Source organism: Leptospira tipperaryensis (assembly GCF_001729245.1).
In the GTDB taxonomy this organism is placed as follows: Bacteria; Spirochaetota; Leptospiria; order Leptospirales; family Leptospiraceae; genus Leptospira; species Leptospira tipperaryensis.
On sequence record NZ_CP015217.1, the window covers coordinates 57,672 to 173,014 of the forward strand.

Consider the following 115,343-nt stretch of genomic DNA (forward strand, 5'->3'; position numbering starts at 1 on the left):
TATCAAACGCGGCGGAGCGGCCGGTGAAGAATCGGAAGACCTTGAAAATTCCGACGACGAAGATGCCTTGTTAGGTGAAGAAACCGGAAAACCCGAAAAATTAAATCCTCAAAAAACGGATTATCCGAACAAACCGATCGCCGGTGGAAAATACATCAAAGGTTCTCCAAAAGGTTATACCGTTCAAGTTGGAGTTTTTCGCGATCAAGGAAGAGCTGAAACTTACAAATCAAATCTTGGACAAGAATACGGAGAAAAAACCTTCATGTTCACAAGAGACGGATTGTTTGTGATTCAGTTAGGCGATTTTGGAAGTCGTACTTCCGCTGATTCCTTGAAGTCGAAATTAAAAACCGACGGAATCGACTGTTTCATTCCGAAAAAATAAAACTCATTTTAAAACCGTTGTTTCCTCGGATACCCCTGTGATTTTCACGGGGGTTCTGATTTTAACGGTGAGCCCTACAGCTATCGTTTTTCATTTTACTTCTACAGATATCCTTAGCCACTTCTACGATTGCGATCCCACAAGTATTTAAACTCGGATCCACACATCCGGGATAGACCAGAAGAAGAGTTGGGAAACAATTATCGAATTCTTTCATGTCCTTTGCACAAACTTGTTCGCTCGAAACAAGCAAGTTACAATCCCAAATCCCGATCAAAAGTATAAGTGAAATCAAGCTGGAAAGAATCTTCTTTTTCATGTTGTAAATGAAAGGATTATCGTTTGAAAAAGTCATTCCGAAATTTATTTTCACCCTTCCTGGATAGCTGATTCTATTGAAAAAAGGGAAAAAGGAACTTCACGCCCAACGGGAAAATTACGGAAGTATTAGGAATTTTAAAAGTAGCCGGATTCTTCTTTTCGTTTGCAGAATTTGCAAATACAAACGTCCTTAGATTCCGCCGCCGTGAATGAATTCATCCAGGATTTCTTCCAAGTTATCTTTCCCAGACTTGGGACGAATTTTACCCCCGTCCATGTGATTGATAGAATGGACTTCCTTTTGAAGAGTTTCGATTCTTTCGAGTAAGATAGAAAAAACTCTTGCGACCGGATCCGGAATCTCGTTGTGATCGAGCATGTGCTCGCCTTCTTCGCCGATCGGCATTTTAGAACGAACGATTTTCGCCGGAATTCCGACCACGGTAGTATCATTTGGAACGTCTCTCATAACGACGGATCCCGCTCCGACGCGAACATTCTTACCGATCGTGATATTCCCTAAAATTTTTGCTCCGGCGCCTACGACGACATTCTCCAGCAAAGACGGATGACGTTTCCCGGATTCTTTCCCGGTTCCGCCTAAGGTCACGCCTTGATAGATGAGGCAACCTTTTGCAATCGTTGCTGTTTCTCCGATCACAACTCCGTGTCCGTGATCGATCATAATTCCATTTGCAATCTGAGCGCCGGGATGAATGTCTATTCCGGTGATGAATCTGGAAAAAGTATTGATCATCCTTGGGACAAGAGAGAGTCTCATCCGATAGAGAAGATGAGCCACCTTATGAAACCAGAGAGCGTGAAGACCCGGATAACAAAGTACGATTTCCAGATACGATTTAGCGGCTGGGTCATACTTCTTAATAAATTTAATATTTTCAAACAAGTGATTCTCTCCGGGCCCTGATTAGTAAGAGGCTAAAAATTCGCGATACCATGTAAAGAGGATTCTTTCCAAGAAGAATAGAATAACGATTGAACCAATCCAGATTTTCAACGCACTTAATCCTGTTTATCCTCACCTTTTTGACTCTGACTTTTCAGAGCGAGTTTCTTGAGATTCCTTTTTTACCTGTGCAATATATAAAAGAATTATTTTATCTTAGACTTCCTTATTCCCTTTCTTTAATCACAATTCTTTTGGCGCACGAGATGGGTCACTATTTGGCCGCACGTCATTACGGTGTTAAAGCGACTTGGCCTTACTTTATTCCGATTCCGTTTGGACCGATCGGAACTATGGGCGCCGTGATTCGGATTTTGGAACCCATTCGAAATAAAAAACAACTTTTCGATATCGGCATTTGGGGACCTCTGATGAGTTTGATTCTTTCGGTGCCTTGTTACGTTCTGGGAATCTATTGGTCCTCTTTGGTTCCGATGGAATCTTTAAAAGGAAATCCTGGAGTTATTTCCTTTGGAGAATCTCTTTTTACCATCTTAGTAAATCAATGGGTTCACGGTCCTTTTGATTCTTCGATTCAAGACATTTGGATTCATCCTCTTGCGCAGGCAGGTTGGGTCGGTCTGCTTGTCACTGCGATCAATCTGCTCCCCTTTGGTCAGTTGGACGGAGGACATGTAATTTATTCCGTTTTTGGCGAAAAATATCGTAAGTGGATTTATTATCTTTTTACAGGGTTTTTGCTTTTATGTTTTTGGAATTTCTCCTGGTTACTGTGGGGTTTTCTCATTTATTTCATCATAAAGGTAGAACACCCGTTTGTCCCTGACCCGGTAGTTCCTCTGGATCGGTTTCGAAAAATCGGCGGTATATTGATTTTGTGCTCGCTGATTCTTATTTTTGTACCGTCGCCGATTCAACTTGGAACTGATATAAATAGACCCGGTCTTGCAGAGGAGCTATGGATTTCACTCAAGTCAGTTTTTTCAGGTATTTAGTATTACTAGGATGTATCATTTCATTTCCGATATTTGCTCAGGATCAGGAAATCAAACTTACGGACAACGCGTACGGATTTACGTACGACGGTACTAACTTTTGGTACATTGATTCTTCGCAACGTTCTTTGTATCGTGTTGATCCTTCCGGAAGACAAGAATCGTTTCCATTAAACATTCCCTTTCTCACTGGGATCAATTTTGATCCGAGAGAAGGAAGAATTTATATCGCGTCTAGAAAACTCATTCTCAAAGTAGAACCGAATACGGGCGGAGTAACGGAACGTATTTCGGTTCCGATCGAAAAAATAGGAGGGATTGCAAGTCAAGATTCTCTTTTATACATTCTCGATCAAGAGAATGGAAAAATTTCCATCTTAGATAAAGGAACCGGAAGAATCATCGGCGGTTTTTTGACGGACCGAGCACAGCCGAAGGATCTCGTTTTCGCAAGAGATTCTCTTTGGATCTCCGATTCATCCGATGGAAATATCTATCGATACAATCCGAACAACGGAGCGATTACAGGTTCTATCAAAACTCCTTCAAAAGAAATCAGAGGGATGGTTTTTTTAGGAAGCAGAATTTATGTAGTCGATCGAACGGGCAAAGAAGTGAAGCGAGTTTCCTTTGTGGAAACGGATCGTTTTATCGCATCGGGTGAAACTACACATCAGGTAAAAGTAAAATTAACTTTTTCTCTGAACGAACTTTCAATCGCCGGAGGAATGCTCGGGATTTTTCAACCGCCTACGACCGAGCACCAGAGGGTTCGAAATCTAAAGATGGGAGAATCCGGATTCAAACAGGATTTTATCGGAAATGGAAGAGCCTTTGTAAAAAATCTCGGAGTGGACGATAAAAAAGGAACCCAGACCTTAGAATATTCTTTCGAAGTTCGAACTCAAAATATACGCTATTACGTGACCGACGATTTCCTCGAAAAGAAAGAACGAATCGGAGAGGATATCAAACCTTTCTTAAAAGGAATTCCTCTTGAAAAACAAAAAAACGCATACTACGTGGATAAGGTTTTCGATGTGAGATTGTTTAGAAACTCAATGTCATCGTTGAAAAAAAATCTGATCGATTCCGGAGTTCCGGTTCGTTCTTTATATACGGCAACGAGAGCTGAGAAGAATTCGGTTTTGTTTAAAGAAACTCTTGAAGTCTATATCCTCGGCTTTGGATGGGCGCCTATTCAGAACGTGAAACCAGGTCCGGATGAATCGTCCCGTGTTTTTAAAAAAGGGGAAGAAAGTTTGGATCTTTTTCGGGGTGAGAACTGGGAAGATATTACTTCTCCGATCTTTTACAAAAGCAGAAATTCGGAAGAATGGAAATCGATTCCGGCCGAAATTCAAGTAAGCTTCGAATGACGTCTAACGTATAAAAATAAAACTCGGATTTTATCCCTTCGTAGATTGTATGAGGTTCGAGTTTTGCGAAACTCGGAAGAATTTTAGGGCTTGTAAAGAAAGTGTCAACGCTCTTCCGAGCATGAGCATCGCAAGAGATAGCCAAAGAAGGTGATTGTTTTTTGTAATCTTTCCAAGATAAGCGATCGGTAAAAAGAATAGGGCTGTACTCAATAACATTGAATTTCTCAATATTCTTCCTTGAGTCAGTCCGATAAAAAATCCGTCGAGAATGAAAGCTACGGTTCCAATTCCTAAAACAGGAATGAGCCAGAGCTGATAGTCTTTCAAAATGGAAAGAACTCCCGAACTTTTTGTGATCATTCCGAACGTAAGCTGAGGAAATAGGAATAAGAAGATTAGAAAAATCGAAGTGAAAAGAAAACTAACGTTGAGAGCGATCCAAAGCAGAGACTTCAGTTCCTTCCAGTTTTTCTCTCCATAGAGATTGCCTGCTAAACTTTCAGTAGCGAAGGCCGCCCCGTCTACGAGATAGGCGCTTACAAGAATCAATTGAAGAAGAATCGAATTGGCCGCTAAAATTTCCGTTCCTGCTTCCGAACTAAAATTCCGGAACAAACTAAACGTCAAAATTAAGAATAAGGTTCTTAAAAAAATGTCTTTGTTTAGGTGAAGAAGTGAGGAAAAACCGGAAAGAGAAAGTAGCGCTTTTTCTCGAAGCCAAGAAAAGTCGAACGAAGAAGTTCGCTTGCACTCTCTAAAAAACAAAAGTAGAAAGGCGGACAACATTCCGAACTGACTGATCGTCGTTGCGAGGCCGGCTCCGTAGGCTTCCCATCCTAACTCAAGAATGAAGTAAGCATCCAAAATGATATTGAGAGCGTTCCCTATCAACGTCGCAACGAGAACGTAAGAACTTTTTTCTCTTCCCAAAAACCAACCTGTGAAAACGTAATTACAGAGTACTGCGATCGAACCGGGAATCCTCGCGTCGAAGTAAGAAACGCCGGCGGCCTTTACGACCGATTCCCCTTCCAGAATTCTAAATCCAAGCTCTTTGATCCAAGGTGATAGAATCAGAATTCCGATTCCAAAAAAACAGGCTAAACAAATGGATCGAATGAGAATAAAGAGGGATTCTTTTTCATTCTTTTCTCCCGATGCTTGAGCGGTTAGGCCCGTGGTCCCCATTCTTAAAAATCCAAACATCCAAAAGATAAAATCGAAAAGAATTCCGGATAACGCGGCTCCCGCCATAAAGATATGTGTATCTAAATTTCCTAATATAGCTGTGTCCACCAAACCGGTCAGAGGAACGGTGATGTTGGCAAGAATGTTGTAAGCGGTAAGTTTATAAAATTTAGATTTCAATCAGCTCAATTTGTCCATCACGCAAGACGCCGTAATATCACCGGTGACATTGATCGTAGTTCTGCACATATCCAAAAAGCGATCCACACCGAGGATAATTCCGATTCCTTCCGTGGGAATTCCAAGGCCGGCGAGAATCGTTGCTAAAATTACGATTCCGATTCCGGGAGTACTTGGAGTTCCGATAGAAGCGCCCACCGTCGAAAAGAGTAAAAAGACGAGTTGTGTCGGACCCAAGTCGATCCCGTAATATTGAGCTAAGAAGATCGATGCGACTGCTTGATACAATGCGGTCCCGTCCATGTTTACGGTAGCGCCGACTGGAATGATAAATTCCGCGATATTCTTTTTTACTCCCAACCCTTCGGTCGCCGTTTGAATGGAAACCGGCATCACGGCTGCGGAACTTGAAGTAGAAAAAGCAAGTAATTGAAGGCTCGCTATCTTTTTGAAAAAATCAAACGGGTTTCTTCTCGCGACTAAAATGAGAATGATCGAATACATGACAAGGACTGAAATCAATCCGAGTAAAACTGTACTCATATACATTCCGAGCGTTAGAAGAAGTTCCACACCGATCGATGAGATTGCTTTCGCCATAAGACCGAAAACCGCAAATGGCGTTAGACTCATCGCCCAGTTGACAATTTTCATACTGATCTGGAAGATCGAATTGAGGATTTCCAAAATCGGCTTTGAAAGTTCTTTTGAAACCGAAAGAATCGCGATTCCAATCAGACAAGAAAAGACGATTACGTTTAACATTTCTCCCTGAGTAATAGAAAGAACGGGATTCCTTGGAAAAAAGGACATGAATAATTCGGGATATTTATCCAAACTCGGAATGCTGATCGGATTTGGAATTTTGGAACTCTGAAGATGACTCAATTGAATGGTCGATTTACCCGGTTCCAACCAGAGGGCTAAAAAGATTCCGATGCCGACGGCTGCAAATGTGGTCAAAATAAAATAAATTACGGTTCTGATTCCAAGTTTTTTAACATTCTCCAGATTTTCCGCGGAACAAATTCCGAGAATAATAGAAGAGAAGATCAACGGCACCATAATCATCTGTAAAAGGCTGATAAAGACAAGTCCGGGAATAACAAGCCACGAAGTAGTCAGTTGAGCAACATCTCTGCTTACGAGAGATAAATCGGATCCAAGTAAAATGCCCGCTAGAATTCCAGCCGCCATTCCGATCAGAATTTTTAGCCAAAGCTTTTCCTTTAAATGTCTGGAAATCTTGGTATTAAGGAAAGTAAGCTTTTCAAAAACGGCCATTAGGGAAAACTCTTTTGAATCGTTATTTTTTCTATTGATTTTTAGTTTTGGTATGAATTATTGAAACCGTTTTCGAGATTTTTGATTAAACCCGTACTTTTTTCGAACAAAATATAGAATTAAAAAGACGGACTGGAGATTATGGGATTAGATTTTCTGAGATCAGATTTGATTCTCTTCAACTATTATTCTTTTGGAAGTCTATTAGTAACATTTACGACTTTTTTCCTCGCGGTCTTCTTTATCAGTTTAAGAAGAAAGACTGTCGCAACCTATCATCTCGGAATCGCATTTTTTATCTTCGGATTTTTTGAGATCGGTTACTTTCTCGCGGCGTTTTACTATCATCCGATCGCGGCCTATCATCGCTGGTTGACCGGATGTTTGATTCTACCGGCGGTTACTCACTTCACACAGTTCTTTATCCGTTATCCGAGCAATTACAACAAGAAACTCGGAACCTGGGTGATGATCAGCCAACATATTCTAAGTTTTATTCTTGCGTGTATATTTATTTATCTTACGTACATCTCGGAAAAAATTTATCACTTCACGGCGCATCACTGGGATTTTAACGCACTCGCTTCCAGTCGTTATCTTGCGTTTATGATCGCATTCTATTGTGTCATCGCATTTATCATTGTTCCTATCTGGAGAATCATAACTGATAAAGATAAGAAACGTTTTGCGATATTCTTATTTGCCATTGGATTTATGATCGCTGCGTTCTATCCTAACATCGCGAACGTTTTGAGCCGAGACGGAGTGATGGAAAGATCTACGTATATGACTTCGAACGTAATCTTTTTTATCGCGGCATTTTCAGTCGTAGTCATCGTCTTTATCAACAACAGTACGGAACGAACCACTTTTATGGTAAAGATCGTGGGCATTACATTGTTCACGATTTGTTTGATTATGCAGGCGCTCGTTTATATTTCAAATCAAGATAAAGAATCGGAATACGATAGTCTCCATCTTGTAAACAGCGAACGAGTTTTAGAAAGCGGTCGTACAAACGACGAAGTTCAATACATTTTGAGTTACGATGAAAAGAGTGGGGAATTGGTCACGAGTGATTATGATCCAAAGTATGCTTTGGATCTCTCCCTCGTAAAAGTCGACTTGCAAAATACCCTGATCTACGAAGAGATCGCCGCTCTCAAAGAAGATAATTTTAGGGAGAATCTCAAAAGTATTTTAGATTCTTCGCCTGAATATTTTGCCGGTTATAAGGACTCGATTTTTAAATTTGTAAAAGAGAATTCTTCCTTAAAATCAAAGGATTTGAAAATAGCTATTTTAGCATTGGCCGAAAAACTCAATAAGGATGCGTTCGTAAATACGAACAAACTGCAAGGAATTCGTTCTGAATCTTTCTGCGAAGACGGCAAATCCTACTTGGAAAAAAACAAAGAACTGGAATCCTTTAAAAACGGAATTCTTAAAAACTTGGATGGATGTAAGTGGAAAGGTAAAGAAATTTCCGGAAAAGAACTCAAAGCAGAAATTCTAAAATACTTTAGCTATTTCAAACCTGCGGAAACAAGACACTATAGAAGAAGCGTCGACGGCCTGGGTCATCACGTCGCTTTTATGAAGTATCTTCCCGCAAAGAAGCAAGTCGTCGAACTCGGATTTTCATATAAGAAGTATCGCGAGTTTATGCATCCGACTTCGGTAAAACAAACGATCATTCTTTTGGTCGTGATCTTTGTCGTCTTGGTATTGTTCCCGCTGTTCTTCAAGAGCAGTCTTGTGAATCCTCTGAACAGTTTACTTTCCGGAGTGGAGAAGGTAAACAAAGGGGATCTTGACGTTCAAGTTCCAGTCAAGGTTCGAGATGAGATCGGATTCTTGGCGGATTCTTTTAACTCGATGGTTTCTTCCATCAAACAGGCCCGAAGAGAACTCCAGGATTACGCCGAAAACCTCGAAGAAAAAGTAAAAGAAAGGACTCAGGAAGTTCAGGAGAAAATGGAGGAAGTCCAAAGGCTGAAAGTTCAGCAGGACGGGGATTATTTCCTCACTTCTCTTTTGGCGAAGCCGCTCTTTTACAACGCAAACAAATCGAAACTTGTAAACACGGAGTTCGTTCTTAAACAGAAAAAACAATTCGAGTTTAGAGGAAAACATTCCGACTTAGGCGGGGATATCTGCGTTACGGGAAATCTACGTTTAGGAACTCCCGATAGTTATAAACGTTATACGATGGCGATGAACGGGGACGCAATGGGTAAGTCCATGCAAGGGGCCGGCGGCGCTCTTGTCATGGGAGTCGTGATGAATTCTATCATGGCGCGTTCAGCCGCGAACAATCGCATTTTAGATAAAACTCCGGTGGAATGGTTAAGCGAAGTCTATCAAGAGATCCATTCCGTTTTTAAATCTTTCAACGGAAGTATGGTGATCTCAGCTACGATTTTTTTAATCGAGGAAGAGACCGGTAAATGTTCTTATTTTAACGCGGAACATCCTTTCACCGTTTTGTATCGAGACGGGAAGGCGAGCTTTTTGGAAGAGGGTTTACAACTCAGAAAGCTTGGATTGGATTCCGAATTCGATTTTCAAATTAGAACTTTTGAATTGAAAAAAGGGGACGTCCTGATTCTCGGATCGGACGGTCGAGATGATATCGATCTAACTCCGGAAGAAACCGTGAGAACGATCAACGAAGATGAGAATCTTTTCTTACGCAACGTAGAAAAAGGGAAAGGAAACTTAGAAGATATCGAAGTAGAAATTCGTAAGTACGGAGAATTGACAGACGACCTTTCAATGCTCAAAGTCGAATTTCAACTCGAAAAGAAAAAAGACGAACTCGACGAAATGTTTACCGGTGGTGATAGAATCGAGGTCGCTCTCAACCCCGACGCCATCTACGAAGATGCAAAACAACTTTATAAGAATGGAAAAGTCGATCAGGCTCTAGAGCTTTTGAAAACCGGATATACTCACGACACGGCAAATCAAAAGATCAATAAGCTTCTCGGACTTTTGAGTTTTAAAGGAAAAGATTATTCAACAGCGATTGAAGTTCTTGATAATTATCTAAAAACCGATCCAGGATTGCATGAATATTGGTTTTATCTATCGATCGCTAATAAGAAGGTCGGAAAATACGATCACGCTCTTCATGCGAGTTTAAAGCTAAAGGAAATACAGCCTGACAATCTCTCCAACTTGATCAATCTTTCCGATATCTATCGTTTGATGGACCAGTTCGATTTAGCGGAAGAAGTTGCGAATCAAATTATGCATCTCGATCCGGGCAATCAAAACGGAGAAAGACTTTTAAAGCTCATCGAACGAGATCGTGCGTAGACTTTTCTTTGGAATTTTAATTCTAATTTCTTTCGATCTGATTCCGGAAAAAAATTCCTGGGTTCGAAGAATTCCCCTTTCCAGAGGGGAATTGATTCTTGAAATTCGAAATTCTTCCAGAGATAAAGAATGGAATGAGTTTGCCTATCATAAGACAATCGATTTATTTAAGGCGCTGGAATCCTATTCCGGAATTTCATTTCACGAAGCGAGTGCTTCGATATTTGAAGGTCAGAAATCTTCTGAAAAATTCAAAGTTCTTCTAGTTGTTCAAGATCAGGTTTTTTTAAACGGAACTAGGGTCGGTGGATTCAATAATATTTCCGGCGATCTTGGTCCTGCCAGAGGAATTTTTTTGGAGCCGGATCTTGCGCCCCCCGGATTTCCCGCGCTTCTGTTTCACGAGCTTGGTCATTTTTATTTTTCGGATATCGCTTGGTTGAGCGAGGGCCTCGTTTCTTTTTTACCCTTCGTTCTTTATAAGGAAAAGAAAATCAACCTCAGTAAAGAAGAACTAATTTCCATGGCGGAAGAATGGAATACGGAAGAAGGATTGCAGGGAGGAAAAGATTTTCCTCTCGATCCGGACTTTAGAGAAAAATCTCCTTCCGCGACGCCGACCTTTTACAATAAAGCATTCAAAGTTCAGTTTATTCTTTATAAGGAATTGGGCCCGGTCGGATATCGAGAATTTGTAAAGAAGCTCGTTTTTGGAAACTCCCCAAAGACAACGGGAGAAGTAATCTTAATCCTCAAATCAATTCGAGATAAGAATTGGACGAGTCTCCTCAGAGGATGGGTTACTGCAGGGCCCTATGAGGTTTATTCTTGGAAAACCTTTCAGAAAGAATCCATTTTTCGGAACTTCGTTTCTATTCCTTAAATTGAACGTTTGTTTCAGAAAAGACTATTTTTTTATTTAAAACGTCTCATCCGATTTAGTTCCAGGCGTTGAGAGCGCTCGAATTCGAATTTACTCCTATTTTATCATTGAAAAGAACCTTCCTGTCGTTAGAGTAACGTCTGTTTGGAAAAAAATATAGATCCAAATTGCACGATCATTAGAGATTTTTTTAAAAGACAGGTTTATTTAAATTATGGGTGAAACCGAATCCATCTGGAACAACGTCCTCCTCAATTACTATTCATTTGGAAGTTTGTTATCCTTTTTAACTTCCATGCTCATCTCAGGGGTTTTTCTTTTTATAGATAAAAAAGTATCTAGTACCAAACACTTGGCCTTTGGAGCGTTCTTACTCGGTATATTCCAATTTGGTTATGTATTTGCGGCAGTACTCTATCATCCTTTTGCCGCTTATCATCGTTGGATCACCGCCGGTTTGATTTTACCAGCGATTCTTCACATCGGTCAGTTTGTTGCCCGTTATCCGAACAACGATAATCCGAAATTCAATATGGTCACGACGATCGTGCTTTGGATTGCTGCCATAGTTTCTGTCGGCTATTTCTGTTTTTCTACTTGGAATGCTTCGGTAAAATATCATTTTACCGCGCATCATTGGGATTTTAATGCGGAGAACGTAAGTAGAACGATTGCGATCATTATCTTTACGTATGTTTTTATCAACTTCATTGCGATCCCAATTTGGAGGATGACGGTTCTGAAAGGTAAGTCGCGTTGGATTATCTTTGGATTTATGATGTCCTTCCTTGTGGGGGGAACTGTTCCCGTAATTGCAAACCTATTGAGTAGAGACGGTTATATTGAAAGGTCGATCTATCTTACTTCGATCGTTCTTCTCTTTATGGTGGCGTTCTTTATCATTCTTATTTTGTATTTGAATTTCTCTGTGGAAAAGACTTCTTTCATGTTGAAAATTGTCGGGATCACTTTCGTTACTGTTTTGATCATCATGCAGGCTCTCGTCTATATTTCCAACCAAGATAAGGAATCGGAATACGACTCGCTGAGCCAGATTCACATGGAACGTGCGTTGGAAGGCGGTGCCATCGAAGACGGTATCTCTTATATGATCAAATGGGATCATAATAAGAATTCCTTTGATAAGACAAAATACGATCCGAACATTCATCCGGATGAAGAGCAGCTCGTCATCGATTTTAAAAATACGCTTTTATACGAAAGAATTTTTAATCTCAAGGAAGAAGGTTTTCGCGATTCCGTGATTCAACTCGCGGAAGGTTCTCATGAAAATTTCGGAGGATATCGCTATTCGATCGTAAATTTTTTGAAAGGACACCCCGATTTAGAAGGTGCCGCGCTCAAAGCCGCCTTGAACAAAGAATTGTCCAGACTTGGTCTTTATGTGTTCGTGGCTTCGAATAAATTGGATAATATATTTCCGGAAGATTTTTGCGCTAAGGGAAGAAGTTATTTAGACGGAGCCAAAGAAGTAAAGATGTTTCGGATTTCTTTGGAGTATCGTTGGAATTTTTGTAAGTGGGACGGTAAAACGGTAACCCCCGCCAAACTCAAAGAGGAAGTTCTCAATTACTTTCGTCCTTTCGTTCCTTCTCTTACGAGATACTATCGTAAAAAGGACGTGACCGATCATAGCAATCATTACATCGGTTTTATCAAGTATGATCCTATAGCCGATACGGTCAGCGAGGTCGGGTTTTCTTATAGGGCTTATAGACAGTTCATGCATCCGACTGCGTTGAAACAAATCATCGTATTAGGCGTTGTGATTGTTGTCATCATTCTTCTGTTTCCGCTCTTTTTTAGAGGAAGCCTCGTTTCTCCTCTGAACGATTTGTTGAGTGGAGTTGAAAAGGTGAACGACGGAAGCCTGGAAGTTCAAGTCCCGATTCGAGTAAAGGATGAGATCGGATTCTTAGCCGACTCGTTTAACAGCATGGTTACCTCGATTCGAGACGCTAGAAAAGAACTTCAAGATTACGCCGAACATCTTGCACTCAAAGTTCGAGAAAGAACGGAAGAGCTTTCCGAAAAGATCGACGAATTTCAAAGACTCAAAATTCAACAAGACGGAGATTACTTCCTAACTTCGCTTCTTGCAAAACCTTTAAACTACAACGCCAGTAAATCTCCGAAAGTTTCCACGCACTTTCTTCTAAGACAAAAGAAACAATTCGAATTTAAGGGAAAACGCGCCGATCTCGGCGGGGATATCTGTGTAACCGGAAATTTACGTTTGGGATCTCCATCCAACTTCAAACGTTATATCTTTGCGATGAACGGGGATGCGATGGGAAAATCCATGCAGGGAGCCGGAGGTTCTCTTGTTATGGGGGTCGTAATCAATTCGATTCTCGCGCGTTCCGCAGCAAACAATAGAGTCTTAGAGATTTCACCGGAACAATGGCTTACCGAGACATACGAGGAAGTAAACGCCGTCTTCAAATCGTTTAACGGAAGTATGGTGATTTCCGCGACTGTGTTTTTAATCGAAGAAGAATCAGGTAAGGCTTATTATTTTAACGCGGAACATCCTTTTACGGTATTGTATCGTGATGCAAGAGCAACCTTCTTAGATACTACATTGAATCTCCGCAAGATTGGATTGGAATCGGAATATCCGTTTAAAGTATTTACAACAACTTTGAGAGAAGGAGACGTTTTGATTCTCGGATCGGATGGAAAGGACGATCTGGATCTGACTCCGGATAAAGATACACGATCGATCAATGAAGATGAAACTCTCTTTCTAAAGACCGTTGAAGCCGGCAAAGGAGACATCGATCAAATCGAACATTTGATTTATAAGAACGGTGAAATTACCGACGATCTTTCTTTATTAAGAATCGAATACGGAATTCGAACCGAAGAAGAATCTCATAGTTTTTCTGAAGATTCCGATAAGATGGGAATGACCTCCGCAATTGATGATGTGCCGGATTGGAGCATATCGTATTCGCACGCACGACAATTGTACAAAGACGGAAATACGAAAGAGGCTATTGATGAGCTTATGGATCTCTATTCTAAAACTCCCGAGGATTCTAAGGTGATCAAACTCTTAGCTCTTTTGAGTTTTAAAGATAAAGATTATGTAAAAGCGGTAGAAATTTTAGGAAAGTATTTGGAACTCGATCCTGAGTTGAGCGAGTATTGGTATTATCTTTCCGTAGCGAATAAAAAATTGGGAAGATTTTCGGAAGCGATCACCGCCTCGGAAAAAGTCGCCTCTAAACAACCGGACAATGCGAATAACTTAGTAAATCTTTCCGACTTGTATAGATTGCAGCAAAAATACAGCGAAGCAAAAGAATTTGCCGATAAAGCCTTAGTTATAGACCCACAAAATGAGAATGCTAAGAAAATTTTAAGGAAGATTGAAAATAAAGTCTGAGAGAAGGAAAGAGAAATCTCTCCGTTTTGATCGGAGAGATTGTAATGCAAAAAGGATCGAAACAGTTTCTAAAATTTAGAAACTGTTTTTCTATAGTTCTACTTAACTCTTGTCCAAGTAGACTCTTTACCGATCATCATAAAGCCGACTTTATATCCGCCCTTGAGATCTAAAGTATCAGCATTTCTTAAAGTAAGTCTTCCATCATAAGTTTTGCCGCCTTTCGGATCGTAAACTCTTCCACCTGACCATACTTGTTCGCCTTCATAAGAAAATCCTGTAAGGAATACAAGACCGAGTGTTGGGCGAGTACGAAGACTTTCGTCTTTATTATTGTTGTCCACTTTTGGAGTACCGGGAGTACCTTCAGTGCTTCCTGCCGGATAAAGAGGCTCTTTCAGCCAAACGATTTTTCCGCAAATCTTAGCGCCGCATTTGTGTACATCAACTTGAGCGTCTTTTTCCTTATTCCACCATTTTCCAAGGATTGCATCTTCTTCACCTGCAAATACAGGCGCAGAAAGAAATGCAAAGGCTAGAAAAATTGCGATAGATCTAAATCTGGTCATTCCATTCTCCAAAAAAGTGTTTTGAGGTCAAAATTCTGGAGTGATAACGGATAAAGTCAACAAAAAAGAAGAGAATCTATTTCTCGAAATCTTTATATAACATAGAAGGTTGAATTCCTTGATTGGCCTGATATTTACCGGACGAATACTCCGTTATTTGTCCTTCTACAGTGTGATAGAAAATTTGACAAACTTCCACAGCCGGATAAACGATCAATGGTTGGATCACTGAAATTTCAAGTGTCCAAAATCCTTTGAAACCAACGTCCCCGAATCCCGCTGTAACGTGAACTAACATACCCAGACGACCGATGGAAGAACGTCCCTCGAGCATAGGAACTAAGTTATGCGTCTCGGTAAATTCTAAGGTTCTTCCTAAATATAAAACGCCCGGTTTTAATAGAAGACCTGTTTCAGGAATGATGATCTTTTCCGCGGGATTTGGTTTTTTCATATCCAAAGGGAGTTCTGTATAAACCAAAAGTTCTTCGTGAAGTCTTAGATTGTAAGAATTTGGATTGAGTAGCTTTTCAGAATAAGGATTGATTACGATGTCTTTGCCGATTCGTTTTTGAATTTCTTGTCCTGTGAGAATCATTTATTTTCCTTTGAAAATCGGTTTTCGTTTTTCTTGAAACGCTTTGAGCGCTTCCACCCGATCTTCCGTCTTTAAGGTCTCGTTATAGTATTTACTTTCTGTTTTGAGAGCCGTTTGTATGTCTTGACCATAACCTTCCGTAATTGCTTTCTTTGCAAGCTGAAGAGCGATAGGAGCAGAGTGCGATGCGATTTCCTCAGCTAACATTTTTGCGGCGGGAAGAGAAGAATCATGCCAGATAGAATTTGCGATTCCGTAATTCAAAGCGGTCTCTGCGTCTATGGTCTTTCCCGTAAAAATCATCTCTTTCGCTTTTGAAATTCCAATTCTTCGAGGAAGTCTTTGTGTTCCTCCTCCGCCGGGAATGATTCCTAAACGAGTCTCAGTCAATCCGATACGAATGTCGTTTTTAAGAAGAATGAAGTCGCAGCAAAGAGCGAGTTCGAGTCCGCCACCGAATGCATCCCCGTCGAGCGCTGCGACGGTCGGGTAGGGAAAATTTTCGAGTTCTAAAAAGCAATTTCTTAACCCTTCTAAAAATTGGGTCACTTCCTTCGGCGACATACCGACTCTTTCTTTTAGGTCCGCTCCGGCGCAAAAAGAAGGTCCGATGCCCCCTAATACCAAAGATCGAATCGATGGATTCTCCTTTGCCCTTAAAATCGAACTGTGAAGGGCCGACAAAAGCTCTTTACTGATCGCATTTCGTTTTTCCGGTCGATTGAGAAGTATGACCGCGATTTCGTTTTCTATGGAATCGATGATTGTGGAGGATTCGCTCATTTTAATGCACCATTTTTTAGGCAGAATAATTCTTGCCGAAACCTTTTTGTTCCGATAAACTAGGTGCCCGTCGTAAAATTTTCAAGCCAAGTAAGATTATGCTACATAAATCGACAAAAATTTTTCTGATTCTTTTCATTCTTCCGTTCCTTCTGTGTAAGGATAGCAAATCGAATAGCGATTTATTTGCAGGCCTTGGAATTGGAAGTCCCGTAGTTACCGGCATTGATCCTCCGGCTGGTTCTCCACCGCAAGCGACCGATGTAGCTTATACCGGAACTCAGATTACCATTACGGGAAGAAATTTTACGCCCAATTCAACGGATACGATCGTAAAATTCAACGATCTGGTCGGGACGATTTTTTCCATCACAACGACGGAAATCATTACTACGGTTCCAGCTGGTGCGAAGGCAGGTTTTCTAACCGTTTCCAAGGCCGACGGATTTTGTGATACGGTTTACGGGACGGATGGGTATAACTGTTCCGCTCGGAGATTTTACGTAGATTGTTATAAGGCATACGACAATATTTACGGCGATGAGACAGCGGTAAACTATCCCGATTCTTCTACCATAAAGTTTACTGCGGATTACGGAACTAAAGCTTTTCGTTCCAATCTGAGGGAAACAGGAAGTACTATTTTAGTTCTCGAATGTGATAACTTGGTCGCAGTGAAGTATTTCACAACTAGCTGCGTTGCGACTGACAATGGAACTTTGGCCGCTCCGGTTTACAATCCAACGATCAATTTTACGGATAATTACGCAGTTCAATACTTTATTACCTCCGCAAAAGGAAGTTGTAAAATCAGCTTTCAATAAAAAATGTTTGGCTTTTTCCGGAGATCTGTTAGAGTTCAAACAGGAGTTGTATCATGAAGGTAGTTTCCTCAGTTCAGCTTGGGCTTCCAGAAAAAGGAGCCAAAGATACAAGAAAAATCCCAAAAGAAGATGGGATGGTTCGCGTCGAGCCGTATGAAAATAAACAGGCTAACGTTTCAGATAAAAGGGCTTTTGCAGTTGAAGCAGGTCAAAACGGGGATTTCTACAAGGTAAAGGGTACTTTCATCGATAAGGTAGGCTGAACCAGGAGGAAATGGTTCTGACCCTTAGAGAATAAAAAAGCCTCTCAAAGAGAGGCTTTTTTGTGTACCGACGCTATTTTGGAAGAATTAGTCTTTATAACTGATTTCTAAAACGTTTCCGGATGGATCCAAGAAGTGGAGAAATTCTCCCGCACTGTTTGTTTCCGGACCGCGAACGATCGAAATTTTGTTCTCTTCTAATTCCGCAATGGCTTCCGTGAAATCATCCACGTCCAAAACGAAACTGAGAACCGGAATTTTGCTCTCTCCAAGAGAGTTTTTAAAACCGGAAATCTTTTGAAGTTTAATATTGATCGAATCAAGTCCCATGACAACATATTCGCCGGATTTCTCATCTACCGATTCAAAATCGAATATATCAGAATAAAACTTCGCAGAGGTTTCCGGGTTCTCCGCAGGTATTAAGAAATAGTCGATTCCTTCAACGATAATCATGGATCAATTCCTGTTTAAACTTTTTCGTCATTATGGAAGGAAAACCTGGATTGTCTATTTAAAAACGAAAACCAGATCTGAATGTGATAGAATTTCAATGGAAAGCTCGTTTCACCTATTTTTCAGCGATTTTAAAAAAGTGAAATAGCCTTGGATTCGGTTTCCCAATCTTCCAAAGAAATGCATCGAGAATATAATGGGTAAATTGAGGTAAAAAGAGCGCTGATGCCAAAAGAGCAGTCGCGAATTCAGGAAGTTCAACGGAATAAAAGCTCGTATTTCGAAAGATTTGAAAGTGATCTTTCCAAATAAAACTGTCCCAGGCCCATTCTTCCACGAAAGAGAATAAGAATAAAACTCCTAAAAAACAAAGTAAAACCTGTATCCAAGATTTCGATTTGAAAACTTCTCCCTTTATCTCATCTGAATTTTGGATTACATAGTAAAAAAGTAAGAAGATGTAAGGAATGCCGTGATTGACTACGTTTGTAATCGTAAATGAAAAATCGGAATTAAAATATACGATTCCAAAAAACCAAACAAACCAAGTATTGAGGACGAGAAGAATTTTTCCCAAAGGAAGGGAACGATATTTGAAAAAGTAATAGAAGTGAATTACTAAATACAAACACAACCAAATCTGTTGTAACCAGAGTAAGGCGGTCGCTAAACTTGGAATCGGATACGTCCAGAAGTCGCCGTCCATAAACCAAGAGAATTCTCTTTTTTGATCCGTAAGGTGCCAATAAAGAATCGGAATTCCTCCCATCAAGTAGATCGTAATTTTATCCAGAAGAAATGGAATTTGAATCGAATCGCTTTTCTTTCGATACAGAGCTAAGAATCCAAACTGTTGACGAATGAAATGGAAGACGGCGACGTAAGCCATGATTCTCCAAAACCAAATCGAACCGAAAGAATAGAGAAAGACGGAAAATAAAAAACAAACGATCGGAACCGTTATGAGAAGAGTTTTTTTTTCTCTCCATTCTTCTTTATTAAAATAGGATCGAAACAAAGTGGAATAAACGTGAGCAACGTCGATCAAAAGCACCGTACAAAACCAAGTCCAAGGATTGATTTCGGAAGGAAGCACATTCCATTCTCTTAAAATGAATAAGGAGAAAACGGAAAGAATACCCGGTAAAATGATAAACGACAGATCCAGCGTGGGATTGAAGACCCAACCTTTTGATTTCATATTTTTTGTTCACCGAGAATTTTCATCGCGGCGTTGTTTCCTCGAATCAATGCCTCTTCAAAGATAGAAATTCCACTTAGATCGGAATGAGCAAAGTGGAGGTTAGGATAAGAAATCGCAAGGCGCTCTCGTTTTCCTCCCCAGATCAAACCGGGTGTGGGGCGGATCATCGCATGCGCGTAGGTCATGATATCCATATTTTGAATTCTCTTTTCGATATCGGGATGCGCTTTCTTTAAATCGGATACGATCGCTTCTTTCCATTCGAACCAAGACGTTCCCATCATTTTCTTACGAATTGCTATCGTATCTTTTTCACCGAAGGCTTGGTAGTAAGTGAGAACGGATTCTTCTCTTCCTGCGCGCAAATCCTGATGTGTCGATACGATATAACCCAGGGATGGACTTTGATAGATTACGTTATCCCAGCAGGGCGGAATTCCTTTTCCCGTAGGAATTTGATCAACGGAAAGATTTGCAACCAACCAAGGAGAATAAGTAAGTCCTTCTGCAACGCCGGATTTTTCTCCGAGAATATATTTGCGCGTGAAGGACGGAAGAGCGTAGACAATCGAATCACAGTGAATGATTTTTTGTTCCTTGGTTTCGATCGAATAAACCTGAACTGTAAATCGAGATTCTTTCGATTCAGAGGGTATAACTTTTTCGACGAGCGTTCCTGTTTGAATTTTGGAATCGATCGGAGCTCGGAGTTTATCGACTAAAAAACCGTTTCCTTCCGGCCAGGTGAGAAGAGTTAAGTCTTCGCCGTTTTCATCCACGGGACGAGAACAAAAATAATGAAGTCCAATCCAAGCAGAAACGGTATCCATTGAACCTCCAAAATCGTCTCGAACGGAATAATCCAAAAACCAGAAAAGCTCCTTGGTTCGAAATCCTTTCTCCTTAATATATTCAAAAAAGTTAATTTTATCTAATTTGAGAATTTCGGGATCTCTCGAAGAAAGATCGATCGGGATCGTGAACGCTTTTTTTCCGTCCCTCCCTCTTTTGAGTCTCCAAGTTTGGATCCATCTTTTAAATTTCTCTTCTTCTAAGCCTGCGGGCGATCGTGTGTTTCCTCCAGGATATAAGCCTTCGTTCCATCTTCCTTGATAGTAGATTCTTTCTTCCGGATCAAAACAGAGAAAGCGTTCGTTGTAAACGGGTTTGCCTCGATTGTCCTTGCCGACGATGACTTGATTTTCTTCTAAGAATTTTCGAACGAGAACCGCTTCTTCTCCAACTTGAGGAAGGTAGTGTGCTCCCCACGGATAGGCGCCGATTGAATTTTTACCGGATCTAGAATTTCCTCCGGCGTTGTTTTCTAATTCTAAAATTTTAAAATCTGAAAAACCGGATTTGTGAAGATAATAACCCGAACTCAAGCCGGCGACGCCGCTTCCAAGAATCAGGACTTTTACTTTTTCAGAAACGTTTCGATTTATATTCGAACTGAGTGTTGATTTTGAATTCTCTCGAATTCTATGTCCTATCTCTCGATTTGGACCGACGATCTTGCCTGAAATTCTATGTCTGAATTTCAAAAAGGAAAGTCCGCCGATGATCGCTGAAATACAAAGACCTAAAATGGTAAGAAAGGATCTTCGTGAAATGAATTCTTGTTCTTCGGCCATGTTCGATTGGAAGATTAATGGGAATCTAAAATCGCGCAAGGAAAAATGAAGGAAAAGAATTGCCTTTGGTATCGGAAGGATTCTTTTGCAAGGAATGGCACTTTTTTTAGATTTTGATAATACGCTCTTAGATTCCGTCTCTATTTACGAATTCTCGATACAAGAACTTACAAAAAGAGCAAAAGAATACGGCCTTACTTCTACGAAAGAATTTTCTCAACTCTATGACGCCGCTCGCAAAGAAGTTAAGATTGAACTTCAGGATTCTCCATCCAATCGTCTTCGTTTGATTTATTTTAAAAAGATGTGTCTTGAGAAATGGGGAACACTGAATCCAAAGTGGATTCTAAAATTGGAAAAAGATTATTTCATTTTTTTCCAAATCGGAATTCAGACTTTCAAAAAGAAATACGAGAAAGAATACAAAGAAACATTTTCTCTCTTGGAACAAATCTCTCAAAAACAAAAGATTCTTTTTTGTACGAACGAGAATTTAAGAACACAATTGATCAAGATGAACTCACTACTTCCTAAAAAATTAAAGTATATAGTTCTGAGTTCGGAAGAGGTTGGAAAGGAAAAACCCTCGGAAAAATTTTTTACAAAGGCGAGAGAACTTGTAAAAGGCGAAAGCCCCGTTTCTATGATCGGAGATTCTTTAAAAGACGACGTAGAGGGCGCGCTTCGTTATGGAATTCCGGCCATTCATCTAAAATCAATATTTTCTAAAAAGCAAACCAACTTAGAAGAAAGAAGAATCGTTCTTACGGACGTTCCCAAAAAGAACGAATATTCATATTTGGAAACGAACGATATCCGCGTAGCTCTGAAGTTATTTCTTTAAGATCGCAAATAACGTGTTATTGAGGTTCAAAGTTTTAAAACTGATAAGCCAGAATATCTTTGTCGCATAATAATAGGTTTTTTTAAAAAGGGTTCCGAGGTTTCCGCCTTGGCTTCCGGAAACCGATGCGATCGGCTTTAAAATCGTAAACTTGCAATCTTTGAAACCGGTTTGCCGGGAAAGCATCTTCATCGTTTTCTCGGTATAATCGTTGATATGATCCTTTGCTTCCAAGTAATGTCCGTCGGGTTTCATTCCTTTTAGAATTACTTTCAAACGAGCCTTAAACAACTGAACCGGAAAGTTCGGAGTTTGTAAAAAAAGAATCCCGCCCGGCTTTAAAAGTGAATGCAAATATTCTAATAGACTGTGCGGTTTTGGAATGTGCTCGATAACGTCCCAAAGTGTAATGATATCCAAGGATCCCTTTGCGATTCCAGAGTTTTGAACGATTCCCGGAAAAACGTTTTTGAGTCCGTTTTTATCTCTCGCGAATTGAACCGCTTTTTCGGAGATCTCGTATCCGATTGCTTCCCAACCCGGTTTTTGAGCGCCAATGCGTTTTACAAAAAAACCAAGTCCGCAACCAACGTCCAAAATTTTTCCGGACGGAGCTTTTAAGAATGCATCGATAAAGTCCTGATAGATTTCTCTGTGAGCGTTGTCCCACCATCCCAAATCGTAAGAAGAATCATCATCCCAGTAGCCTTCGTAGTGTTCTTCCTGTTCGTATGTGGAGAATACGTGCCCGCAGTTGGAGCAACGGACGATATCGATTCCGTTCTCGACGAACACGGTAGAATTTTGAGTGCTTGCGCAAAGATAGCAGGTTTGATTCAAAGAAGCCCCCAGGCGAATAGCCGGATTTTCAATGTCTCCGGGTGAAGCCGGAAAAGCCAGAAAAAAGTAGAGAGCTTTTTCTTGTTTTTGAATTCCCCCCGAAGGAGTCTAAAAAAAAGATAGAATTCAGTTTATCACCAGGAGTTTCCGTGGCCGCGCTTAAATTCACAAAAATGGAAGGAATCGGTAACGATTACGTTTATATCGATGCTACTCAGACGGATGTTCGCTTAACACCGGAACAAATTCAGAAATTATCCGATCGTAACTTTGGGATCGGAAGCGACGGAGTCATCTTTATTCGAAATTCTAAACAAGGCGATTTTATGATGGATATGTACAACTCGGACGGAAGTTCTTCCGAGATGTGCGGCAATGGAATCCGTTGTGTTGCGAAATACATTTACGATCACGGTCTGACGAATTCTAAAAATCCAAAAATTGAAACCGGCGCCGGCGTTTTGGAAGTGGATTTAAAAATCGGATCCGGCAACAAAGTGGATCTCGTAAGTGTGGACATGGGAAAACCGATTTTGATTCCTTCTAAAATTCCGGTTCTTTGGAAGAATGAAGAGACTATTATCGATCAAGCATTGGAGATCGCGGGAAAGAATTTAAAATTCACCGCGGTTAGCATGGGCAATCCACATTGTGTGATTTTTGTCGATGACTCCGATCAGTTTCCGGTTCGAGAAATCGGCCCGTTGATCGAACTCCATTCTATCTTTCCAAAAAGGGTGAACGTTGAATTCGTAACCGTTCGTGGAAAAGATCATCTCTATCAAAGAACCTGGGAAAGAGGCGCTGGTGAAACCTTAGCTTGCGGAACGGGAGCTTGCGCCGTGATGGTTGCAGGCAATTTGACCGGAAGATCCGGAAAGGATGTGAAAATCGATCTAAGAGGCGGAACGCTTAGAATTCAATGGCAAGAATCAGGTCACGTTTTGATGACCGGTCCGGCTCGTGAAATTTTTTCAGGAGAAGTAGAAGTTTAGAATATTCTAAACTTCTACTAAGATCAATTTAAGCGACGTCCGCTTTTTGAAGAGCTTCCATTCTCACGCGAACTTCGGTTGAGAGTTTTTTGAGATTATCTTCCAACTTACCTTCCAAATAGGGTCTATGATCGATCTTAGGTCCGTAAAGAACTTTGACCTTTTTGTAAATCGATCTTCTCTTAATATCACAGACTTCTTTCGGCATTCCCATAAAAGAACGAACAAGGGATGGAATCGGAATATCGGAATAACTTTCTTCGATTGGTACGATTACGGAAGGAAGGATATCGACTTTATTTCGGATCGAAAATGCAGCGAAACCGTCGTGAAATTTCACCATAGGTCCGGAGAAGTCATTCTTAACCATGTAGTCATGGCCTTCGGGAAAAATTCCGAGAACTCCGTCTCTTTTAAAAACTTGTTGCACCATCTTGATGCTCGCCATCGAAATTTTTCCGTCTATCGCCATTGGAATTCCACCGGCGAGCTTTGCTAAATCTTTGAAAATGGGAATTCGAAAAGTATAATCGGCTGCGATCCAAGAAATATAACGGGGAAAGGTATAAGAAAGAATGAACGGATCCATATCCGATCTATGATTGCTGACAAGGATTACTTTTCCTTCCTGGACTATATTCTCCGTTCCATAAGCGTTTATGTTAACGGCGAAACCCAAGAAAGGAGCCACAAACTGCTTCAGTCTTAAATATGTCTGTGCTTCCTTTTCCATGGTCTTCTCCCTCGTTTATACAATGAGGGAAGTCATTTTATTCCCCTGTAAAAATAGACCACCATTTCTTTTTTTCCTCCGGAGAATTTGCATTTCTCGGATCGGAAGAAGATTCTTGTCCATAAGATCCGCCGCCTAACTCGTGAGAACGAATCGGATCCCTTCTTTTTCTGGCATTCTGAGGTACGGAACGTCTCAGTTCTTCCAACTCTTTCTGAGCGGATGCGCTGGACTTGATATAATTTCTTATATCGGCCCATTCGGGATCGTGTTCGTTCCCGTAGACTGCAAAATTCATAAGATCAATCGAATCAAACTCAGGCATAAGAGCTTCTTTCCAGGCGTATTTTTTATATTATAATAGATTGGGAAATTTTCCGCAATCTCATATAGTCTGCTTAGGGGAAGGAATGTGGCAACAGTTTTCATAAAGAAACTTCTAAAAAATGTGGAAGAAGTCTCAGAAACCTTTTGAATCCTCTTTTTTTCCGCTTTGAACTCATTTCATCGGAAAAATTTCAACGGTTGTTAACTTTCTTCTCAAAAAAAAACGGAGACGAATTTAGTTTCTCGGTTTTATTTTTTCAAGGGAGTTTCTGAAGATCGGCTTCCCCGAAACCGAAAGTACTATCAATGGGGAAGATAGAGGGCGATTTGGACAAACGACATAATCAGAAAATAGGGGAAGTGGTGCAGAACGAAAGATCGAATGAAACTCAGAGAGGAAAAATCGTCCTATTTCCAAAAACGAGACTTTGGAACTCGGAAAAAATAAGAAAACTCTGTGAGAAATTATTTTTCTAACGAGAATGGATGAAAGACAGGATTTGAGTTCCGTCTTTTTTCTAAAAACGAAGAAATGCCTTCCGACTTTTTATAAAGTTAGGATATGATCTTTAGTGAAAGGATAAGGTTCCTTAGGCAAGTAGATAGAAATGGAAATATCAAAAGAAGATTATTCCGTCGAAACGGAAAAAAATCGCGGAAGAATAAAAATCTCGGGAACGTTGCGCTTACTGAATGTAGAAGAGTATGAACCCATCATCGCCCTCATTGAAACAATACTCGAAGAGTCCGGTCGCGGTAAAGCTATCATCGATATAAAAAATTTAGATTTTTTAAATAGCGCTGGAATCGCGAGCATTTCAAGATTTGTGGCCGGGTATGATAAAAAGAATATCAACAATATTGAAATCAAGGGTAACAAAGAACGTTACTGGCAGATAAAATTCTTAGAAAATTTAAAAAAACTGCGCGCGGAAATTAAGACGAGTTTGGAATAAAATTAAGAACCGAGCGCTTTTCGTTTGCTTCTTTCCACTTCGTTGAGATCCAAATAGGCTCTAACGATAACGTCATAGATTCCGAAAGCAACTTCGTTGATTAGGAAGCCGAGTCGTACTGGGAAATCCTTGGATAAGAGCAAAAGTCCGATTCCGGAATTCAATTCTTTCGCGGAAGATTCTTTTAGTTTGTTTAAGTAAATTTCATCTGAATTCCGATTGATCAGAGCGGAGATTGAATTCTCCAGTTTATTCTTTGAAATTTCATCCGTTGAATTCTTGATTTCAATTTTTAGAATTTCAGAATAGTATTTCAGTTCTAAAAGAATTTCTCCTTTTCTTTCCTTGGAAAATTTCGCCGCGTTCTCTATGAGTTCGTTTAACACGATGGAGATTGTATTGGAAGAATCAGGATCCAGTTTTTCGGGAAAGGAACAAAAATTAGAGATATAATCGGCCGTTAAGGAACAACGTTTCCACTGAACCCTGAGATCCATCGGTCTTAGCTTGAGAGAGAACTCGCTCTCCGATGGAAGAGAATCCGGTATGAGGTTGTAATGACCGTATTTCGCTGGATAACTCATAACTTTTGTTTGGACGTTTAAAATCCAAATATTTCCATTCTTAAAATTGAAATCTCAATCCCGAGATTAGAAAGTCAAAAATCAATTTCAGTTAAAAAACAAGATCCTCTAAAAAAGTTTTCGCAACTGTTCCAAATATTTTTGTTTGTCGGAATCGCTTTCGGCGGGAGCCCAAGAAGCAAAGTCCTTATCGGTCGTAGGATTGTAAGGACCGGATTTCCCTTCGAAACAAATTGCGTTGTCCGAAAGACAAACGAGAGTATGATACACCCCTGGAGTCACATCGATTCCATAAGTCGGTCCTTCCGAACTGAGTCGGTGTGTTTCCATTACCGACCCGTCATCGTTGAAAAGAATAAAGCCAAGACTTCCTTTTATAACAAGAAAAGTTTCCGGTTTGGGCGGAGATTTATGCCTATGGGCTTGAACGTAAGTATCCTTTGTGAGGACGTTGAGGAATCTTTGGTAAACTTCTGAGAGTTCGTGGAAATTGTGATTGGCTCTTCCGCGAGCAGAGGTGCCGGCTTTTTCCAACACCTCTTGAAAAAGAGAATCTGTTATTAATTGTTTAGGCGGTTTGGAGGAGATCGAGTCTGGATTCACAGTACTCAATAAGATAGGATTTACAGGCAGTGCAAGTATTTCCTGCATTCACTCTTTCCATAATTTCTCGATAACCGACGCCTTCTGATTTAGCGGTTTCCACGATTGTTTCGAAAGCAACTTGAGCACAGTGACATTTTTCCATCTGGTTCCAACTCTCTGTTTTAGGGTTCCTTTACAATGTAAATGAGACTCAGTCTTAGTGTCAATTCGTACACTTGGTTTTTTGAGTTTTTTTGTTCGAGCGAAAAAGTCGGGATTTCGATTCTCTTCAAAATGGATCCAAAAGGGCGGATTGGATTTATTGAGAAAAAAATGGGTTTTATGGTTCTCGCTAATAGAATTTGCATTCGAAGAGGGATAGAATGGCTTGAAGAATTGGGTTTAGAGAGAAATCTTTAGGAATGGACCGGCAGAAGCTTACAAAGGTAAAAAGTTCTCAGAAAGAGAAAGATCTCAGGACTTACACTTTACCGGAGTTAGGGACGAGCAATTGGGACGATCTCCTCTACGAACCTCTGGAGAATCTGATTCCAAAAAATCTAAGCTATCCGCACAGACATGACTTCTACGAAATTTTGATCGTTCGATCCGGAACGGGAAAGATTCGGATCGACTCCAGAGAATATTCTTTGTCCGAGAATATGATGTTTTTTCTAACTCCTTATCAAGCGCATCGATCCGAGTGGAGTTCCAAAGCCCAGGGTTCGGTATTGATGTTTAAAGAATCCTTTCTTCTCGCGGATTCGAATTCGAAAGGCCCATGGGAATATCCTTTTTTTCATTCTATAGAATCGACACCTGCATTAGATTTTTCTAAAATACCTTCGATCTTGAACGTTCTCTTACTCTTCGAAGAAGAATGGTCTCGCAAAGAAAATTCTAATCGAAATATTCTTAGAAATTATTCCGAAATTTTGATGATTCTCGCAGAACGTTCTTACGAAGAATTACCGGGAGGAATTTCTTCTAAGACCGGTTCTCTCGTCCGAAAGTTTTTAAAGTTGGTTGGAGAATCTCCGAACGCTTCCAAATCCGTAAGAAACTATGCTTCTAAACTTTTAGTAACCCCGGGACATCTGAATGATACGGTAAAAAAAGAAACCAATCGTACGGCTTCGGATTTTTTAAAGGAAAGAATTAATCTCGAAGCAAAAAGACTTCTTGAACATACTGATGCAAGTGTTGCAGAGATCTCTATCAAACTCGGGTTTAACGATCATTCTTATTTTATAAGATTTTTTAAAAAAGAAAACGGAATCACACCTTCCGAATATCGTATTTCAAGAATCCGCAAATAGTCCCAAACGTTCCGTAATTCGTCCTCTTGTATTTTTAATTCGTCTCAGTCATACTCCTTATAAAGAAAGATAAATCTTTCCTAAGGAGATAGAAAATGGAAAACTTAGAGCAATCGTTTGCAATGCTGGTGTTACGTCTTGCGTTGGGATTTAATATTTTGATTCACGGGCTTGTTCGTATTACGTCTGTAGGAGCTTTCAGAGAGTTTTTAATCAAAGATTTTGAAAATACTCCGCTTCCAACCTGGTCGGTTGCGGCCTTTGGAACCGTCCTTCCTTTTTTAGAAACCGTAATCGGAGCGTTATTAGTACTAGGGTTATTTTCGAAATGGGCTTTGCTTTCCGGCGGATTGCTCATGATCGCGTTGATCTCCGGAAAGTGTCTTCAATCCGATTGGCATACCGTCGGAGTTCAGATGATTTACGTTTTCTTTTATTTCTTTCTGCTAAAGGATTTAGGATTCGATCAGTTCAATTTGGATACCTGGCTCGGTAGAATCGGGAAGTGATCGGAAATCAAAGCGGATTCTAAGATCAAAAATGAAACGAAGCAATTTTAAATTGAAGTTTCTTTTTGGTCAACACGACCAAATTCGTTTCGACTAAGTTGAAGTGGGAAAAAAGTGGTGCGCCCAGAAGGAGTCGAACCTCCGACCTTCTGATCCGTAGTCAGACGCTCTATCCAGCTGAGCTATGGGCGCATGTCGTTTAATGAATATAAGATTCCAATCGAGAAAGGTGTTCTTCAGGAATCCTGAGTGCAATCTTTTTTCCGCTTGTGTAATTGTATAGCAGTAATCCAGAGATTCCTAGATAAATCAAAATCCCCGAGAGATGCACAAGATGACCTAACCAAGGACCGACAACGGGAATCCATGACACCGGAACACTGATCAAAAGGAAGAATAGAAAGTAGAGGAAGTTGATAAACGAAAGTCCGGAATACTTCCGGACGGTTTGATTTTCCCAATAGAAAGTAAAACCGACCAACCAAGTTCCGAAAAAAGGCAAGGAGACTAAATATACGAGAAACCTTTCGGATCTCAGAAAACGATTGGTTGTCTCGGGAAGATTACGGAGAGCCGGTTCGTATTTTTTTAAATAATCTTTGAATTTCATTTTCTAACTCCGGAAAAAAAGGCAGGACATATTTTTCTTCCTGATACGCTTTGAAAGCTCCGAGCACGCTGTAGCCTAAAAATGCAATCCAGGAAACATAACTGATAAAATCGGTGACAATCGGATTGATTCGAATCAAAGACAAGAACCAACTGATTACGGGAAATTCTCGTAAGAACCAAACGAAAGAATAAACTGCAATGAAGGCAATGTTCAACTTCATCGCCTGAACAAGATGGAAGGACGCAAAATCTTGTGCTTTCCGAAAGACCCAAACAAAAAGCCAGCCAAAGAATGGAACGTAGGCGAGCGCGCCGACAAGTCCGGGCAATTCTTCGCTTTTTAAAATTCTCAAAGATTCCTGAATAAATTCCTGGGTTTTGAACCGCTCAGAGGACATAGAGGCGAGGATTCCGGTTAATGGGTAGAATGAAAACAAAAATACCGGAGACGCAGGGATTCGAACCCTGGGTACAGTTACCCGTACGACAGTTTAGCAAACTGCTCCTTTCGGCCACTCAGGCACGTCTCCAAAGGATGTCACGGAGAAGGTAGGATTCGAACCCACGGTGGGATTACCACGACGGTTTTCAAGACCGCTGCTTTAGACCACTCAGCCACTTCTCCTGACGAGAATTACTTTACCGTGAGAAAACCCCCCTGTGTCAAGGTGAATTGTTCTTTGCGCTCTTGGTTCTTTGTTTTTCCTGGAGGGAGGTGTTAGAGTAGGATGAAAACCGAATCTGAGGGGCATAAAGGGAATCCTAAAAAAGGAGATGAAAATAAATTCTCCGAAAAAGTCTTACTCGAGCCGAGGGCTTGGGTCAATCTTGGTTACTCAATTGCTAATTCAAAAGAAGGAACCTTCTTTTTAAAAAATGCAATTCCAGGTGAAACCGTCAGTGCACTTCCGCTCAAAAAGTCCGGTTCCCTTTTTTGGGGAGTCGGCTCTGAAATCATCAAAAATTCTCCTGAGAGAATAGTTTCGGATTGTTCCTCCTTTCCAAAATGCGGCGGTTGTTCGTATCGACACATTTCTTACGAGAAAGAATTGGAAGTAAAAAAGTTTCTTCTCCAGGAAACCTTAGAACGTTCTTTTTTAAAAAATCATATTCAAATTCCTGAAATTGAAATCTTGAGCGGAGATCCAATCGGCTACAGAAACACCGCACAGATTTCATTGGGTTTTTCCGGTTCTAAAAGAATCGCTGGTTTTTACGAAGAATTCTCGCATTTGATCGTGCCTCTTCCCAACGACGGTTGTAAAAATCTTCCGAACGAAATGAATCTTGCCTTTTTAGAATTCTTTCAAAAAGAAAAAACCGGTTCCGCTCCGATTTCAAAAGCAAAAACTCTTTCGTATCGTCTGGACGGCGGAAGAGTCGTTCCTTATAAACAAGAATCCGTGGTTTTTCGCGAGACTATAAGAATCCCGGAACCGAAAGAGATCGTTTGGGAAATTCCTCCCGGCGGTTTCTCCCAAATCAATCGTTTTCTCGTTCCTCTCTGGTTGGAAAAAATATACGAACTTGTTCCGGAAGGTCAGGATTCTATATTAGAATTATATTGTGGATCCGGATTGATCTCGATCGCTCTTCATGATAAAAGCAAGAATTGGATTGGATATGAACTTTCCAAAGATTCCGTAAAACAAGCAAAGAAGAATCTTTCGAAAAACGGTTTATCTGCCCGTGATTTCAAATCATTAAACTTAGAAACAGAATCGATTCCGATGGAAGATCTGAATTCTACTTTTTGGATTGCGAATCCTCCAAGGGCTGGATTGTCTAAAAAGGTTGTTCAAGCTTTCCAAAAGGAGGAACCGAACGGATTTTTATATTCGAGTTGTAACCACACGACGTTGGCTAGGGATTTAAGCGAATTGTGCGGCGATTCTTATTTGATTACAAACGTCGTTCTCTTGGACTTTTTTCCAAGAACCAAACACTTCGAAGTAATAGCGAAGCTAGAAAAAAGAAAAACTCCTTCCTTTTCAAAAAATTAAAGAAAGAGCATTCGAAAATTTATTGATAAAGCTAAGTGTGAGATAAAGTATCTCTTTGAATTTATAAAACAAAAAGTTCTTAGGAGATATTATGCTGATGAATCTGATTTTCCGCCGCGTTTTGGTGATCTCGATCGCACTAACTCTCGGGTTTTTTATTTTTACCCCCGTTTCTGCAGACAGCGCTTGTCAGGGTCTTTCTGCTTCTTCCTGTAAATCAAACGATGATTGTACATGGGTGAGCGGTTACACGAGACAAGACGGAGTTTCCGTTGACGATTATTGCAGAGCTAAACCCGGAAAAGGAAATGGCGACGGAGATCGTAAACCAGTTAAAAAAAGCAAAGATAAAGACGACGATGACGATTCTTCCGTAAAAGAAAAGAAATCTAAAAAGAAAAAAGATAAGGAAGATAACGCGGACGACGAAGACAAAAAGTCAAATCGCAAAAAGAAAAAGGATAAGGATGAAGACGAGTCTGATAAAGACGATGATTCTAAAAAATCCAAAAAGAAAAAGAAAGATAAAGAAGACGATGGGGACGAAGTAAAGAAAGAGAAAAAGTCCAAGAAAAAAGATAAGGACGATGACGATAAAGAGGAAAAGAAATCCAAGAAGAAGAAAGATAAAGACGACGACAAGTCCGACAAAAAATCTAAAAAGAAGAAGAAAAAAGACAAGGACTGATCTTTTGATCGTTTCTCATTTCTATATCAAAAGCCGGAGTTGCTCCGGCTTTTTTATTTAAACCACTGCTTAGGAGTTTTTCCGGTTCTTTTCTTAAACTCGCGGATGAAATGAGCCTGGTCATAGTATCCGGAAACGTATGCAAGATCCGTTAAGTTTTTGCTATATTCCTTGATTGATAATGATTTTCTAAAACGAATGAGATCGGAATATTCTTTTGGGGAAAGGCCGATATAAGTTTTGAAATCTCTTTCCATTTTACTCTGACTAATCCCCAATTCTTTACATAGTGAAGAAATCGAAACTTTTCCATCGGCGGCTTTCATCTTTGAAAGGACGTGTTTGATATAGGGATTAGATTCTTTCTGTTTTTTTAAGTTCTTGTAAAAACGATTCCAGGCCCAGCCGGAAGAAAGATTCTTTGCTCTTTCTTCGATACATTCCGCTCTAAATTCGGAAATCGATTTTGCTGAAAATAAATCTTCCAGACCAATGCTTTGGCCGGTAATTTCTTTCAAAGGTTCCTTGAGAAAAACCGATAACTCATGAGGAGGAATTTGAATCAAAAAAGAATCAACACCTTCTTTAGAAAAGAAAGTTCTTGAACCGGTCAGAATTCCGGTGATTCCAGCAGAATTTAATTCTATCTTCTTTTGATCTTGGACTAAAAAAATACTTCCCTGAGTTTGAATGCCGATGACGCAATTTTCACCGGGTATTATTTCATATTCAGAGGAAAAGGTCTTACGATTCCAATAAAATAGAACTGAATTTTCTTTGTGATTCATGAACTTAACGAATTTATTTTAGATTCTATCTCATCTGAATTTCAAGCTCAATTTGATTTCGAATTTAGAACGGCTCCTGTCATCGATTCGAATCCGTTCCTTTCTCGAGGTGGCAGAGTTGGGGCAATGTATTTTATCCAGAGTTTTAAGTCCGATGCGCTCAGTGAAATTATGATTTGTTTCTGTTGTTCTTCCAATTCAGAATCGGAAAAGTGTTCCCAGATTTTTTTCTGAGTGATCGTCTCTTCGTGCTCCATATGATTGAAATATGAAACTTGAAATGAGATTAACTTATCATAAAATTCTAAAATTTTAGGAGAGAGCGCCTCGGGTTGTTCTATGAGTTCGGAAATGGCTGCGGTTATTTCCTTGAGTTCTTCGATTGTGGTTTCTAATCTTTTGTGTTCTTCTTTGTCTTTAAAGGCAAAGGAAGGATCAATCAAAGCCAATTGTTTTAGTGAAACCGATTCTTCATCCTCCGCGTGTACTTTTAGGATTCTAAAAACTTCTTCGGAAATGGAAATAAAATTCTGTATGTCTTTTGAATCGGACGGATTTGTTTTTCCGGTCTCGAATAACCAAATGGAGAATGCGTTACGGATTCCTCTGTGAGGTAGGTCGTAGATTTTTCTTCGTGATTCATTTTGCATGATAGCCTCCTAAATCTATTGAGAAGACTATCATTTTTGAAACGATAAGAATTGTATAAATTCGTCAAAATTAAAATTTTCAAATACGGATTGAATACCCGATGTTAAAAAAGTAAATTCCCCTTACGATATGTTGGCTTTGGTAATGTTGAATGAGTTCTCTTGAAACGTATTCATTTGGAGAATTGTTCGTTATATAATTGATTGCCGCTTGGTTGAAATAGCCGTGAACCTTTGACGGATCCGTTGTTCTGCCGTCGGTTTGATTTGTATCCTGATATACGCCCGAACTTGGAGTAGAAAGCTGATTGTCCACAAGAGCGGGAGTGGCTCTGTACATCCAATTCAACGCAATGAAAAAATCACTATAGTTGAATTGAATTCTGGGACTTACATCGCTGATTCCTTTTCTACGATCCGTGTTGTCATTTACGTCCTGATATCCGCTCACAAGGCTCGGCGTCACTTGGATCATTCTTCCTTTAAAGTATTCGTGACTGAGCGTCAAACGAAGGTTATGCGTCCCTTGAAAGGCTCCGTTTGTCTCGGATAACATTTTACTGTTAACGGTAAGTTGCGGATTGAGATATTCTAAGAAGGGCGGCTTCCAACCGAAAACAAGATAACCGCGCATAACAAATGAAGGATCATCGACGTTGATAAATAAGAATCCTACCGAAAAGGCGCCGAGCTTTGTTAGATGTTCGTAAGACGTAGCGGTAAATAGATAATCATTTAAACCGTTCTTTTCTTTTCGTAATTTTGTTTCGTTCGGATCGAAACTCAATTGCCCTGTTTGGATAAATTGATTCACGAGTTGTGTTTGATCTTTACCTCCGGATGTATTTTGAAAAAAGCCATCCGAGTCAGTGTTACTACGATCGACTAACGGATTCATTACGGTAAAACCGATTCTGAGTTGCGGAGGAAGTCCTAACAGGTTTACGGAAGAGGTGAGATAATAAGATTCATAATAGTCGGTGTATTTCATATTGTTTCTTCGAGCTTGCCTTTCACCGAAGAGACTGGCTCCTTGAAAAGCTCCATCGTTGGAAAGAAATTGAGTTAGCTGAACTGAATGTTCCGGAAGCGGAGATTTTTCCTCGACCGGCTTTGGAGAAGGAAGGCTTTCATCCGAAGAAATTTCAGGGGCTTCTTCAGTGAGATCCGGGGAAACCTTTCTAACCTTCTCTTTGCGAATTCTAAGAATGATTCCGTCCTCGTCTTCAAATTGAATTTCCGTATTCGATTCTTTAATTATTTTTACCTTCTTAAAAGTTTTTCCACCGACCATTTCGATTTGAACGGAGTAAACGGAAAAAATCGGAAGTAAGAAAATCAGGAAGGAGAATAGAAAACGAAGGAGAGAATAGTTCATTCTTTCATAAAAAATTGACGCAGAATTTTTCCAAATTAAATTAAAGAATCATTATCATTCCTTTCGCCTAATAGTTTTAGAATTTTAATTCTTCTTAGAAAAAAATAAGAACAACTTTGGAAACGGAAAGTCTAAAGACTTTTCCCGCCCCTTATCTTATTTGATATCAAATTAAATATTTCGTGGTTTCGACTGGATTTCAGTAAGCAGATTTTATATCGAACGTTATGGCAAATTGGAAAAAAAAATTCTGCGTTAGTCATTATTTCCTAATTCAAGTTGACTGACTGTTCGTTACAACCGTAGGATTGTTTTGGGCAAAAAACCCGGGCCGGCAGAAGAACGAGAGATGGGATCCTTTAGGGATGTAGTCGTTCTCCAGGGCCATAAATGAAAATGGAGAATAGTGAAAGATGAAAAAAGCTAATTGGATTGCGACTCTTCTGTTTGTGCTCGGATTCGGCGTAGGATCTTTATCCGCGCAGACTCAGGCTCAACTTTTTGCGAAGCCTGGGGTTATTGGAGACTCTTTGAGTCATGGTTTCTTTGGAGCGACAGTAGAGAAAAAAACTCAGGATTGGGCTTATCCGGTTCTGGTCAGCAAACAAGCCGGAGCTTCCGTTTCGTATAACGTTCTGAAAGGACCTTATATTAATTTGGAAGACGTTCTGAAAGGGGATTGTGGTGTTTTCTGTATCGCTGGTTCTATCATTGGTGGTAACGGTTCAACTGTGAGCCTTCCTACCCATGCGGGAATTACAGGAGCTGAATATACTTCCGTTTTGAGAACTTCCGGAAAATGCGAAGACGTCACCGCAACTAAGTGGGATAAACAATGGTATTGGGCAACATGGTACTGGTATACCTATCGTTGGGTACAAGTTCAAGATTGTAAAGAACCTGATAAGTTTCATCAATTTGGTCTTCGGGATTCCGGAACTCAAATTGAGATTATGGAAAAAGTCAGACCTTCTTTTCTTTTTGGAACTGTAGCTGCGAATCATGTTCTCTGTACTGCGCTTTCTACAACAACAGCTTGTTTGGACGAGGCTCGTTATAAAAGAGATATTCGCGAAGTGATGAGAAGACTGGCTGCGATTGGAAGTTTGAAGGGAGGTGTTCTCTTTACAATTCCAAACGTAACTGCGATTGCTTTCTTGGAACCTTATAAGGATCCTCAAGGAAGAGCAAATTACTCCGGCCTGAAAGCATTCTTCAGAAGCTCTGTGTCCGATCCGAACCAAGTCTTAGATGCGAGTGAAGTTGCAACCATTACTAACTTTTTGGCTATGTTGAATAACGAAGTCAAAGCGCAAGGTGCAGCGATGGGATTTGCAGTTGCTGATCTGAAAGTTGTCTTTGATGATATCAAAGAAAACGGACGTATCGTAAAAAGCCCTTCCGGTTGGAGCCCTGGTTACGCTCGCGCAAGCTGGCCGTTACCAAACCAACCAGGAGTTTTTGGTTTAGACGGAGTACACCCGAACATGTTCGGACACTCGGTGTTTGCTAACGAACTGATCAAAGTCATCAACGTACGTTATGGCTTAAATCTGGCTCAAGTAAGCGAATACACCGCTTGGTACTACGACACTCTAAACAGAAATCCGATCGACTTGAAGAAATTCCTGACCGATACAATTTTCGGACAGTTCATTTCTTGGGTAATCGGGATTTTCGTTTAACAAAATTTCTTCCTCGATTTTTAAGGAAGAAGACAGTAAATTTGGAACGTCGCCTTTTAAAGGCGGCGTTTTTTATTTAAAGCGAGTTATATGGAAGTTAGAAAGAAATTAATTTTCGCCGCAATTCTAATTGCATTAGTTCTAATATTATTTATTATTTTTTGGCCCGAAGATCGAAAGAAAAATTCTCTTTCCATGGCGGAGGAGAGCGAAGCCGTATTAAAAACAAAATATTATTCCGAAATGGATCCGTATTTTCCGGACGCGCCGCATCCGTTCAACGAAGACCCTGAATTGGAAGGTCAGGCAAAGCGTCTTTGGCCCGAAGCTTTTCGTCCCAAAAAAACACCCGAAGAAAAGGAACAGATTCGAAAGGAATGGACCGATTTTATCGCAAGATATCCTAAGAATATTTATATTCCATCCGAGTTTAAACCGGCGTTATCCGAAGAAGAAGAAAAAGAAGCGAGAGAAAGACTGGATCATATCGGAAGCGTAGAGGCTAAGAATGCGATTTCCAGATCTTTAGGCAAGTATGCCGAGCCAGGTAACGAACCCAAAGCTCCTACGGATGCCAGCGTAAATCCGAAAGAACAACTTGCTTATGTGAATTATAAAATCGAAGAACTGGAATCTAGAATCCAATTGATTGAATATACGATTCAGCAGGGAAAATTAGATCCGTCTCAGGTTGGAACTGCAAATCAAGACCTTGCCGTATGGAAAAAAGAACTCGCCGGTCTAAAACAAGTCCAGAGTTTGATTCCTCGCTCATAAGTTCGTTATCGATTCGAAAGGATCAATTGTTTAAGTCAAAGGAGAAAACATGCAGTTATTTTTAATCGTTCTTACTTTTGTTTTGAGTTGTGGCGGACCGCCGAGACCTGATTTGCTTCCGATCGCCGAAGAAAGAAAAGAAGTTTCCTTGGAACAAATTTTAAGCGAACTGAAATCGCAAAATCCACAATTGAGGGCTCAGGCTATTTTAGAACTTTCTAATAGAAATCATAAAGCTTCCTTGAATCCAATTCGAGAACTTCTCAAAAACGATTCTAATCCTGCGGTAAAGGGAACCGCCGCGATCGCTTTGGGAACCTGGAAGGACAATTCTTCTCTTCCGGAGATGATCAAACTTTTTAAACCCGAATCCGGTGTTACCCCCGATATCGTTATGGAAGCCTTGTCAAGAATGGAGAATCCATCTTCGGCATTCGCAGTAATCCCCTTTTTGCAATCGGATGATTCTACGCTTCGTTTGATCGCAGTCGATACTCTTGTGAGAATTGGAGCTCGATCTTCCGGAGAAACGATTCTCGGATTGGCGAAAAAAAATAAGAATCCGGAATTTTCAAAAACGTATGCGATGGCATTAGGAAAATTGAAAGTAAGAAGCGCCGAGTCTTATTTGATTGAGCTCGCAAAAACGACCGAACCGTCTCCCACTTTGGCCGCTGCCTATTTGGCTTTGGGAAGAATTTCGAGTAAGAATGCGGTTCCGATTTTGGTTCAAGGGCTTGCGAGCGATTTTGATAAGGGCAGTGAAAATTCGATGCTTGCTCTCATTGAAGTAAGGGATTCTTCCGCGATCCGACCGGTGGTTCCGATTCTAAAAAATAAAAATCGTGAGATTCGTTTTCGAGCCGTTAACGTGCTTTCTGAAATTCCTTCTTCGGAAACTGGACCGTTGACTTTAAAAATACTCGAAGAGAATGAACCGGATTCTTTAGCGCCTGCCTCTTTGGTTTTAGGAAGAATTCATTTTACATCGGCGAGAACGTCGATTGAAAGAAAATTATTAGATTCTAAACTTCCCGATCGAGAAGTGATCGGACAATCTCTCGGTTATATGGGAGACAAAAAGAGTATTCCGGTTTTATTAAGTGTTCTAAAAGAATCGAATGGAGAGGGCCGTTACGGAGCAGCTTGGTCTTTAGGAATCTTACAAGCGACGGAAGCGCTTGAAGATTTGATTGTAGCTTCCAATTCAACGGATCCAAAGCTTTCGGCCCTTGCCGTTGAATCCTTGGGATTGCTCCGTTCTCCAAAGGCGCTTCCGACTCTGACGCGCTTGGTTGAGAACAAACCGAATTCGGCTTCGATTGTGATTCCAGCGATCGCTTCGATTCCCGGAGAAGAATCTCGTAAAATTTTGGAAACCTTCGCCAAAAAAGAAAATGTCGCTCTTCAACAAGTCGCCATTTCGGAATTAGGAAAAAGAAAAGATCCGGCAAGTCTTCCGGTTTTGATGCAAATTTTAGAAGACAATCACGCCTCGAGCTCGAAACTTTTAATGGCTTCCATATCTTCGATCACAGGAAAGAACTTTTACTCTCGGAACGAATGGCTGAACTGGTATAAACTCAACTCAAAGTAACCAGGCTTATGTTTCATATTAAAATGATCCCGATGATTCTATCGGGATTGATCGTCTTTACTTCATTCTGCAAAGCTCCCCCTCCCAGAGATCCTTGGGATGTACCTCCTTTGAACGAGAAAGAAAAATTCTTTCTCGCGCCTTTGATCACCGATGATTTCGATTCTAAGGATCTCGGAGGAAGACACTATCCCGCTTCCAACGAATTGAGGATCGATCTTTTTAAACCGTATATCGAAAATGTAGAAGGCGGTTATCTCGGCGCCGGAACCGATCAAAATTTTACGTTTATCGTTTGGGCGAAAAGTAAATACGCTTGGCTCATGGATTTTGATTACACGATCTGCATCATCAATCGGATTCATCTGTTATTCTTTAAGTTGGCGGCAGATCCGGAATCTTTTCGGGAACTATGGTCCAGGAAGAATAAAAATTCTTCTTTTGAATTGCTCAAAAAAGAATGGGGAAACGATCCGGAATGGAATCTTATCCGAGAAGCTTGGGAAGTCGCGCATCGAGGCAAATCGGATATTCCACAGAGATGGAACGAATTGGATCGAACTTCTCAGAAATTCGGACTCAAGACGTTTATCCATTCTAAGGAAGAATATAACTACGTCCGGAATATGGTTCTTCAAGGAAGAATTCAAATTCTAAAAGGCGATATCAACGCAGAGAAAAGTATGCGATCCGTTTCCGAAAGGGCGGCTCGTTTGAACGTTCCGATTCGAGTCGTTTATCTTTCCAACATCGAAGATTATTTTTCTTACACTCCGGGCTTTCGAGATAATCTTTTGAGTTTACCAACTGATGAAAAAGGAATCGTCTTGAGGACGATGCAAAACGGAACGAAAGAAGAATACGGATCTCCGGATGGAGAAAAAATTCCCGTGGATTACCCTTTGCACTACAATGTTCAGCCTTTAAAAAATCTCCAGCAATGGATGCTTTTGCCGGGACATCTTCATAAGGGAATTCTAATGCAATTTAGAACGCAATTACAAAAAGGTTTTTCAGAAATCAAAAGTAGTCCCTCCGAAACTCTCAAATGAAAAGAATTCGGATCGGGCTTTTTTTTCTATTCTTCTTAGTTTTCTGTGGAGGATATAAAAGTAAGAATGCCGATTTCGCTTCTCGAACCGCAGTAAAAGACTGTAAGTCGAGTTTTGGTCTCTATGTTTTTTCTTACGGAAAAAGCTCCTATCCGAATCAATATCTAAACACGGATGAAGAAGGCGGAAGTCGCGAAATTGTCTATTTGTTTTATTTGATTCGAATTCCAGGAAAGAACATTCTTGTCGATTCGGGATTTGTAAACGATTCGTATAAGAAAAGATTCGGCTTTGTTTCCTTTGAAAAGACGGATGTCCTTCTGAAAAAATGCGGTATCGATCCAAAAGAAATTTCCGATATCGTTCTCACACACTTTCATTTTGATCACGCCGGTGGAATTTTTCTCTTTCCTTCGGCTACGATTCATATTCAAAATCACGATCTAGATCTTTTGACTCAGCAGACTTATTTTCCAAATCAATCGGTCTATCTGAACGGATTAAAAAATCGAAATCAACTTCATTCGTTTAACGGCGCTTATTCGCTTATTCCCGATATGCAGGTCTTATTCACGGGTGGACATACTCCCGGTTCTCAAGCGCTGGAATGGGTCGCTTCTTCTGAAAATCAGTTTTTGATTACCGGCGACGAATGTTATCTGATTCAGGAATGTAAGAATGGGATCGGACTTCCGAAAGTCGCCGCGTTTTCAATGAAAAGGAATCGAGACTTTCTCGAATACGTTCAGATCTTAAGTGGAAAAGGTACTAAGATTTTAACACTGCACGATCCATCGATTTTACAAGAAGGAGAAGAAATTTTTCCCGGAGTTAGAATTCTATTTTCACTTTAGTAAAGATGCGGATCTCGTGTTTTCTGTAAATTCCTCTCTGATAAACCTTTTACCCGACTCGACGTTCTCGATAGAGTCGATTGCGAAAAGACACAAAAGTTAGCGGGCTTTACAAAATATACGCTAAGCGTTTTTCAAATTTCTTGATTCAAGCTTTCGTCTCGGATTGAATTCTTCTTTTATCAGTTCTCCGTACATAAAAAAGCCCGAAGCAAAGTTTCGCTTCAGGCTTTTTTAATACGAAAGAGAATTTTGAAAATCAGTCTTTGTCGTAGACTTTCTTAATTTCTTTGCTGTATTTTTCAGTGATTACGTGACGTTTCATTTTGAGAAGGTTAGTCAACTCGTCTCCCACTTCAAAAGGTTTCTTAGTGAGGATTACGTGCTGAACCTGCTCGAAAGATTTGAATCCGGTCTTAGTGCTGTTATAGCTACGAACTTCTTTTTTATAGAAGTCTATCACTTTAGGATGTTTAATCAATTCTTCCACTTTGGAAACATCGATTCCGTTTTCCTTGCACCATTCTGCCAACTGATCCACATCAGGAACGATGATCGCACCGAGAACCTTCTGATCTTGACCAATCACCATCGATTGTTTGATAAAAGGTGATTCGTCCATTTTGTTCTCAATTGGAACCGGTTCTACGTTTTCACCACCCAAAAGCACCACCGTGTCTTTCGCTCTTCCGGTCAGAGTCAGTGTTTTCTTGTAGTTGATAAATCCGATATCTCCGGTGTTCATCCATCCGTCTACGATGGTCTTCTTAGTAACTTCAGGATTCTTAAAATAACCCTTCATTACTTGAGGTCCTTTTACAAAAACGACTCCTTTCTGTCCCAACTTCCCTGCAAGAACTTCATACTTGTCGTTGATGTGGGTAAGAACGTGACCGTTATCGTCTTTGATTATCAGTTCGGATTTAGGAACTAAGAATCCAACGGATCCGATGATCGGCTTTACGAAAGGACGTACGGAAATTACGGGACTAGTTTCCGTCATTCCATAACCTTCGAGAACCAGCATCCCGATATCGTTGAAGAAGTTATCCACGTGTGATTGGAGCGCCCCTCCGCCTGACATCGATCCTTTCAGTCTTCCGCCGGTTGCGGCTCGAATTTTAGAAAGTACGACTGTGTCCAAAGTTTTTGCGTTAAAGATCAAACCAAGACCCGCGATCGTAAAGAAAAGCGCGTTTGGAAGATGAACTCCGTAAGCAGGCAGAGCCAAATAAGCTAAAATTGCCAAGGCGCTTACCGTAAACGGCCCCATCAGAATCACGAGGAAAAAGGATTTAATTCCTATCGCTAAAGATTTGAAAATATTTCTGTTTTCATAATCCACTTCCAACCCTTTTAAGAATCTCAGAGAAGAGTTGTAGTGTTTTGAAAAGAAATACGCCAGTTTAAACAAGGCCCTTCTTACAGGAGGTGTTTGTTTTGGATCGTTTACTTTGTTGTAAATTCCCGTATAAACACTTTCCCAAACCCGAGGAGCCGATGCCATGAAGGACGGTTTTGCTTTCGCTAAATCGTTTTTCAGATCGGATACTTTGGTGTAGTATGTTTGAATTCCGCTCGAAATTGCACCATATTCGTTTACTCTTTCGAATATATGCCAAATCGGTAATATAGAAAGCATACTGTCAGTAGGTTTGATATCCGTCAAAAGCATAGGAACAACATAAATCATCTGGTGAATCATGTTGGAATGCATGAGCATAACACCTTTCGGCATTCCGGTAGTTCCGGAAGTATAGATCAGAGTAAAAAGATCGTCGGGTTTAATTTCCTCGATTCTTTTCTCCGCTTTTCTTCCGCCTTTGGCTCTGAGAGCTTTTCCTTCCTCTATCAAATCGTAAATCTTATGGATATTTTTTCCCTTTGCTGTGGAAGCCTTATCCATAATGATAATAGATTCAATTTTTGGAATTTTCGATTTAACCTTGTTGAACTTTTCGAGCATCTTATCGTTTTCAATGAATACGATTTTTGCTTCCGAGTGGTTTAGGATATATTCCAATTCAGATTCAGTAACATCAGTTCCTCTCGGTACATTAGCTGCACCGGAAAACTGAACTGCATAATCCGTGACTATCCATTCGAGTCGGTTGTCCGCTAATACGGCAACATGCTCTCTTGCCTTTAATCCCAAGTGGATCAAAGCTTCAGCGAGCGCAATTCCCATATCATAAAGCTGTTTATATGAGGTCGGGTGGAATTCTTTATCCTCTCCCTTGCTCCAGAATACGGGTCGATCTCCAAATTTCTCGGTGGATTGTATTAACATATCCGCGAGGTTTTTATACATTTCCAATTCCTCTTTAGTGAGTTTTACCGGAATGAGTTCCGGTATTATAAAGGCTGAATTAAGTTAAGAGAAAAAAGGAATGAGTCAATCAAATTTTGGAATGAGGGAAAAGAGGGTGCAGTGCAAAAACGAGGAAAAGAAAGGCCGTCTACCTCGGAAGAGATAGACGGGAAGCAGTGATTATTGCTCTTCTCCGGCAGGAGTAGAAGATTCAGTAGCTGGAGCTGATTCTTCTTTTTTACTTTCTGCTTTTTCCTTCTTGGATTTTTTCTTAGATTTCTTTGCCTTTTTAGCCTTTTTGGATTTCTTAGCTTTTTTTCCTTTCTTTTCAGACTTTGTTTCCTTTGGAGTTTCAGTCTGAGTAGTCGGTGCGTCAGCGGCAGGTTCTTCTGCAACGAGTCCTGCAAATCCAGTTAGCGCCATTGAGGCGATCAAAAGTTGGGCAAGAATTTTCTTAAAAAGGGTCATTTTAAAGTTTCCTATTGAATAGAATGATTGATTCTGAGAAGTGCAACATCCTTCGGAAAAAAGTAAATACGTTTTTTTTCAAAGAATGGAATGAGGAGGGGTCCATTTTTTTCCGGAAGCAACGGCGGATTCCAATCTTCTAAGATATTCTTTTTTTGGAATTTGATAAGCGCCGAGCCCAAGAGTAACAATGTTTAGTTGTTGGGTATCGAAAAGGAGGAACTGATCTTTCTTAAGTGCATCAAATAAATGAAATAGACCGATTTTGCCGAAATCGGGAACGAAAGAAAACATCGATTCTCCGGCGAAAAAATTTCCGATCGCGACTCCGTAGACTCCGCCTCCGAGTTTACCGTTCTCATCCCAAACTTCGATCGAATGTGCATAACCGAGTTTGTGAAATTCATTATAACCTTTGATAAAAAGTTCGGTGATCCAAGTCTCCTCGCCGGGTCGATAGGCGCAACAGCGCATAACTTGTTCGAATGCTCGATTGAATGTAATCGTATATTTCTTCTGGTTTATTTTACGTCTTACACGTTTTGAAATATGCAGCTTGTTGAGATCGAAGATTCCACGAGGATCTAAACAATACCAAAGAATGGGCTGATCGGACCAAGGAAAGATTCCATTCTTATAAGCATAAAGAAGTCTTTCGGGGGAAAGATCGCCACCGACCGCGACGATCTCACGATCCCAGACGTGTGGATTTCTAAAAAAATCGGAAAAGTCTTTCAAGGTATTTTCCCATAATTCTTGTAAGACGGAAAAAGTGAAAAAGATTCTTCAATCGTATAAATTGGTCCGTCCGAGGATGATTTTGAAGAATAGATATGAAACTCCGAAATCGAAAAACGAGAAGAGGAAAAATTGGAGAATTCTTCCAAATAAAGAGATATCTTTCCTCCGTGTGTAGTCTTGAATCTTCCGATCGTTACGTGCGGGTGGTAGTCTTGGCGTTCGGGACTAAAGCCTAGTTTTCTAAGACCGGAATCGAGTGTTTTCTGTAATTGAAACAATGTTGGATTTTGTTCCACGTTTGCAAAAAGAATGGAAGGAGATTTTTGTTTTCCAAAAAAGCCAACCGACTTCAGTTCTAACTCGAAGTCAGGAAGTGAAATCCCGGAACAGAATTCCGAGATTCGATCGATATCATCGGAATTTTGTTCTCCTAAAAATACCAAGGTGATATGAAAATTTTCTTCCCGCACCCACTTGATATCGGGCAATCCGTAACAGATCGAAGTTAGTTGTTCTTTCACTGCGTCCGGAATGGAAATCCCCAGAAAAGTTCTCATGCTTGAGATCTTAGAACTTCGGCTGATTTTCGCAACTAGATTCTGTTCATTCATCTTTTGAAGAATCTTCGATCCCGCGGACTCGCAAAATCCCGCGAAGAGAGTTGCAGAGAAAAACGGATTCTGAAGATTTCAGATCATCCAAAGAAAGAGAACGTTCGTAAAACCCTTTCCTTTGCAACAGACGATTTCGATAGATTCCGGGAAGAATTCCGGAAGAGAGGGGAGGAGTAAAGTAAGAATCTCCGACCTTGAGAAAAAGGTTAGCAATACTTCCTTCCGTAATTTCATTCTTTTCATTTAAAAAAATCACATCCAAATGAGAAGAATTCCTGGATTGATTTCCTTCACGATCGTAAACTTCTCGGAGATTTGTTTTGTGTTTTCTAAATTCGGAAGAAGAATTCATTCGAGTCCGGCTAATTTGTAAACTTCCTTTTTTTTGAAAAGAGGAAAGGATAGAATGTTCGAAACTAAAGTTTCCGGAAGTATCTAAGCTGATCTTAATACGATAGGAATTTGCTTCCTTGCAGGTTGAGGCAATTTCCTGCAGACAAGAATTCCATCCTTCTTCCGAAAAAGGAAAATTTAGAGTTTCAGCGGAATCTTTTATCCGTTTTTTGTGTTCTTTTTGAAAGTAAAATATTCTATTTTTATAAAGTATCGTTTCAAATAAATAAAAGTTTCTTGGAGCCTCGGAAAAGAATTTCGCCTTTTCTAAAATTTCGAGCCATTCTTTTTCCGGATCGGCGTCCCAAGTAATTCCAGACCCGATTCCGAGCTTTCCCTTTCCATCAGATATTTCTAATGTACGAATCGCGATCGAAAATACCGCGTTTGAATTTGGTTGAATGACTCCGATCGCTCCCGTGTAAATTCCTCTTGGTTTCTCCAATTCTTGAATCAGTTCCATGGCCCTCAGTTTTGGGGCGCCCGTGATTGAACCGCCTGGAAACAATTCTCTAAAAATATCGGAACAATTGATTCCGTCTGAAAGTTCGGAACGGATTGTGCTCGTCATCTGTAAGATCGTTTTGTATTTTTCTACGGAGAATAATTCTTGAACTTGGACGCTTCCTTTCCGACTGATTTTTCCGAGATCGTTTCTCATCAAATCCGTAATCATCAGATTTTCGGCTTTTTCCTTTTCAGAATTTTTGAGAAGCTGGATATTTTTTTCGTCTTCGAATTCGTTTTTCCCTCTCGGATACGTGCCTTTCATCGGTTTGGTGATTAGGTTTCTTCCTTGTTTTTCAAAAAAAAGCTCCGGTGAAAAAGAAAGAATGTCCTGATTCTGGATCCGTATCCAGGATCCGTATGCGACAGGTTGTCTATTTATAAGAGTATTATAAAATGATAATATATCCCCTTCGAAATCGAAAAGGATTTGATCCGTATAATTGATCTGATAGATTTCTCCTTGAAAGAGTTTTTCTCGAATCAATTTTAGATTCCGAAAATATTCTTTTTGATTTGGTAAAGAGGAAATCTGAAATCCGAAACTTTTAGAAGGAGTTTCTTCAATCGTTTGCAGGATTTCCGGTTTGTGAAAAACACCAAAATACAAAAATGGTAAAACTGTTTCAGAATCTTTTTGATTTAAACCGGAAAAAACTTCTCCTGCTTCGTAAGAAATATATCCGGCAATGTAAAATCCTTGCTGAATGTAGAGTTCGATTTCGTTAAGAGACGATTCGATTTCTTTTGAAGTAAATGCCTTGATTGTGGTGATTGGGTTACGAAAGAGAATCTTTCCGGAAGGATGGAATCCTTCATCAAAAATCATAAAAGACTGGTCAGAGAATAAGAGTTCTTCGATTCTCATTTTAGAGCAAACTTAATTAGGATTGATGATTTTGTCTCTTCGTTTCAAAGCAATAATAAGAATCTCAGGAATCATTTTATTCTCCGGGTTTATCTATTATATTCTCGCCCAAATCGGAAGAAACACGGCGATTTATCCTGGATATGCATCGGCAATCTGGCCTGCGTCCGGCGCTGCGCTCGGCCTAACTCTTATTTTCGGAAACTGCACGATCATCGGTGTTTTTATAGCATCCTTTCTTTCCAATTCCGGTACGGATCTATTTTCAGGAATTTGGATTGATCCGAATAAGAATTTATATCTCAGCGCTTCGATCGCTTTTTTTTCAGCGCTTCAGAGTTACGTCGGTAAAGTCGTATTAACAAAAAAAATTCCGGGCTGTAAACTTTCCGATCGTACACAATTCGTTCTTTTATTTATATCACTCGAGGCTCTCGTTTGTACGATCAGTTCGACCGGTTCCGTTGTGACGATGTATTTTTTGAATGAAATCGAGTTGTTAGGCTTTCGTCAGAGTTGGTTGACTTGGTGGGCGGGAGATACGCTCGGAGTTTATATCGGAGCCCCTTTTATTCTCTTTTGGTTTCGCGGGGAATATAAGATTCCAAAGATTCTTGATTTTCTCGAATCCACGGTTTTACTCTTATTGATCGTATTTTTTTCCCTCGTTTCCTTTGATTTGGTTACTCCGATCGTTTCTTTCAGTTATCCTCTGGGATATATTTTAATTCCTCTGATTCTATGGTCCGCGTTTCGTCTGGGGGAAAGGGCGAGCAGTTTAGCTGTGGTATTGTCTTCCGTGATTGCGATTCTCGGAACAATTTCTGGATCTCCTCAATTTTATGCGGAGACGATGAACGCTTCCTATATTTTACTTCAGTTTTTTATCGCGGTACTTTCCATTACGAGTTTACTCGTGGCGAGTATTGTAAACGAGAGAAAAGAAGCGGAGAATCAACTAAGAATTTCTCATCAGAGTTTGGAAGGTAAGGTTAAGGAAAGGACTCACGAACTGCTTCGATCAAACGAAATTCTCAGAGAAGAAATACTCGATAAAAACGAGGCGAGGGCCGCGTTGGAAAAAAGTCAGATCCGATATATGGGTTTGTTTCAACACCTTCCCGTTGCCATTATCGAAGCGGATTATTCCGAACTCAAACGCGTGTTAGACGGGCTTCCGGAAGATCTAAATGGCGACGCTTTTACGGATTATGTGGAGGCTCATCCGGATTTTGTACAACTCTGTTTTGAGTCCATTCGTGTCATCGGGGTTAATCAAGAGACCGTAAATTTACTTCGAGTGGATTCTTACGAAACTGTATTTAAAAACTGGAAACGCTTTTTTAGTCAGGATAATTTCAAGGTTTTTCGAAGAGTTCTTCGAAAGATTCGAGAAGAATCCTATTTTTATGAAGTAGAAGTCGGCTTTCGAGTTCAGGATAATACCAGACTGGATATTAAGATTCGTTGGTCGGTTCCGCCCGGTTTTGAAACTTCGCTTTCCAGCGTGATCGTAACGTTGCTCGACTTTACCGAAATCAAATCAGCGGAACGAAAACTACAACTTTCTTTAGAAGAGAAAGAAGTGATGCTCAAGGAAATTCATCATAGGGTTAAGAATAATCTGCAAGTGATATCTTCTCTTTTATCGATGCAATCGGACTATGTTCAGGACAAAGAAAGTCTTTCCGTCTTTAAAGAAAGTCAGAATCGACTCCGAACGATGTCGATGATTCATGAAGAGTTGTATCAATCGGAGAACCTAGGAAAAATTCAGTATTCCATTTATATTGAAAAACTTTTGAATCAACTCTTTCAAGTCTATGGAAAGGCTGAGTCGATTCGCTTGATTACAAAATTGGAATCTTTGGATATCAGCGTCAACAGAGCGATTCCAATCGGCTTAATATTAAACGAATTAGTTTCCAATTCTTTAAAGTATGCGTTTCCCGAAAATATATCGCTGAAGGATGTTTCGGAACTGAGAATTTCACTGTCCAAAAAAGACGAATACTTAGAACTCAAGGTTGAAGACAATGGAATCGGAATGCCGTTCGGATTCGATCTCGAAGATTCCACTTCTCTCGGTTTGAAGCTCGTTAATATTCTCGTGAGACAACTGAAAGGAAAAATCGATTTTTCTTCGGATTCTAAGAAAGGCACTCAGTTTACGATTCAGGTTCCTTTGAGCGTAGATCTTATCTGAAAAACTTCTGGTTTACAAAAAGAACTCCGACGTTCAACATTCTTATCGAAGTATGAAAAAAGAAGAAAAAATTCAGGCTCGAAGAGAAGAGATCCTGGACGCCGCCTTAGAGATTTTCGCAAAGAAAGGATATCACTCCACAGGGATCGCGGATATCGCGACTCAGTTGGACATCGGTCACGGAACTTGTTATCGTTATTTTAAGAATAAATTGGATATCCTACACGCGCTTTTGGATCAAGTTCAGAAGGGACTTTCAGAAGTGATCTCAAGACAAAGCCCTGATAAATCCAATTCTTTGGAAGAATACCGGTCTCAGATCGGAGAAATCGGCGCCGGACTGTTTGAACTTTTTGGAAAAGACGTTCGAGTCGGTCAGGTTTTCTTTTTCGAAACACAGGGAATCGATGAATCGATTTCTACTAAGATCAAAAAGACCCACGATCTTTCCGCAAAAGTTACGGAACTTTATCTAATCAACGGTGTGAAAAAAGGATTCTTACGAAAGAATTTGGATACAGACGTCGCTTCCAAAGCGATCAATTCCATGATGTTTGAAGGAATTCGCCAGTCCATTTCCCATAAATCTAATCCAGAATATGCCTCTCGATGGATGAAAGCGGTTCCTGACTTGATGCTGGACGGAATGAGCGCCAATTTGTGAAATTCGTATTTTTGAAAAAGAAGGAGTTCCTACTTTTTTTGATTGAAAAAACTGAATGATATGTCATTCTTTATTTAGATTTGAGAAATAGGAGAATTGAAAATGGTTCAAGTGGATGTGTTCTGGGCCTATGGATTGGGCGCAGGCTTTGCAATGGCGGCTTCTCGTCAGATTAAAAAAATTCAAACTTCGTCGGATTCTTCACCCGCGGCTCTGAAAGAGGTCGAGGGGAAGAATGAAAAAACTCCCTTTTGGAAGACTACGTATTTTCTGATCAACGTGCTCTTTCTTTCTCTCGTGTTCGGGCCGTCAGGTTTGTACTTGGTCTGGCAATTTACCAATTGGGAAACCATGCAGGCCTTGGATAAATCGATGCCGGGTTGGTTGGTCACTCTTTTCGGTTTTACAAATGTTTCGCAGGGAATTCTTGCGTTCTGGATCGTTTGGAAACTTCTCGAAAGGTCCAAAGCGTTTTTCGGTTTTTTACAAGTGATGTTGGGCTATTTTGGAATGTTTTTTATTCTTGTTCACGGTTGGGACGGAGAAGGTTACAAAAGATTTTTTTCAGCAACTCGAGAAGAATACCTTAACAACTGGTCTTGGAATACGGCGCTTTCTTGGCTAACTTCCGATGTCGCGATCACGTTGTATGTCATGGGCGTGATTATGATTCCAATTATGATCGTCATAATGTCCAGATGGTTGGAAGAAGGTCTTGAAATTCAAGGCGTTTCTCTCGAACAGGAAACGAAAGAAGGAAAAGGAAGTCCGATTCAAAGAATCGTTTATTTTTTCGGTTCCGTTTTTATCGGCGCGCTCGGGCTCGCGATTCTTTCCAGTTTGATTATCCACGCACTCGGATGGATTCTTGGAAGTGCAGTCGCGCTCGGAATGCTTTATATATTAGGAATTTCTAAATTTGGAATTCTTTTTGTTTTTTATAAGGGAATTTTCCATCTCAAAGGAAGTTCGGCTTCTACAAGTGGAGTTCCCGCAGAGGCGAGGGCTTAGATCTCGAGAGCCTTTTTGTATTCCTGAATCAAAAGGTCCGGGTCTTCGATTCCAACGGAGATCCGGATTAGATTCGGATCCAATCCGTTTTCTTTTAAAAATTCGAGTCCTTCTTTTTCGGTCACCAATTCATAGTGAGCCAAATAAACATAAAGCATGTTTAATGTGAATTCGGTTCCGAAACTCGGACCCTTTAACAACGCCAATCGATCGTAAAACGTTTCCAACGGAATCGAAAGCTCGATGGATAAAACCCCCGCTTGAATTCCGGGAATTCTTGTAATCTTTGAAAAATTATCCGAGGACTCGGAAGAGCCGGTCCAAAAAACATTTTTGATCCCGGGTTGTTTGGAAAAGAAATCCGCTAACTTTATTACATTGGAACTTATCTTACGAACACGATCTTCGTATCCTTTAATCTCATAAGCGAGTCTTTCACAATCGCGGATATAAGGACTTTCCACTAATTCTTTACAGATGGGAAGAATTTCCTGAAACCAATGAGACTTTCGATTTAGAATCAAAGCGCCCATCATCAAATCCCCGTTTCCGCAGGCAAACTTAGTGAGGCTTTCTACTACGACGTCCACATAAGGAAGAACATTGATTACCGCAGAACCTGCGATAGAAATATCCGCGATCAAAGGGACTTTGTATTTATCCACGATCGATTTTAGTTTTGGATAATCCGGAACCAAAAGAAGCGGATTGGTCGGACATTCGGTGATGATACCGGCTACACGCTCCGAGTTTTCATTCAGAAATTGTTCGAGATCTTCTAAGTCCGTAGCATTATGAATCACGTAAGAATCTTTCGTGTATTTTTCCATGATGCGGATATTATCCACATACAGCCAGCCAAGACGGATCCAAATCGTTTTATCTTGTTTTTTTTGAATTTGATTCAAAGCTTCGAAGACGGTATAAACTCCGTTCATTCCAGAAGAGGAAAGAAGAATTTCCGGATTTAGATTCGGGTAAAAAGAAGAGAGTGTGGAAAGAATTTTATCGACCGGATTTTCTTTTTCGACCTTCTCTCGAAAAATTTCCTGAAGAATTCCCTTTTTTAAAAGAAAGTCTTCAGCTTTTCTGGACGAAGCGAGACAACCCGTATGTTGAATGAAAGATAAGATTTCTTTTTCCAATTCTTTTAGATTGGGAATGACTAACGTGATGATTTCTTCGTCTTCAATGATTTCAAATTTTTGAATGGAGAATTTTTGAACGATCGCATCCGCGGCTTTTCTGGAAGATACGATGAACTGAGGAGTGGTGATCTTTCGGTTCTCTTTATTAAAATCTAAAATTCTCGCGATATAAGAATGGGCTACAAATCTCGGGTAACCCGATTTCAAACGAGAAAGGGTTTCGGTTCTTTTTTCTTCGTAGCCGATTACGTCCGTAAGTTGAGGAAGGCTTACCGAGACGGCATGAACGTTTTCGAATGGAATTCTTTCTCCGCAGAGAGTTCTATGTGGTTCGCTGATTTCTTTTAACATCTCTATGATTCCAGTTCGAGATCGATCCGTGATTTTTCAACCTGTAAAATTCTAAGATTTAGTTCTTTAACTAGGTTGTGTTTCTGAAATTTTCCGAATTCGATCTTCTTCCGTAAGTGCTCCGATGAGTTCGTCCAAGTCGCCTTCCATAATTGCGGAAAGATTATGACTCGTAAATCCGATTCTATGGTCCGTACATCTTCCCTGAGGAAAGTTATAGGTTCTTACTCTTTCGGAACGGTCCCCGCTTCCGATCATTTGTTTTTTGATCGCATCCGAGGCTTGTTTCTTATCTTCCGCTTGTTTTTCAAGAATTCTCGCGCTCAAAATTCTCAGAGCCTTGGCTTTGTTTTTATGCTGCGATTTTTCATCTTGGCAAGCGACTACAACGCCGGTGGGAATGTGAGTGATCCTAACAGCGGAGTCGGTCGTGTTTACGTGCTGACCACCGGCCCCGGACGAACGATAAACGTCGATTCTAAGATCGTTCTCATTGATCTCGACTTCTTCGGCGTCGGCTTCGGGAAGAACGGCAACGGTTACAGCGCTCGTATGAATTCTTCCGCCAGATTCGGTGCTCGGGATTCTTTGCACTCGATGTGTTCCGCCTTCGAATTTAAAAAGGTCGTAAGCCCGATCGTCTTCTAAGGCAAAAATAATTTCTTTTAGACCACCGATTCCCGTTGGCGAAGAATCGATGATCTCGGTTTTGATTTTATATTTATCCGCGAAACGGGAATACATTCTGAAAAGATCCGCTACAAAAAGACCTGCTTCTTCTCCGCCGGTCCCGGCTCTAATTTCTACGAGAATATTCTTTCCGGAGTTCGGATCGGGGGTCAAAAGTAGAATTTCGAGTTCTTTTTCAAGTTGCTCCAGCTTCTCGCCTGCTTGCCGGATTTCTTCCTTGAGCATCAGATGCATTTCTTCGTCCTTTTCGGACTGGATCAACTCTTCAGCGTCTTTTTTATCTTTTGTGAGTTTGAGATATTCTTCTACCTTGAGATAGAGAGGCGTCAGACGCGATCTTTCTTTATAAAGATTCTTGAGCGAGGAAGGATCCTTCGCCAGATTTAACTCTTCGCTGATCCGAAGGTATTTTTCTTGTATTTTTTCAAGTCTATCTATCATTGAATGAACTCGACCTTTCCTTTGTAAATCAACCCACTCTATGGAAAACCATATTTCCGTCGCAGAAGCTTTTTCTGAAAAATTCTTAACCTTACTGACCGATCTCAGAGGATACCGCAGTCCCTTTGGTAAAACCGTGGGCGATCCGGCCGATTTGATCGAAGAATGCGTTCAGAAGGCTGCAATTCGAGCCGGAGCCGTAAGCGCCGGTCTTTCGATTCCCAAGATGCATTTGGGATATCTTACCTTATTGCCTGAAATGATTTTATTCTATAGAATCCAGGGTCATCTCGTAAAAGATATCGCCGCTCTTTATGGAAGGGAATCTCAAGTCTCTCCGGAGATTATGAGCTATTGTATCTTTCCCGATACAAATCACGCTCTGATTCGATCCCTTGTTCGAGACATGGGAAGTAGAGTTCTCGTGAGACCCGCTTCTTTGGAAATTCTTCGTTCCATCGGCTTTCATCTCGGTTGGAAATTATTTCGTAAGAATGGAAATTCTTCTTCGAGATACGGATGGCTTCCTTATTTGGGCGCGATCTTGAACGGAGGAATTTCGTTTTTAGATACAAAAACAACGGGAAGAAGGGCGACCGAACTTTTTCAAAAAGAATTCGAATTTACAAATAAAATCGAAGAATAGAACTAAAAGAGAAACTGAAATATATTATGAATATTGAATCCATTTTGAAAAATAAAATCGTATCGAAATCATTTATCTTTAAAAATACGATTTTGATTTTGTTTACGGTTTCTTTTTTTAATCTCTGTAAGAGTAGTCACGAAACTTTTATAGAAGAAATTCAGGAATTGGTAGAGCAGGAAAAATACGAAAAGGCCGCCGACAAGTTAAAGGAAAAACTTCAATCGCCGAAGGACCGCGACGAAATCCTTTCTTCGGAAGCTCCCGATTCTATGAGGGTGATCGAGTTTTCAAATGATCGATTGAAGTTGGTCTGGACGGAAGATCAAAAAATATTCTATCAGGATCTTTCTGCGGGTGAAAATAATTCGAGAAGTTTGGACCAGATTCCTTCCAACTTATCTCTTTCTCAAAACGCGAATTATGCGTTGGTCGAATATCCGATGCAAGCTTCGGGCGGTTGTCGATACGTTGCGATATCATTAAAAGATTCCAGTCTTTCTTACGAAGCGGGCGCTCAAGTTTCTTGTAAGAATCGGGGATCGATTCTTCCCGATGGATCTAAAATTTATTACTTCGTCGATGACAATCTTTATGAAGAAAAAACGGTAGAACCGAGAAAGCCGGTTTTAGTTTTGAATAAAGAAAAGATCGTTTCTCCTTTTCCGAATCTAAAAACACGTTCTTTGATGTATCCATCCGGAAATTCTTTTTTGATTTTTTCAGGAAATGCAGGTTCTTACAATTTGTACTGGTTTCATCCCACACAAAAAACCGCGGAAAAAATTGATAAGGATATTTTGAGTCCGATCCTTTATTATGGAAACGGAGAGAGCGCTTATTATATCGGCGGAGAAATCGGGAAATTACATTTGAGAAGAATTAATTTTTCCTCTAAGGGTAAACCCGCGATCACGAAACTTTTTACCGTGAGCAGAAAAGAAATTTATCCTTGGAAATTAGCAAAGAAGAACGAGTTCCTTTCGGGTTATTCCGGAAAGGTTCATCTTTGGGGTCCTTTGAAAAAAAGTCAGAATCTCCCAATCCTTTGCGAAAGGGCTTATCTTTCCGGGGATGATCGAATCGTCTGTGAAACCGAACCCGGTCAGTTGATCTTGAGCAAACTCGATTTTCAACCGGAAGATTGGAGTATCTGGAAACTCTACGAAGAGGTTCGTAGCAAATAAAGATTATAAGAATAGATTGAGAATCAGGGGTTCTCTGCTATTTACGCCCGGGGTCGGAGCTCCGTATCTGGTCTTGACGTAACTTCCGCCTTCGTAATCTCGATCGATCAAGGAACCGGAAGGAATCACTCGAATCGTAGATTCAAAATTGGATTTTGTTGCCCATTCTTTCAAAACTGTTTCGGAAGATTCTTCTCCGATTGCGATGATCCTGGAAACAAATGTTTTTTTAACACTATCTTGAAATTCAGGATTTTTAAATTCTTCCAAATAAAAAATACCGAATCTCGCAAACGGAAATTGATACGTAATCAGAGGAATGTTGTTCTCTTCTAAACCGGGAAGATTATTTTCCGTAAACGTAGAAAGATCTTTTTTCCAAGTTTCCGACGGGTTGTGGGATAGAAATTCTTTCGCGAGTTTTCCGTCCGGTTGAAAGAGGAATGTAAATTCTTTCCATTCTCCATCAGAATTTGAAATCAAGTTTCCGTTTTCAAGTTTTGCTCCGGGCAAAAGAATCGAACCCGCTAAAAGATAAACTCCGTAGGTTCTGGAAAGATTGGAAAAAATTCTTTGGTAAGTGGATGAGATTTTTGAATATGGATCCGTCTTTTGTCCGGTAATCAATCCGATCCAATTTCTAAAACGGTTTTCTAATTTTAAAAGATAAAAGGCCCGTTCTAAACTAGGACGGGAAAAAGTTTCCTGACGCGAGTTTAGAAAATACAAAAAACTTCCCGAATGCGAAGGAAGAACAACTAACGTATTCTTTTTTAAAAGTCCTTTTTGTTTTGCCTGTTTGATCGGGTTGTCCAGAGATCTAAAAAATCTTTCCTCAGAAGAGAAATCTTCGAGTCGCCACTCCGGCTGAATTACAAGAATGTTTCCCGCGTTTCTATCAAACCCCGCCGTAAGAATTTGATATTCTTTTTGTTTTAGTGCGTTGTATTGTTCGGAAGAAATTTCTTTTCCCGAAAAAATGGAGGCGATTCCTAAAAATATAGGAATCAATATTAAGGATGCGATTGCGTTTTTCCAAAATGGAGTCATATTCTTTTTCTCTAATGAACTAAAGAGGCGTATTCCTTGAGATAGAGATTGACCGCGTCATACATGTATTCGGAAAACAAGGGACTCGGATCGTAAGAATGGATATTTTCCCAAGCGATGTAGTCGTGTTCGTCGGAGAGTTGAATTTCTCCGCCCAAAAAATCCGCGTGATAGGCGATGATGATACAAGGGAAGTTCCCCTCGTTCACTCTGTGTTTATGAATGAAGAGAGGTTTTGGCGAAACCTGGATCTGAACCTTGGGGCCCAATTCTTCTTCGATTTCGCGTTCCATGCTGAGCTTCCAGTCTTGATAGAACTCGTCTTCGTTCATTCGTCCGCCGGGCAAGTCTCCCAGACCCGATTTTCTATCTCTGAGAATCAGTAGCTCGTCTCCCTTTCTTAGGAAAAGTTTTTGTGTGATTTGAAAGAAGCCGTGTTTGCTCAAGGATGATTGATTCTCCGAGTTTCCATAACAGGGACTGATAATTTTTCGTTGCTGACAATCATTTTTATCTTCGATTCCTATTTTGCGGAATGAACTTCTTGATCGGAGAATCCGTTAGATTCTTAAATATTTTTAAAAATTCTACTTAGAATCGAAAATCGGATTCTAACGATTCGAATAGAAGAACGCCAGAATCAAAGTTAGGACGATAAAAATTAAGTTTAGAATGAATCCGGAATGAAGCTGTTTTCGTTCCGTCGGTTTGAGGAAATACGCGGCAAAGATGACCGAAATAAATCCTCCTAAGTGCGCCCAACGTGCGACTCCGTCATCCGTAAAGACGTTCGTGATGTCCGAATAGACCATGATCCACGCGACAAGAAAGACGGGAAAGGGAATGTTCTTCTGATTAAAACGCAAGGAGAATGGAGAGAGCAAAGCGGCAACCGCCGCGATTCCTGAAATCGCGCCTGAGGCGCCGACTACGGGTGTTGAGTCGTGTAAGATAATGCCTCGAATAAAAGAATCCAAAAGAGAAGAAACCAAAGCTGCCATAAAAAAGAAAAGCAACCATCTTCCTTTTCCGGCTTTATATTCAACGGCTCTTCCGAGGAAAAAAAGATAAAACATATTTCCAAAAAGATGAAATAGGTTTCCGTGATAAAACACGGCCCCGATCCAAGAGATCGGTTGAATATGTCCCGGATGATTTAGAAAGTACTGACGTATTAAATGTTCCGGTAAAAAAATATTCACTAGAAAGAACGTCGCCGTCATTAAAAAAACAAAAAAGGTAGTTAAAGGAAATTCAAAAAGAAGAATCCGAATCAAGGTGTTTCTTTTCTCCCTGGAAAATATCGAGTTAGATAAGATTTTAGAATGATCTTCAATTCGACGATCATTCTGGATGAAAATTCCCTATCTTTTTGCTCGCGTATCCAACGGTTCAGAATCGCATCCGTTACTTCTACGATAATTCTTGAGATGATTTTATTTTCCGCGGGATTCACTTGGAACTGAGCCAAGATCAGGGAAACGTTCTCGGAGATTTTTAAATTGTTTTCTCGGTCAATTTCAATCAACTCCGGATCTTGCTTCATCGAAGACCAAAGCGGAGCGAACCCCGGTTCCGTCAGATAAAAATTTGCAAAAGAATCGATAACGAGATCGATCAAGTCTTCCCAATTGATTCCTGAAAGATCTGACTGAAAAATTTCGGAAAGCATCTGATTGACTCTTTCCAGATGTCTTTGACCAACCGCATTCAAGACGGCGTGTTTATTCGGAAAGTATTGATACAAAGAGCCGATTGGAATCTCAGCTTCTTGGGCAATCATATTGGTCGTGATCGCTTCCGCACCGTTTCGCTCTAATAACACGGCGACTACGTCTAAAATCTTCTGAACACGATCGATGGATCTTCTCTGAGAAGGTTCCTTTCTTGGATCCAAAAGAGACGGATTTTTCCCTGATTCGCTATTTATAATTTTCTTAGTCATAATTGTTTTCTTTGAAATCAAAGCAAATCTCCGCCGGTGAAACGGTCAGGTTCCATTTATGGAATTCACGGGAGAAATTCAAGAAAAGTATTGAGTGAAAACTGAATTGTTCTCGTTTTCTCAGCCTAATCTTCCTTTTCATTCATTTAAGAATTTAAAGAAAAAAGTAGGATTTCCTATTTCAAGAATTTGATTCAGGCCTTAAAGGATAAGAACTTGATCTATTCATTTTATAAGGAGGAAAATCTGTTCTTCCAGAAAAGGCTTTGAATTTCTCTTTGGCTAAAATTTGTTACAAGGTCGGAAAAGAATTCTTAGTTTGCAAAGGTTGGTGCGATAAACTAAAGAATAGTATAGAATTCTAATTGAATCTTCCTAAGAATAGAATGGATCGAGCAATTTGAAAATTCTCCAGAAAAGATTCACTTTTTTTAAACTGAATTAAAAAATTTCGCCATTGGAAAACCCTCCTTTCGATTTCCGGAACCGTATTGTGGAGAAGGAAAAAATGAGCTTGAACTCAAAAGAAAGGAAGGTGCGAATATGGGAATGGATTTAATCCATAGAATTCCACGTAAGTTAGAAGAGCTTTTGGGTCCGGAAGGAACGGACCAATTTGTGGTTTTCTTAAACGATGCTTTTATGGCTTCCAAAACAACTACGCTCGAAACCTCCGTAAATCTATTTGAAACAACTTTTCATTCCGAGAGTAGAAATATATTTCTGAGCTTAGAAGCATTGAAAACAAGTGTTTCCGCAGAGCTTGAAAAATTACGTTATGAAATCAAAATCGAAGTTACGGACGTTCGAGGTGAAATTTTAAATTTCCGCGCTGAAGTAAAAGTTGAGATCGCAGAGTTAAGAACTGAAATGGCCGAGCTCAGATCTGAATTCAAAACAGATAGCGCCAATCTTCGTAAAGAAATTTCAGAACTCAGAGAAGAATTAAAGATCGAAATTGTGGAACTTCGATCTGAACTGAAATCTGAAATCATGGAATTACGAACGGAGTTAAAGACTGAAATTGCTGAAGTAAAAGCCGAATTGAAAGCAGAAATTGCAGATCTTAGAACGGAACTAAAATCAGAAATTGCAAATGTGAAGACAGACTTAGAAACGAAAATAAACGATCTTAGAACGGAATTAAAATCAGAAATTGCAAATGTGAAGACAGACTTAGAAACGAAAATAAATGATCTTAGAATAGGATTAAAAACGGAAATAAACGATCTTCGGACCGAAATGAGATCTGAGTTTGCAAATTTGAAATTTGAAATTGCGGAAGTTCGAAAAGACTTAAATATCAGCGTTTCCGGATTGAAAACTGAAATTGCCAATTTTCGAACCGAAGTGAAAACAGAAATCTCGGACGTTCGAATCGAATTACAAAAATCAATTGGCGATATTCATAAATCCATCGTTTTACAGACACGTTGGATTCTCGGGGGAATGTTGGGAGTCGCAACCCTTTCAGCGGCTTTGGGAAAAATTCTAAATTAATTAATTTTTGCCGAAGAAGGGACTCGCCCCTTCACAGTCTCGCATCGTGCTCGACTGAGTTCCGGGGCGTCTTTCTCGCGCACTCATCCATCCTGGATTCGTGTCGCGTTTTTCGCTTCTCACGGAAGCTCAAAACGCTCTCGCTCGAAAGCTTCGAGTCCATGTTGGATTGTTATTTTAATTTTGCCGAAGAAGGGACTCGCCCCTTCACAGTCTCGCGTCGTGCTCGACTGAGTTCCGGGGCGTCTTTCTCGCGCACTCATCCATCCTGGATTCGTGTCGCGTTTTTCGCTTCTCACGGAAGCTCAAAACGCTCTCGCTCGAAAGCTTCGAGTCCATGTTGGATTGTTATTTTAATTTTGCCGAAGAAGGGACTCGAACCCCCACGACCTTGCGATCGCTGGCACCTGAAGCCAGTGCGTCTACCAATTCCGCCACTTCGGCGAGGTGGAATGCAGCGAGAAACTGCTCTTACAATTTCGAGATGCTCGGCTTTTCCGTCATCCATTATTTTGGAATTCATTGACACGGAGGTCGTTCGGATTCTATGATCCAGGTAGAATGAAAGCAGAACGCAAAACCTCTGAAACTGAAATCAAATTGGAGATGAATCTCCGCGGAACCGGTAAGTATCGCTTTGATACGGAGATTCCTTTTTTCGAGCACATGCTTTCTCATATTTCCAAACACGGTTTGATTGATCTTGATCTCTGGTTGAGAGGAGATATTGAAATCGATTGTCATCACTCTGTGGAAGACACTGCAATTCTCATGGGAAGCACAATCCACAATCAACTCGGCGACAAGGCCGGTATTTTTAGATACGGGCATTTTACTCTTACTATGGACGAAGTCTTGACCACGGTTGCCGTGGATCTCGGTGGTCGTTACTTTTTCAAATATACCGGTCCTGAACTCACCGGAAAATTCGGAATTTATGATGCAGAGTTGTCTTTAGAATTCTTACAAAAACTCGCGCTCAACGCGAAGATGAATCTTCACGTAGTAGTTCACTACGGTGATAATAGACATCATATTCACGAATCGATCTTTAAGGCTTTGGGCAAGGCTCTTAGGATGGCGATCGCGCAAGATTCCGCTTCGGCAGGAGCGATTCCCTCTACAAAAGGAGTTTTGGAGTGATCGCTATTCTCGATTATGGAATGGGAAATATTCATTCTTGCATTAAAGCCGTTTCTCTTTATACAAAAGACTTTATATTTACCAACGATCGTGCTACGATTGAAAACTCGAAAGCGTTGATTCTTCCCGGCGACGGACATTTTGATAAAGCGATGGAGAATCTAAATGCGACCGGTCTTCGAGATACGATCGACAAACACGTTTCCTCAGGAAAACCTCTTTTCGGAATTTGTATCGGTTTTCAAATTCTCTTTGAATCTTCTGAAGAAATTGCACAAGGTTCGAAGAAGGATCAGATTGAAGGTTTGGGTTATATCAAAGGAAAGATTCGAAAATTTCACGGTAAGGATTTTAAAGTTCCTCATATCGGTTGGAATCGTCTTCAGTTTCGTAAGAAGGAAAAGAGTATTCTTCTGAAAGGAATTCCGGATCAGTCTTTCTTTTATTTTATTCATTCTTACAGACCGACGGACGCGGAAGGAAACGCTATCACCGGTCTCTGCGATTATTATCAGGAAAAGTTTCCTGCGGTTGTGGAAAAAAATAATATTTTCGGGACTCAGTTCCATCCCGAAAAATCTCATACTCACGGACTTAAACTTTTGGAGAATTTTATTCAATCTGTATGATCATCATTCCCGCCATAGATTTATTAGATAATTGTGCAGTTCGTTTGTTCAAAGGAAATTACGAAGAAAAGAAAATCTATTCTTCGGAACCTTGGAAACTCGCTGACGGTTTTAGTAAGAATGGAGCCTCTTTGCTTCACCTCGTCGATCTCAACGGCGCTAGAAATCAAATCGGTGTAAATGAACATTCTATCTTGAAGATTCGAGAAACCACCTCGCTGAAAGTTCAACTGGGTGGTGGAATCCGAGATAAAGAAAAATTAGAATACTATCATAAAATCGGGATCGATCGTTTCATAATCGGGACCGCCGCCGTAACCGATCCGGATCTTCTCAAATTTGCGCTCGAAACTTACGGAAAGGATCGAGTCGTAGTTGCCGTGGATGCAAGAGATGGAATCGTAAAAATCTCAGGTTGGGAAAAAGATTCCGGCGTCGATTACAGAGACCTAATGGATCGACTTGCAAAGGCAGGGATTGAGCACGTAGTTTTTACGGACATCGCGCAAGACGGGACTTTGGCCGGGCCAAATTTAGAAGCGTATCGTGAGATTCTCAACTCGTTTCCGTTTCAAGTCATAGCCTCCGGCGGAATTTCCTCTTTAAAAGATCTTATGGATCTTTCTTCCCTGGATACGAAAATTCCTCTCTATGGAGTGATTACGGGAAAGGCATTGTACGAAGGAAAATTAGATCTCGCTGAAGCGATTTCTTCACTCTAAGAAAGGAAACCGAAGAATCCATTTGGATTTTTCTTTTCATCTGGAAAGGAACCATACATAAAGGTAAATCGATCTTACAGGATCGGGGAAATTCATGAATCAATTATCTAAAAATAAAATTTCGATCATTCTCTCTGCTATAGGTTTGATCCTCTCCTTCCTTCTCATCCAAAAATACTATGGAGACCCGAGTTCCGTCGGAGAAGCTCTTTGCAACGCGATCAGCGAATCCGGTTCCTGTGACAAGGTTTCTGAAAGTTCCTTTTCCGCCATTCGCAACGTTCCCGGATTAGGCGATCTCCCGACCGCGCTTTTTGGTTTTATCTTTTATGGATTTGTGGGATTTCTTTTTGTCCTTTCCGAAATTAAAAAGGAAACCGCAGAAGCGAACCTTCGTCTCGCGTTTTATGTATTGCTCTTAGGTTTAGTCGCGGATGTGGGTTTGTTCATTATATCGGTCGGAGTGATCAAAGCGTTATGCGGTCTTTGTGCCGCGACCTACGTAGTGACGATCGCCTTGATTGTCGTAAACTATCCCGGTTTTAAATCGATCTCCGATAAATCCGTCTCCGCCGTAACCGGAAGTCTGAACGGAAACTTTCTAAATCTTTTAATCGTAATCTTATCTTTTTTTGTTCTCGGTCTCTACGGAGGACGAATTTCTACGGGCGGTGCGAGACTTGTTTCGGGTTCCGCTTCCGGTGAAAAAGCGATTCCACTTCTTTTAAAAGAATTTGAATCGACTCCAGCGGTTCAGATCGATCTAAAAGACACTCCGATTGTGGGAGATCCGAACGCGCCGATCACGATCGTCAAATACGCAGACTTTAACTGCGGTCATTGTATGCACACGAGTAAAATTCTTAAATCCTTTCTGAGCGAATACGACGGTATCATCAAGGTGGCTTATAAGAACTTTCCTTTGGATGGAAATTGCAATCGACTCGTTGGCAGAAAATCTCCCGAAGCCAGTTCTTGTGTCGCTGCGAGCGCGGCGCTTTGTGCGAATCAGCAGAGTAAATTCTATCCGGTTTATACCGGTCTTTATGAAGACAATGAAACCGGTGTGATGCATACGGTCGCAACCGTAAGTCGACTTGCTGAAAAAAACGGTCTTAAAATGGATCAATTCCGTTCTTGTATGAGTTCTCCAAAAATCAGAGATCAAATCAATCGAGAAGTTGACGAGGCGGAGAAATTAAAGATCAACTCGACCCCGACTCTGTTTATCAATAATAAGCCTCTTCCGAAAAGTGGAACTCCGGATGTAGACTTTTTGCGTCAATTGATCAATCAACTCATTAGTCAGAGCTGAACGACTTTCGGAAACGATGGAGACGGAGAAACGATTCTGCAGGAATTGCGGTACTCACATTTTAGCGGATTCAATACAATGTGTTTTCTGCGGGTCGTTTCAATCAAGAGAAGGAATTCCATTCTTTCGATTTCTTTCGGAAAGTAAGTTTTTTAGAATCAAGGTTCTCTATCCGGGAATGCCGATTTTAGGATTTTTACTTTTAGTATTGAGCGTCGTTCTTTGGAGAAAAATTCTTCCTCTTTCCCTACCGATTTTATTTTTTCTTTGGTCCTTGATTTTTTCAGTTTCGGGTTGGATCGGCGAATTGATCTTAGATATGAAATTTCACGGAGACGTGAAGGATTTTCGAGAGGGATTTATAGAATGGCAGAAACGTCTTTATGATCGCTCTCCGTATCTCTCCTATCTTGGAATGATTTTGTTTGTCGCCACTCCTCTGATTCAATGGCAAAACTCTCTTTGGTTTTCGCTGGCCTCCGCTAGTATTTGGACCGGGTTAGTTGCTTTCATTTTTTTAGTCATCTTTCCTCTGATTTAGAAATTTATGAATTTCTTTCATCTCAAAAAAACGTTTCGACTTCCGGTGACTTTCAACTGGATCTTGGGAGGATCGTTTGTTTCCGTTCTTTTTTCCATTCTCAAATTTTTTAATACGGAAGGATTGGAAAAGGTTTCCTATTCTGAATTGTTATTATTCTTAATCGTAAACGCCGGAACTGCCATTCCGATAAACTATCAACTGGCGAATGGTCGGTGGAATCTTCAAAAATGGATGAAGATTTCGTTTTATTTCTGGCATATTCCGATGCTTCTTTTCAACGCTTGGCTCACGGTCCAAGTTCCGGATTTTTTATTTGTTATGCTAACGGCTCTTTACGGGAGTTATCTCGCTCCTTTTGGAATGATGGAAAGGCGTTACTTTATTTTCGGCGCTTTGATCTATTCGTTATGTTTGTTCTTATTTTATTTTACCGGAATTGCAGGAACTTCGCCGATTCGTTTTAGCGATAGAACTCTGGTGATTTTCTTTTTTATTTTTGTCTTAACGATCCTTTTGTATTTTTATTGGATGAGCATAACCTCAGGATTCTTAAAATCACAAAGTTCAAAGGTTCAAAAACTCCTTCGATCTTCTAGAAAAGATAAACGCAAACTTTCCGAAGAAAGAAAAACAATCGAAGAATTGATGGCCCAGCTAAAGAAGTCCTTTGATATTATCAAAAAGGATTTATTAACCGCTAAAAGAATTCAGAAGAGTATGCTTCCTGCCGGTTTTGAAAAATATTCCGACTTGGATATTCGAGCGGAATATATCCCCAGAGACGAAGTCGGTGGCGATTTTTACGATATCACCCGTACTAACGAAGGTGTCTATCGTCTCTTTTTAGCGGATGCAACGGGACACGGAGTTCAGGGCGCGTTGATTACGATGGCGATCAAAGTTGGATACGAATTTTTAAAACAATCCGCAAAAAGACCCGGCGAAATATTAGAAATTTTGAATTCAGAATTTATCGAGAAATTTAAATCGTTAAACCTCTATTATACCTGTATTCTTGTGGATCTTGATTTAACCAAAGGTATTTTGCGCTATTCCTCCGCGGGTCATCCGGAACAAGTTCTAATGCAAAATTCCGAATTTCTAACACTTCCAAATATGGGAAGAATGATCGGACTTTCTTCCGCTTCCATTTACAAGGATAAGATTTTAAAGATTCATCCGGAAGATCGAATCCTACTTTTTTCAGACGGTCTTTTTGAAGTACCGAATTTACGCAAAGAATTCTATGGAGAAAAAAGACTCCATAATTTACTGAAAAGAGAAAAAGAAAAATCGTCTCAAGAACTCGTCGATATTATCTTAGAAGACGTAGAGAAATTCACGGATGGAAATGTTTTTCAGGACGATTTGACCGTTATTTCCCTAAGAATTTCCAAAGATTCTTCGATTCGATAAACGTTTTCATTTAGTGGGAAATAAGAATTTTACCGAAACCATTTCGAATTACAAAAATAGAATTTTCATTCTTTAGCGGATTTTGTATTTTGTCTCACTATGCCCAGTATAACAACGAGAAAGCGAATTCTTTTCGGTTTTCTATTCTTAGTTTTTCTTTCATCCACTTTTCTTTTACATACGATATTTTTTAAACCGCTTACGCTCGGTCTTTTTTATGAGAAGGTTTTCTGGGAGTCCGTTTTAGACGATCCGGAATATCTTACTTCTCTCGGCGTTCTTAATAATCTTGGAGTCGACGGGTATCAAAAGCGACTAACGGACATCTCGATTGAAAAACAAAAACAAGACTTAGAAAAAGCAAAGAAGAATTTAGAAGTTCTTCTTTCTTATGGAAAAGAAGGATTAGCGGATCAGGAATTACTTTCTTTTGAAATCTTGGAATGGTCTCTTCGTCTTCGAATTGCGGGAGAAAGATTTTTGTTTCATGATTATCCCGCAAATCAGTTATTCGGCGTTCAAAGTCAGATTCCGACTTTCTTAGCGACTCAACATCCGTTGAAATCTTCCAAGGATGTGGATAATTATATTCTTCGGTTGGGAGCCGTTCCTAAAAAAATAGATCAACTGATAGCGGGAATTCTACTTCGAGATAAGAATCTGATTCTACCGCCGGACTTTATTTTGGACCGTTTGATCTCCGAGGTTTCGGGATTTGTCTCCCTTCCCGCGAGGGAGAATATCCTCTACGTCGCCTTTGAAAAAAAACTGAGAAAAATCGATTCTATCTCAAAGGAAAAACAAGATCTCTATTTAATTCAAGTTCAGAATTCTATCGTTACTCAAATTTTTCCGGCATATTCCAAATTGCTAAACTTATTTAACGAACAGAAAAAACATTCCGACTCGAGGGCCGGAGTTTGGAAACTTCCGGACGGAGATCAATACTATTCTCACGAGTTAAAAAAACATACTACAACGGATTTGAGTCCGGAAGAAATTCACAATATAGGTCTTTCCGAAGTATCGCGAATTCAGACCGAAATGAAGACCATTCTAAAAGGACTCGGTAAGAATCAACCGATTCCCGCGGCGATGGCGGCTCTTCGAAAAGAACCCCAATTCTTATTTCCGGATTCGGAAGAAGGGAAACTTCAAGCCTTAGAGGAATATAAGAAAATTCTAAAGGACGGTGAAGAAAAGACCAGACCTCTTTTCCGAAAAATGCCCGAAGGCAAAGTTGAAGTGGAAAGAATTCCGGTTTTTAAAGAGAAGACCGCGCCGGGCGCCTATTACGACGAACCGGCTCTGGACGGATCCAGACCTGGAATTTTTTACGCCAATCTCAGGGACACGAAAGAGATCCCTAAATTCGGAATGCGAACTCTTACGTATCACGAAGCGATTCCGGGGCATCATTTGCAGATCGCTATCATGCAAGAATTAAAAGGTCTTCCCCGTTTTAGAAATACGATTACATTTACGGCGTACGTTGAAGGTTGGGCCTTGTATGCGGAACGTCTTGCAAAGGACTATCATTTCTTTCAAGATCCTTATTCCGATCTCGGAAGATTGCAAGCTGAACTGTTTCGGGCTGTTCGTTTGGTAGTGGATACCGGATTACACTACAAACGTTGGACTCGAGAAGAAGCGATTTCTTATATGATGGAAAATACGGGAATGGCGCCGAAGGACGTAACCGCAGAGATCGAAAGATATATCGTTTATCCAGGCCAGGCGTGTTCTTATAAACTTGGAATGTTGAAAATTTTAGAACTCAGGGAAAAGGTTAGAGAAAACAAAAAAGAAAAGTTCGATATCCGTGAATTTCATTCAGTCGTTTTGGACAGCGGTTCTTTACCTCTTACGATCCTTGAGAATTTAGTAAAAGAGAAATTGTTAAGCGAAAAAAAATAAACCGAAGTCACTTTGAAATCGTTGGCGTGTGATTCAGTGTTTTATCTTTTCCGGCGATATAAGCCTGTTCTATCGCGGCATGAAGGTATTCCTTTGCCTTACGGATCGATTCTATTAAGGAATTCCCCAATGCCAAGTAAGAAGTGATCGCTGAAGAATACGTGCATCCCGTTCCATGCGGATAAAATCCGCTCACGAACGGTTTTTCAAAGGAATAAATTTTATTTCCGTCATAGAGAATATCCAGAGCGATTGTTTCGTTTTGAAGATGTCCTCCCTTTAAAAGAACGGGAACTCTAAATTTTTCAAAAATTTCTTTTGCAAGGTCAGGCATTTCTGAGCTACTTTTGATTTTTCTTCCCGAAAGAATTTCTGCTTCGTCTAGATTCGGAGTAATGAGTTCGGCGATCGGAATCAAGCGATTCAATAGAGCGTCGATTGCAGAGTCTTGTAAAAGTTTTGCTCCGCTCGTTGCAACCATCACCGGATCGATCACCAAGAAAAACGGATCCTTTTTTTTACGGTCCGATAAAAGAGAATGGGTTCGTTCGATGATTGCGGTCGAAAACAACATTCCTGTTTTGATTGCCTTAACTGGAAAATAGTCCATCACGGCACAAATTTGTTTTTCTAGAAAGTCGGAATCTACTTCCAAAATTCCTGTGACGCCCGATGGATTTTGCGCGGTTAAACAAGTGATTGCTGAAGTTCCAAAAGTGCCTATGGCCGTAAACGTTTTCAGATCGGCTTGAATTCCGGCTCCACCTCCGGAATCGGATCCGGCGATCGTAAGAGTAACAGGTTTGATTTTGTTCATAGATAAGTTTCTTAGATAATTTTGGACAAGTTCGAAAATAAAAAAACTCTATTTTCTTTTTTTACGCGGAGTCGAGTTTTGAATTAAGCTCGGCCATCCGTATATATTCAGATCAACGGTTTCACTCGCGTTGAATTTTACGCCTTCGTCTTCTAATATTTTTTTTTGAAGAATCGAACGTCCCGTATCTCCCCGAAAAGAAATTTTTCCCTGGCTATTGATCACTCTTTGCCAAGGAATTTTTTGTTCCTGACTTTTGGAAAGCGCGTTGAGGGCATAACCGACTGCACGAGCGGCCCTAGGTTTTCCTAAAAGGGCCGCGATCCTTCCATAAGAAGTGACTTTTCCTTTCGGAACTTTTTTCACCAAGGTGTAGACTTCTTTAAAAAATGAAATCTCTTGAATGTCTTTTTCTTTTTTCACGTTATGCGTTGTTTGAGTTTTGCTTTTGAAAGGAGTTCTATAAAAATCTAAGTTGCGACAAGTTCCGGGTTTACCGGTAGTTCTACTCGAAAGGTTGTTTTTCCGGGAACCGAGGTTAAGGTGATTTTGCCTTTGTGTTTTTCTACGATTCCTTTTACGATTCCCAATCCGAGCCCGGTTCCTTCACCCTGATCCTTTGTAGTAAAGAAAGGATCCCAAATTCGATCTTGAATTTTAGAAGGAATTCCTGGGCCATTGTCTTCGATTTGAACGATTACGAAATCGCCGGATTGAAATACGGAAATTTCGATTCTTCCGTTACCCTTGAGCGCCTGAACTGCATTTTGAATAAGATTGGTCCAAACCTGATTTAATTCATCCGGATTGCACACAACCATAGGAATATCCGAAAAATTTCGAACTACCTCGATTCCGTATTTAACCTGATTATGAAGAATCACTAATGTCGTATCCAGACCCTCGATGATGTTCGCGGGCGATAAAGTTTTAGATTGATCCAAGTGAGAATACGACTTCAGAGCTTTTACGATCCTGACCACGTTCCGAATCGCGTAACGAATATTTTTGATATTGCGATTGATATGGGTCGCATTTTTGAGCATCAAATAGCCGCGATCGTCGTCGTCCATGATCACTCTGTAGATATATTTTCTTTCCTCTCCGATTTGATTCTCAATGATAAAATTGGAAAGTTCCGCCGAGATTGCATCGCTAAAATTCATTTGTTTCATTTCTTCACGAAGCTGATTTTTTAAACGAAACTTTTCTCTCGAATCCAAATCGGAACTTTTTTTATTTCTTAAAAGATGAAGAAGCGCCAGTTCAAAATTCCTTCTTAGGGTTTTGTTTTCTGCGAGCAGAACAATGTCGAAAATATTTCGCACAAGATAATTCATGTTTTGATCCAGATTGTCTGCTGCTCCGTTGATTACTCCCGCGGGGGTGTTGATCTCATGTGCAATTCCCGCAACCATGATACCGAGTGAAGCCATTTTTTCTGACATGATCAATTGAGATTGTGCATTCTCAAGTTCTCGAGTTCGAATTCGAACCTTTTCTTCGAGTGTTTCCGTCAACTCGATTAGGCGCTCGTAAAAAATCGCATTCGACAAGGACATAACGGAGACCGCGCGGATATCGTTTAGTTTTTCAATTTCTTGCGACGTGTATTTTTTTTGATTTTTTCTTTCTGCTAAAACGATCATTCCCAATAAACTTTTATTCAAGATCAGCGGGACCACGAGTTCGGCTTCGGTTGTTGTGAAGAAAATTTCTGCGGAGTTTCGAATTTTACTCAAATAAGGATCGGTTTCGAATTCTTTAAAATTATAAATCTTATCGTTTTCGGTAACCCAGAGTAGAAAGGGATCAAAGATAAAAAATTGTATTTCACCTGAGTCCGGAAACGGAGCAAATTTCCCCATTTCCTCTTTCCATAAGAAGATCGTAACTTTTTTTGTCGGAATAACGGTCTGAATGAACTTTAGAATTTTTTCACATACCAGTTCGGTAAGATTGGTGGCTATCAGATCGTTCTTAAATTGATCTAAGACGGAAAGATACTTTACGATCTCCACGTTGGAGGATTGGAGAAAAGGAAAAATTCTTCCTAAGAATTTTCCGGAAATTCTTCTTAAAATTCGAATGGAAAGAATGTAGATTAAAAATCCAAGAAGCGCTCCGGGAATGAGAGTTAAGAATATTCTAAGAATTTCGAAAGAAAAGAAATGGAATGACTGCAAAATTAGGACAGAGATAAGCTGAAAACCAGCTATCAAGAGAATCAAATAGATAATCGGCCCTAAGGCGTTGAGTCGGCGGGTAGGCATAGAAAACGCGTAAGAATCATGTTCGATCAGGATAAATCAGTCAAAGAGTTTTTTACCATTTCTCGTGTTTACGGGGCTTACTACGAAATTTATTCACCGGAACGAGGAACCGTAAGGGCTTTTCTAAGAGGAAAGTTGCGTACGATTGCCGCGGAAGAACGACATCCCTTTGTCGTCGGTGATCGGATTCTCGCAGAACCGTCTTCCGGTCAGGACTGGGTGATTTCAGAAAGAATGGAAAGAAAATCTTTCCTAACAAGAAAAAGCCGGGAAGGTGATACACAAGTTCTTTGTGCAAACGCGGATCAAACAGCGGTCTTAGTTTCTCTCAAATCTCCCGAAACAAAGGACGGATTTATCGATCGTTGTCTCGCGGCGGTCTTTACGTCACGGACAAAACCTCTCATTCTATTCACAAAATTAGATTTAGTTTCCGATCAAGAAGCCGAAGTTCGTCTTAAAGTGTATCGAGATTTAGGTTATCAAGTTCTTGGAGTTTCTTGCACGACGAGCGAAGGAATTCCGGAATTGCAGGAATATCTAAAGGGAAAAGCCACGTTCTTAGTTGGAAATTCGGGAGTTGGCAAGTCTACTCTGCTCAATCTACTGACTCAAAAACAAATTCAGAAAACGTCCGGAATCAGCGTCTCCAAGGACAAAGGAAAACATACGACTACCAATTCTCTTTTGATTGCGTTGAACGACGGAACCACGCTGATCGATTCTCCCGGAATCAAAGAATGGGGAATTCTTCATCTAAAAAAAGAAGAAATAATGGAGAGTTTTCCTGAACTCTTTAGTCAAAAAAAGAATTGTGAAGAATCAAATTGTTGCATACTTTCATCCAATTGCGCGATGATCCAAGCATTAGAAAGTGATCGTATTACCTTAGAAAGAAAGAAAAGTCTCGAATCTATGCTTGCAAGTCTTGATAATCCCCATAGAGTCACACGGAGAGATAGAATTTCAAAATGAAAGTGTCCCATTCTAGCATTGAGTTTGATTCGATCGAAGATCTCATCGATTTTACGAAAGAATTTGAAACCGGATCTATGATTCGTTTTCTTTCCCCGATTGAAGACAATGCCGGAAACGTACTCGTAAAAGAAGAAGTTCAAGTAAAAGAATCGGCCCTTGCTCGTTTGAAAGACATCAAAGGTCAATACAATCCTAAATTCGACGTTAAGCTAAACAAAGAACTCTTAGAACAAATTCAGAACATTCTCGCGATTAAAGTTGTGGATCAACTGAAAGTTTCAGAAATGAAATTCTTAAAATTCATGTATGGGAATTCCATTTACAATTACAAAGGAATCATTCGTAATTCTTTAAATTCAAAAAAGACGGTTCTTACTCTTTTAAAAGCCTATATCCAAAATGTAAACTTTTTCAAATATATCAGCGAGTTGGGACTTTTATCTCTCGGAATCGTGATGATACCGGATACGATGAAATTTCGTTTGTTGCGGAGATATGCGTTCACTGCGGGAATTCTTATGGATATCCCTCGAATCAACGTTGATAAATATACAAAACTTCCTTCCGAAGACGGTGAAAAGATCCGGATCGCAAAAAAGTGTTCCGATATATTACAAAAATTAGATCTTCAAGAATTCATGTATCCGGCGATCGCAAGCCACATGCCTTTGGGGATGATCGAAAATCCGGATAAGCCGATTTCTATCGAAAAGTTGGGTCATCCAGAAAACCCGGATGAAACCTTTTTGGACGGAATTCTTTCAGACGACGGGGAAAGTGATAGCAATCAATCTTCTAACCGAGAGGACGCGATCCCGGAAAAGGCTTACGATTTTTTTCAAGCGCTACTTACCGATACTCTAAAACTCGCGCGATACATCGCCAACATCAGTCATAACGCATCCGATAAGGATTATGTAATGGAAGAATTGGTTTATTACATTGCATACAATACTTCTCGGAAATACTTCGACGAGTTACTTGCAAATCCTTTGGTTTCTATCTTTAAAGAATTCGAAACGAATGTAAAAAGACTGAGAAAGATCGCCGAAGTAGAAATGAAATGTGTTTATCCTCCGTCTGCTTGGGCCTATCCGAAACCGAAATCCAGTCAGGTCCTTTGTAAAAATAAGGTCTGGGGTTGTCCGAACATCGTAATGGGCTGGGATATCCACGTCATTACGGCACAAGAAGCCTTCGGTTGGGTGGGAACAAGTCTTCCCGTTGACAATTATCCAAAATGCAAACTCGAAGAAGAATTGGATGATATTTCAATCGAACCTGAAAAACCAAAGAAAAAGTAGTTTAGAAGCCGATTTGTTCTCAATTTTCATGGAAATTAGTTATATCTGTGGTATAACTAATTCTAAATTCTTGCAATTTTTTCCTTGTAAGTCTGTTAGTAAAGATGCATCCTTTTAATGTTCGGGGGTAATATGAAACGTTCTCTATTAATAACGATTAGCTACGGTCTTTTGGCGTTGCTGATGGCGTGTAGCACAAATAAATCTTCCGGTAGTGATCAGGTAAAAACTGAATCCGAAGCCGCAGTCGCAAGAATCGTATGGGTTCTTGGAGATGTAAAAATTCTTTCCGATGCCGGAGAGAAAAAAGCGGAGTTAGGCGTAGCCCTTGCCGCGACTGATCGTGTTGTTACGGGATCAAACGGCGGCGCTGAAATCATGGTAGCAGAAAGCGGCATTATCAAAATGTCTAAGAATTCTGATATTGAAATTTCTAATCTTATGAATCCGAACGGATCCGATACCAATGTTCAAGTGAACTATGGAAAAATCGTAACGATGGTAAAAAAAGGTCAGAAGAATACCGAATTTACGGTTTCAACTCCGACCGCTCTTGCCGGCGTGCGCGGGACTTCTTTCTTAACTTCAGTAGAAAGTCCTGAAGGATCCAAAGTCAATTGTGCAAAAGAAAGTTGCACGGTTCGTTTTGCGGTTATCGAAGGAAGTATTGCGGTTTCTAAAAAAGGAGAATCTTCGGAAGTCATCCTTAGCAAAAATCGCGAACTTAGAATCGAAAAAAATCAAAAACTCACTGATAAGCTGATTCGTTCTTTGCAAAAAGATTCTTTAACTGAAATGAAAGAACTGATCGTTCTTCATAAGAATGAAACTTTTGAATACGGAAAACTCGTAGAAGAATTGAAATCTTCCAGCGAAGAACTTAAAATCCTGAGCCAATCCGGTTCTGTGGAAGAAGTGAAAGCCGAGTTTCAAAAACGAGAGGCTACTCGTAACAATGCAGATGAAGTGACCAAAACCGCAAAAGCCGTGAACGAGACCAAATACGTTCAACAAGATGTACAAAAGGAAAAGTTGAAGTTAAATCCAAAAGAAACCTTTTAGGTTTTCAACTTACCCTGAATTAGGTGCAAAGCCGGGGAAAATTCCCCGGTTTTTTTATTTTTAATCCGTTCTCCGAAAATTACGGATGATCCCTTCCATGAAAGTTTTTATACTGGATTTCTCATTCAACTTGGTGGAAAATAATTTAATTATTATGAAATTTATTTTTAAACCTTTCAGAGTCCTCGTACTCTCTTATTCTTTTTTACTGATTCTTATCGATTGTTCCTCGGTTCAAAAAATTGAAAATTTTAATTCGGTTTTGCAAGAGCCGACTTACAAAGCTCTTAAAGAGGAAGAGATCATTCTTGGAAACAGTTCCGAAAGTGATTATAAAATTCGGAAAGCGGGAAATTCCACTCCGCTCTTTGCGTTTGCTCCTATCAATGTTCCAAAAGATATGGATCCAAAATTATCGGCTTTTTTATCCGATGAAGTTCGATTGATCTGGGCCAAAGTAAAAGGAAAACAAGTCCGTATCTCCGAAGGCATTTGGAAAAACCCCGCTCCATTGGCCGAGGAATTTAAAAAACAAAAGATAGACGCCGTCGTTCGAACCGATATCCGCGAGTCCGGAGGAAAGTGGATCGTAAGTCAGAAAATCATTGATCCGGTAAAAGAAATCACGTACGGAAATGTTAGCGGTTCTTTTCAGCCGCCTCTGGCGTTAACCGACACACCGACTAATCAAGTATTCTACTTAAAACACGGATCGGGAGTTCTTGCTTTGGATCCGAAGTCTTCTCTTGTTCCGATCTGGGAAAAATCCCTGAGTTCGGGCGAGATTGATTCTATCTTAAAAAAATCAATTCAAGGTTATTTATCTTTTAGCGCCTCGTCCGCAGATACGGAAGTGTTATTCCAAGGAGAAAAGATCGGAGTTGCTTCGTTTCGAAATTTTCCTATTCCGGAAGGATTGCAACAGATTCAAATCACTCGACCTGGTCAAAAAGATATTAACAAGTCGATTCAAATCCGTTCGGGACAAACCGTTAGCATTTATCAAGAATGGAAAGAAGATCGAACCTTGGGCGGTCTTCGCATCTTGAGTTTTCCGGATGCTCTGCAGGTTGCACTCGACGGCTTCCGTACGGGAGAAACACCTTTTTATCGAAGCAATTTGAGTCCTGGAGCTCTTCAATTAGAATTGGTGCGAGATACGGAAAGCGGACCACTTGTCTATTACGAAGGTCAATTGATCGTAGATGCGGATAAGATAACCGAAATTGCACTTCCTTATAAAACCGGAAATTTAGTTTCCGAGCCTGAATTTTGGAAATTATCGGGCGAAAAAGGATTTCAAGCCATTTCGGGAAATACATTAGATTTTCAGAATGTTTCAAGTCTGCCTTCCGGTTGGTTCGGAGTTTTTTCGGCGCCATTCGTTCCGGAAAGTCTTGAAATTCGCGGAATCATTCCGGTCTCTGCAGAAGCGGATTCAGGGATCGCGGCGATATCTTTTCATACCGCGAAAAAGACCATTAGCTTAGAATATGAAAAGGAAAGACTCAGTCTTTATTCTTTTCCTTCCACCGGCGCGAATATTGGAACATACAAATTCATTAAGGAAGAGAAAGAAGAGGGCCGCCCGTTTCGAATCGTAACCGATACGAAAGAAGGGAAAATCCGTCTTTATCTAGGTTATTCCAAAATTTTGGAAGATACGATAGAATCTTCCGGAGTCTGGAGAATTTCGATTCTCACACGAGGCGAAAAATTTTCGAAACGTTCTCCGTTAAAAAATCTTCAGATAGAATACAAAGGATATAAATGAAAGGTTTTAATTTCATGAAAAGTAATCTTATATCGATCCTCCTTCTCATATTGATTGGCGGACAATTTTTTATAAATTGTTCCAGTAAAGATTTTAGAAAATCACAAACACAAGACGGCGTTTTGGAAAAGGACGCTGCGACTCGTGAGAAGTTGAAAAAAGTTTCTAAAATTCTAAACGATGGAAATTCGTTTTTCCAAAAAGGAAATTTTGAAAAGTCTTTAGAGAAAGCCAATCTTGCGATCAACACGTATCCGACCGCACCCGGTTATTATTTGGCGGGAATTTCAGAATATAAAATCGGCAAAAATCAAGAAGCCCTTCTTTCTCTTAAAAAAGGAACGGAAGTGGATCCTGAAAACGAGCAAATTCTACTTACGTTAGGTATCATTTATACCGCGGAAGGAAAAAATGAAAACGCGATCGAAGTTTATGGAAAATTAGAATCCCTTCCGGTAAAAGATAAATACAATTACTCTTTTAAAAAGGCAGTTCTTCTAAAAAATCAAAACAAATTCGAAGAAGCCTATTCAACGCTGAAGAAAATTCCCGTGAAAGAATTTGCGTTTCCCGCTCAGTTGAATATGCAGCTCGGCGACGCGGCCGTTCAGCTAAAAAAATACGAAGAGGCGGAAGCTTACTTTGAAGAAGCAAGAAAAAATGATCCGGAATTACTCTCCGCAAAAAAATCGGCTTCCGTAACTCGTGTTGCCTCCGCTTTAGAAAGTGGAAATCAAGCGATGCGCCGAAAAAACTATAAGGAAGCCGCTGGCCATTTTCAAACCGCGGTTCAGAATGATCCAAAGAATCCGACTCCTTATATCTTTCTTGGAAATTCAAAAATTTTAGTCGGTGAATACGAAGCGGCTCTTAAAGCATTTGAAACTTCTCTTTCTCTAAGGCCGGATTATCCGGAAGCAATTTCCGGAATCGCAGCCGTTCATTATAAAACCGGAAACTTTCGTAAATCGGTTACCGTTTTAGAAAAAGCAACCGCACTCTTCCCCAACAATGCGATCTTCCAAAACCAGATGGGTTTGAATATGAAAGGTTTGGGAGAACCTGCTAAGGCGCTCGTATATTTTACAAGAGCGCAAGAACTCGATCCGACTTTTGCCGAGCCCGTGACAAATTTGGTTTTCTTATTGATTGCCGAAAATCGATATAAGGCCGCGAGAAAAGAAGCGGATTCTTTAAAATCGGAAGCCGAAAAAAAACAGATCATCGCATTTATCGACGTTTCAGAACAAATTTATGAAGGCGATAGACATCTCAGAAAAGGCGACACAAAAGGAGCGAAGGTTTTTTATGAAAAAGCCAAGAAAGCTTCTTCCGAAGAACCTTCCGTTTACAACGCCTTTGGCAGATTGTATTTTATCTCGGGAGATCCAAAGATCTCCGAAGAAAATTTTAAAAAAGCCCTCGCCATAGATAAACAAAACATTCCCGCTCTTCAAGGTCTGATCAGGCTTTATTCTTCTCAAAAGAATCAAACTCTTATAAACCAATATACGAAGGAGCTGGAGAATCTTACGGGCAACGATCCTTCCGCAGCGATAGTATTAGGAAGAACCTACGAAGATAAAAAAGAATACGATAAAGCGGAGTCGGTTTATAAAAATCTTCAGAAAAAATTTCCGAACAACGAAGCCGTGAACTTTCGTCTGGCGATGTTGTATTATAAAATCGCTCTGGAAGAAAACGAAAAAAGCAACCATGATTCTGCGCTGAATTGGATCGGAAAAGCCGAGAAACTCTCCAAAGACATTCCGGAAATTGCTGAAACTCGCAAAACAATTCAAGAGAATCAAAAGTTTGCCACCGTAATTCCGACCATTCAAAAGGCCAACAAACTCTTCGATACCGCACATTACGAAAAGGCGATTCCACTTTATCAGGAAGCTTTTCAGAAAACAGGAAAGCTTACTCTTTATGTTAAGATTGCTGAATGTTATCTTGCTCTTGGAAATGAAGAAAAAGGAATTTCCATGTTGGAAAATCCTCCTCAGGGAACCAGAAACCTTCAGAGCCGGGAAGCGATCTATGCATTCTTATTGAGAAAGGGCGAGGTCGATAAGGCTGAAGAAGGATTTAAAGAAATTCTCGCGAAAAAACCGGATTCTTATTATAGCCACTATCAGATGGGAATCATTCACCTTCAGAAGAAAAAATACGAGGCTTCGATTGATTCTTTTGATCGATCGATTTTACTCAATACGGATTTTGTAGCGGCTAGAATCGGAAAAGGAATTTCAACCTATCATTCCGGAAATAAAAAACTCGCGAAGGAAGAGTTTGAAGCGGCGATGCAACAGGATTCCGATAACGAGCTCGCTCCTTACAATATCGGGATTATTCTTTTTAACGATAATCTTTATAACGAAGCGGTGACGATCTTTAAGGATATCATTCAAAAGAATCCAGACTTTCCGGACGCTCACTATGAACTCTCTTATATCTACTATAAACGCGGTGATTTTGATCTGGCCGAAAAGGAAATTCGCAGGGCCTTGGAATTGGAAAGAAGCGCTAGAAATATTTTTGCTTTGATCCGGATTCTCTCCGAGCAAAAAACGAAAGCCGCAATTCCGGCGATAAAAAAAGAAATTTTGGATTTAGGCCGTGAAATTGCCGAAAAATTCCCGACTTCACCTTACGCAAGTCAGGCGGAAAGATTGGTCATCGCAGACGACGATAATCCTGTGATCTTACAATCCTATCAGAGCCGAGGAAAGATGGTCGGAGTTCCGATTCTTATCAACAACTCCGTGATTCTGAATTACGGAACGAGTGTCGAATCTCTGGATAAGGATCGGGGAATTCGTAACTGGAGAATTCAAACATCGACTCCTTTGAAGTTTATCTTCGCCGATAAACGATTGGTCGGAATTTCCGAAAAGAAAATAGAAGTTTTAGATCTCAAAACGGGAATCACATTAAGAGAAGCTAAACTTCCTTCCGGAGAAGCGAGAAAGGCCGCTATTTCCGGTGAAAATATTTTGGTCGAAATCGTTTCCGGAAAAAATTCTAAGATTTATAGCTACTCGGATCAACTGGAGCAAACCGGTTCCGTTGCCTTTGAAGGTTCTTTTTGGTCGGGAATCAAATCGGGAACGTTATTTATCGTTGGCAATAAAAATGGAATCGAAGCGCAGGTTTATGATTCTTCATTAAAAGATTTGAATGCGAAGAAGATTCAACAAAAAGGAACCGGGGATCTCAGATATCTCGGAGCTTATGAAACCGGTATTTTCTTTCTCTCGGGAAAGAAGATCGTTTCGATCGACGACAATAAGGCCGCTTCCATCGATCTTCCCGCGGATTCCTCTTCCCTCTTTGTGGTTCGCTCGCCGTATCTCTGGTTTCATTCGGGAAAAACGATTTATAGAATCGAGTCGGGTTCTTTGAAGTCCGTTTCGTTTAACGTAGAAGCTTCCGATATCGAGGGAATTCTTCCCGGCAAAAAGGACGACAGTATCGTTCTTTTTAAATCGGGAAAGGCGATTCGTTACGGTTTGGATGGAAAGCCGCTTTGGACTTATCCTCTAAAAGACGAAGAAGGAAAAATTTATTCCTTAGTCTATCGCTGATAATCGAGAAAATTTTTATTTCTTAATAAGAATCTGATCGATGTAGTAAATTCTTCTGCCTTCTTCCCGTTTCTTTCTTTCAAAGTGAGAAACGGGAATTTCCGATCTTTCTAATCTGAGTTCGAATTGTTCCGGTCGAAACGCGCTCGAATCGCGAAAGAGACGAATTGCTTTTCTTGCATAAGGTCCATAGTCGGTGGCGAAAGAAAATTTTCCTTCTTCGGGAAGAAGCGCTTCTAAAGAATGAAGAAACTTTTCGTTCATCGTTCTCTTTTTGTGATGTCTTCTTTTAGGCCAAGGATCCGGAAAATTAAGTAGGATTTCAGAAAAGACATTCTCTTCAAATACGTCTTCTAAGAACCAATTGAAGTTAACGCAGAGAATTTTTACGTTTTCAAGGCGATTTCTTTCAATGGCGCGTATCGTGTGCCGAATTCGGTCAAATTTTTTCTCCATAAGAACGAAGCCGGTCTTCGGTCTTTCCAAGGCCATCGCAATTGCAACTTCTCCCCAGCCGGAGCCGAGCTCTAAAAAATATGTCTCGAATTCTTTTGGGAATAAATTTTCTTTTTTCAGTTTCCTTACAGGGCTAGCTTGTAAAAAATATTCAGAAGCGAATGGAATCCCTCCTGCAATTGACCAAAGTTTTTGTTCGAGATCTTGGAGCATGGGTTATCGTCAGAGAATTTTACACATTTCGTTTGTCTAATCTAATACAGTGAAAGTAAAACTATACGGAGTAAGGGGTTCCCTTCCTACCCCATTGAGCGAATCCGAATACCGGGAAAAAATTCTCAAAATTCTGAAAGCGGCTCATACGGAGATCAAACTGAAGAACGGAAGTTTTTCGGAAGAGGAATTCTTAAATTCTTTAGATCCTTCACTTTCAAGAACGGTTGGTGGAAACACAACTTGCGTATATATCCAAGCTCAATCCGGAGACCGTTACGTCATCGACTGCGGTTCCGGCATTCGTCAGTTGGGAAATGATCTTCTTTCCGAAGGTCTTAAACCGGGTGATAAGATTCATATTTTGATCACACATACTCACTGGGATCATATTCAGGGATGGCCGTTTTTTAAACCCGCTTACTTCCCCAATATAGAAATTCACTTTTATTCTACCATACCAAATCTCGAAGAAAGGTTTGAAAGACAGCAAAACGAGGAAAATTTTCCTCTTCCGCTTTCGGGAATGATGTCCAAGAAGGTCTTTCATCTTTTAGAAAAAAATGAAGGTCGAGAAATCGGATCCGTAAAGATTACTCCGTTTCTTCTAAGGCATCCTGGGAATTGCACCGGTTTTCGTTTTGAGGAACAGGGAAAAAGTTTTCTGTTTTGCACCGATGTAGAAGTTCAGGAGCCGGATTTAGACGAATTCCAAGATTTGAGAAAGTCTTTTGGAAAGACGGATATGTTGATCATCGACGCTCAATATAGTACGGAAGAAGCGGAGAAGAAGGTCGGCTGGGGACATACTTCGGGAAAAGTTGCCGTTCGTTGCGGAGAAATTTTAGAAGTTGATCGATTGGTCTTAACGCACCATGAACCGGATCACAAAGATGATGAAATTCTGAAAATCTTTCAAAAAGAATCCGGTGTTTCCGCAAAAATGAACGTTCTCTTGGGTCGTGAAAACGATTCTTTTTTTCTCTAAGCTTTTTTATTTTTTTTAATAACACTTTCGACGTAGAAACTTTTTGAAAAAGAGTTTTCCGATCTTATTCTTAGCGAATTCTAAAAATTTTCTTTTCATTCAGTCAAATTGAGTTATTCTGAATGCGCTATGCAAACAGAGATGGGACAACAAACAAAAACTGCTAGCGATCCTCTATCCGATAAGCGTTTCTACAAACGCTTTCGTAAGAACAACCTAGTGAAGATGATTCTTGGTAAAAACGAGGTTCTTGGAAATTTAGAAGATATCAGTATGATCGGGGCTTCGATTAGCTCAAGAGAAGAAATACTTCTTGGTCAACGGATTCGATTTATGTCTCCTATACTTTCAGTTGAAATTGAAGCGGATATCATTCGCAGAGATTTGGTTCAGGAAACTTATAAATACGGTCTGGTATTTCACGATCTTTCCGATGCGGCCATAGTTGAAATTTTAAATAAGATTGCTTCCGTTGATTGAGAAGCCTTTTCGTTTTAGATTTCATAATCTTTTATCAAAGAATTGGATCGGTTTAAAATTTAGAAATATTTTATGACAAGCCCTTAACTTGGGTTTGTTGCGGCCGACACTAGTAATAGAATGAGAATCGGTGGCGAACATAGAATGCAACTCGGAATTCCCCGAGACGAATCCTTGCATTATATCGGTCATGGGCAATTGGAGAGTTCTCCTGCGTCCACGTCGGTTCTTCACGTTATCTCGCACGAATTGGGCCACGTCGCCGAATTTCGTTCGGAAGCCATGAGAGATCGGGCCGATATTCGTTCTCTGAACATGAAAATTCACTACGAATTTCGAAACGGCAAATTGGTGGCCGTTTCCGGAGAAACCGAGGCTGTAACGGTAAAAAAATCCGAAGAAAAACCGAACAAAGACGAACTCGCGGAATCACAAACTCCGAAAGAAAAAGAAGCGGTCGAAAGGGAAAAAAAATCCGAGATTTCAAAATCCGAATTAGAGGATAAGGAAAAACAAATTCTTTCGGAGATTCGTAAAGTAGAATCGGAACTGAAAGCCTTTGAATCGGAAAAGGATTCTGAAAAAGAAAACGGAATCTCTGGGACTCGGAAAGTTGAGTTGGAAGAAAGAAAGAGAAAACTTGAAATGTCTCTCAATCAGGAAAAGCTAAGGGCAACTTTAGAAGATACTCTGGATACTTTTAGCGAGTTGATGGATAAACAAACTCGGATGAGTTTGAGACTTTTAAACGCAAATACTTCCGATAAACTCGGCAAGCTTATAGATACGAAGGCCTGAACTCTTCTTTAAGAAATTTCTTCTATCCGTTGTTCGATGTAAGTCGTCTCCATCGGAGTTCCGACCATTCCAATCAAAGAATCCACAATCTTTCTCAGTTCGAGAAGGCCTTTTCCGGATTTATTAGAAACAAGAACCGTTTCCAACATCGGATATAACTCGTGAATATTTTTCATTTTCTTTCTCAACTTGGAAAGATCGCTCTGATTGAGTTTATCAATTTTTGTTCGAATCAAAACAGGTTTAATATTTCTTTCAAAACAGGTTCCAATCAATTCTAATTCCTCTTCCGGAAGATCTCTCTGCGCGTCACAAACCAAAAACAAGGATTTCAAATCCTTTGCATGATTCAGATAGTCCATAAGAAGATCCATCATCGCTTCGTGATCTCTGTGTGAATTGGCCGAGTAACCAAAACCTGGTAGATCCACCAAATAGATGGAACGGTTCACAAAGAAAAAGTTGAGAAGTTTTGTTTTACCGGGAGTGGATGAAACTTTCGCTAATGATTTTCTTTCAAGAATTGCGTTGAGAAGAGAGGACTTACCGGCGTTAGAACGACCGGCAAACGCGATCTGTGGAACCCCTTTACAAGGGATCTTACTTGCTTCGCCATAAGACGAGTTGAACTCCACGTCTTTGAAAAATGGCTCATCCTTTTTTTGAGGATCCTCGTTCATCTTCCGGGCTCCTGAAAGTCAGGTAATATTTCTATTTCTCTGTCGGATACGATATCGCTAATCTTAGGATCCCATAAGCTCAGACAGATCACATCAACTTTCCCTTCCCCATAAAGAATGGGTAGCATTTTTCTGACCGGAACCGGAATCTCTTTCTGCCTAAAGATCTCGGAAATTTCCACACTCACTCCATTTTTTCGAATTTTTGCGCCCGCGGGACAAAAATCAGGAATAAATCCGGGAGGAATCTTTTTCTGATTTCCATTCCATCTTAAGATCATTTCCCTCGGTTCGAATCGAAACTCTTTCAGAGCGAGAGAATTTTTTGGAATCAAGTAGAGATCCGAACTCGTCGATTTCCAAAACCAGGCTTCTTTGTTTTCGAGACCGAAAGAATTCTCGCGCTGAAGACAATCCGTAAGGTCTTCGAAAAAATTCCGACTCAAAGGATGTAAATGCAGAGAACGCAAATAACGATCTAAGAAGAATTTTCGTTCTCTCTGAGACAAGTCGTTTAACAACCAGACGTCGATTTTTATAAAGGAAGGAAATTTTTTCGGAATTAGTTCTTGTGAGAGAATTTTTACGATCGGTTTTTCCATCCGATGAAAGTTTTTATAAATTCTATCCGGATCAGCTCCTTCATGCATCAATAATGGAACGATATGATTTCGAATTCTATTTCTTAGATATTCGTCGCTTTGATTGGACTCGTCCTCGAAAACGGGCCAAAACTCGGATTGTAAAATCGTCTGAATTTCATTCTTCGTAAAAGCAAAAAGAGGTCGAAATCGATTTTTTTCATACCAACCTAACGTTCTAAGAGAATTCCATCCTCCGCCACGGATTAAATTCAGCAGAAGAGTTTCTAAATAATCGTTAGAATGATGACCGGTAACGATATAACCTTCGTATTGATTGGATATTTTTTCAAGATCCTTATAACGAAACGCTCTTCCCGTTTCTTCGATTGTTTTACCTAACTTGCGCGACAATACCGGAACGTTTTTTTTTTAAACATTCTTGGAAATGGAAATGTGCTTTCAGCATAATCAAGAATTTTCTTTTCCTGATCCAAGTTGAATCGAACCGAATGATCCAGATGATAGATACAAGGAGCCGGAATTTTTTTTTCGACCCAAAGCCAAAAGTAAAAATGAAGCAGGATGGAAGAATCTTTTCCGCCGGAATAGGCGATTACGGCGGGTCGAGACAAAATCATTTCCTGAAAAGGTTGAATTCTTTCCCAAGCAGATTCGAAAATCTTTCCGGTTGTTTCTGAGATCTTATCTCTCATAGGTGATTGCAAATGCAGTTCTATCGGATCCTTCGGATTGCGGCAAGAGTAATATCGTCCATCTGTTCTTGGTTGCCCGTAAATTTGCGTATTTCAGAAACGATTCCGTCTAACATCGCTTGCAATGCTTCTCCTTGAAATTGGAGAATCGATTTTTTGAATCGTTCGGATTCGAATTGAATTCCATCCTGATTCGAAGCTTCTAAAACGCCGTCAGTGCACATGATCAATAGATCTCCTGCCAACATTCTAAATTGATTTAAGTTTTCAAATTTGGAAATATCAGGATCGATTCCTAAGATGATTCCTCCTGTCGGAATTTCTTCGATTTCTTGTGTCGCGTTTCGCAGGAGATAAAGAGTTCCCTGGCCCGCTCCGCTAAAAAGAAATTCATTACGATTCATCTCCCACTTTATGACAGTCATCGACATAAAACGAGGGGAAGGTGAATCGTTATAGTTTTGAAAGATGTAGGTGTTTACGGTATTAACGATATCCCAAGAACTTACCTTCTTACGAACCAAAGAATGAATGATTGTTCTTACGGTCGCCATCACAATTCCGGCGGGGACACCTTTGCCGCTTACGTCTCCGATACAAATGACAGTCTCCGTGTTGAAAGGGTCCGTGATAAAGTCATAATAATCGCCGCCCACACCCCTTGCAGGCACCATCGTGCCCGCAAATTCATATCCGCTGTGTTCCGGCATTTTTCGAGGAAGTAGTGATTTTTGAAGTTCCTTGGCGATCTCGATCTCTTTATCGAGTCTTTCCTTTTGAGCCCTTTGATCGAAGAGATGATAATTCTGGATCGAAATTCCGGCCTGAATTGAAAATGCATTCAAAACTTCTAATTCTTCCGCGTTAAAATGACGGTCCTTTCGTTTTCCAAGAATGATTACTATATCGGATTTGTCCGTATGAACAACGGGAAGGATTGCGAGATTCAATCCCCACATTCCGAATTTTTCCAACTCGGGAAAATCGGAAGAGAACGCGAGTTTGGATTCAGTAAGTTCGAAAATTTCCTTTAGAAAAAATTCATACCGTTTGATCGGGATGGACATTTCACCCGGGATCGGTTCGAGTCCTTTGCGAGAAATTTTTCTTTCCTTATCTCCGATCATGTCCGCTTCTTCATCGGTTGTCTGAATTCTTATTTTAAAAGTGGATTGTCGAGCCATATCGACATCCATTCTAATTTCAGGACTTGTAATGTTTCCGGTAAGAAAATGACCGAAGAGCGTGTGATTGTCTTTGTTCCATTCAAATAGAGAATACAAATCGTTCTCGGAAAATTCTGTCAATGAAAGGAGAATCACTCGAAAGATTTCGACTTTATATTTGAATCCTAAGGAGGAAAGTCGGAGCGCCGCGGAATGAAGGGATCTAAAATTTCTAGACTGAGTTTGAGACACTTCGAATAGAATGCGATTTTTGAGAGTCACCGCAAACTGTGCTGCGAGGAGTTCCAAAAAGTATTTTTCGTTTTCGGCTTTCTCCGGATCGTCTCGGTTGTAGTCGACGATTATGATTCCAAGAACTTCTCCGTTGAGATGAATTGGCACCGCCAGAGCGGCGACGGTTCGGTTGAGTCTTGCGTATTGTTTGAAGTGTTTGTGTTTTTGATCCGCGAATTTATAATAAATCGATTTGCAGTGTTCGATACATTCGGTGAGCGGTCCGTTATCTTCTCCCTTCTTAATTTCAAAATGTTGGGCTACTCTGGAAAGGGAGGACTTCTGATTTTTTACGGACATCACCGTCATCCGATCCAAACGAGGTTCGTAGATCATGACGCTCACGCCTGGAATTCCCAATTTGTAAAACGCGAGTGAAGTAAAACTTTCTAAGAGATGACTTAGGCTAGGGCTTGTGTTGAAGAGGGATAAAAACTCCAGGAGAATTTCATTACTAAAGTTTGTATCTGTCGGAGGTTGGAGACGTTGATTCTTTCTTTTTTCTAAAATCCATTCTCTACCGCATGATCGACAGAAAAAGCGTCCATTTCGGAATAAACCGTCCGGAGTCTTAAATTCTGAGCAAAATGCACAGGTCATAGACGTAAAATTATAAAAAATACGGTTTGTTATGATACAAATAATTTGCAAATAAACACAAAAAAGACGCTCTAAAATTAAGCGAAGTAAAAAAAATCGGTTGACCCCAAAAGCATCAAATCGCAAAAATTTTAAGCATGTCAGGATATGTGAAGCCAAGTCCCTTAAGATCTATACAAGAAGTTGCCACCGCGATGAATTCAACTTTGGATCCGGACAAACTTTTGGATTTGATTTTGGAGCGTTGTATCCAGATCTGCGAAGTTGGTTCCGGTTCTTTGATGCTCATCAATGAAAAAGAGAATCTCCTCGATATCGTTACCTTTCGGGGAATGAACCCTTCTATTAGGACAAAGGTAAAACTAAAAGTCGGGGAAGGGATTACTGGAATCGTCGCGGCTTCCGGCGAAGGTATGATCGTTAGCGATGTTACCGCAAATCCGCATTACATTTCTATAAAAGACGACATTATGTCCGAGCTCGCGGTTCCTATGATCGTGGAAGACGTGGTGATTGGAGTCATCTCTTTGGATTCCAGCCGCAAAGAAGCATTCAATGACGAACACCTTGAAATCATTTCTACTCTTGCAAATCAAGCCGCTCAGATTTTTAAAAATTTACAGATATTCCGCCAATTAGAACAGAAAAATAAGATTCAACAAGTGCTCATAGATATTTCCAGAACCGTTACTTCTACTTTGGTTCTTCAGGAAATTTTCGAAGATATCATGGATCGTCTGGAAAAATCCCTGAATCTAGAAAGAGGAAGTATTGTTCTCTTTGAACCTGAGAAGGCGATTCTCAGATTAGAGGCGGCTTCCGGTCTGACCGCGGAGGAAATGGAGAAGGGAGTCTATCTTCCGGGCGAAGGTGTGACCGGCAGAGTTTTTGAAACCGGAGAACCGATCATCGTAGAATCCATCGCAAACGACGAAAACTTTTTGAATCGAGTCGGGAACGCCGCGCATTTTAAAAATAATCCCGAGAACGTTAGTTTTCTCGCGGCTCCCATCAAATCGGATACGGATGTTTTAGGCGTAGTAAGCGTTTATTTTGTTCATAAAAAATACATAGACTTAAAAACTTATTTAGATTTTTTGCAAGTAGTTGCTTCCATCATCTATCAGGCGATTCGAATCCAAAAGTTGATCGATGAAGAAAAAAGAGAAATCTCCAGAGAAAACGTCCTCTTAAAAAGAGAATTAAAGAACAAATATAAGTTCGGTTCCTTGATTGGAAAATCGAAACCGATGGAAAAATTGTTCGAGATGATTCATCTCGTTTCCGATTCTCGAGCTTCCGTTTTGATTACGGGAGAATCCGGAACCGGTAAGGAAATGATCGCTTCTGCGATTCATTATAACTCTTCCCGTTCCGATAAACCTTTTATCAAAATCAACTGCGCAGCGATTCCTGAGAATTTGCTTGAGAGTGAACTTTTTGGTCACAAGAAAGGATCCTTTACCGGCGCCGTCGCTGATAAAAAAGGAAAGTTTGAGATGGCCGATACGGGAACGATCTTTCTGGATGAAATCGGTGAAATGGATTTGAATCTACAATCCAAACTTTTAAGAGTTCTCCAAGAAAAAGAAATCGAGGCCGTCGGTTCCGTAAAACCGAAGAAGATCGACGTAAGAATCATCGCTGCCACAAACGCGAATCTCGAAGAATTGATCTCTGAGAAAAAATTCAGACCGGATCTTTTTTACAGACTCAACGTCGTTAATATGGTCACTCCTCCACTAAGAGAAAGAGCGGACGACATTCCTCTGTTGATCAATCACTTCATCGCAAAATACGCGGAAGAGAATGGAAAGAAAATCAACGGTGTAACAAGAGAAGCTCATAAACTTTTAATGAATTATAGCTGGCCTGGAAACGTTCGCGAACTCGAAAACGTGATCGAACGTGCGGTAGTTCTTTCTCAATTAGAAATGCTTGATATCCAAGATTTTTCCGAAATCAACGGAAGACTTCTCTATGGCGATGAAGAATTCGATCCGGAAGTGGGTGATTCCGAGGCATCCGTTGAAATCGCGAATTCTCGATTCTCTTCTTCTCATTTGGACGCCCTGGATGGAAGAGCGATTGAAGTCGTGGTCGGAGAAGTGGAAGCTCGTTTGATCAAATACGCGATGAAAAAGTTTAAATACACAAAAACGAGAGTCGCGAAATTCTTAGGAATCAACCGAAACACCCTCGATAAGAAAATTAAGGATCTTAAGATCGACTATTGATCGTAGTTCCGTCATTTCAAAACACATCGATTCTGAGACGATTTTTCTCTCTCTCATTCTTCCTTCAAAACAAACCAGATTCCACTCGGACTTGGTTTGTTTTGAAGTTTCAATTTGAATCAAAATAGCATTTCAATTCTCGTGTTTTTTAAGAATCGTATTCTATTCTTAAAATTGATTCTTTTGCCGAGATTGTATTCCAAACGGACTTTAAGTCCGATTTCAATCTTTTTTTCAGCGATCCTTTGCGGAACAAGGACAAGTTCCTTCTTTCCAAAGATAGAGTTCGATTTTAGAAAGGCCGCTTATGTCTTCATTCTAAAAGTAAGTCCCGTTTTGCTAAGGCAAAAAAATAAGTGTAATTTTTTCAAAAGCGTCTAAGAATAGGATCCTCTTTCGTTCGATACGATTGTGGTTGAGGTGTAAGTTCGAAATGTAAGAACGTTTCGTTCAAACTTACAAACGGATTCGATTCTAAAATTAAAAAAATATCAATTAGGTGAACGAGAAATGATCCAGACCGCGGATAAAAAACCAAGTGTAAATACTGAAAACTTCTATAAATATCTCCCGTTTCTTTCTTCTTTTACCGAAATCATCGAACCGTCCAATTACTACACTGTGCCCGACGATTGGAATCTGATCGTCACGGATGTTGTGAATTCTACCGATGCGATCCGCAACGGAAATTATAAAGACGTGAATATTGCCGGCGGTGTGACCGCGATGGCGGTTTCCAATTTGATGGGCGATATGGATTATCCGTTTTTATTCGGCGGAGACGGAATGACTCTTCTTTTGCCGGACAGCGTTCTTCCCGGAGTAAAAGATATTCTATTCTCCATTCGAGAATTGGTAAAAAATAATTTTGGATTAAAGCTGAGAGCGGGGATCGTAAACGTAGGAGATCTAAAAAGATCCGGGAAAGAATTAAAACTTTGTAAACTTAAAATTTCCGAATTCTATAACCAAGCCATTCTTACTGGGAGCGCACTGGACGCGGCGGAGAATCTTGTTAAGAAGGATGATTCTACAAATCCGTATATCATTCCACTGACTCATAAGGCAAAGATCAAACCGGATTTTACAGGTTTTACCTGTCGTTGGCAAGACATTCCAAGTCATCGGGGCGAGACGGTTTCTTTTATCATTAAATTGAATCCGATTCAAACTTCTTCCGATCCCGGTTTGTTGAAGTTGATCTTAGACCAGATCGGAATTCTTCTCGGAAACGATACGCAGATTCATCCGTTGACTGAAGACGGAATCAAGGTAGATCTATCCGGCAAATATTATAACAAAGAAGCGACGGTTCACACCGGAAGTAAAAAAGGATTCTTACACTTTCTCAGATTTCTCAAAATCAAAGTCGAAGGATTTGCAGTAAACCTCGCGGTTAAGACGCAATGGAAATTCGGTCCCAAGGTCAACGGTATGGAGTTACGAGAGTTGAGGAAATCCCAAATCATTGCGTCCGACTTTCGAAAATACGACGGAACCTTAAAGATGGTAGTCGCTTGTGATACGAAGTCGAGAGAAGCATTCATCGATTTTTTGCAAGGGCTTTACAAAGAAGGAAAGTTGTATTTCGGTTATCATATTTCAGACCGCGCCCTTATGACGTGCGCGTTGCATGAAGGATCCGTAAGAGAAGTGCATTTCGTGGATTCTGCGGACGGCGGTTATGCTCTCGCGGCAATTCAGCTCAAAGAGCAAATTCGTTTAGGAAGCTGATTCGAGTTTAATATTCCAATTTTCATCGAAGAGTTTATAGTTACAGGTAAGCTCTTCTCCCATCCGAATCAATCTCGTCGCACTGTCTTGGCCCATGGGATTGGTATGATCGCTCGTAAAATCTTCTTTGGTATTCGGGTCGTCGCTGTGGTTCATAAACTTGGAATTATCGGAGCAGTAGAACCATTTCCCATCCGTTTGATAAGAATACGTGCGGAACATTTCTTGAATCGCCGGTGGCAGAGAATTGAGTTCTTGATCGGTGAGAACCCAGACGGTTTTCGGATGATATTTCCAAACCAATTCACCTTTTTGAATGTCTCTTCCGGCGAAAAGACCAAAGCCTCCGATCGGAGAATCGGCTATGTATGTGGGCACTAAAAGCATTTGGAAAATCTAAAATAGGGGTGAAAAAAATTGCAAGTCGGAAACCGAATTCCTTAAAGAACCATCGCGTGTTGTTCCGGTTCTGGAACGGCGAATCTTTCGAGTTTTCCGTTTCTTATCTGAAAGACTTGATCCGCTTCTCGAATCGTGGATAGTCTGTGTGTGACTGAGATTACGGTTCTTCCTTCTCTCAATAAGGAAAGTGTTTTCATAATTCTTGCTTCGGTCACTGGATCCAAAGAAGAGGTCGCCTCGTCCAAAAGAAGAATCTGAGGATTTCTTAAAAAAGCGCGAGCGATCGCGATTCTTTGCCGTTCTCCGCCGGAGAGTTTTGTTCCTCGGTCTCCCGTGTTGGTTTCGTAACCCATCGGAAGCGAAAGAATCAGCTCGTGAATTTCAGCGCGTTTTGCGGCTTCAATTACCTCTTCTAAGGAAGCGCTCGGTTTTCCGATTCGGATATTTTCAAAGATCGTAGTATTGAAAAGAAACGTTTCTTGGAATACAACTCCGACCAGAGATCGAACCGAACTTCTGGAGACCGAATTCAAATCGATTCCGTCGAACAAAATTTTTCCTTCGTTCGGTTGAACCATTCCGAGAAGGAGTTTGATAAAAGTACTTTTACCCACTCCGGAACCGCCCACGATCGCCGTGTAACTTCCTTTTGGAATGCTGAGAGATATATCGCTCAGATTTTTAGATCTCCCTTTGTAACGGAAGTGAACGTTTTCAAAACGAATCTCTTGTTTCAATTCGGGAATAGAAGATTCTTCCAGATCCGATTCAAAGACAGGAGCACGCAATAATTCTAATATTCTTTTTGCTGATCCGCTTGCGTGGTTCAACGCGGGAAGATATTGAGAAAGATATAAAAGGGAATAACTCAAATTTAAGAATGGAGGTAGGAATGCGGCGAGAGTTCCGATGCTCAACGTATTGTTATAGGCGAACGCCGTCCCGGCCAACAAAAGAACTCCCTGAAGTATTAGAATTCCGGATCCTGCGGAACGTTCCAGATAAGAATTTGTAAGACCAAGCCTCAAAGAAACTTGAAAAAGTTTTTCGCAGTTATTCTTAAATCGGTTGAAGAAATAATCGCTTAAGTCGTAAGCGCGGATAAGATTCTGGGCTGAGATAGATTCTTCCACCATACTCAATACTTGAGCTTCTTCTAATTTTCGAGAATAACTGATCTCAGTGGATTTTCTAGAAAGAAAACCGGGTCCTAAAAAGCTGATCGGCCAGATCAACAAAGCGATGAGCGCCAATTTCCAATCCAAAAGAAAAAGAAGAATGGTTCCGAAAAACGCTTCGAGCAAAGGACCAAGACCCCAGGGTATAAAGGCGAGTAACGCGTGTTCCAAAGACGCAAGGTCGTTAAAAAATCGAGAAAGAATATCGCCTAATTTATTGTTTGAGAAAAAATCCAGACTCAATTGATCCAGATGTTCATACATCTGCAACCGAAGGTCTTGAATGATTCTGGAAGAAGCCCAGTTGTAGAGATAATCTCTCAGCGTTCCTAAGATCGCAAACGTGACGGTTCCCACAGCCAAGTAGGCGCCGATCCAGTAGAGAGCGTTTTGATTTCGATTGATGAGCGCTTCATCGATGAGATATTTAAAACTAAAAGGAATACTCGCGTAAAAACCTATCTCAAAACAAAGAAGCGCGATGATGATAAAGATTCTTCCCCTATACTTTTTAACAAAACGGAAAAGTCCGAAAATCAATAACCCGGGCGCACCCTCGTTTTCCGACGAAGGTTTTTCTTTTTTGGGATTCGGGGCTTTCCATTTTTTCGAAGATCCTTTTTCCTTATCAAGAGGCAAGGGGTCCGATTTTTGGATCAGCTGTTCCGGGTTGTATTCGAGAGGTCTTTTCATACCGTCTTTGGAAGATTCAGTCCTTTTATTTTCGGCAAATATCTTTCATTTCCACTCTACTTTGACTCTTTTTCCAGGAAAGGTCGAGGCAAGAATTTTTCACCTGCTAAGAGACAGAATACACCCGGAAAAGACTCGTTTTTTTAGAAACCGACTATTATGGTAGTAAGTAGGCCCAATGAGATGATTAACTTTCACTACAAAGAGGAAAACGGACTTTACACTGTGACCCTCAAAACGTCCGAAACGGCTCCCGGAACTCTTCATAAGATGGTGAAAGCAATGTTCTTTATGGGTTGGGAAATTGTTTCCGGCGATATTCAGACGATTGAAGAAAAGGGTCAGTCTTACAGTTATGATGTTTTTACTCTAAAGTCCGAAGAAACGGATTCTAAAATCAAAGCTTCCAAATTAGGAATTCTTATGTCCTCGGTATTTACCGAAGATTCCGCATTGGAAGAAATCATTCATCATTCGAGTGAAATCGATCTCAGAAATACATACCATCTTAGCAATGATTCTAAACTTGATTTTGAAGACATCGAAGACGGGACTCGAACAAAATTATATCTGGAAGCTCCCGATAGAAAAGGACTTCTTTATTTTGTTACCGGTGTTTTAAAAGAAAACGGAATTAACATTCATTCCGCAACGATTCGAACGGACCGAACCGGGAATCAAGCGCAGGATACGTTCGTTCTTTCGGATTCCAAAGGCGGAGCTTTTGCGGGTTCTTCGCTGGAAGAAAGACTCAGCAGGAATATTCTCGAAATCAGTTTGAATTCCTCTTGGAAGTAATTTGGAAAATAATTTTTTTCAGCTTTTAAGAAAAATATTCAGTGCAAAAGGTTCATTCCTACCGTTTCTTGGACTAAGAATGGGATTTCTCCACGAGAATTATTCCACGTTATGTATCGTTAACCACCTCTAATACGAATTTCAATTTCACGACGATTTTCATGGACGCACAAAAAGATTTACAGAAGTTCGATTTCACTGAAGAAATCATTCAACATTTTAAGATTAACAGCGTCATTCCTGTAGACTTTTACAACAGGAACGGTCAGATCCTCATTCACAAAAAAGAAAATGCAAACGGAGAAGATATAACCAAACTTCTCAAGTTTGAAAGTCAGGGGATTTATTTTCTCAAATCGGAATTTGAAAAAATTTCCGGAGGTAAACAAGCCACCGGCCCGAATAGCGTCAACGGCAGAGAAGTCAGTTTTTCTAAATTAGTTAATTCTGATCTTACCGTTGATCTTGCGAAGAATGCTTCCGGCTTTTTATCTGAACTGAAAAAGTTCCCTCTAAACGGAGGACAGGTAAGACAACTCAATAAATCCATCGACGGAATTTTGGATGACTTTAAATCCACTCCGGATATGGAAAACGGTCTCGTTAACATCATAGAAGTTATGAGCGCGGCCGGCGTGCCGATGGACTCTGAAATTTTAACAAAACGGACCGTGATTTCGATGGCGATGAAGGTGAGAGCCGGTAAGGCTTTTACTAAAGTCGATATGGAACAGAAAAAACTGGATCAAATGAATTTGATGATGTCTTCTTATTTAGCCGACGTCGGTTATACTCAGATGAAAATTCCGATTCAGAAAGATCTGAAAACGGAAGAATTTGAATATATTAAAAATCATCCAATCATCAGTTATCTCATGGTTGCAAATCTTCCCGACCTTGACGATAGTATTAAAACTTTGGTTCTCAATCATCACCGCCCTCACAAGGGCGAAGGGATGAATAACAATTATCCGCAACCGAAAATACTCGTACAAAAACTCAATCTTTATAAAGAAAAATACAAAGACGATCCGAAACGCACCGTGTTGGTGGCAGATATTCAAAAACAAATTCGGAATATTCTTACAAACAATCTTCCGATGGATGATATCGGTGTGATTTCAATCGCGGGTGAATTTGCGTCTTTAACCACAAGACAGGAATGGAGAGATGCATACGAACCTTTGGTTGCGATGAAGCTGATTTTGAATAATAGTTTTTTTGCATATAATGAGAAAACGCTGAGAGATTTTTACGATCATATCGGATTATCTCTTTGTAATAACCAACCTTTCATTCGAGAAGGGGATTTTGTAATCGTAGTAACTCAAGATTCCAATCAAAAGGTATTCTTTGAAGTCTGTATCATTCGGGAAATGTATCGAACTCTGATTCGTCCTATGCTGGAAAGAATCGGAACGATCCGCCCTAATTTCAGCAATATGGGAAAACTAAGAATTTCGGGATTTGATCTGAGTTCTTTCAAGTTGGATCGAAGAAAGGCAATTTTCAATTTGGAGAAGAATCAGGATCCAAGAAGAATCGTTTACGTTCTCGATCCGGAGCTGGACGGATATCTTTATGAAGAATTGGTCAAACAGACCGGAGAAATTCCGAAAGAAAGCGCATAAAGAATATTTCTGACGCTCTCTTTAAACAAAGGAGCGTTTTAACTGTTTCAAAATCTCTTTTCCTTTTTATCTTTATCCCGATCGAACGAAGGAATCGTTATACGACACACCGATTCTTGCCGCCTGCTTAAAGATTAAACATTTGCCTTCGATTTGAAGTATTACAAAAAGAATATTTCCGAAATGAACTTTTCTCTACAGAATCGCAAATAAAATGTAGATCGAAGACTGCTAAATAATTTTTTTCCAGTCGTATGTTCTATTCGCTAAGAAAGGATTGCATTCACCTTTTATGGTACGCGATTCTCTTCCAAAACGACGCCTACGGGCAATTTAAAAGAAGAGTTGTAATATGAGCATTAACTCACATTCTGTTAACAAGGAACTCCTGGAGAAGTTTGAATTCACTTCGGACGTAATTAAGAGTTTTGTAAGTCAGAGCGAAATCCCAGTAGATTTTTATAATAAGAATGGTCAGATTCTAATTCACAAGAAGTCGGACGCTTCCGAAGAAGACATTACTAGACTTCAAAAATTCGAAAGTCAGGGAATCTTTTTTCTTATATCAGAAAAAGATAAAATAGTTAAGAATAAAAAACCGGACTCTATCCACGGCCGTGAAGTTTCCTTTACGAAACTGATCAATACCGATCTTACCATCGCTCTTGCCAGGGAAGCTTCCGATCTTTTAGAAGAACTAAAACATTTTCCTTTAAACAACAATCACATTCGAAAAGTACAAAAAGGAATCGATGATATCCTTGTGGATTTTAAATCGAGTTCCGACATGGAACTCGGACTTGTCAACGTCATCGAAGTGATGAGACAGGCCGGGGTAAGAGCGGATTCTGAAATCATGACAAAAAGAACAGTGATTTCTATGGCGATGAAACTTCGCGGAATGAAAGCTTTGAACAAAGCGGAAAACGATCTTCAAAAAACAAAACAATTGAACGTTATGCTCGCTTCCTACATGGTCGATATCGGAAAGTCCAGAATGAAACTTCCGAATCATTCCAATCTCAGACCGGAAGAATTCGATTATATCAAAAATCATCCGATTATCAGTTATCTTATGATCGGAAATCTGACTGGAATCGATTCCGAAGTTAAGTCCGCTGTTCTCAACAGTCATAGAACTTTTAGGGGAGAAGGTCTGAATAACAATTATCCTTCTACCAACATGTTGATTCGGAAATTGACCGAGTATCTTCAGAAATACAAAGACGATAAAACGAAACAAACTCTCATCGAAGATATTCAGAGACAAATTCATCATTTGTTAAATAGTACTTATACGGACGAAGATCCGGGAATCATTTCCATCGCGGGAGAATTTGCTTCTCTCAGTTCCGAACAGGAATGGCGTCCCGCTTACGACGCGCTCACTTCGATGAAGCTCATTTTGAATAATAGTTTCTTTTCTTATAACGAAAAGATCGTTCGAGACTTTTTCGATTTAATGGCGCTGAGTCTTTGCGAAAATCAGAGCGTTCTGAACCCGGGGGATTATATCATCGTTGTTTCAATGGATTCTCAGAGAAAGGTGCATTTTGAAACCTGTGTCATCAAAGAAATCTACAGACACCAAACAAGACCGCTTTTGGAAAGAATCGGAACGATCCGCCCGTTGATTACCAACAAAGGAAAGATCAAGATCGAAGGATACGATCCACATTCTTTCCGCGAGGATAAGAGAAAGGCAGTTTTTAATCTGAACAACAGTATGGATCCGAGAAGAGTGATCTACATTATCGATCCTGAATTAGAACCGAATCTTTTTGAGAAGGTCGACCAGAATTTTAGAGGAACCGCTCCTCGTTCCGTCGCCTGACAAAACCAAAGGATTCTCTCAGAAACGCGCTTTATCCCTGAGCTTTACCTTGTTTTCTTGGTATTATGCCTTCAAGTTGGGGAAAAATTTTTAAAGTCAGTACGTTTGGAGAATCTCACGGCGAGTCCGTGGGAGTTGTTGTCGAAGGAGTTCCTGCGGGAATCCCCATTCGTTTAGAAGAAATTCAAAAAGACTTAAACCGAAGAAGACCCGGACAAAGCAATTTGACAACACCTCGGGACGAAGCCGATACGGTTCGCGTTGTCTCCGGCGTTTTCGAAGGGAAAACAATCGGAGCTCCGATTGCGTTGATCGTTAACAATCAAAATACGATTTCGAAAGATTACGAAAATTTAAGAACCACATTTCGACCATCTCACGCAGATTATACATACCAAGTAAAATACGGTTTTCGCGCTCACGTCGGCGGAGGTCGTTCTTCCGTCAGAGAAACGATCGGAAGAGTGGCGGCCGCCGCGATCGCAAGAATGATACTCAAGGACGATTTAGGAATCGAGACCGTGGCTTGGGTTGATTCGATCGGACCCGTTCAATCTAAGATCGGTGAGAATTATCCTAAGTCGAGAGAAGAAGTCGATCAAAACGAAGTTCGTTGTCCTGAAACGTCCAGCGCCGATGCGATGCGAGACTTGATTCTTAAAATGAAAGAAGCCGGAGACAGCGTCGGAGGAACGATCAAATGTGTTTCCTACAACCTTCCGCCCGGTTTAGGCGATCCCGTTTACGATAAATTGGACGGAGATCTTGCAAAAGCAATTCTTTCGATTCCCGCGTGCAAAGGATTTGAAGTGGGTTCGGGATTTTCGGGAACACTTCTTACGGGAAGCGCGCATAACGATGAATTTTATGTCGAAGAAGGGACCGGACGCGTTCGAACCAAAACCAATAATTCCGGCGGACTTCAAGGCGGAATTTCGAACGGAGAAGAGCTCATAATCCGAGCTGCGTTCAAGCCTACTTCTACGATTTTTAAAAAGCAGAATACGGTAACTCTTAAGGGAGAAGAAACCACTTTAGAAGCAAAGGGTCGTCACGATCCTTGCGTCCTTCCAAGAGCGGTTCCTATCATCGAGGCCGTCGTAAACTTAGTTCTTGTAGACGCCTATCTCTATCAAAGAGCGATGAACCCGCTTTGGTTTCAAAAATGGGCGAAAATTCCGGATTATTACAACGACTTAGAACTTTAAGAATCAGTCTCAAAATTGAGAGAAGAGTTTCAAAACTTTCGGAAGAATCGGAAAGTGAAAGAGTGAAAACTGCGAACTTTTAGAAACAGGTTGCCAGAATGGGAACGGTACGTTTCTATAGAATTGTTTCCCAATACCCGGGTTTAATCAAAAGGATGATTCCATGGTAAAAATCAAAATCGACGGAATCGAGCACGAGGTAGATGAAAAGAAAAATCTTATCTCCGCTGCGAAAGACGTCGGAATAGAAATTCCTTTCTTCTGCTATCACCCAAAACTTTCCATCGTAGGTATGTGTAGAATGTGCCTCATCGAAATCGAAGGGGTTCCAAGACTTCAAGCTGCCTGCAATACCAAGGTCACGGAAGGCCTTTCCATATTTACTAAGAATGATCGAATCAAAGAAGCCCGCGAAGGAACGATGGAGTTTCTCCTCGCAAATCACCCTTTGGATTGTCCCGTATGCGACAAAGCCGGGGAATGTCAACTTCAGGACAACGCATTCAAAGAAGGAAAAGGAAATTCCCGTTTTACATTAGAAAAAAGGAATGTGCCTCAGGAAGAAATCGGATCCAATCTTATCATCAATCACAATCGTTGTATCGTTTGTTATCGTTGTGTTCGGTTTGAAGAAGAGATCGTAGGAGAATCCAATCTCGGACTTTTTGAAAGGGGATATCATTCGATCATCGGTCTCGCGAAGAATGAACCGATTCATCATAATTTTCAAGGCGCACTCGCGGATATCTGTCCGACCGGAGCCCTTCTTAACAACAAGACATTATTCAAATCGAGAGTTTGGTGGTATAAGAACGCCGAATCCATCTGTCACGGCTGTAGTACGGGATGTAATATCACGACAAACGTAAGAGACAACAAGATGTATCGTTATATGCCTCGTATCGACGAGGAAAAGGATATGTATTTTCTCTGCGACAAAGGCCGCTTTGATATCGATTGGCTGAATGAAAACCGTCTCTCCGCATATTATCAGGAAGGAAAATCTTCGGAAAGCGGTGTTGTTTTACCGGCGATCGCGGAAAAAATCATACAAGCGAATCAAATTGCGATCTTAGGCGGCGGGTCCGAATCCAATGAGAATTTAAAATCGATTTTGCAGAGCGCAGGATCCTTTGGAAAATCCGTAGTTTTGGAAGTTCGAGTGGATTCCGCTCAATCAAAACCGCCGGAACAAAAAGATTTCCTCATGACCACCGATTTAAGACCAAACACAAGAGGCGGAGTGGACGCGGGATTTATCTCGTCACAGGGAATCGAATCGATACGCAACTCCATAGAATCGGGAGCGATCGATCTTGTTTTCGTAATTAAGGAAAATCTAAAGGATGTTCTTCCGTCTATTTCTTCTAAGACTACCGTTGTTTTGTTGAATACGAATTTGACTTCGGATCTTTCGGGCGTCGCTTACGGAGTTCCGATCCAAACCTTTGCAGAACAAGCGGGTTCCTTTACCAATAAGAATGGATTGAATCAACGTTTTCAAAAAGCGATGGATCCGCTTAAAGGGCTGTTGAGTTCCGGATCCGTATTTCAAAGGCTCGCCGAATTAGTAAAAGAATTGTCTTCTTCTCCGAAGGAGGTTAGCTCAATTGGGAACCGTTAATGTAATACATGTCGCGAGTCGGCATAAACTCACCTGGTATGAAAAATTCTATTTTTATTCCATCGGGAAAGGACTTTGGATCACCCTCAAACATTTTATCAAAGCTACGATTCTGAGAGGAACCGTAACGATAGAATTTCCCGAGAAGAGAAGAAAGTATTCTACTCGTTTTCGCGGAATGCATACGATGAAACGCGACGAACAGGGTAGAGAGAGATGTACGAGTTGTTTTTGTTGTATGTGGATTTGTCCGGCAGATGCGATTTATATCGAAGCGGCGGAAGTAACTCCGGAAATTCAGCATCTTCATCCCGAAGATAAGTTCGCCAAAAAGTTTGAGATCAATTTGTTACGTTGTATTTTTTGCGGATTGTGCGAAGAAGCCTGTCCGAAAGGCGCTATTTACTTGGATGGTCCGGCCGAGATGGCCGCAGATAACCGGGAAGATTTGATTCTTACAAAAGAAAGAATGATGCAAAAAGTAGGCGGGCCGATTATAGGAGAAAGAATCTAAAATCTTTCTCCTATAATTTTATTTAGACTGAAAATCACATGCAGGATTTCTAATAAATAAATTTTAGATTTTTAACCTACTTTCTGCTTTAAATATTCGTTTTGCCTGGCGATTTCCAGCTTTGCTTCCAGGTAGGCAACGGAAGCGTCAATGTCGTCATTTGAGATTCCGGGATATTCGCGAAGAATTCCCTTTCTCGACATTCCCGATAAGAGCAAATCCAGTATTTCTAAAACACGAACCCCAGTTCCTTTGATAAAGGGTTTTCCGCCCAAATATCCGGGAATCATTTCAATCGAAGTAAACTCGTCGTTACTCATATATACTAATAACATTAAGACCCACTGAAATTTGTAGCGGAAAAGTTTTTTTCGAAATCATTTTCGAAAAATCCCCTTTGTATACTGTATTTCCGAAATTAAATTCTTCGTCCAGAATCTAACCAAAGTTATTTGGAAGAACTACTCGAAGAAGAGGAAGACGACGAAGATGTGGAAGGACATTCCGGATAGAGGGCGCTACAAGAAAGGAGGAGAACCACCCCAGAATTTGTAGTACAAAGAGTTCCTAAGGGTTTATCCGTGCTTACGTCGTTGAAGACGCAGTAGCCAAAAAGTTTTTCGTAACACTCATTTCTTTTTTTGGATTTTCCGGAACAGCTCGAACTCTTCGGTTCAAAATCGTGGGCCGCGCAGTTAAGAATCAGAAAGGCTGAAAACAGAAGGCTTCTAAAAACGAATCGTCTTTTATAAGAGCGTAGAAACCCTTTGATTCGGTCATTCCAAAGATAATCTGACATAGTTTTTAATAAATTTGGTAACGGATGACGGGATTTAATTTCTTTTTTGTGCTTTTAGGATCAGAATTTCTGTGAAAAACTGCAAAAACCCTGGTTTCACAGCATTTTATAAATGGTTCAATCCGATTCTACAGATTTTTCAACACTATACGAAGAAAACCATCGGACGGTTTACCATTTTCTTCTCAAAATATCCGGCGACCCGGAAGTTTCCGAAGATCTAACGCAAGAAGCCTTTCTGAAAGCGTTCACATTCTTCGCGAAGTTTGATCCAAAGATCGCTTCCTTTAGCACTTGGACTTGTTCCATTGCAAAAAACTTGTATTTCAAGCATTATAATAAGCAGAAAAAGGAATTTGGAAATCTTAGCATCGGTGATCTGGTCATAGATATAGAAGTTAATCCTGAAATTCCTGAAAATTTAGAGAAAGCTTTTTTAGAAAAAGCAATAAAAGATTCAATTGAGAGTCTTCCTGAACCCGAAAAGAGTATAATACTATTTAAGGAATTAGAAAGAAAGACTCTGAAAGAAACCGCGCTCGCGCTTGGAATTTCGGAAAGAACAGTCAGCAGAAGATTGATTTCAGCCGTCTCTTTATTGAGAGAAAAAATGGAAAGTCAAGGGCTACAATTCTAAACTCTACTATGAAGTTAAAAGTTGATAACATAGAACAATTCGAAGACCTACTGGGGAAATATCTCTTTGGCGAATTGAATACGGAAGGTAAAAAAGAATTACTCGATTTCGTACTCAAAAACGGCAAGGCCCGTTCTATGTACCAAGCCGCAACTCAAACAAATGCAATCGTATCTTATGCCTTTTCAGATTCGAAAGACGAAAGCGGATCTGAAGCTAAAAAAAATCAATTCGGTAAACTATTAGAATTTAAGAATTCGATTTTTCGGTCCAGTTGGATCGTTTCCAGTTTGGCCGCAGCTATTCTTCTTGTTTCCGGGATTTCGATCTGGTTTGGTTTTCAGTCCGATTCAGAGACAAAATTAGACCAAGCATTTATAAATTCTTATGGAGATTGCAAAATCGACGGAATCGCTTCTCAACCGGGAGCGAATCTTTTAAATCGGAAATTGGTTTCCGGTAACTATTCCATTTGCGAGTTTCAAGTTGAAGGAGCTAAGAGCGTAGCGGTTCGCGTTCTTCCGGATTCGGAAGTTTCGGTAACGGGAAATCGAAAAAATTCTTCCGTAAACGTAGATCGAGGATCGGTTCTTATCGATTCGATAAATAGCAAGTCTGTAGATTCCGACGGATTGCTCTCCATTCTTTCTCCGGATGTGCGTGCCCTTTTGGTCGGCACGAAAGTCGTTTATTCTCGAAAAATCGGAGAATCTCATTCGGAACTGGATCTCAATGTTCTGGATGGAAAGGTTGAAATTGAAACCGGACCTTCGGTTGCTTTTGAGAAAACCGCAAACATTCTGAGTGAGGAAGAACGAGATTTTTTAAAACTCAATTTTCCGATTCTATTCCAAAGTAAAAAAGTTGAAATCAATCGGGGCCAATCTTTATCTTGGAAGGGAATTCCCGAATCCGGTCTTAAGAAAATTCGATCTCTGGAAAAGAGCATTGAAGAGGCAAAAGCAAAAGGAATCAAAGTCGAAAGTGATTTCGTTTTTGCGCTTTCCTCGGACGTTCAAAAATTAAACGGAGATCATGTCTTTGCGATCGATCAGAATCTTAGTAAGAAGATTAAAAATCTTCTTCCAAGCGAAGAAAAAGATCTTACCGCTAAATTCAATTCTATGGTTCGTTTTCCTCCCACTGATTTAAGGGAAGTCGAAAAACTCAAGTCCCTGGTTGCTAAGTTGGACAATACTCCTTTGATTCAAATTCTAAAAGATAAGAATCAGCCGGATATAGAAAGAGTTATCTATTTCAAAGACGGTTCTAAAGTAAAAGGTTTTGTTTATCAACACGATAGCTTTTATATTCTTTTGAAAACGGATGGAAATCTATTGTTCCCGATTGATGCCGTCGATTCGATCGATTTCGAATAGAGAAAAAACTCGGATCATTCTCTATAAGTCGCTGAAACTTTATATAAGTTCGATTTCGTATCGGCGGATTTAAAAAAATTATGCGAAACCAATCGAAATTATTCTTCTTATATCGTATAAAAGGTAAAATTACCTCTTCCCTCTTTTTACTTTGTATTCTACTTCTCCTTGTCGTTTTTTCAAGAAGTCTGCAGGCTGATACTGTCATTTTAAGAAACGGAATCGAATATAAAAATGTAAAGACCGTCTTAGGAAAATCCGCGGTTACAATCGAATCCGAAGTCGGTTCCATTATAAATATACCGATTAACTCGATTAAATCCATTAAGTCGATTCCGGTTCAGTGGACAAATTCATCTAAGAATTCTTTGACGCCGGAAAACGAAAACTCAACGACTGAAAATGATTTATCAAAAGATTCGAAAACAAATTCGGATAAACGCCAGTCGGCTCTGAGTAATTTAGATATTGCGAAACGATCGATCCGAGAGGCGCTTCCGAGTCTGATTCCGGGATGGTCTAATCTCTATCTTTTAGGATATCCTTCCTTAGGCGCTTTGTTTTCTCTCACGGAGTTCTATCTCATTCATTTGATCTCGGTGTATTCGAAACCGACCGTTCATTTCTACGAGGATCCCGTAAACTTGACCTTAGCCTATCTCAATCTCGATCCGAATGTCTCCGCTCAGAATCCGAAATTTATCGGTTTAGTACTTTCTTATGAAAACGCTTCCTTGGTGAAAGATCCGATCTCAGGCGGATATACAACTCCGGAAAAAATTAGGGAAGGAAGGGAAAGGGCCGCTACGGGTTTGTTATCCGTTTTGATTTTAGATTTTTCCGTTACTCAAGCGATTTCGATGACTAGGAAGAGGAAAGAAAGCGCTTCTAAGGAGAGCGGTTCCTTTGATATAAAATTCGGAAGTCGTTTTAGACCGGAGGTGGGGGAATCGGAATCTAAGATTTCTTTGATTTATTATTTTTAAAATTTAAGAGGGCCACCGTTTTTGTTTTGGTAGCCCTTTGATTTTCATTAAGCGGTTGCGGAGTCTCTTCCTATCTTTCCTACAAAATAAAAAATTACGCCGACGGCTACCAAACCCGCACGAATTGCCCAACCGGTTGCGACTCCCCAGTTGTCGATCCACATAAGAATCTTTAAGTTATAGTTAAAAAAACTCAAAGCTCCGGAAACGATTCCCGCGAATGAAAGAAAAGCCCCGAACGAGGAAATCTTATCCTTGATTTGATCCATAGTACTTGCACCCCTTTAAGTGAATTGATTACATGATTAACAGATGAAATCTTCTTTTTTCTCCTTTTTTAATCCGATGTTCCCCTTCTTTGTTATAAAACTCTTCTTTTAATAAAAAACTTGCGACCCCCTCCAAGTTTTTAAATTCTGACAGTCTAATAGAAGATAACTCGGGGACGAAATTGGTTTCGACTGTTGTTGTCAGGGACTATGTGGCGTGTAGAGGTTGTAGGCTCCTCTCAAAACCTTCAAACAATAACCGCTAATAACGAATTAGCCCTAGCAGCTTAATCTCTGCTACGGAACCTTGGTTCTTTCTCCTGAGGGCCAAACGTTCTGACACTTTTCGGGAGGCGTCTCTTTTGGTTTTCGGTTCCTGAGAGAGATCGTATTTGAGCTGAATAGGAAAGAGAGTCCTGTCTGTGGGTTAAACTCAATCCGACAACTTTATACATAGACTACACACGTAGAGGCTAGTCTGGGGCGCAATAGGACGCGGGTTCGAACCCCGCCGTCTCCATCGCATTTATATAATTTGGTTTTATCGGTTAAGAAACGATCGCCTTTGGTCTGTTCCTTTCAAAGTTGTTTTTATTTTTCCTAAAATGTAAAATTCACTTCATTCCTTGACTTAGAATCCTTTTCTAAAAGATGAATTTAAACACTTTATGTATAAACCATAAGAATTTTCAGCAGTCTGATATTGTAGAATATTCGATTCTTGTAATGAAAGAAGAATAAGGTTTAAAACATTCTTACAGGATGATCGCGGTGATTGAATTAGATTCTCTCCTTTTGAGGAGTTCAGGAGATCGAAATTGGAAACTAAAATTTCAATTTATTCGGACGTAGTTTGTCCTTGGTGTTATATCGGAAAAAAAAGGTTAGAAGACGCGATCGAGCTTCGTAAAAAGTCTCACCCAGATGATAAGATTGAGATAGAATGGAAAGCGTTTCAACTCAATCCGGATCTCGCACCTGAAGGGGAAGATAGAGTTCTTCATATGAGTCGTAAGTTCGGTTCTTTGGATCGTGTCCAGATGATGGTTCAAAGAGTCGCGGACATCGCTCTTGCGGAAGGTCTTCCTTTTTCTACGGAACAACAAGGTCATCAGCCGAACACATTCTTATTACACGCTCTCATTCGAAGGGCGAAGGACAAAGGAAAGGCGTCGGCTCTCGCTGAAATCTTTTTCAAAAATTTCTTTGCTGAAGGTAAGAATCTCTCGGACGACGCTGTGGTCCTGGAAAGTTTGAAACAGGCAGGTTTGGACGAAGAAGACTTAAACTATGTAAGAGAAAACGAATCTCTTTTGAAAGAAGTTCAAGATGAAGAATTGAGAGGAAGACAATTGGGAGTTTCCGGAGTTCCATTTTTTGTCTTTAACGAAAAATACGCGGTCTCCGGCGCGCAGGAATCCAATCTTTTTTTACAACTTTTTGATCAACTTGAAAAGGAAGCCCAATAAAAGGGCTTCCTTGTAAATTCATTTGAGACCGTAGACTAACTTGTAAGCTGTCTCCTCTTCCTTCGACCACGGCAGTTGAAAAGGAACCTTTCTTACTTTCAAACCGCTTTCTCTCAGATAATTTCGAATCTCGCTGTCTCGAAAGATTGCGTCCGAAAAAACAATTTCACCCGAGTCTGTGATCCCTTGAAGTTTAGAAGCATAGTTTACCGTGTTTCCAAAATAGTCGATATTGCTGTTTAGATTCACCGCCAGACAAGGACCGGTATGAACGCTGATTCGAATTTGAATTCGATTTTCAGGAGAGATTTGAAATACTTTCTGCAATTCAACTGACGCCAATAAAGAATCCAACGGACTTGAAAAAGAAGCCATTACCGCGTCTCCGATGGTTTTTACAACGGCGCCTTTGTTTGCTTTGATGATTCGGAACACTTGTACGAAGTGTTCTCTTACTTCTTTAAATGCGCCTGTGTCCCCTTCTGAAATATAGAATCTCGTAGAGCCTACGATGTCCGTAAAAAGAATCGTCTGTACTCCGATGTCGAGTTGAAGATCGGAGGCGAGCGCTTGTTCTGTGAAAAGATCTCTAAATTCTTGGAAGTTAAACAACTCCGCAGGTCGCAAACTATAAGCGTCTTCTTTTTTCTCCTCGATCACGAATGTCCTAGGCGAAAGTTCGCTGTTATAGATTTGTACCGTAGGTTTCGGTTTTGCAGTGAGTTCTTGTTCCGATTGATCAGCGGTCCATCGGATCGTTTCGCTTGAAGAAGGTTGTATTTCCAAGAGGTTGTATTTTTTTTCTCCGGCGATTCGAAGACGAAAGATTCCGTCATTTAATAATAAATTTGTAATGTATTCAGCTCCGGGTGCAATCGTTTTCTGAAAACGAATATGAGCCTTTGTCGCGGGTTCGGCGGCGCAGAAATATCTTTTTTGAACTTCTCGTATGGACGGGTGTATGTGAAAAGTAATTTCGATCGTATTGAGTTTTGAAGATTCAAAATCGATTCCACAAACCTCGCAGGAATCTTGAGAAGGAACGTCTCCTAAGTTGTTGAGTTCGGATCTTACCCCTCTACAATGCGGGCAGATCACATCCCAAGAAAGAGTAAAAAGACCTTGTCTACAACCGTGTAAAAAAAGAAGGAGAAGGCTTTCCAAAGGAACCTTCCAATCCAAAGCCAACTTTTTAATTCGAATTCGATAGAGTTCGTTTTCGTCTTCCGAAAGAATATAATGAATCACTCGATCGATCAAAGTTTCATCGATTCCTTCTCGAACTAAATTGTTTCTGATTTGTTTGAGTTTTAGGCTTTCTGCGATCGGTTCCGATTCTTTCAGCGTATGATTAAAACTGAGAATCGAATCGTTTCTTTTTTTGGTTTCAATATCCTCGAGAACTCCCAAAAGCCCTTTTTGATAATCTTTAAAAAGTTGTTTCATTCCGATCTGAAAGACCCACTTAGCTATGATTCCTCTCGGAATCCAACCAAAGTAAACGATGAGTTTTGTTCTATTCTCGGAAAGTTTTTCTATAATGTATCGGGTTCTTACATACTTCGCCAAACCTTTGCTGTAGATTCTTGCGTTGTTTAGTCCTTTGCAATATTCCCATTCCCAGGGAACTTCTTCCCATTCCATTCGAATTCCAGCGTTCCTAGAACTGCCGAACAACTTGCCTTCTTTTTCCACGTATTTCATTTCGGGAATGCCGATTCTTTTGTTAAACGAAGAGGTATCGATGAGCCAAGGCCAAAGAGATTCTACGTCGATATCCAATTCAAATTCCCAGAGGAAGTCCAAAGGTTTTCCCAATCGAGTCCATTCTTCGTTCCAAGGGATTTGTTTTAAGAATTCACCGAGGTCTAAAATTTCCTTGGATTTGAGTCTGTTTTGATTTATTGCCATGTATATTTCTGGTTCCCGTAAAATGATTTTATCTGTGTTAGTAATCGTAAATTCTGCGAGGACCTCTTAGAAGATTCTCGCCGCTATAAAAGGAATGGGAAGAGGATCCGATTCTTTGTAAAAAGAATCTACAAAATTTCTCTTTCCGATTAGATTCTGTTTCCTGCTATAGAGTTCGGAAGAAATTTGGTACGGTATGCAATATTCTCAATTTGCGCAAAAATTTAAAAAGCAGACCGGAATCGGACAGCTTATGGAAGATTTGGGCAGTCCGCCTCCCGGCGCTTGTATGTTGGGAGGAGGAAATCCCGCGTTGATTCCGGAAGTCGCAGAGGTTTGGAAAGAGATCGTATCGAAACAAATCGAATCCGCAAGTTTGAATAGAATTCTCGGAAGCTACGAATCTCCTGCGGGAATTCAAGAACTGCGAGAATATGTGGCTTCCATTTTATCGGAAGAATCCGGAACTCGTATAGACGAAAATCAAATTGCGATCACCAATGGAAGTCAGAATGCATTCTATCTTCTATTGAATTTTTTTTCCGGCAAATTTGAAAACGAAAGAAGTAAAAAAATTCTTTTTCCGATTCTTCCAGAATACATCGGTTATACGGATCAGACTTTGGAGGCGGATTCTTTTTTATCGTTTCAGCCTAAGATTCAAGAGATCGATTCTTTTTATTATAAGTATTATATCGACAAGGAAAATTTTGACGCGGTTTCCGATTGGAAAGAACAAGCCGGTTGTATTTGTGTTTCTCGGCCGACGAACCCGACCGGAAACGTGATCACGGATGCGGAGCTGGAATTCTTAATCTCAAAAGCAAAGGAGGCCGACATTCCTTTGTTAGTCGATAACGCCTACGGATATCCGTTTCCCGGCGTGGTATTTGAAAAGAGTTCTTTCCTTCACAAACCCGGGATGATTCAGGGATTCAGTCTTTCCAAATTAGGGCTTCCCGGAGTTCGAACCGGATTTGTTTTGGGAGATCCTGAAACGATCGAACTTATACACAAAGCCAATTCGGTTATCAATTTGACGAGCGCAAGTCCGGGTCAATACATCGCACTGGAACTTTTTCGTTCCGGAAAATGGAAATATTTATGTAAGAACGTTATTCTACCTTATTATAAGAGAAAGTCCGAGTTTGCAAGAGAGGCGATTCTCCAAAATTGGAGTTCAAATCTGGATTATAGGATTCATCAGAGCGAAGGAGCTTTTTTTCTTTGGATCTGGGTGAAGAATTTAAAACTTACGGTTTCAGAGTTATATCCGATTCTAAAAGAAGAAGGCGTAATCATCGTTCCTGGAAAAACTTTTTTCCCGGGAGCGGATCCGAGTTGGTCTCATCGGGAAGAATGTTTCCGATTGAGTTTTGTGAGAGAAGAGAAAGAGATCGAAGAAGGAATTATAAGAATCGGTCGAGTATTGGAAAGATTCTCCAAATAAAAAGGTTTCGTCCTGCAATTCGGAATGGAAGACTGGATACTTAGAAAGATTCAATTTATCGAAATTACCTTGTTATATAGTTAGGAAAAATGGAAAGCACGGAACAGGACATAAGCTTTGAGGAACTGGCGGCGAGTAAGCCGATGGAAGTCCAGTCTCTTATGCCGGACTATATCTTTTTAAACGAGGGAGCTGTCGGTCTTTCGGCCACGTCTCGTTGTATCTTAGACGAGCTGAGAGATTGGCATAAAAAAACCGAAAAACACGGTTCCAAAGGGATTCACCCATCCTATTTACTTACGTTAGACAAGCTTTCCGAGCTTCTTAATAAATATAGAAATTTAAGCGAGCAGTCGAAATCTCCTCAAAGTATCGATCTCGCTCTTCGACAATTGGTGGATTATGAGAAAAAAGGAAAAAACAAATCCGCATATATCTATCCATTTCTTGTTCGCAATGGAGCCAAGGTCTTGGCCCGTATCGCAATCGCGAGTCCGCAGAAAGAAACGAAAACGGACGTAACTCCGTTTCGAGTCGCTTGTTTCGAATTTTCTGAAGAGATGATCGATCTGATTCTTCAGAATCGAGCAAAAAAACCGAAACTTCCGGACGAAGACAGTCCGGGCGCTTTTTTACTTCATAAAAACAAAGCTGGAAAAATTTGGTTATTTCCAAAGCTCGCTTCGATCGAGGCGGAATTCTCCACTTTGTTAAAGAGGGGATTTCAACCTTATAGTTATATTCCGATGATGGATTTTTTACGGGACTTCCTCACGTATTCACTTAAGAAGAATTATGTGATGAAAATTCTTCCGGATTATCATATCATTCTGGACGATCTTCAACTCAATCCGGACGGTTCTTACGTAAATCAACCCGAAGTCATCGCGCATTATCGTTGTCAGGCGGACGCTCTTGAAAAGTTTGCGATTCCTTATCTTAAGGAACTGAGCGAAAGAGCCGGATATAGTTTATACAAAACTAAAATCGCGGAATTTGAACAAACTCACATTCAACTCGTTGAACCCGGAAGAAAGCAAAACAGCGAAAAGGTCAAGGCTCTGATTGCGCTTATCAACGATTATCCTTTTGATCGCGAGACGGATGAACTTGGAAAAAAGGTTTCTGAAACTTGCAGGGCTTCGATCCAAATTCTTTCCAGACTCATGGAAGAAAAAGATAAGTTGGTTCAAAGAAAAGAAGAGAATGTTTTTAAATCTCTAAAAACAAGAATTCTTAATAAGATCGCGGAAACAACCTTACAAGACCAGACACTCTATCGATTTTCACCGGAACAAAAATTGAAGTCTTCCGGGTTGGTGGACGAAACGCGTTATCCTGCTTTGGTCGAAGAATTAAAAAAAGACATCGGCGCCCAATTCGGAATGAAAGTAATCGAAAAACCCGATCAGACTTCCGAAGTTTACGCCGTTGATCCCGGTTATATGGCCGCCGTCTTACACAAGTTAAGCGGAATGGCAACGAGCAATCCTTCGTATCAAAAAGATTTGGATATCGCGAGAGAGATCAACGCGATTCTCAGTAATCCAAAACATCCGGGTTTGAATGCTAAATTGAAAGCTGATAGTATCGTCAAACTACAGCAAGGAATTCAAGCTCTCGAACAAATCGAAGCCGAAAAACAACGTTCTCAAGAATTTGCTAAGAAGTTCAATCTTCCGATGGGGATGTTGGGTTTTGTCGCGAGTATGATTCTATTCTTAATCGCATCCGTTCACTTTAAAACTACGGGAATCTTGTTCGTAGGAATTCCAGTCAGCTTGTTCTTAGGTCTGATGTTGGCGTTTTATTTTCGAGATAAGGACAAATCCGATATTCTCGGATCAGGGGGCGGTTCCGCTTCGCTTGGATCCGGTTTTAAGGGAGAATACGGATCCGCTACTTCTTCTTCGTCTGACGGTTTTTATTCCGGAGACGATAATTCGGAAGAAGAACACACCTATACAAAAGGTGAAACTCCAAAAGAGAAAAAGGTAAGTCTCATAGCGAAAGGCGCGGAGAGATTTGTTTTTCCAAGCCGCTTTACAAAAATCACCGACAAGATTCACGATTCTCGTTCTTTGCGGAAAAAGATTTATGAGAATTTGGATAACATTCGAAACAGCGTGGCTCACCTCAAGGGAGAGAAGGACGACGAAAAAGTTGCGTCCACTATCGAATATGCGCTGTTACAAAATTCCGCGACGATTCTCATTCCGGACGATATCGTTCCTCATGGAATGCCCGGTTCTATTATTCTCAATCACAACGATCTAAAGGCACCCTTGATTCGGGATCAGATTTCCGAGTTCTTACGTAACGAAGCCCAAAAGAAAAAATACGATAAAAAGATCGTGAAGTATTATACATTTTTAATCAATACGATTGAAGTAGAATATTATAAATACCTGCCAAGTCGAAAAAAGAAATAAAATTTTTCCAACTGCATTCTTAAACTCTGAGAATAGGTTTTTATCTAATTCTTTCCATAAGAATTAGAATTGACTCGAATGACCTTTCTCGCCTAATTTGAAACACGTGAAAGGTTTCCTGTATTCCAGTTTCAATTTCCCATTAGGGAAGAAGTTTACAAATTCCAAGTCTATTTCTGAAGTTATAGATTCTATTCTTATCAACTTTCCCAAAAAAAATCTCAGTTTTGTTTTGTGTCTTTGTTTTCTCATCGGATGCGAAAGAATTCGAAGCTTAAATCCGGGCGATGTTAGTTCGAGTCCATATTACGAAAATTTAATTGTCCAATGTTTTCTGGGCCAGACTTCAAATTGTGTGGCGCCTTCGATTCGCAACGTAAGAAATTCGGGGGTGATTCATTCCGGCTTTTTGACGGGAAATACGGCGCCTTTTGCATTGAGCGTAGAAGTGTCGTTAGACGGTGGTTTTTTTCAAGGCGCTTCGGTGGTCGGAAATACTTGGTCTTTTCCTTTACCGAGAGGTGTCTATGCTTGGAAACAGAATTCTTTGCATCAGGTTACGGTTCGTTCGGGACCTTTTTCCTATCAACATTCGATTCAGATTCGAAAGGGAAACAATCACGACGTCAACGGAGACGGTTTTTCCGACGTGATCGTCGGTGCGAATCAGTTTAGCGCGGGGACTGGAAAAGTATATATTTTTCACGGAGGAATACAAGGAATCGCTTCGCAGGCGGCCACTTCGGCTAACACGAGTATTGTGGGAGTTCCCGCCGGTCAATTCGGTTGGGCGGTTGCTTTGGGAGATGTCAACGGAGACGGTTATGCCGATGCTGTGGTCGGAGCTCCGAACTCCGGAACGGATTCCATTTTTATCTATCATTCTTTAGGGGGAGACGGAATTCCAAACAACGCTTCTCCGAATACGACTCTTGCCGCAGGCTCCACCGTATTTTTTGGAGGAGCCATTGCCACGGGGGACGTGAACGGAGACGGCTTTGAAGACGTTGTCGCAGGATCTTACGGCTTTACAACTTCCACCGGAAGAGTAGATATATTTCATTCTTCCGGGGTTTCTGGAATTCCAAGCGGAGGATTCGGGACGGCGAATGCGACACTGATCGGGACGACAACGAATGGAAGATTTGGAATTTCAGTTGTTGCCGGAGATGTCAACGGAGACGGTTACTCGGATATCTTAGTCGGCGCGGACGGGCTTTCTCGTTCTTACTTGTTTCATTCCACTGGAAGCAACGGGATTTCAAGTCAGAACTTATCTTCCGGTGGAATAACGAATACTCTCCTCATCGGAGAGGTTTCTAGTCAGTTTGGAATTTCGGTTTCTTTGGGCGATGTCAATGCTGACGGTTTTCAGGACGCTCTGATCGGCGCACGATCTTATTCTTCAAACCAAGGACGTGCCTACGTTTTTCATTCGAGCGGTAATTTTGGAATCTCCAGTCAGGATTTATCTACTTCCGGAATTGCGAATACAATCTTAACCGGTCAAGCGGCTGCGAGCTTTTTTGGAATTTCCGTTTCCTTAGGAGACGCAAATGGAGACGGTTTTTCTGACGCACTCATCGGCGCCTACGGAGTCGGACAAGGGAACTCATTTCTTTTTCTCTCTTCGGGTTCTTCAGGCATCGTCAGTCAAAATCTTCTGAGTGGCGGTTTTGCTAATACGACATTCACCGGAGAAACAGCCGGAGACCAATTCGGAATTTATTTGAGTTTCGTAGACGCGAATGGAGATGGTTGTTCGGATTCTGCGATCGGCGCTTACGGATATCCTGCGGGTGCAAACCAAGGGAGAACGTATCTATTTTATGGATCCTCGTCCGGAATTCCGAACTTGGGCGCCTTAAGCGCAAGTGCGATTTTAACGGGAGAAGCTTCCAGCCAATTCGGATTTTCCATCGCTTTGCATTTTGAAAGGGAGAATTCCATCTTTTCGAAAACGTATATTCATCGATGGAAATCGATCCTCTATAGAAGAGAGGAACGAGATCGAAGTTTTCGATTTAAAAATTCTTAGAACCTAAAGACTAGTAAGAATTCAAAATAATTTTCATCTTTTTTATCAATTTTAGATTGACCGCACAAACCGGTACGCGACTCTGACCACAAGATTCCCGGTGACTATAGAGAGAGGGCCACACCCGTTCCCATCCCGAACACGGAAGTTAAGCCTCTCATCGCTGATGGTACTGTGTGGTTCGCTGCATGGGAGAGTAGGACGTTGCCGGGTTTTCTTATTTTAGGACAGAGGATTGATTCTGACAATTCTCCTCCGGTCGTTCGGGCCTTCCTCAGGGTCGTATCCCTGAAATTCCTAAGAATATAAGAAATCCCGATACAGACAAATTCGCATCAGATTTGAATGTGAAATGGTTGACTTAGACCTTTTTCAGAATGCTCCTGTTAGAAAGAGCATTGGATTCTTCTAAATAGAAGAGATATACGCAATCATTAACGCCAATCAGGGATAAGTATGAAAAGAAATTACCAGCCCAGCCGAGTAAAAAGAGCGAGAACACACGGATTTCGCACGAGAATGGCTACTTCCGGTGGAAGAAAAGTTCTTTCCCGTAGAAGAAAAAAGGGCAGACATAAGCTCACTGTTTCCGACGAAAAACTCGGTAAAAAATTCTAAGAACTAAGCCATCGAAGAGACATTAAAATCCAGGAAGGAGATACAATCTCTTTTTAAGGCTGGAAAAAGAGTCTCCCGCTTCCCGATCGTTCTTGTTTATATTCCTAATTCCTTATCTAAGAATCGCTTTTTGTACTGTCCAGAACGTACAGTAAAAACGGCGGTTCAAAGAAATCGGATCAAAAGGAAACTAAGGTCGGTCATACACGAGGAAGAGAAGAATTTTCTAAAAGGCTTTGATATCGCAGTATTAGCCAAAAAAGAAATTTTGGATCTAAACCACGGGGAGCTGGTTAAGATTCTGGTCTCTCTGATCAACAGAATCTGATGAACCAACTTGCAATCAAACTGATTCAGCTATACAAACGGCTAATCTCTCCATTACTCCCTCCAGCCTGTCGATTTACTCCAACTTGTTCCGAATATGCAGCACAAGCATTTCAAGAATACGGATTTTTCCGCGCATTGCAGCTGAGTACTTGGAGAATTTTGAGATGCAACCCTCTCTCTCGGGGATTCGAAGATCCCTTACCACCTAACATTAAAAGGACGAAATGATGGAAGATAGACAAAGTAGATTATTTTTAGCTCTGATTCTAAGTATGGGAATTTGGATGGGAGTGAATTATTTTTTCTTCCCTTCCGCTCCTCCCAAAAAGGCGCCTGAAACAAAAGAGGCGAATTCGGACAAACCTTCGGATAACAAAAAAGAAAATAAAACTCAAACCGAAAAAACGAAAGAAGCCCAGATCACCGCTCCCGTAAAGGAAGTTAAGGTTGCTCCTTCCGATGTAAAGAAAACTAACATCGTTACTGATTCTTATATTATTGAATTCAGTTCCTTGGGTGGAAGAATTTCTAAATTCTACGTAAAAGACTACGTAGGACCTAACGGCGATTTTATGCAAGTTGCTCGTAAGAATCCAGAGACGGTCGTTGTGGATGGGAAATCCTATCAGGCGGTTGAACTTTCCAGAGAAAAAGGTTTTGATTTTAACTTTGTAAATTCTTTAAATCAACTTCCTGAATCCGATTGGAACGAAATTCAATTTGCATTAGAAGAAGATAAAGCAAATTCTTCCGTGGTTTTTAGCGCTGTCTCTCCGGACAAAACCTTTCAACTCAAGAAACACTATCGTTTTTATCCGGGAGAAAATTATTTCAAAATCTCTCTTTCCATCGTAAACTTAACGAGAGAAAAACTTTCCTTTGCTTCTCAGAAAAATACTCAGTATCTGAGAACCTTCGGAAGTCTTGGTCCTCTTCCAAAAGACAGAGCCCTCAATGACAGAGACACCGCAAACTTCTTTCGTTTTTATCATATCGGCGGATCTTTTAACGATTCGTTGGACGGAAGTTCTTCTCTCGGATTCTGGTCTTCGGTTGGAAATTTCTTTACCGGTAATTCCGGAGCCGACGAAAGCTTCAGCGTAAAAACAAACGCCGAATCGGGCGTTGATTTTGCAGGGACCGGTTCTAGATACTTTATCGCAGTTGCGGATCCTCTCGATCATAAACCACAGGGTGTCGTTTTAGACAACAGAACGAAAAATGAAACCGGTGCCGTATTATTGTATGATAATATTTCCTTAACTCCCGGTGAAACTTACAATCTGGATTTCGGGACCTATGTGGGTGTTCGTGAAAGTGAAGGAATGGTTTTTAGAAATCCCGAACTCGATCCGAACCAAGCTAAGAACAGTCCTTTTGCGGGCCTAAGCGCCGACTTAAATAAATCTTTCAACCAAGGGATGACTACCCCTTTCAGAAACGGAATCATCTGGGTTTTGAAAAAAATCTATCAGTTCACGGTTCCTAACTACGGTTGGAGCATCATCATCTTTGCGATTCTTTTCAAACTCGTTTTCTATCCACTCAATCAGAAACAAGCGGATAGTATGAAGAAGATG

The 115,343-nt window shown here is 40.5% G+C and carries 102 protein-coding genes, 4 tRNA genes, 1 rRNA gene, 1 other RNA gene and 2 pseudogenes (2 of these 110 cut by a window edge); 62 read left to right on the forward strand and 48 right to left on the reverse strand.

What is annotated here, in order from left to right; all coding sequences use genetic code 11:
- Window positions 1–388 carry the end of an RlpA family plasminogen-binding lipoprotein MPL36 gene (mpl36, locus tag A0128_RS00265; protein WP_069609007.1) on the forward strand. It extends 536 nt beyond the left edge of the window, so only the last 388 of its 924 coding nucleotides appear in the window; the start codon falls outside the window, past its left edge; its stop codon occupies window positions 386–388.
- 61 nt (window positions 389–449) lie between these two features.
- On the opposite strand, the gene A0128_RS00270 is transcribed toward mpl36, so the two are convergent.
- Together A0128_RS00270 and cysE are read right to left on the reverse strand one after the other, a co-directional pair.
- Window positions 450–761, reverse strand: coding sequence for a hypothetical protein (locus A0128_RS00270; protein ID WP_245667179.1), 312 nt, complete (start codon window positions 759–761; stop codon window positions 450–452).
- Window positions 762–899: 138 nt separating this feature from the next.
- Complete coding sequence (cysE, locus tag A0128_RS00275) at window positions 900–1,616, reverse strand: serine O-acetyltransferase (protein ID WP_069605703.1); 717 nt, start codon at window positions 1,614–1,616, stop codon at window positions 900–902.
- A 122-nt stretch (window positions 1,617–1,738) separates the two neighbouring features.
- Between cysE and A0128_RS00280 the strand changes: the two genes are divergently transcribed.
- Together A0128_RS00280 and A0128_RS00285 are read left to right on the forward strand one after the other, a co-directional pair.
- Window positions 1,739–2,632 (forward strand): site-2 protease family protein, encoded by an 894-nt coding sequence (locus A0128_RS00280; protein ID WP_069609009.1) that lies wholly within the window; start codon window positions 1,739–1,741, stop codon window positions 2,630–2,632.
- Window positions 2,596–4,011: a Vgb family protein gene (locus A0128_RS00285; RefSeq protein ID WP_069605704.1), complete on the forward strand. Its 1,416-nt coding sequence runs from the start codon at window positions 2,596–2,598 to the stop codon at window positions 4,009–4,011. The genes A0128_RS00280 and A0128_RS00285 overlap by 37 nt, the downstream gene beginning before the upstream one ends.
- Window positions 4,012–4,041: 30 nt before the next feature.
- Here A0128_RS00285 and A0128_RS00290 read toward each other — a convergent pair whose 3' ends face one another.
- Together A0128_RS00290 and A0128_RS00295 are read right to left on the reverse strand one after the other, a co-directional pair.
- On the reverse strand, window positions 4,042–5,382 hold the full coding sequence (locus tag A0128_RS00290) for an MATE family efflux transporter (protein ID WP_069605705.1): 1,341 nt from the start codon (window positions 5,380–5,382) through the stop codon (window positions 4,042–4,044).
- On the reverse strand, window positions 5,383–6,666 hold the full coding sequence (locus A0128_RS00295; protein ID WP_069605706.1) for a dicarboxylate/amino acid:cation symporter: 1,284 nt from the start codon (window positions 6,664–6,666) through the stop codon (window positions 5,383–5,385).
- A gap of 141 nt (window positions 6,667–6,807) precedes the next feature.
- Here A0128_RS00295 and A0128_RS00300 point away from each other — a divergent pair, with 141 nt between their 5' ends.
- The 3 genes from A0128_RS00300 to A0128_RS00310 all read left to right on the forward strand — a co-directional run bounded on the left by A0128_RS00300 (window position 6,808) and on the right by A0128_RS00310 (window position 14,288).
- The gene (locus A0128_RS00300) at window positions 6,808–9,990 is read left to right on the forward strand and encodes a SpoIIE family protein phosphatase (RefSeq protein WP_069605707.1); all 3,183 of its coding nucleotides are present in this window, start codon (window positions 6,808–6,810) and stop codon (window positions 9,988–9,990) included.
- Window positions 9,983–10,873: a gluzincin family metallopeptidase gene (locus tag A0128_RS00305; protein ID WP_069605708.1), complete on the forward strand. Its 891-nt coding sequence runs from the start codon at window positions 9,983–9,985 to the stop codon at window positions 10,871–10,873. The genes A0128_RS00300 and A0128_RS00305 overlap by 8 nt, the downstream gene beginning before the upstream one ends.
- Before the next feature lie 214 nt (window positions 10,874–11,087).
- Window positions 11,088–14,288, forward strand: a complete 3,201-nt coding sequence (locus tag A0128_RS00310; protein WP_069605709.1) for a SpoIIE family protein phosphatase — start codon at window positions 11,088–11,090, stop codon at window positions 14,286–14,288.
- A gap of 98 nt (window positions 14,289–14,386) precedes the next feature.
- Here the strand turns inward: A0128_RS00310 and A0128_RS00315 are convergent, their stop codons facing one another.
- The 3 genes from A0128_RS00315 to A0128_RS00325 form a co-directional block, all read right to left on the reverse strand.
- A complete protein-coding gene (locus tag A0128_RS00315) occupies window positions 14,387–14,857 on the reverse strand; it encodes a DUF2147 domain-containing protein (protein ID WP_069605710.1) in 471 nt (156 codons plus the stop codon).
- 76 nt (window positions 14,858–14,933) lie between these two features.
- On the reverse strand, window positions 14,934–15,455 hold the full coding sequence (dcd, locus tag A0128_RS00320) for a dCTP deaminase (RefSeq protein ID WP_069605711.1): 522 nt from the start codon (window positions 15,453–15,455) through the stop codon (window positions 14,934–14,936).
- Window positions 15,456–16,238, reverse strand: a complete 783-nt coding sequence (locus A0128_RS00325; RefSeq protein ID WP_069605712.1) for an enoyl-CoA hydratase-related protein — start codon at window positions 16,236–16,238, stop codon at window positions 15,456–15,458.
- Window positions 16,239–16,336: 98 nt separating this feature from the next.
- On the opposite strand from A0128_RS00325, the gene A0128_RS00330 reads away from it, so the two are divergent.
- Window positions 16,337–17,062, forward strand: coding sequence for an LIC10067 family putative lipoprotein (locus A0128_RS00330; RefSeq protein ID WP_069609010.1), 726 nt, complete (start codon window positions 16,337–16,339; stop codon window positions 17,060–17,062).
- 53 nt (window positions 17,063–17,115) lie between these two features.
- The gene (locus tag A0128_RS00335; RefSeq protein ID WP_069605713.1) at window positions 17,116–17,325 is read left to right on the forward strand and encodes a hypothetical protein; all 210 of its coding nucleotides are present in this window, start codon (window positions 17,116–17,118) and stop codon (window positions 17,323–17,325) included.
- Window positions 17,326–17,412: 87 nt separating this feature from the next.
- Here A0128_RS00335 and A0128_RS00340 read toward each other — a convergent pair whose 3' ends face one another.
- The 3 genes from A0128_RS00340 to A0128_RS00350 all read right to left on the reverse strand — a co-directional run bounded on the left by A0128_RS00340 (window position 17,413) and on the right by A0128_RS00350 (window position 20,619).
- Window positions 17,413–17,781 (reverse strand): VOC family protein, encoded by a 369-nt coding sequence (locus tag A0128_RS00340; protein ID WP_069605714.1) that lies wholly within the window; start codon window positions 17,779–17,781, stop codon window positions 17,413–17,415.
- 115 nt (window positions 17,782–17,896) lie between these two features.
- Entirely contained in the window at window positions 17,897–18,982 is a 1,086-nt protein-coding gene (locus A0128_RS00345; protein WP_069605715.1) for a hypothetical protein, read from the reverse strand.
- A complete protein-coding gene (locus A0128_RS00350) occupies window positions 18,979–20,619 on the reverse strand; it encodes an NAD(P)-binding protein (protein ID WP_069605716.1) in 1,641 nt (546 codons plus the stop codon). The genes A0128_RS00345 and A0128_RS00350 overlap by 4 nt, the downstream gene beginning before the upstream one ends.
- 94 nt (window positions 20,620–20,713) lie before the next feature.
- Between A0128_RS00350 and A0128_RS00355 the strand changes: the two genes are divergently transcribed.
- Window positions 20,714–21,463 carry an HAD family hydrolase gene (locus A0128_RS00355; protein WP_069609011.1) on the forward strand — a complete coding sequence of 250 codons (750 nt, stop codon included), beginning with the start codon at window positions 20,714–20,716 and terminating at the stop codon, window positions 21,461–21,463.
- On the opposite strand, the gene A0128_RS00360 is transcribed toward A0128_RS00355, so the two are convergent.
- Entirely contained in the window at window positions 21,452–22,303 is an 852-nt protein-coding gene (locus A0128_RS00360) for a class I SAM-dependent methyltransferase (protein WP_069605717.1), read from the reverse strand. The two genes, A0128_RS00355 and A0128_RS00360, sit on opposite strands and share 12 nt — an antisense overlap.
- 149 nt (window positions 22,304–22,452) lie before the next feature.
- Here A0128_RS00360 and dapF point away from each other — a divergent pair, with 149 nt between their 5' ends.
- Complete coding sequence (dapF, locus tag A0128_RS00365; protein WP_069609012.1) at window positions 22,453–23,298, forward strand: diaminopimelate epimerase; 846 nt, start codon at window positions 22,453–22,455, stop codon at window positions 23,296–23,298.
- 28 nt (window positions 23,299–23,326) lie between these two features.
- Here dapF and A0128_RS00370 read toward each other — a convergent pair whose 3' ends face one another.
- Together A0128_RS00370 and A0128_RS00375 are read right to left on the reverse strand one after the other, a co-directional pair.
- On the reverse strand, window positions 23,327–24,031 hold the full coding sequence (locus tag A0128_RS00370) for a lysophospholipid acyltransferase family protein (protein WP_069605718.1): 705 nt from the start codon (window positions 24,029–24,031) through the stop codon (window positions 23,327–23,329).
- A 37-nt stretch (window positions 24,032–24,068) separates the two neighbouring features.
- Complete coding sequence (locus A0128_RS00375) at window positions 24,069–24,356, reverse strand: hypothetical protein (protein ID WP_069605719.1); 288 nt, start codon at window positions 24,354–24,356, stop codon at window positions 24,069–24,071.
- Between the two features lie 610 nt (window positions 24,357–24,966).
- Between A0128_RS00375 and A0128_RS00380 the strand changes: the two genes are divergently transcribed.
- The gene (locus A0128_RS00380) at window positions 24,967–25,314 is read left to right on the forward strand and encodes a slr1659 superfamily regulator (protein ID WP_069605720.1); all 348 of its coding nucleotides are present in this window, start codon (window positions 24,967–24,969) and stop codon (window positions 25,312–25,314) included.
- A 2-nt stretch (window positions 25,315–25,316) separates the two neighbouring features.
- Here A0128_RS00380 and A0128_RS00385 read toward each other — a convergent pair whose 3' ends face one another.
- On the reverse strand, window positions 25,317–25,898 hold the full coding sequence (locus tag A0128_RS00385; RefSeq protein WP_069605721.1) for a slr1658 superfamily regulator: 582 nt from the start codon (window positions 25,896–25,898) through the stop codon (window positions 25,317–25,319).
- A 108-nt stretch (window positions 25,899–26,006) separates the two neighbouring features.
- Window positions 26,007–26,549, reverse strand: a complete 543-nt coding sequence (locus tag A0128_RS00390) for a WbuC family cupin fold metalloprotein (RefSeq protein WP_069605722.1) — start codon at window positions 26,547–26,549, stop codon at window positions 26,007–26,009.
- 356 nt (window positions 26,550–26,905) lie between these two features.
- Between A0128_RS00390 and A0128_RS00400 the strand changes: the two genes are divergently transcribed.
- Together A0128_RS00400 and A0128_RS00405 are read left to right on the forward strand one after the other, a co-directional pair.
- Window positions 26,906–27,802, forward strand: coding sequence for a helix-turn-helix domain-containing protein (locus A0128_RS00400; protein ID WP_069605724.1), 897 nt, complete (start codon window positions 26,906–26,908; stop codon window positions 27,800–27,802).
- Window positions 27,803–27,897: 95 nt separating this feature from the next.
- The gene (locus A0128_RS00405) at window positions 27,898–28,311 is read left to right on the forward strand and encodes a DoxX family protein (protein WP_069605725.1); all 414 of its coding nucleotides are present in this window, start codon (window positions 27,898–27,900) and stop codon (window positions 28,309–28,311) included.
- Between the two features lie 115 nt (window positions 28,312–28,426).
- Here the strand turns inward: A0128_RS00405 and A0128_RS00410 are convergent.
- From A0128_RS00410 to A0128_RS00430, 5 genes are all read right to left on the reverse strand, one after another.
- Window positions 28,427–28,503, reverse strand: a tRNA-Arg gene (locus A0128_RS00410).
- A gap of 7 nt (window positions 28,504–28,510) precedes the next feature.
- On the reverse strand, window positions 28,511–28,921 hold the full coding sequence (locus A0128_RS00415) for a hypothetical protein (RefSeq protein WP_069605726.1): 411 nt from the start codon (window positions 28,919–28,921) through the stop codon (window positions 28,511–28,513).
- Complete coding sequence (locus tag A0128_RS00420) at window positions 28,875–29,321, reverse strand: magnetosome magnetite crystal formation protein family (RefSeq protein WP_069605727.1); 447 nt, start codon at window positions 29,319–29,321, stop codon at window positions 28,875–28,877. Before A0128_RS00420 ends, A0128_RS00415 begins: the two co-directional genes overlap by 47 nt.
- A gap of 45 nt (window positions 29,322–29,366) precedes the next feature.
- A tRNA-Ser gene (locus A0128_RS00425) sits at window positions 29,367–29,453 on the reverse strand.
- An 11-nt stretch (window positions 29,454–29,464) separates the two neighbouring features.
- Window positions 29,465–29,548 (reverse strand) — tRNA-Ser (locus A0128_RS00430).
- Window positions 29,549–29,651: 103 nt separating this feature from the next.
- On the opposite strand from A0128_RS00430, the gene A0128_RS00435 reads away from it, so the two are divergent.
- Window positions 29,652–30,926, forward strand: a complete 1,275-nt coding sequence (locus tag A0128_RS00435) for a class I SAM-dependent RNA methyltransferase (RefSeq protein WP_069605728.1) — start codon at window positions 29,652–29,654, stop codon at window positions 30,924–30,926.
- 97 nt (window positions 30,927–31,023) lie between these two features.
- Window positions 31,024–31,614, forward strand: coding sequence for a hypothetical protein (locus tag A0128_RS00440; protein ID WP_245667180.1), 591 nt, complete (start codon window positions 31,024–31,026; stop codon window positions 31,612–31,614).
- A 53-nt stretch (window positions 31,615–31,667) separates the two neighbouring features.
- Here A0128_RS00440 and A0128_RS00445 read toward each other — a convergent pair whose 3' ends face one another.
- The 3 genes from A0128_RS00445 to A0128_RS00455 all read right to left on the reverse strand — a co-directional run bounded on the left by A0128_RS00445 (window position 31,668) and on the right by A0128_RS00455 (window position 34,430).
- Window positions 31,668–32,402 (reverse strand): helix-turn-helix domain-containing protein, encoded by a 735-nt coding sequence (locus A0128_RS00445; RefSeq protein WP_069605730.1) that lies wholly within the window; start codon window positions 32,400–32,402, stop codon window positions 31,668–31,670.
- A 47-nt stretch (window positions 32,403–32,449) separates the two neighbouring features.
- The gene (locus A0128_RS00450; protein ID WP_069605731.1) at window positions 32,450–33,052 is read right to left on the reverse strand and encodes a hemerythrin domain-containing protein; all 603 of its coding nucleotides are present in this window, start codon (window positions 33,050–33,052) and stop codon (window positions 32,450–32,452) included.
- Between the two features lie 79 nt (window positions 33,053–33,131).
- A complete protein-coding gene (locus tag A0128_RS00455; RefSeq protein ID WP_069605732.1) occupies window positions 33,132–34,430 on the reverse strand; it encodes a hypothetical protein in 1,299 nt (432 codons plus the stop codon).
- 413 nt (window positions 34,431–34,843) lie between these two features.
- Between A0128_RS00455 and A0128_RS00460 the strand changes: the two genes are divergently transcribed.
- From A0128_RS00460 to A0128_RS00480, 5 genes are all read left to right on the forward strand, one after another.
- Window positions 34,844–36,115, forward strand: a complete 1,272-nt coding sequence (locus A0128_RS00460; protein ID WP_069605733.1) for a hypothetical protein — start codon at window positions 34,844–34,846, stop codon at window positions 36,113–36,115.
- A 90-nt stretch (window positions 36,116–36,205) separates the two neighbouring features.
- A complete protein-coding gene (locus A0128_RS00465) occupies window positions 36,206–36,892 on the forward strand; it encodes a hypothetical protein (RefSeq protein WP_069605734.1) in 687 nt (228 codons plus the stop codon).
- A gap of 112 nt (window positions 36,893–37,004) precedes the next feature.
- Window positions 37,005–38,489, forward strand: a complete 1,485-nt coding sequence (locus A0128_RS00470) for a HEAT repeat domain-containing protein (protein ID WP_069609013.1) — start codon at window positions 37,005–37,007, stop codon at window positions 38,487–38,489.
- Window positions 38,490–38,497: 8 nt separating this feature from the next.
- Window positions 38,498–39,541 carry an LIC_10091 family lipoprotein gene (locus tag A0128_RS00475; RefSeq protein ID WP_069605735.1) on the forward strand — a complete coding sequence of 348 codons (1,044 nt, stop codon included), beginning with the start codon at window positions 38,498–38,500 and terminating at the stop codon, window positions 39,539–39,541.
- Complete coding sequence (locus A0128_RS00480; protein ID WP_069605736.1) at window positions 39,538–40,395, forward strand: N-acyl homoserine lactonase family protein; 858 nt, start codon at window positions 39,538–39,540, stop codon at window positions 40,393–40,395. The genes A0128_RS00475 and A0128_RS00480 overlap by 4 nt, the downstream gene beginning before the upstream one ends.
- A 259-nt stretch (window positions 40,396–40,654) precedes the next feature.
- Here the strand turns inward: A0128_RS00480 and A0128_RS00485 are convergent, their stop codons facing one another.
- The 5 genes from A0128_RS00485 to pabB all read right to left on the reverse strand — a co-directional run bounded on the left by A0128_RS00485 (window position 40,655) and on the right by pabB (window position 46,297).
- Window positions 40,655–42,706 carry an AMP-dependent synthetase/ligase gene (locus A0128_RS00485; RefSeq protein WP_069605737.1) on the reverse strand — a complete coding sequence of 684 codons (2,052 nt, stop codon included), beginning with the start codon at window positions 42,704–42,706 and terminating at the stop codon, window positions 40,655–40,657.
- 180 nt (window positions 42,707–42,886) lie between these two features.
- Complete coding sequence (locus A0128_RS00490) at window positions 42,887–43,174, reverse strand: hypothetical protein (RefSeq protein ID WP_069605738.1); 288 nt, start codon at window positions 43,172–43,174, stop codon at window positions 42,887–42,889.
- A gap of 78 nt (window positions 43,175–43,252) precedes the next feature.
- The gene (gene aat / locus A0128_RS00495) at window positions 43,253–43,912 is read right to left on the reverse strand and encodes a leucyl/phenylalanyl-tRNA--protein transferase (RefSeq protein WP_069605739.1); all 660 of its coding nucleotides are present in this window, start codon (window positions 43,910–43,912) and stop codon (window positions 43,253–43,255) included.
- Window positions 43,909–44,472 (reverse strand): RNA 2',3'-cyclic phosphodiesterase, encoded by a 564-nt coding sequence (gene thpR, locus A0128_RS00500; RefSeq protein WP_069609014.1) that lies wholly within the window; start codon window positions 44,470–44,472, stop codon window positions 43,909–43,911. The genes aat and thpR overlap by 4 nt, the downstream gene beginning before the upstream one ends.
- A 46-nt stretch (window positions 44,473–44,518) precedes the next feature.
- The gene (gene pabB, locus A0128_RS00505) at window positions 44,519–46,297 is read right to left on the reverse strand and encodes an aminodeoxychorismate synthase component I (protein WP_069605740.1); all 1,779 of its coding nucleotides are present in this window, start codon (window positions 46,295–46,297) and stop codon (window positions 44,519–44,521) included.
- Window positions 46,298–46,328: 31 nt separating this feature from the next.
- Here pabB and A0128_RS00510 point away from each other — a divergent pair, with 31 nt between their 5' ends.
- The 3 genes from A0128_RS00510 (at window position 46,329) to A0128_RS00520 (ending at window position 50,178) form a co-directional block, all read left to right on the forward strand.
- Window positions 46,329–48,503, forward strand: a complete 2,175-nt coding sequence (locus tag A0128_RS00510) for an MASE1 domain-containing protein (protein ID WP_069609015.1) — start codon at window positions 46,329–46,331, stop codon at window positions 48,501–48,503.
- A 52-nt stretch (window positions 48,504–48,555) separates the two neighbouring features.
- Window positions 48,556–49,167 (forward strand): TetR/AcrR family transcriptional regulator, encoded by a 612-nt coding sequence (locus A0128_RS00515; RefSeq protein WP_069605741.1) that lies wholly within the window; start codon window positions 48,556–48,558, stop codon window positions 49,165–49,167.
- 102 nt (window positions 49,168–49,269) lie between these two features.
- Window positions 49,270–50,178 (forward strand): hypothetical protein, encoded by a 909-nt coding sequence (locus tag A0128_RS00520; protein ID WP_069605742.1) that lies wholly within the window; start codon window positions 49,270–49,272, stop codon window positions 50,176–50,178.
- On the opposite strand, the gene A0128_RS00525 is transcribed toward A0128_RS00520, so the two are convergent.
- Together A0128_RS00525 and prfA are read right to left on the reverse strand one after the other, a co-directional pair.
- Window positions 50,175–51,677 carry an aminotransferase class I/II-fold pyridoxal phosphate-dependent enzyme gene (locus A0128_RS00525; RefSeq protein WP_069605743.1) on the reverse strand — a complete coding sequence of 501 codons (1,503 nt, stop codon included), beginning with the start codon at window positions 51,675–51,677 and terminating at the stop codon, window positions 50,175–50,177. The genes A0128_RS00520 and A0128_RS00525 overlap by 4 nt on opposite strands.
- A gap of 66 nt (window positions 51,678–51,743) precedes the next feature.
- Entirely contained in the window at window positions 51,744–52,808 is a 1,065-nt protein-coding gene (gene prfA / locus A0128_RS00530; RefSeq protein ID WP_069605744.1) for a peptide chain release factor 1, read from the reverse strand.
- A 40-nt stretch (window positions 52,809–52,848) separates the two neighbouring features.
- Here prfA and A0128_RS00535 point away from each other — a divergent pair, with 40 nt between their 5' ends.
- Together A0128_RS00535 and A0128_RS00540 are read left to right on the forward strand one after the other, a co-directional pair.
- Window positions 52,849–53,454, forward strand: coding sequence for a hypothetical protein (locus tag A0128_RS00535; protein ID WP_069605745.1), 606 nt, complete (start codon window positions 52,849–52,851; stop codon window positions 53,452–53,454).
- Window positions 53,455–53,480: 26 nt separating this feature from the next.
- Window positions 53,481–54,641: a hypothetical protein gene (locus A0128_RS00540; protein ID WP_069605746.1), complete on the forward strand. Its 1,161-nt coding sequence runs from the start codon at window positions 53,481–53,483 to the stop codon at window positions 54,639–54,641.
- Between the two features lie 3 nt (window positions 54,642–54,644).
- Here the strand turns inward: A0128_RS00540 and A0128_RS00545 are convergent, their stop codons facing one another.
- The 4 genes and pseudogenes from A0128_RS00545 to A0128_RS00560 all read right to left on the reverse strand — a co-directional run bounded on the left by A0128_RS00545 (window position 54,645) and on the right by A0128_RS00560 (window position 57,657).
- A complete protein-coding gene (locus tag A0128_RS00545) occupies window positions 54,645–55,691 on the reverse strand; it encodes a carbon-nitrogen hydrolase family protein (protein WP_069605747.1) in 1,047 nt (348 codons plus the stop codon).
- Window positions 55,692–55,702: 11 nt separating this feature from the next.
- Window positions 55,703–56,137, reverse strand: coding sequence for an NUDIX hydrolase (locus tag A0128_RS00550; protein WP_069605748.1), 435 nt, complete (start codon window positions 56,135–56,137; stop codon window positions 55,703–55,705).
- Between the two features lie 165 nt (window positions 56,138–56,302).
- Entirely contained in the window at window positions 56,303–56,968 is a 666-nt protein-coding gene (locus A0128_RS00555) for a rhomboid family intramembrane serine protease (RefSeq protein WP_069605749.1), read from the reverse strand.
- Window positions 56,946–57,657, reverse strand: a pseudogene (locus A0128_RS00560) (TetR/AcrR family transcriptional regulator). The gene A0128_RS00555 and the pseudogene A0128_RS00560 overlap by 23 nt, the downstream one beginning before the upstream one ends.
- A gap of 522 nt (window positions 57,658–58,179) precedes the next feature.
- Here A0128_RS00560 and A0128_RS00565 point away from each other — a divergent pair.
- On the forward strand, window positions 58,180–59,136 hold the full coding sequence (locus A0128_RS00565; protein WP_069605750.1) for an LA_3696 family protein: 957 nt from the start codon (window positions 58,180–58,182) through the stop codon (window positions 59,134–59,136).
- 360 nt (window positions 59,137–59,496) lie between these two features.
- Here the strand turns inward: A0128_RS00565 and A0128_RS00570 are convergent.
- A tRNA-Leu gene (locus A0128_RS00570) sits at window positions 59,497–59,580 on the reverse strand.
- A 117-nt stretch (window positions 59,581–59,697) separates the two neighbouring features.
- Between A0128_RS00570 and hisB the strand changes: the two genes are divergently transcribed.
- From hisB to A0128_RS00605, 7 genes are all read left to right on the forward strand, one after another.
- Window positions 59,698–60,279, forward strand: a complete 582-nt coding sequence (hisB, locus tag A0128_RS00575; RefSeq protein ID WP_069605751.1) for an imidazoleglycerol-phosphate dehydratase HisB — start codon at window positions 59,698–59,700, stop codon at window positions 60,277–60,279.
- Window positions 60,276–60,908 (forward strand): imidazole glycerol phosphate synthase subunit HisH, encoded by a 633-nt coding sequence (gene hisH, locus A0128_RS00580; RefSeq protein ID WP_069605752.1) that lies wholly within the window; start codon window positions 60,276–60,278, stop codon window positions 60,906–60,908. Before hisB ends, hisH begins: the two co-directional genes overlap by 4 nt.
- A complete protein-coding gene (gene hisA, locus A0128_RS00585) occupies window positions 60,905–61,630 on the forward strand; it encodes a 1-(5-phosphoribosyl)-5-[(5-phosphoribosylamino)methylideneamino]imidazole-4-carboxamide isomerase (protein ID WP_069605753.1) in 726 nt (241 codons plus the stop codon). The genes hisH and hisA overlap by 4 nt, the downstream gene beginning before the upstream one ends.
- Window positions 61,631–61,724: 94 nt before the next feature.
- On the forward strand, window positions 61,725–62,945 hold the full coding sequence (locus tag A0128_RS00590) for a vitamin K epoxide reductase/DsbA family protein (protein ID WP_069605754.1): 1,221 nt from the start codon (window positions 61,725–61,727) through the stop codon (window positions 62,943–62,945).
- 16 nt (window positions 62,946–62,961) lie between these two features.
- A complete protein-coding gene (locus tag A0128_RS00595) occupies window positions 62,962–63,486 on the forward strand; it encodes a hypothetical protein (protein ID WP_069605755.1) in 525 nt (174 codons plus the stop codon).
- 6 nt (window positions 63,487–63,492) lie between these two features.
- On the forward strand, window positions 63,493–64,905 hold the full coding sequence (locus A0128_RS00600) for a PP2C family protein-serine/threonine phosphatase (protein ID WP_069605756.1): 1,413 nt from the start codon (window positions 63,493–63,495) through the stop codon (window positions 64,903–64,905).
- A gap of 99 nt (window positions 64,906–65,004) precedes the next feature.
- Entirely contained in the window at window positions 65,005–66,822 is a 1,818-nt protein-coding gene (locus A0128_RS00605) for a DUF885 domain-containing protein (RefSeq protein WP_069605757.1), read from the forward strand.
- Between the two features lie 7 nt (window positions 66,823–66,829).
- Here A0128_RS00605 and thiD read toward each other — a convergent pair whose 3' ends face one another.
- Genes thiD through A0128_RS00620 form a run of 3 tightly spaced genes read right to left on the reverse strand, consistent with a single transcriptional unit; the run spans window position 66,830 to window position 69,912 of the window.
- On the reverse strand, window positions 66,830–67,639 hold the full coding sequence (gene thiD, locus A0128_RS00610; RefSeq protein WP_069605758.1) for a bifunctional hydroxymethylpyrimidine kinase/phosphomethylpyrimidine kinase: 810 nt from the start codon (window positions 67,637–67,639) through the stop codon (window positions 66,830–66,832).
- 48 nt (window positions 67,640–67,687) lie between these two features.
- Complete coding sequence (locus A0128_RS00615) at window positions 67,688–68,062, reverse strand: MGMT family protein (protein WP_069605759.1); 375 nt, start codon at window positions 68,060–68,062, stop codon at window positions 67,688–67,690.
- A gap of 47 nt (window positions 68,063–68,109) precedes the next feature.
- A complete protein-coding gene (locus A0128_RS00620) occupies window positions 68,110–69,912 on the reverse strand; it encodes a sensor histidine kinase (RefSeq protein ID WP_069605760.1) in 1,803 nt (600 codons plus the stop codon).
- Between the two features lie 18 nt (window positions 69,913–69,930).
- Between A0128_RS00620 and rsgA the strand changes: the two genes are divergently transcribed.
- From rsgA to A0128_RS00645, 5 genes are all read left to right on the forward strand, one after another.
- Window positions 69,931–70,887 (forward strand): ribosome small subunit-dependent GTPase A, encoded by a 957-nt coding sequence (gene rsgA / locus A0128_RS00625; protein ID WP_069605761.1) that lies wholly within the window; start codon window positions 69,931–69,933, stop codon window positions 70,885–70,887.
- Window positions 70,884–72,194: a hypothetical protein gene (locus A0128_RS00630; protein ID WP_069605762.1), complete on the forward strand. Its 1,311-nt coding sequence runs from the start codon at window positions 70,884–70,886 to the stop codon at window positions 72,192–72,194. Before rsgA ends, A0128_RS00630 begins: the two co-directional genes overlap by 4 nt.
- Before the next feature lie 132 nt (window positions 72,195–72,326).
- Window positions 72,327–73,256 (forward strand): FecR family protein, encoded by a 930-nt coding sequence (locus A0128_RS00635; protein WP_069605763.1) that lies wholly within the window; start codon window positions 72,327–72,329, stop codon window positions 73,254–73,256.
- Window positions 73,257–73,410: 154 nt separating this feature from the next.
- A complete protein-coding gene (locus tag A0128_RS00640) occupies window positions 73,411–75,030 on the forward strand; it encodes an LIC10124 family lipoprotein (protein WP_069609016.1) in 1,620 nt (539 codons plus the stop codon).
- A complete protein-coding gene (locus tag A0128_RS00645; RefSeq protein WP_069605764.1) occupies window positions 75,027–78,620 on the forward strand; it encodes a tetratricopeptide repeat protein in 3,594 nt (1,197 codons plus the stop codon). The genes A0128_RS00640 and A0128_RS00645 overlap by 4 nt, the downstream gene beginning before the upstream one ends.
- A gap of 15 nt (window positions 78,621–78,635) precedes the next feature.
- Here the strand turns inward: A0128_RS00645 and trmB are convergent, their stop codons facing one another.
- On the reverse strand, window positions 78,636–79,289 hold the full coding sequence (trmB, locus tag A0128_RS00650) for a tRNA (guanine(46)-N(7))-methyltransferase TrmB (RefSeq protein ID WP_069605765.1): 654 nt from the start codon (window positions 79,287–79,289) through the stop codon (window positions 78,636–78,638).
- Window positions 79,290–79,338: 49 nt separating this feature from the next.
- Between trmB and A0128_RS00655 the strand changes: the two genes are divergently transcribed.
- The 3 genes from A0128_RS00655 to A0128_RS00665 all read left to right on the forward strand — a co-directional run bounded on the left by A0128_RS00655 (window position 79,339) and on the right by A0128_RS00665 (window position 81,555).
- Window positions 79,339–80,277 (forward strand): MBL fold metallo-hydrolase, encoded by a 939-nt coding sequence (locus A0128_RS00655; RefSeq protein ID WP_069605766.1) that lies wholly within the window; start codon window positions 79,339–79,341, stop codon window positions 80,275–80,277.
- 129 nt (window positions 80,278–80,406) lie between these two features.
- Window positions 80,407–80,757 carry a PilZ domain-containing protein gene (locus A0128_RS00660; RefSeq protein ID WP_069605767.1) on the forward strand — a complete coding sequence of 117 codons (351 nt, stop codon included), beginning with the start codon at window positions 80,407–80,409 and terminating at the stop codon, window positions 80,755–80,757.
- A 120-nt stretch (window positions 80,758–80,877) separates the two neighbouring features.
- On the forward strand, window positions 80,878–81,555 hold the full coding sequence (locus A0128_RS00665) for a hypothetical protein (RefSeq protein WP_069605768.1): 678 nt from the start codon (window positions 80,878–80,880) through the stop codon (window positions 81,553–81,555).
- A gap of 8 nt (window positions 81,556–81,563) precedes the next feature.
- Here A0128_RS00665 and yihA read toward each other — a convergent pair whose 3' ends face one another.
- The 3 genes and pseudogenes from yihA to A0128_RS00680 all read right to left on the reverse strand — a co-directional run bounded on the left by yihA (window position 81,564) and on the right by A0128_RS00680 (window position 85,592).
- A complete protein-coding gene (gene yihA, locus A0128_RS00670) occupies window positions 81,564–82,235 on the reverse strand; it encodes a ribosome biogenesis GTP-binding protein YihA/YsxC (protein ID WP_069605769.1) in 672 nt (223 codons plus the stop codon).
- Window positions 82,232–83,532, reverse strand: a pseudogene (gene tilS / locus A0128_RS00675) (tRNA lysidine(34) synthetase TilS). Before tilS ends, yihA begins: the two are co-directional and overlap by 4 nt.
- A 20-nt stretch (window positions 83,533–83,552) precedes the next feature.
- The gene (locus A0128_RS00680; RefSeq protein ID WP_069605770.1) at window positions 83,553–85,592 is read right to left on the reverse strand and encodes a GAF domain-containing SpoIIE family protein phosphatase; all 2,040 of its coding nucleotides are present in this window, start codon (window positions 85,590–85,592) and stop codon (window positions 83,553–83,555) included.
- Between the two features lie 194 nt (window positions 85,593–85,786).
- On the opposite strand from A0128_RS00680, the gene A0128_RS00685 reads away from it, so the two are divergent.
- Window positions 85,787–87,829, forward strand: a complete 2,043-nt coding sequence (locus tag A0128_RS00685; RefSeq protein WP_069605771.1) for a sigma-54-dependent Fis family transcriptional regulator — start codon at window positions 85,787–85,789, stop codon at window positions 87,827–87,829.
- 510 nt (window positions 87,830–88,339) lie between these two features.
- Window positions 88,340–89,563, forward strand: coding sequence for a DUF3095 domain-containing protein (locus A0128_RS00695; RefSeq protein WP_069605773.1), 1,224 nt, complete (start codon window positions 88,340–88,342; stop codon window positions 89,561–89,563).
- On the opposite strand, the gene A0128_RS00700 is transcribed toward A0128_RS00695, so the two are convergent.
- Both A0128_RS00700 and A0128_RS00705 read right to left on the reverse strand, forming a co-directional pair.
- Entirely contained in the window at window positions 89,552–89,950 is a 399-nt protein-coding gene (locus tag A0128_RS00700; RefSeq protein ID WP_069605774.1) for an SET domain-containing protein, read from the reverse strand. The genes A0128_RS00695 and A0128_RS00700 overlap by 12 nt on opposite strands.
- Before the next feature lie 53 nt (window positions 89,951–90,003).
- Window positions 90,004–91,836, reverse strand: coding sequence for an ABC transporter ATP-binding protein (locus tag A0128_RS00705; protein ID WP_069605775.1), 1,833 nt, complete (start codon window positions 91,834–91,836; stop codon window positions 90,004–90,006).
- Window positions 91,837–92,019: 183 nt separating this feature from the next.
- On the opposite strand from A0128_RS00705, the gene A0128_RS00710 reads away from it, so the two are divergent.
- The 6 genes from A0128_RS00710 to A0128_RS00735 all read left to right on the forward strand — a co-directional run bounded on the left by A0128_RS00710 (window position 92,020) and on the right by A0128_RS00735 (window position 99,445).
- The gene (locus A0128_RS00710; protein WP_069605776.1) at window positions 92,020–92,634 is read left to right on the forward strand and encodes an ACT domain-containing protein; all 615 of its coding nucleotides are present in this window, start codon (window positions 92,020–92,022) and stop codon (window positions 92,632–92,634) included.
- 161 nt (window positions 92,635–92,795) lie between these two features.
- On the forward strand, window positions 92,796–94,265 hold the full coding sequence (locus A0128_RS00715; protein ID WP_069605777.1) for an HD-GYP domain-containing protein: 1,470 nt from the start codon (window positions 92,796–92,798) through the stop codon (window positions 94,263–94,265).
- 352 nt (window positions 94,266–94,617) lie between these two features.
- Window positions 94,618–96,099: an HD-GYP domain-containing protein gene (locus A0128_RS00720; protein ID WP_069605778.1), complete on the forward strand. Its 1,482-nt coding sequence runs from the start codon at window positions 94,618–94,620 to the stop codon at window positions 96,097–96,099.
- Window positions 96,100–96,164: 65 nt separating this feature from the next.
- Entirely contained in the window at window positions 96,165–97,307 is a 1,143-nt protein-coding gene (gene aroC / locus A0128_RS00725; RefSeq protein WP_069605779.1) for a chorismate synthase, read from the forward strand.
- Between the two features lie 163 nt (window positions 97,308–97,470).
- Window positions 97,471–98,931: an NADH-quinone oxidoreductase subunit G gene (locus A0128_RS00730; protein ID WP_069605780.1), complete on the forward strand. Its 1,461-nt coding sequence runs from the start codon at window positions 97,471–97,473 to the stop codon at window positions 98,929–98,931.
- Window positions 98,918–99,445, forward strand: coding sequence for a NuoI/complex I 23 kDa subunit family protein (locus tag A0128_RS00735; protein ID WP_069605781.1), 528 nt, complete (start codon window positions 98,918–98,920; stop codon window positions 99,443–99,445). The genes A0128_RS00730 and A0128_RS00735 overlap by 14 nt, the downstream gene beginning before the upstream one ends.
- A gap of 71 nt (window positions 99,446–99,516) precedes the next feature.
- On the opposite strand, the gene A0128_RS00740 is transcribed toward A0128_RS00735, so the two are convergent.
- Window positions 99,517–99,765 (reverse strand): DUF433 domain-containing protein, encoded by a 249-nt coding sequence (locus tag A0128_RS00740; RefSeq protein ID WP_069609017.1) that lies wholly within the window; start codon window positions 99,763–99,765, stop codon window positions 99,517–99,519.
- A gap of 128 nt (window positions 99,766–99,893) precedes the next feature.
- On the reverse strand, window positions 99,894–100,244 hold the full coding sequence (locus tag A0128_RS00745; protein ID WP_069605782.1) for a hypothetical protein: 351 nt from the start codon (window positions 100,242–100,244) through the stop codon (window positions 99,894–99,896).
- 112 nt (window positions 100,245–100,356) lie between these two features.
- Between A0128_RS00745 and A0128_RS00750 the strand changes: the two genes are divergently transcribed.
- The 3 genes from A0128_RS00750 to A0128_RS00760 all read left to right on the forward strand — a co-directional run bounded on the left by A0128_RS00750 (window position 100,357) and on the right by A0128_RS00760 (window position 103,246).
- Window positions 100,357–100,881: an RNA polymerase sigma factor gene (locus tag A0128_RS00750; RefSeq protein WP_069605783.1), complete on the forward strand. Its 525-nt coding sequence runs from the start codon at window positions 100,357–100,359 to the stop codon at window positions 100,879–100,881.
- Between the two features lie 8 nt (window positions 100,882–100,889).
- Window positions 100,890–102,260 (forward strand): LIMLP_03685 family anti-sigma factor, encoded by a 1,371-nt coding sequence (gene rsx / locus A0128_RS00755; protein ID WP_069605784.1) that lies wholly within the window; start codon window positions 100,890–100,892, stop codon window positions 102,258–102,260.
- 80 nt (window positions 102,261–102,340) lie between these two features.
- Entirely contained in the window at window positions 102,341–103,246 is a 906-nt protein-coding gene (locus tag A0128_RS00760) for a hypothetical protein (RefSeq protein ID WP_069605785.1), read from the forward strand.
- Between the two features lie 47 nt (window positions 103,247–103,293).
- On the opposite strand, the gene A0128_RS00765 is transcribed toward A0128_RS00760, so the two are convergent.
- Complete coding sequence (locus tag A0128_RS00765; RefSeq protein WP_069605786.1) at window positions 103,294–103,515, reverse strand: hypothetical protein; 222 nt, start codon at window positions 103,513–103,515, stop codon at window positions 103,294–103,296.
- 172 nt (window positions 103,516–103,687) lie between these two features.
- On the opposite strand from A0128_RS00765, the gene ssrA reads away from it, so the two are divergent.
- Window positions 103,688–104,038, forward strand: a transfer-messenger RNA (tmRNA) gene (gene ssrA, locus A0128_RS00770).
- A gap of 295 nt (window positions 104,039–104,333) precedes the next feature.
- Complete coding sequence (locus A0128_RS00775) at window positions 104,334–104,984, forward strand: DsbA family oxidoreductase (protein ID WP_069605787.1); 651 nt, start codon at window positions 104,334–104,336, stop codon at window positions 104,982–104,984.
- Window positions 104,985–105,002: 18 nt separating this feature from the next.
- Here the strand turns inward: A0128_RS00775 and A0128_RS00780 are convergent, their stop codons facing one another.
- Entirely contained in the window at window positions 105,003–106,895 is a 1,893-nt protein-coding gene (locus A0128_RS00780; protein WP_069605788.1) for an adenylate/guanylate cyclase domain-containing protein, read from the reverse strand.
- A gap of 196 nt (window positions 106,896–107,091) precedes the next feature.
- On the opposite strand from A0128_RS00780, the gene A0128_RS00785 reads away from it, so the two are divergent.
- From A0128_RS00785 to yidC, 8 genes are all read left to right on the forward strand, one after another.
- Window positions 107,092–108,345, forward strand: a complete 1,254-nt coding sequence (locus tag A0128_RS00785) for a valine--pyruvate transaminase (RefSeq protein WP_069605789.1) — start codon at window positions 107,092–107,094, stop codon at window positions 108,343–108,345.
- A gap of 89 nt (window positions 108,346–108,434) precedes the next feature.
- Window positions 108,435–110,777 carry a hypothetical protein gene (locus A0128_RS00790; RefSeq protein ID WP_069605790.1) on the forward strand — a complete coding sequence of 781 codons (2,343 nt, stop codon included), beginning with the start codon at window positions 108,435–108,437 and terminating at the stop codon, window positions 110,775–110,777.
- Window positions 110,778–111,132: 355 nt separating this feature from the next.
- Window positions 111,133–112,815: an FG-GAP repeat domain-containing protein gene (locus A0128_RS00795; protein ID WP_162274083.1), complete on the forward strand. Its 1,683-nt coding sequence runs from the start codon at window positions 111,133–111,135 to the stop codon at window positions 112,813–112,815.
- Window positions 112,816–112,911: 96 nt separating this feature from the next.
- Window positions 112,912–113,028, forward strand: a 5S ribosomal RNA gene (gene rrf, locus A0128_RS00800).
- 243 nt (window positions 113,029–113,271) lie between these two features.
- A complete protein-coding gene (rpmH, locus tag A0128_RS00805; protein WP_069605792.1) occupies window positions 113,272–113,433 on the forward strand; it encodes a 50S ribosomal protein L34 in 162 nt (53 codons plus the stop codon).
- A gap of 40 nt (window positions 113,434–113,473) precedes the next feature.
- Window positions 113,474–113,761 carry a ribonuclease P protein component gene (rnpA, locus tag A0128_RS21695; RefSeq protein ID WP_245667219.1) on the forward strand — a complete coding sequence of 96 codons (288 nt, stop codon included), beginning with the start codon at window positions 113,474–113,476 and terminating at the stop codon, window positions 113,759–113,761.
- Window positions 113,761–113,991: a membrane protein insertion efficiency factor YidD gene (gene yidD, locus A0128_RS21700; protein ID WP_083244018.1), complete on the forward strand. Its 231-nt coding sequence runs from the start codon at window positions 113,761–113,763 to the stop codon at window positions 113,989–113,991. Before rnpA ends, yidD begins: the two co-directional genes overlap by 1 nt.
- Window positions 113,991–115,343: the 5' portion of a membrane protein insertase YidC gene (yidC, locus tag A0128_RS00815; protein WP_069605793.1), read on the forward strand. 531 nt of this gene lie beyond the right edge of the window; 1,353 of the gene's 1,884 nt are visible here — the first part of the coding sequence; it begins with the start codon at window positions 113,991–113,993; its stop codon lies beyond the right edge, outside the window. The genes yidD and yidC overlap by 1 nt, the downstream gene beginning before the upstream one ends.

Bases quoted from the DNA above. Each gene is read 5' to 3' on its own strand.
- A0128_RS00285 (WP_069605704.1), top strand. From the start codon at position 2,596: ATGGATTTCACTCAAGTCAGTTTTTTCAGGTATTTAGTATTACTAGGA.
- A0128_RS00295 (WP_069605706.1), bottom strand. From the start codon at position 6,666: ATGGCCGTTTTTGAAAAGCTTACTTTCCTTAATACCAAGATTTCCAGA.
- A0128_RS00300 (WP_069605707.1), top strand. From the start codon at position 6,808: ATGGGATTAGATTTTCTGAGATCAGATTTGATTCTCTTCAACTATTAT.
- A0128_RS00310 (WP_069605709.1), top strand. From the start codon at position 11,088: ATGGGTGAAACCGAATCCATCTGGAACAACGTCCTCCTCAATTACTAT.
- A0128_RS00315 (WP_069605710.1), bottom strand. From the start codon at position 14,857: ATGACCAGATTTAGATCTATCGCAATTTTTCTAGCCTTTGCATTTCTT.
- dcd (WP_069605711.1), bottom strand. From the start codon at position 15,455: ATGATTCTCACAGGACAAGAAATTCAAAAACGAATCGGCAAAGACATC.
- A0128_RS00325 (WP_069605712.1), bottom strand. From the start codon at position 16,238: ATGAGCGAATCCTCCACAATCATCGATTCCATAGAAAACGAAATCGCG.
- A0128_RS00330 (WP_069609010.1), top strand. From the start codon at position 16,337: ATGCTACATAAATCGACAAAAATTTTTCTGATTCTTTTCATTCTTCCG.
- A0128_RS00335 (WP_069605713.1), top strand. From the start codon at position 17,116: ATGAAGGTAGTTTCCTCAGTTCAGCTTGGGCTTCCAGAAAAAGGAGCC.
- A0128_RS00340 (WP_069605714.1), bottom strand. From the start codon at position 17,781: ATGATTATCGTTGAAGGAATCGACTATTTCTTAATACCTGCGGAGAAC.
- A0128_RS00345 (WP_069605715.1), bottom strand. From the start codon at position 18,982: ATGAAATCAAAAGGTTGGGTCTTCAATCCCACGCTGGATCTGTCGTTT.
- A0128_RS00350 (WP_069605716.1), bottom strand. From the start codon at position 20,619: ATGGCCGAAGAACAAGAATTCATTTCACGAAGATCCTTTCTTACCATT.
- A0128_RS00355 (WP_069609011.1), top strand. From the start codon at position 20,714: ATGGCACTTTTTTTAGATTTTGATAATACGCTCTTAGATTCCGTCTCT.
- A0128_RS00370 (WP_069605718.1), bottom strand. From the start codon at position 24,031: ATGGAAAAGGAAGCACAGACATATTTAAGACTGAAGCAGTTTGTGGCT.
- A0128_RS00375 (WP_069605719.1), bottom strand. From the start codon at position 24,356: ATGCCTGAGTTTGATTCGATTGATCTTATGAATTTTGCAGTCTACGGG.
- A0128_RS00380 (WP_069605720.1), top strand. From the start codon at position 24,967: ATGGAAATATCAAAAGAAGATTATTCCGTCGAAACGGAAAAAAATCGC.
- A0128_RS00385 (WP_069605721.1), bottom strand. From the start codon at position 25,898: ATGAGTTATCCAGCGAAATACGGTCATTACAACCTCATACCGGATTCT.
- A0128_RS00390 (WP_069605722.1), bottom strand. From the start codon at position 26,549: ATGCAGGAAATACTTGCACTGCCTGTAAATCCTATCTTATTGAGTACT.
- A0128_RS00400 (WP_069605724.1), top strand. From the start codon at position 26,906: ATGGACCGGCAGAAGCTTACAAAGGTAAAAAGTTCTCAGAAAGAGAAA.
- A0128_RS00405 (WP_069605725.1), top strand. From the start codon at position 27,898: ATGGAAAACTTAGAGCAATCGTTTGCAATGCTGGTGTTACGTCTTGCG.
- A0128_RS00415 (WP_069605726.1), bottom strand. From the start codon at position 28,921: ATGAAATTCAAAGATTATTTAAAAAAATACGAACCGGCTCTCCGTAAT.
- A0128_RS00420 (WP_069605727.1), bottom strand. From the start codon at position 29,321: ATGTCCTCTGAGCGGTTCAAAACCCAGGAATTTATTCAGGAATCTTTG.
- A0128_RS00435 (WP_069605728.1), top strand. From the start codon at position 29,652: ATGAAAACCGAATCTGAGGGGCATAAAGGGAATCCTAAAAAAGGAGAT.
- A0128_RS00440 (WP_245667180.1), top strand. From the start codon at position 31,024: ATGAATCTGATTTTCCGCCGCGTTTTGGTGATCTCGATCGCACTAACT.
- A0128_RS00445 (WP_069605730.1), bottom strand. From the start codon at position 32,402: ATGAATCACAAAGAAAATTCAGTTCTATTTTATTGGAATCGTAAGACC.
- A0128_RS00450 (WP_069605731.1), bottom strand. From the start codon at position 33,052: ATGCAAAATGAATCACGAAGAAAAATCTACGACCTACCTCACAGAGGA.
- A0128_RS00455 (WP_069605732.1), bottom strand. From the start codon at position 34,430: ATGAACTATTCTCTCCTTCGTTTTCTATTCTCCTTCCTGATTTTCTTA.
- A0128_RS00460 (WP_069605733.1), top strand. From the start codon at position 34,844: ATGAAAAAAGCTAATTGGATTGCGACTCTTCTGTTTGTGCTCGGATTC.
- A0128_RS00465 (WP_069605734.1), top strand. From the start codon at position 36,206: ATGGAAGTTAGAAAGAAATTAATTTTCGCCGCAATTCTAATTGCATTA.
- A0128_RS00475 (WP_069605735.1), top strand. From the start codon at position 38,498: ATGTTTCATATTAAAATGATCCCGATGATTCTATCGGGATTGATCGTC.
- A0128_RS00480 (WP_069605736.1), top strand. From the start codon at position 39,538: ATGAAAAGAATTCGGATCGGGCTTTTTTTTCTATTCTTCTTAGTTTTC.
- A0128_RS00485 (WP_069605737.1), bottom strand. From the start codon at position 42,706: ATGTATAAAAACCTCGCGGATATGTTAATACAATCCACCGAGAAATTT.
- A0128_RS00490 (WP_069605738.1), bottom strand. From the start codon at position 43,174: ATGACCCTTTTTAAGAAAATTCTTGCCCAACTTTTGATCGCCTCAATG.
- thpR (WP_069609014.1), bottom strand. From the start codon at position 44,472: ATGAGAACTTTTCTGGGGATTTCCATTCCGGACGCAGTGAAAGAACAA.
- pabB (WP_069605740.1), bottom strand. From the start codon at position 46,297: ATGAGAATCGAAGAACTCTTATTCTCTGACCAGTCTTTTATGATTTTT.
- A0128_RS00515 (WP_069605741.1), top strand. From the start codon at position 48,556: ATGAAAAAAGAAGAAAAAATTCAGGCTCGAAGAGAAGAGATCCTGGAC.
- A0128_RS00520 (WP_069605742.1), top strand. From the start codon at position 49,270: ATGGTTCAAGTGGATGTGTTCTGGGCCTATGGATTGGGCGCAGGCTTT.
- A0128_RS00525 (WP_069605743.1), bottom strand. From the start codon at position 51,677: ATGTTAAAAGAAATCAGCGAACCACATAGAACTCTCTGCGGAGAAAGA.
- prfA (WP_069605744.1), bottom strand. From the start codon at position 52,808: ATGATAGATAGACTTGAAAAAATACAAGAAAAATACCTTCGGATCAGC.
- A0128_RS00535 (WP_069605745.1), top strand. From the start codon at position 52,849: ATGGAAAACCATATTTCCGTCGCAGAAGCTTTTTCTGAAAAATTCTTA.
- A0128_RS00540 (WP_069605746.1), top strand. From the start codon at position 53,481: ATGAATATTGAATCCATTTTGAAAAATAAAATCGTATCGAAATCATTT.
- A0128_RS00545 (WP_069605747.1), bottom strand. From the start codon at position 55,691: ATGACTCCATTTTGGAAAAACGCAATCGCATCCTTAATATTGATTCCT.
- A0128_RS00565 (WP_069605750.1), top strand. From the start codon at position 58,180: ATGGGAATGGATTTAATCCATAGAATTCCACGTAAGTTAGAAGAGCTT.
- hisB (WP_069605751.1), top strand. From the start codon at position 59,698: ATGAAAGCAGAACGCAAAACCTCTGAAACTGAAATCAAATTGGAGATG.
- hisA (WP_069605753.1), top strand. From the start codon at position 60,905: ATGATCATCATTCCCGCCATAGATTTATTAGATAATTGTGCAGTTCGT.
- A0128_RS00590 (WP_069605754.1), top strand. From the start codon at position 61,725: ATGAATCAATTATCTAAAAATAAAATTTCGATCATTCTCTCTGCTATA.
- A0128_RS00595 (WP_069605755.1), top strand. From the start codon at position 62,962: ATGGAGACGGAGAAACGATTCTGCAGGAATTGCGGTACTCACATTTTA.
- A0128_RS00600 (WP_069605756.1), top strand. From the start codon at position 63,493: ATGAATTTCTTTCATCTCAAAAAAACGTTTCGACTTCCGGTGACTTTC.
- A0128_RS00605 (WP_069605757.1), top strand. From the start codon at position 65,005: ATGCCCAGTATAACAACGAGAAAGCGAATTCTTTTCGGTTTTCTATTC.
- thiD (WP_069605758.1), bottom strand. From the start codon at position 67,639: ATGAACAAAATCAAACCTGTTACTCTTACGATCGCCGGATCCGATTCC.
- A0128_RS00620 (WP_069605760.1), bottom strand. From the start codon at position 69,912: ATGCCTACCCGCCGACTCAACGCCTTAGGGCCGATTATCTATTTGATT.
- rsgA (WP_069605761.1), top strand. From the start codon at position 69,931: ATGTTCGATCAGGATAAATCAGTCAAAGAGTTTTTTACCATTTCTCGT.
- A0128_RS00630 (WP_069605762.1), top strand. From the start codon at position 70,884: ATGAAAGTGTCCCATTCTAGCATTGAGTTTGATTCGATCGAAGATCTC.
- A0128_RS00635 (WP_069605763.1), top strand. From the start codon at position 72,327: ATGAAACGTTCTCTATTAATAACGATTAGCTACGGTCTTTTGGCGTTG.
- A0128_RS00640 (WP_069609016.1), top strand. From the start codon at position 73,411: ATGAAATTTATTTTTAAACCTTTCAGAGTCCTCGTACTCTCTTATTCT.
- A0128_RS00645 (WP_069605764.1), top strand. From the start codon at position 75,027: ATGAAAGGTTTTAATTTCATGAAAAGTAATCTTATATCGATCCTCCTT.
- trmB (WP_069605765.1), bottom strand. From the start codon at position 79,289: ATGCTCCAAGATCTCGAACAAAAACTTTGGTCAATTGCAGGAGGGATT.
- A0128_RS00660 (WP_069605767.1), top strand. From the start codon at position 80,407: ATGCAAACAGAGATGGGACAACAAACAAAAACTGCTAGCGATCCTCTA.
- A0128_RS00665 (WP_069605768.1), top strand. From the start codon at position 80,878: ATGAGAATCGGTGGCGAACATAGAATGCAACTCGGAATTCCCCGAGAC.
- yihA (WP_069605769.1), bottom strand. From the start codon at position 82,235: ATGAACGAGGATCCTCAAAAAAAGGATGAGCCATTTTTCAAAGACGTG.
- A0128_RS00680 (WP_069605770.1), bottom strand. From the start codon at position 85,592: ATGACCTGTGCATTTTGCTCAGAATTTAAGACTCCGGACGGTTTATTC.
- A0128_RS00685 (WP_069605771.1), top strand. From the start codon at position 85,787: ATGAATTCAACTTTGGATCCGGACAAACTTTTGGATTTGATTTTGGAG.
- A0128_RS00695 (WP_069605773.1), top strand. From the start codon at position 88,340: ATGATCCAGACCGCGGATAAAAAACCAAGTGTAAATACTGAAAACTTC.
- A0128_RS00700 (WP_069605774.1), bottom strand. From the start codon at position 89,950: ATGCTTTTAGTGCCCACATACATAGCCGATTCTCCGATCGGAGGCTTT.
- A0128_RS00705 (WP_069605775.1), bottom strand. From the start codon at position 91,836: ATGAAAAGACCTCTCGAATACAACCCGGAACAGCTGATCCAAAAATCG.
- A0128_RS00710 (WP_069605776.1), top strand. From the start codon at position 92,020: ATGATTAACTTTCACTACAAAGAGGAAAACGGACTTTACACTGTGACC.
- A0128_RS00715 (WP_069605777.1), top strand. From the start codon at position 92,796: ATGGACGCACAAAAAGATTTACAGAAGTTCGATTTCACTGAAGAAATC.
- A0128_RS00720 (WP_069605778.1), top strand. From the start codon at position 94,618: ATGAGCATTAACTCACATTCTGTTAACAAGGAACTCCTGGAGAAGTTT.
- aroC (WP_069605779.1), top strand. From the start codon at position 96,165: ATGCCTTCAAGTTGGGGAAAAATTTTTAAAGTCAGTACGTTTGGAGAA.
- A0128_RS00730 (WP_069605780.1), top strand. From the start codon at position 97,471: ATGGTAAAAATCAAAATCGACGGAATCGAGCACGAGGTAGATGAAAAG.
- A0128_RS00740 (WP_069609017.1), bottom strand. From the start codon at position 99,765: ATGAGTAACGACGAGTTTACTTCGATTGAAATGATTCCCGGATATTTG.
- A0128_RS00745 (WP_069605782.1), bottom strand. From the start codon at position 100,244: ATGTCAGATTATCTTTGGAATGACCGAATCAAAGGGTTTCTACGCTCT.
- A0128_RS00750 (WP_069605783.1), top strand. From the start codon at position 100,357: ATGGTTCAATCCGATTCTACAGATTTTTCAACACTATACGAAGAAAAC.
- rsx (WP_069605784.1), top strand. From the start codon at position 100,890: ATGAAGTTAAAAGTTGATAACATAGAACAATTCGAAGACCTACTGGGG.
- A0128_RS00760 (WP_069605785.1), top strand. From the start codon at position 102,341: ATGCGAAACCAATCGAAATTATTCTTCTTATATCGTATAAAAGGTAAA.
- A0128_RS00765 (WP_069605786.1), bottom strand. From the start codon at position 103,515: ATGGATCAAATCAAGGATAAGATTTCCTCGTTCGGGGCTTTTCTTTCA.
- A0128_RS00780 (WP_069605788.1), bottom strand. From the start codon at position 106,895: ATGGCAATAAATCAAAACAGACTCAAATCCAAGGAAATTTTAGACCTC.
- A0128_RS00785 (WP_069605789.1), top strand. From the start codon at position 107,092: ATGCAATATTCTCAATTTGCGCAAAAATTTAAAAAGCAGACCGGAATC.
- A0128_RS00790 (WP_069605790.1), top strand. From the start codon at position 108,435: ATGGAAAGCACGGAACAGGACATAAGCTTTGAGGAACTGGCGGCGAGT.
- rpmH (WP_069605792.1), top strand. From the start codon at position 113,272: ATGAAAAGAAATTACCAGCCCAGCCGAGTAAAAAGAGCGAGAACACAC.
- yidD (WP_083244018.1), top strand. From the start codon at position 113,761: ATGAACCAACTTGCAATCAAACTGATTCAGCTATACAAACGGCTAATC.